Source organism: Xanthomonas axonopodis pv. maculifoliigardeniae (genome assembly GCF_041519315.1).
In the GTDB taxonomy this organism is placed as follows: domain Bacteria; phylum Pseudomonadota; class Gammaproteobacteria; order Xanthomonadales; family Xanthomonadaceae; genus Xanthomonas; species Xanthomonas euvesicatoria.
The window spans coordinates 1,833,594-1,946,976 of the sequence record NZ_CP167998.1 but is presented as its reverse complement, the minus strand read 5'-3'; the positions used below and the strand labels follow the sequence as shown (position 1 = coordinate 1,946,976).

The window sequence follows — 113,383 nt, the reverse complement described above, 5'->3', positions numbered from 1 at the left end:
GTGATCAACGAGGACAAGGTGCAGCCGGGCGAAGGCTTCGGCACCCACGCTCACCGCGACATGGAGATCATTTCCTATGTCCTGGGCGGCGCGCTGGAACACAAGGACAGCATGGGCACCGGCTCGGTCCTGCATTATGGCGACGTGCAGCGGATGAGCGCCGGCAGCGGCGTGACGCACAGCGAGTTCAATCACTCGGCCAGCGAGCCTGTGCACTTCCTGCAGATCTGGGTAATGCCCGAGCGTGCCGGCATCGAGCCAAGCTACGAAGAAAAGCACTTCGATGCCGAGAGCAAGCGTAACCAGTTGCGCTTGATCGCCTCGCCAGGCGGTGACCATGGCTCCCTGCGCCTGCACCAGGACGCACGCCTGTATGCCTCGATCCTGGATGGCCAGGCGCGTTTGCAGCAGCCGCTGGCCGAAGGCCGCATCGGCTACGTGCAGGTGGCCCGCGGCAGCCTGAGCGTCAATGGGCAAGCGCTATCGGCTGGCGACGCGGTGCAGATCGTCGGCGAGCCGGAAATCGTACTGGCCGATGCACGCGATGCCGAAGTCCTGGTGTTCGACCTGCCCAAGTAAAGCAAGGCTGGCTGGATGGCGTACCTGCGCAGGATGGTGTGCGATGCGCTGGCCAGTGCCGAAACAAACAAAGCCCGCTTACGCGGGCTTTGTCTTGTGCGCAGCTTCTTGGGAGCTGACCAACCCTGACGCGGCAGCTGATGGCACGTGGCTTACGCCCTATGCCTTGATGCCCAAGATCCGCGACACGGACATGCGATTTGCGACTGCCGGTTGCGCGCTGCGATCGATGTGTTGCCAATCGCCGCTCGCATCTTTACTGCGGTCGATATGTCGTCGCAGCGGCGCTGATGGCAGCGACTGCCTCAGCACCGCAGGTTCGGGCACTTGCGCCCAGATCCACTACTAAAGGAAGTTGCAATATGTGAGGGCACATCACGACGTCGCTTGCGAAACGCAGTGAACCATCATCACGCCACTTTCGCTGTCGCGCGCCGCGCAGCCTGCGCATCGACCTGCACTGGCGCGCGATCCGCCCCGCCATCCGCATCGCCATTGACCAAGGCGAACAGCGCATCCGCATCGCCTTCCAGCACGCGCGCCGAACGCGCCAGGTCGCCCACCATCTGCGCCTGGTCGCGCGCCTGCACGCCGATCGACTGCAACGCGGTATTGGCGCTGGAAATGTCCAGCGCCTGATCATGGCTGGCAGCGGCGATCTGCTCCACGGTCGCAGTGACGCGCAGGACCGACGTCACCATGTCCTGCATCACCACACCGGCCTGTTCGGCCAGGCGCGAGCCATCGCCGACCTGATCGGTCGCGTTGTCGATCAGGGACCGTATCTCCCTGGCCGACACGCTGCAGCGCTGCGCAAGGCTACGCACTTCGGTCGCCACCACCGCAAAACCGCGCCCCTGTTCGCCCGCACGCGCCGCCTCGACCGCAGCGTTCAGGGCCAGGATGTTGGTCTGAAACGCGATGCCGTCGATCACCTCGATGATCTGACCGATGCGGTCGGTCGCCGAGCGGATGCCGGCGGTGGTCTTGACCACATCGGCAATGACGTCGGCACCGCGCCGCGCCACCGTGGCCGAGTCTTCGGCCATGCGCCGCGCCGAACCGGCATTCTCGGAATTGGCCCGCACCGTTGCGGCCAGCTGATCGATCGTGCTCGAGGTCTGCGCCACCGCAGCAGACTGCGTAGACACGCGACTGACCAGCTCCTGGTTGCTCACGGAAATATGGTGCGCCTCGCGCTGCACGTTCTGCGCAATGCTCATGGTCTGCAGCATCAAATCGCGCATCCGTTCGGCCGAACGCACCTGGTCGGTGACGTCGGTTGCGTATTTGACCACCTTGTAGGGCCGCCCGGAGACGTCCAGGATCGGGTTGTAGGAAGCCTGGATCCATACCGTGCTGCCATCCTTGCGCAGTCGGCGATAACGTCCCGCATCGAACTGGCCGCTCGCCAGTTTTGCCCAGAACTGCCGGTACTCCTCTGACGCGCAGTAGGCCGCATCGACGAACACGCTGTGGTGTTGGCCGATCGCCTCGGCCGCCGGATACCCCATGATGGTCAGGAAGTTTTCGTTCGCACCGAGCACGTTCCCTTGCAGGTCGAACTCGATCACCCCCATGACCTTGTCGATCGCCCGGATACGCCCGTCCGCATCGGCCGAATCGATCACCTGGCGGGTCACGTCGGTGGCGTACTTGACCACCTTGTACGGTCGCCCGTGCTCATCGAGCACCGGGTTGTAGGACGCCTGGATCCACACCTCCCTGCCGTCCTTGCCGATGCGCCGATAGCGGCCCGCATCGAAGGCACCGCGCCCGAGCGAATCCCAGAACGCGCGATACGCAGCCGACTGGCGCGTGCCGGCATCGACAAACATGCCATGGTGCTTGCCGCGAATCTCCTCGAGCCGGTAGCCCATCACGTGCAGGAAATTCTGGTTGGCCGCGAGCACGGTGCCGTCCAGCGAAAACTCGATGACCGCCATCACCTTGTCGATGGCGTCGATGCGCCCCTCGAAGTCGGCTGTCTGGCGTACCTGCGCAGTGATGTCGGTGGCGTACTTCACCACGCGATATGCCTTGCCGGATCGATCCAGCAACGGGTTGTAGGAGGCATTGATCCACACCTCGTGCCCGCGCTTGTCCAGCCGGCAGAAGCGCCCGGCATTGAAGTCGCCGCGCCGCAGCCCTTCCCAGAAGTGCCGATAGCTTTCGCTGTCGCGATCTGCGGCCGTCACGAACATGCGGTGGTGCTGGCCGACCACCTCGTCCAGCCGATACCCCATCAGGGCCAGGAAGTTCGAGTTTGCATCCAGAATGCGACCGTCCAGATCGAACTCGATCACCGCCATCACCCGGTCCACCGCTGCGACCTTGTGTTGCAGCCCGCGACCCCAGAAGGAGAACACACGTCCAAGCAGGTGCGATAGGCGCATCACGTCAACATCCGAGATATGGTTCACGTCCTTAGCGACCCATGCGCCGGTTACTTGACCCCCACCACGTACCGCATCTACAAGGCGGTTCAGATGCGTAAGGCAGCGGCGACGCGCTCCGGCGCGAAGCGGCAATGGCACTGGCCCTGAGTTGCCTTTATGGCATCCCGGGCAGGCGATCCAACGGGGTGCAAGACCTCAATAGCTGCGCTGCCAGCCTCGACTGCCGAATATCGATAGGCCTTTCACGCCGGGTCTTCGGCCCCGGTTCTGGCTTTGGTTGGTTTTGGTTTTGATCCTTATCCTGGATGGTTCGCTGGAGTGCAGTGGCGCATCGCTCCAGTTGCAGCAGCGACAAATCCAACGCTGTACTCTCGCGCGCAGAATCAGCGCCTTCGTACACCACCCGCCTGCATGCGCAAGGCGGCAAAAAACCGAAGTGCCCAAGACGCCATCGATACGAGGCTCATTACTGACGTCGATGCGCCTGGCTCGATGCGCTGCACGGCGCGTTGGCGTACACGACACTGGAGAGTGCTGCTTCGCCAGGTGTCGCGCCCTCTCCGCAAGCGCATGCCACCAACCATGCCAATGGAATGACATGTCAGAGATGCGCCGAAATCCGGCGGAGGGGCAGCGAGCAAGCAGGACGCGACCTCTTCGCAACGCGACAAGGAATCTCACGCTCGCGCTGCAGGCGCCTAAGGCGTCACTATCGACTGTCGAGCGATGCGAGCAAGACCAGGGCCTTCGCTAGCTGGCAACTCTCATGCTTGAGATGCAGCCGGTGAGAGACGCAAAGAATCGTTACCAGCCTCCGGCTAGCAACCGAGCTCGGAGGCGATACTCCCTGAAGCACTGTGGCCGCTGGCGACGCGCGCACAGCGTGACCCTTCGCCGTCCTCACTGATGGCCTGGGTACTGCTGGCAGGAGTGTGCTCCAGGGCGTCTGCAGCGTTGAACCAACGCCAGCGAGCACCCACGGATATCGCAGACTTCGACGACACGCATTGCCGCAGGCGACGCTCTCAAGCAGCATCGCCTTCTCGACGAACCCGCAGCACAAATAAAAACGCCCGCAAATCAGTGATTTGCGGGCGTTTAGAACACTGGCGGAGCGAGAGGGATTCGAACCCTCGATAGAGCTTTTGACCCTATACTCCCTTAGCAGGGGAGCCCCTTCAGCCGCTCGGGCATCGCTCCAGTTTTTTGCTGCCTGCCGCGATGTCCGTGGCAGGCCGCGAAGAATACCGGGTAAGAGGGGCTAACGTAAACCCTTGACAACGATCAATTCGAAGAATCGTCACCGTGATGTGCGCCGGAAGCGACCGGCTCATCCCCACGCTGGATGCGCTGATAGATTTCTTCGCGATGCACAGCCACATCCTTGGGTGCGGTGATACCGATACGCACCTGATTGCCCTTGACGCCGAGAACGGTCACGGTGACCGAGTCGCCGATCATCAAGGTTTCGCCTACCCGGCGAGTGAGGATCAACATTTTGCAAATCTCCTGGAACCGGTGGATTTCCCACCAGCATCGACGGCCTCCTGAGTGAGACGCGCCCTACGTAAAGGGAATAGACCAGAAATGGTAGCGGGACATCCTGCTAGCCAGCAAGGCATAGCAGGACAAGTGTTCAGCCCAAGTGTTGCTTGACCCAGAGGGGCACACCGTCGAGTGCGGTCGCAAGGGCGGGCCCGTCCTCGCCACCACCCTGGGCGAGATCCGGACGGCCGCCGCCCTTGCCGCCGATCTGACTGGCGATGTGACCGAGGAGTTCCCCTGCCTTCACCTTGCCAGTTGGGCTGCCGTTCACACCGGCGACGAGCGCCACCTTGCCGCCCGAAGCGCCAGCCAGCACGATGACCGAATCACCGAGCTGTTGCTTCAGGCGATCCATCGCATCGCGCAGCGCCTTGGCATCGAAGCCCTCCAGACGCACCGCGACAACCTTGACTCCGACAACATCGATCGCGCTAGCGCCCAAATCGGCAGTCGCACCCGACGCCAACTTGGCCTTGAGCGATTCCAGCTCGCGCTCCAGCCGCTTCTGGCGCTCGGTCAGTGCGCGCACCTTGTCCACCACCTCGCTGGTGTTGCCGCCGAGCAGATTGGCCGCTTCCAGCAGGCGACGTTCCTCGTCAGCCACATAGTCCAGCGCGCCCTGCCCGGTCACCGCTTCGATACGACGCACGCCCGACGACACGCCGCCTTCGGAGGTGATCTTGAACAAGCCGATGTCGCCGGTGCGGGTGACGTGGGTACCGCCACACAGCTCAGTGGAATAGCCGCCCATCTTGAGCACGCGGACGTTTTCTCCGTACTTCTCGCCGAACAGCGCCATCGCGCCGAAATCCAGCGCCTCCTGCATGGCCATGTTGTGCACTTCCACGCCATGGTTGGCGCGCACTTCGGCGTTGACCTTGCGCTCGATCACAGCGAGCTCGTCGGCAGTGATCGGCTGGAAGTGCGAGAAGTCAAAGCGCAGACGATCAGGCGCGACCAGCGAACCCTTCTGTTGCACATGCGTTCCCAGGACTTCGCGCAGGGCGGCGTGAAGTAGATGGGTGGCCGAGTGGTTGAGGATGGTCTTGCCGCGACGTTGCGTGTCGATCCCGCCGGCAAGCACATCGCCAAGCGCGAGCGCGCCTTCGCTGATGCGCCCCACATGCCCGTGGAACTGGCCTGCGAACTTCTGCGTATCGGTAACGTTGATCGACACGCCGGGGCCGCTCAGCTGGCCGCTGTCGCCGACCTGGCCGCCCGACTCGGCATAGAACGGCGTGCGGTCGGTGAACACGATCACCTCATCGCCCGCTTCCGCACGTTCGACCGGGCGGCCCTGCTTGAGCAGTGCCACGACCTTGAGGGCATCGGCATCGTACACTTCGTAGCCCAGGAACACGGTCGGCGACATGCTGGCGACCAGGTCCGCCGGCAATGCGACGCCACCGCCGAACTTGCCAGCCGCGCGCGCCGTCTCGCGCTGGCGCTCCATCGCGAACTCGAAGCCCTCCATGTCCACGCGCATGCCGCGCTCGCGCGCGATGTCGGCAGTCAGGTCGACCGGGAAGCCGTAAGTGTCGTACAGCCGAAACGCGTCGGCGCCCGGGATGATGTCCTGCGAGCGCGATGCGACCTCGTCGAAGATCTTCATGCCGGCGTCCAGCGTCTCGGCAAAGCGCTCTTCTTCGGCCAATAGCGCGCGCGCCACAGTGTCCTGCGCCACCACCAGCTCGGGATAGGCTTCGCCCATCAGCTCCACCAGCGTGGGCACCATCTTGCTGAAGAACGGCTGGCGCACGCCCAACATCCAACCATGGCGCAGCGCACGCCGGATGATCCGGCGCAGCACATAGCCGCGGCCTTCGTTGGAGGGCAACACGCCATCGACGATGAGGAAAGAACAGGCGCGGATGTGATCGGCGATTACCCGCAGCGACTTATTCTCCAGATCGGTGATGCCGGTCAGCGCACTGGCCTTGCCGATCAACGCCTGGAACAGGTCGATTTCATAGTTGGTATGGACGTGCTGCAGGATCGCAGCCAGACGCTCCAAGCCCATGCCCGTGTCCACGCACGGCGCCGGCAGCGGCACCAGGGTGCCGTCGGGCTGGCGATCGAACTGCATGAAGACCAGGTTCCAGATCTCGATGAAGCGGTCGCCGTCTTCATCCGGGGACCCCGGTGGACCACCGGCGATGTGATCGCCGTGGTCGAAGAAGATTTCGGTACACGGGCCGCAAGGGCCGGTATCGGCCATCTGCCAGAAATTGTCCGACGCGTAGGGGGCACCCTTGTTGTCGCCAATGCGCACGATGCGGCTTTCAGGGATGCCGATCATGTCGCGCCACAACGCGAAGGCTTCTTCGTCGGTGTGATAGACGGTGACCAGCAGGCGGTCGGCCGGCAGCTTCCAGACCTGGGTCAACAGTTCCCATGCCCAGGCGATGGCGTCCTTCTTGAAATAGTCGCCGAACGACCAGTTGCCGAGCATTTCGAAGAAGGTGTGGTGGCGTGCAGTGTAGCCCACCGAGTCCAGATCGTTGTGCTTGCCACCGGCACGCAGGCAGCGCTGCACGTCTGCAGCACGGACGTAGCTGCGCTTCTCCGCGCCAAGGAAGACGTCCTTGAACTGGACCATGCCGGAGTTGGTAAACAGCAAGGTGGGGTCGTTGCCCGGCACCAGCGGCGCGGATGGCACGATGGTGTGGCCCTTCCCCTCGAAGAACGCGAGGAAGTCACTACGAATCTGGGAAGTGCTGAATTTGGCAGGTGCGTTCATGTGCTGGCATTGGGCGGGCGGCAGTCCCGGTCACCCAATGACATGTGGGCGCAGATGAGCGGAACAACCTGAAACCACGAAGGGTAGCAGGCCTGACGCCCTCAGTCCTCAAGGTCGAAGCGCGTGGCGGCGCGAATGCTGTTGCCGTCGAAACCCCGCCGGGCCAGCAGATCGGCGGCCTTGCGCCGCTGCGGAAGGTCGGTTGGGCCTTGTTCGCCGAACCGACGGCGGATCAGGTCGCGCGCGTTTTCGGTCCAATCCCCTTCGAAGGTCGCCAAAGCGGCACTGATGGCCTCGCTATCCAGGCCATGGGTCCCGAGCTCGGCACGAATATGCAGCGGGCCATAACCAGAACCGGCGCGATTGCGCACCACTGCAGCAGCGAAGCGGGTGTCGTCCTGCCATCCCTCGTCCGTGAGCCGATCGACGGCCGCCTGCGCCGCATCTGGCTCGATTCCGCGAGCCAGCAGCTTGCGGTTCAATTCCTTGCGCGAATGTTCGCGCCGCACCAATAGGCCGAGTGCACGCTGGACCGGCGTCTGTTCCTTGAACCGGCGCCCCCGCTTTGGTGCGGGCTCTTGCTCGTCCATCGTTGAGGTGTCCCGAATGGCCAAGATCAGTTACGACATCAATGCGCCGTCCATGGCGCCTGCCCTCCTGGCCTTCGATAGATCTACCGCGAGAAGCGACGGCACTGACTCCGCCGTCCCCGCGATAGAAAAACTTCAAACACGCTCGAACCTGTTGCCCCAGCGCCGGGCGGACGTGGGCGGCAATGGAGCGGTGGCGTACCGTGCGAGGTTCCGCCCACCGCTCACCAACAGCATCACCGTCACCGATTCCCGGCAAACCGACTCCGGCGACTGGTGATGTTGTGCGGCTGCAACTTATTCCTTGTCTTCGTCGTCGCCGGCCTCGCGCGGTGCTTCGGCAGGCTGGAACTTCTCACGCAACTCGGCTTCCAGCCGGGTCGCAACCTGCGGGTTGTCGCGCAGGTAGGTCCGCGCGTTGTCCTTGCCCTGCCCGATGCGCTCATCGCCGTAGCTGTACCAGGCGCCGGCCTTGTCGACCAGCTTGGCTTCCACGCCCATGTCGATCAATTCGCCCTCGCGGCTGATGCCTTCGCCATACAGGATTTCGGTCACGACCTGCTTGAACGGAGGCGCCAGCTTGTTCTTGACCACCTTGATCTTGGTCTGGTTGCCGATGATCTCGTCGCCCTTCTTGATCGCACCGATACGGCGGATATCCAGACGCACCGAGGCGTAGAACTTCAGCGCGTTGCCGCCGGTGGTCACTTCCGGGCTCTGGCCCGGCATCATGACGCCGATCTTCATGCGCAGCTGATTGATGAAGACCACCAGCGTGTTGGAGCGCTTGATATTGCCGGTGAGCTTGCGCAGCGCCTGGCTCATCAGGCGAGCCTGCAAACCAGGCAACTGGTCGCCCATCTCGCCTTCGATTTCCGCCTTTGGCGTCAGTGCGGCAACCGAGTCGACCACCACGATATCAACCGAACCCGAGCGCACCAGCATGTCGGCAATTTCCAGTGCCTGCTCACCGGTATCGGGCTGCGACAGCAGCAGGTCGTCGACGTTGACGCCCAGCTTGGCCGCATAAATCGGGTCCAGCGCGTGCTCGGCGTCGATGAAGGCAGCGGTGCCGCCGTTCTTCTGGCACTGGGCGATGGCTTGCAGGGTCAAGGTGGTCTTGCCGGAGGATTCCGGGCCGTAGATTTCGACCACGCGGCCCTTCGGCAGGCCGCCGATCCCCAGGGCGATATCCAGCATCAACGAGCCGGTCGGGATGACTTCGACTGCCTCGATGACGCGGTCGCCCATGCGCATGACCGAGCCCTTGCCGAATTGCTTTTCGATCTGGCTCAGTGCGGCGGAAAGGGCGCGCTTCTTGTTCTCGTCCATCTGGGTGATCCTCGTCAGTGATTTCGGTATGGGGCTAATGTAGCGGCGGGGTATCGCACAGGCTGAGACTGCAGGCGACACACTCAGATTAGGGAGGCGGAAGGTCCCGCGGCAGCGGGAAATCCTGCGGTGCCAGCTCGGAGAAACGCCGGCACGGCCATCGGCGCAGACCTCAGCGGTTAGGCCTCAACAGTCCGCAATACAGTCCTTCAATCGCGAAATCCTGATCCGGTAGCACCTCAATGGGCGCGTAGTCCGGATTGCGCGGCAACAGCCGGATGCGGTCCTTGCCGATCTTCAGCAGCTTTACCGTGATTTCCTCATCGATCCGCGCCACCACGATCTGCCCCGAGCGCGCGTCGCGGGTACGGTGCACGCCGATCAGATCGCCATTGAAGATGCCTTCGTCGCGCATCGAATCGCCTTGCACCTTGAGCAGATAATCCGGCGAGGGCGAGAAAAACACACGATCCAGTACAACGAAGTCGTCCGAGCCGATATCGGCACCGATCGGCAAACCCGCCGCAACGCGGCCCAGCACCGGCAGGCGCAGCACATCGTCGCGGGCCGCCTCGCTCACCGGAGCCGTGCGTGTCTGCGCACCCTGCCCGGCCAGCCGTATCCCGCGCGCCTGGCCTGGAACGCGGCGGATCGCCCCCGCATGCTCCAGCGCTTCCAGGTGATATTGCGCCGCGCGGACGCCCTTGAAGCCGAACGCGCGCGCGATCTCGGTCTGCGACGGCGGAACACCATCGGCATCGATGCGCTCGGCGATCAAGGCCAGGATTGCTTGCTGGGTGTCGGTCAGGTCCATGGTTAGTAGTATTACTACTAACGAGCGCCTGCGCAAGTGTTCGCCGCGCCGTGCCCGCAGGCCACCACGATGCCCCGCGCGTCGCGCGCTAGCGCCGGCTTCTCCAGATCGAAAACAGGATCCAGATGCCGCATAGCGCCGCGCCGATGAAACCGCCCACGCCCAGCGCGAGCAACCAGCGGCTGGCGCTCCCGCCGACGCTGTTCATGACGATGGAGGAGCCGATCACCAACGCGGCAGTCACGATCCCCATCGTGAGGCGATTGGCCGCGCGGTCGACCTGCTCGCCGAACTCGCGCAATGCGCGTGTTTCGATCTGAAGCTGCAGCTTGCCGCGGCGTGCGGCTTGCAACAGGCGCTTGAGGTCGCGCGGCAGATCGCCGATCAGGTCGATCGCGCCAGTCACGGTCCGCCGGCCGCGCCGCACGATGGCGCGCGGCGCATAGCGCTGCAACACCACGCGTTCCAGATACGGGCGCGCCTCGGTGGCCATGTCGAAATCCGGATCGAGCTGACGCCCCATGCCTTCCAGGGTGAGAAAGGCCTTGATCATCAGCGCCAGATCCGATGGCAGCGTCAGTCCGTGATCGCGCAGGATGGAAGTGACGTCGCCAAGCATTGCGCCAATACGCAATTCTTTCAGCGGCACGCCGCGATACTCGTCGACGAACGCGCCGATGTCTTGCTGCAAACGCGCCTCGTCGATCTCCAGGCTGGTGCCCGCCCATTCCAGCAAGACGTCGATCACTGCTTCGGCGTCGTAGCTGACCATGCCGTGCAGCAGCTGTGCGACCTGAAACCGACGCTGCTCGGAGACGCGCCCGACCATGCCGAAATCGATGACCGCGATGCGCCCATCGCGCAGGTAAAAAATGTTCCCCGGATGCGGGTCGGCGTGGAAGCAGCCATCCTGCAACACCATCTTGAGCACGATGCCGGCACCGGCACGTGCGAGCGCCCTGCGATCCAGGCCGGCCGCATCGACGGCGAGCAGATCGCGCCCCGGAATTCCATCGATGAATTCCTGCACGTTGAGCGACTCGCAGGTCCACTCCCAGTACACCGCCGGCACCACCACCTGCGTATCGTGCGCGAAGTTGGCGGCGATGCGTTCGGCGTTGCGCCCCTCCGCAGCGAAGTCCAGCTCGCGTCGCAGCGAAACGGTAAATTGCTGCACCACCTCGGAAGGACGGTAGCGCTTGAGATCCGGTGCGCGGGTTTCGACGATTTCAGCAAGCCGGGCGAGCAGGCGCAGATCCGCGTCGATGGTGTCACCGATATCGGGACGACGAATCTTCAATACCACCGGCGTGCCATCGACCAACCACGCGCGATGGGTCTGTGCCAGCGAGGCGGCTGCCAGCGGCTGTTCGTCCAGGCGCGCGAAGACGGTTTCCGGCTCCATGCCCAACGCAGCGACCAGCTGTGGGCGAATCTGCTCGAACGGCAGCGCCGGCACCGCGTTCTGCAGCTCGCTCAATTCTTCGATCCACTCCGGTGGCAGCAGATCCACACGCGTGGCCAGCACCTGGCCCAGTTTGACGAAGGTGGGTCCGAGCTCTTCCAGTGCACGCCGCACGCGCATCGCTGCGGACATGCGCAACCGGCCCTCGGCGTTCTGCCAATGCAACAGCCTGCCGGCGCGCTCAAGCACATCGGCCATGCCGATACGACGCACCACATCGCCGAAGCCGTAGCGGATCAGGACCGAGGCGATTTCCTGCAGCCGCCCAAGATCACGTACCGTGCCGAGTGCTTCCCACATCAGCGCACCGCCTGCGAGCGCGTTGCGCTCAGGCAATGCGTGACACTGCAGTAGATAGCAGCCTGCAACGCGGCGATCGATGGGACAGGAGCAAGAAACGAATGCATTGGCACGCGGGGCGGTGAGCGGACCTTGTTTGTAGCCGATCTGCCCTCCGCTGTCGCGCTCTCGCCTCGTCCAAGCTCAGCGCAGGTTACAAGGCGCGCGCGGTACATGCGCAACAGGCAGCGTTCGCTGATGAGCTGCCTGCACCCGGGTTGCGCCATTGTCGCTTCGCAGCCTCGTTGCTGGATGTGCCAAGTAACGCGTCCGCGCAGCGTGCTGCAGCGGCGTGTCGACAACGAGGCCCAGCCAGTTCTTGGGACGGCGCTCGGTCACGGCCTTGGGTTTCCAGGCTGTGCGAGATTGCGCCGAAAATGGGGCGCCGCGGATCTGCTGCCGAACGCCATCAGCGAACCCGACGACCGCTAAAGCAACGCGCTCAACCCGCGCAATGCTGCAACGACGGTCTGACGACGCACCGCATCGCGGTCGCCATTGAACTGGAACAGTTGTGCGGTGGCATAACCGCCACGGCGTTTCCAGCCGATCCAGACCGTGCCGACCGGCTTGTCCTCACTGCCGCCGCCAGGCCCGGCGATGCCGGTCACCGCCACCGCGATGCTTGCGCCGGAATTCACCAGGGCGCCAGAGACCATTTCGATCACCGTTTCGCGACTGACCGCCCCGTGCACTTCCAAGGTCTGTGGGCGGACACCGAGTAGCGCCTGCTTGGCCTCGTAGCTATAGGCGGCCATGCCGCAATCGAACCAGTGCGAGGAGCCGGCGACATCGGTCACCGCCTTGGCGATCCAGCCACCCGTACAACTCTCGGCAGTGACCAGGCGCTCGCGCGCGGCAAGCAATTGCTGCCCGAGGGCTTCGGCCAGCTGCTGCAGTTCGGAATCGGCGGAAAAAGACATGGGCACGGCAAGGAGGGGGCAGCGGACGTTTTAGCCCAATTCGTCGCGCCTGTCTGCCGCTGGCGCCGATTCCGGCTGGGCGCGAGGTGGCCAGGGTTCAGTGGCGATGTGCGGCCAATATGCGGTACGACGGGTCTGGACGGGCTTGCATGTGCGCCGAGGTGCCGGCCGCACGTGGTCAACGTGCAGCGCCGCCTCCAAGCACCGAATCACCGCACCCAGGGCGTCATTCCTGATCACAGGTGTGATGCGCCACATGAGCGCACCACTGCACTCTTGCGCAGCACCCACTGCTCATATTGATTTTCTGTGAGTTCCGGCTGGCCGGGACGAGGCCTGGCAACTGCCGCACAGCGACGCGCTCCACCCTGCCCCATTCGCCTTGAAGCAGCAGCACGGTCGTGTGCGACCGACCGTGCCGCGCCTATCACGCTTCCCAGTCTTCGCGACGATCCGGCAGCATCGCGCGCAGCGGCGCACCGTCCTGCCCGGCGGCCAACCGCTCGGCCTCGACCATCGGCAGATCGACCTCGAGCAACCAACCATCTTCGTCGGATTGCTCATTGCGCACCACTTCCAGCTGATGCAGCCTGGAACGCAGGCGACCGGCAGACGGTGGTAACCGTAGCTGGCCGGTCAGGTGGCGCAGATCCAGCCGCTGGCCGAGCGCGTGCTGCAATTCTTCCAGCCCACGTCCGTCGCGCGCCGACACCCAGACACGCTCGCGGCGTGCCGGGTCAGGAATGCCGTCCTGCGCGTCGTGGCGCACTTCGGCGCCCTCGATCTTGTCGATCTTGTTGAATACCAGCAGTTGCGGCAGATCGCCGGCACCGACGGCCCGCAACACTTCATCGACCTGCAGGATGCGTTCTTCGCGCAACGGGTCTGCTGCATCGACGACGTGCAGCAACAGATCGGCATCGCGCGCCTCCGACAGCGTGGAGCGGAATGCGGCGACCAGCTCGTGCGGAAGATCGCGCACGAAGCCGACCGTGTCGGCAAGAATCGCGCTGCCACCCGGCAACGCAATGCGTCGCACGGTGGGGTCGAGCGTGGCGAACAATTGATCCGCCACGTAAGCCTCTGCACCGGTCAACACATTGAACAATGTCGACTTGCCGGCATTGGTGTAGCCGACCAGTGCAATCCGTGGCAATTCGCTGCGCATCCGCGCACGACGCATCTGGGTGCGCTGCACCTCGACCTTTTCCAGCCGCTGCTGCAACTGTTCGACGCGTTTTTGCAGCAGGCGGCGGTCGGTTTCCAGCTGGGTTTCGCCGGGGCCGCGCAGGCCGATGGAGCCACCGCGCTGACGCTCCAAGTGCGTCCAGCCACGTACCAACCGCGTGGCCATGTGACGCAACTGCGCCAGCTCCACCTGCAGCTTGCCTTCGTGGCTGCGCGCACGTTGCGCGAAGATGTCCAGGATCAACCCGGTGCGGTCGATCACACGCCGCTCCAGATACCGCTCCAGGTTGCGCTCCTGGCCGGGCGACAAAGTGTGGTTGACCAGCACCAGATCGGCACCGGTGGCCTCGGCTGCGGCCTTGACCTCTTCCAGCTTGCCGCTACCGATCAAGGTCGACGGGCTGGGCTTATCGATGCGCGCGGTGAGCGTGGCGGCCACCGTGGCGCCCGCCGACTTTGCAAGGTCGGCGAACTCCTCCATCACATCGTCTTCGGCAGGCCCGCCGGAGTGGGTCTGTATCAATAACGCGTGTTCACCCTTGCGGGACCGATCAAACACGCACTGCTCCGTTACTGCTCGACGTCGTCATCTTCCGCCTGATTGCCTTCATTGGATTGCACATACCCACCACCGGGCCCCACGCGCACATTGCGCGCCGGCACCACCGTGGAAATGGCGTGCTTGTACACCATCTGACTCACGGTATTGCGCAGCAGGACCACGAATTGGTCGAACGACTCGATCGTGCCCTGCAGCTTGATGCCATTGACCAGATACACCGACACGGGCACCCGCTCGCGCCGCAGCGCATTGAGGAATGGGTCCTGTAAAGATTGCCCCTTAGCCATCGAAAAATCCTCTTCATTATTGTTCTTATTGTTCCGGTCGACACCTGCTATCCCCAGCCGGTCCCGGAAACGGGATGTTACACGCCTGAAGCCTGCCGTACAGCGGGACGATCAGCGAGGAAGCCGACAATTGCGTCCTCCAATTGATGGCGGTCACGCTCCGGGTCGAACCAGCGCGCGTCCAGCTCGCCGCGCAGCCAGGTGAGCTGTCGCTTGGCCAGTTGCCGGGTCGCCTGGATCGCCTTGTCGCGGAACTCGGCCAGGCCGCCAGCCCCGTCCAGGTACTGCCAGGCCTGGCGGTAGCCGACCGCGCGCACGGCCGGCAAATCCAGCGGCGCTGCCACCGCCTGCATCTGCGGCAGCGCCCGCAGACGCTGCACTTCCCCCAGAAAATCCTGCGCCAACATCGCATCCAGCCGGTGTGCGATCCGTGCATGCAGCACCGCGCGCTCGCGTGGGGCCAAGACCACCTTCAACACGCGTACCGGCAGGCGCGGCCCTGGCGGTAGCGCCTGCCACGCGCTGATCGGCCGCCCGCTGATGCGGTAGACCTCCAGCGCCCGCTGGACCCGCTGCGGGTCGGTCGCATGAATGCGCGCTGCCGCAACCGGGTCCACACGTGCCAGTTGTGCGTGCAAGCCGGCCCAACCGATATGCTGAGCTTCGGCCGCGATGGATGCACGCACCGTTTGGTCGGCCTCGGGCAGGTGCGACAAACCTTCCAGCAGTGCACGAAAATACAGCCCGGTGCCGCCGGCCAGAATCGGCAATTTGCCGCGCGCCACGATTTGCGCGATCGCCTGGCGTGCATCGGTGGCGAACTCCGCTGCCGAATACACCTGCCAGGGATCGCGCAGGTCGAGCAGATGATGCGGCACCGCCGCGCGCATTGGCGCGTCCGGCTTGGCCGCACCGATCTCCAGGCCGCGATACACCAGCGCCGAATCGACGCTGACGATTTCCCCGTTCCAGCGCTCCGCAGCTTCCAGCGCCAGCGCCGTCTTGCCGCTGGCGGTGGGGCCCATCACGGCGATCGCCAGCGGGCGTTGGTCGACAGGCATCAGTCCTCGTCCGGCCAACGAATCGTGGGCGCGGCGGGCGCGCTGACACGCGGTACGGGAATCGCCGCCATCGCCGTCCATACCTTCAACGCATCCACGGTTGCCGCCACATCGTGCACGCGCAGCAGCAGCGCGCCATGTTGTGCGGCGATCAGATGCGCGGCCACCGAGCCGTGCACACGTTCGGCGGCGATCTGGCGCCCGGTCAGTTCGCCGATGCTGCGTTTGCGCGACAGCCCGGCCAGCACCGGCAAACCGAATTCCTGCAGCCGCTGCAGCTGCGCAAGCAAAGTGAGGTTGTGCGGGGTGGTCTTATCGAAGCCAAAGCCCGGGTCCAGGATCAGCCGGCGCTTGTCGATGCCGGCCATCTCGGCAGCGAAGATGCGCTCGGCCAGAAACCGGTGCACTTCACCCACGATATCGTCGTAGTGCGGCGCATCCTGCATGGCGTGTGGCGCGCTGCGCGCATGCATCAAGACCACAGGCACGCGCAGGTCCGACGCCGCCTCCAGCGCACCGGGCGAACGCAGGGCATAGACGTCGTTGACCATGCCGGCGCCGGCCGCGACCGCCGCGCGCATGACCTCCGGTTTGAACGTATCCACGCTGATCGGCACGCTGGTGCGCTGGGCCAGCACCTCGATCACCGGAACGACCCGCTGCAGTTCTTCTTCAACCGAGACCGCCGCAGCGCCCGGGCGGGTGGATTCACCACCGACATCCAGCACCGCAGCGCCCTGCTCCACCAACGCCAGCCCATGCGCGATCGCCGCTTCGCAGGTCGCATGCTGGCCGCCGTCGGAGAACGAATCGGGTGTGACATTGACGATACCCATCACCTGCGGTGCATCCAGTCGCAGGCTGCGGCCGGCGCAATCCAGTGTGAGGGTGGTATCAAACATCGGCAGTGTCTCCTGGGTTGATGATGGTCGCCCATACGTGGGCATCGATGCGGCCCGATAACGCATCAAGGCCGGGAATTGCTCCCCGGCCTTGATGGATGCCTCGCAGATCAGTGCATGGCCGGCTTAGAGTTGCTCGGCGGGTCCGGCGATGGGCGGCAACGGACGCGGGCTACCCTTGTCGTTGTTGTTGCCACCGTCCTTATCGGACTTGCCCCAACCCGCCGGCGGCGGCGGCTCGCGGCCTTCCATGATGGCGTCGATCTGAGGCACGTCGATGGTCTCGTACTGCAGCAACAACTGCGACATCGCGTGCAGCTTGTCCAGATTCTCGGTGAGGATGGTCTTGGTCTTGCTGTAGGCCTTGTCCAGGATCGAGCGCACGACTTCGTCGATCTTGCGCGCGGTTTCGTCGGAGACGTTCTTGTGCTGGGTCACCGAACGGCCCAGGAACACCTCATCCTCTTCCTCGCCATAGGCCACCGGGCCAAGCTCGTCGGACAGCCCCCACTTGGTCACCATGTTGCGCGCCATCTTGGTGGCCCGCTCGATGTCGTTGGACGCACCGGTAGTGACCTTGTCGCCACCGAAGATCAGCTCTTCGGCAACGCGACCACCGTACAGCGAGCACAGCTGCGATTCGATCGCCACGCGGTTCATCGAGTAGCGGTCGCCTTCCGGCAGATACATCGTCACGCCGAGGGCGCGGCCGCGCGGAATGATGGTGACCTTGTAGACCGGGTCGTGCTCCGGCACCAGGCGGCCGACGATGGCGTGGCCTGCCTCGTGATACGCGGTGAGGGTCTTCTCGTCCTCGCTCATGGCCATCGAGCGGCGCTCGGCACCCATCAGAATCTTGTCGCGGGCACGGTCGAAGTGGTCCATGCGGACTTCCTTCTCGCTGCCACGCGCCGCGAACAACGCTGCTTCGTTGCACAGGTTAGCCAAGTCGGCGCCAGAGAAACCCGGGGTACCGCGGGCGATGACCATCGGCACGACATCCTCGGCCAACGGCAGCTTGCGCATGTGCACGCGCAGGATCTGTTCGCGACCCTTGACGTCCGGCAGGCCGACCACGACCTGGCGGTCGAAACGGCCAGGACGCAGCAGCGCCGGATCCAACACGTCCGGCCGGTTGGTCGCCGCGATCACGATCACGCCTTCGCCGCCTTCGAAACCGTCCATTTCGACCAGCAACTGGTTCAGGGTCTGCTCGCGCTCGTCATGCCCGCCGCCGAGACCGGCACCGCGATGACGGCCCACCGCATCGATTTCGTCGATGAAGATGATGCACGGCGCGTGCTTCTTGGCCTGCTCGAACATGTCGCGCACGCGGCTGGCACCCACGCCGACGAACATTTCCACGAAGTCCGAGCCGGAGATGCTGAAGAACGGCACCTTGGCCTCGCCGGCGATCGCCTTGGCGAGCAGGGTCTTACCGGTACCCGGCGGGCCGACCATCAGCACGCCGCGCGGAATCTTGCCGCCCAGCTTGGTGAACTTGGTCGGGTCGCGCAGGAAGTCCACCAGTTCGCCGACTTCTTCCTTGGCCTCGTCGCAACCGGCAACGTCGGCAAAGGTGATCTTGATCTGGTCTTCGCCCTGCAGCTTGGCGCGCGACTTGCCGAAGCTCATCGCCCCCTTGGCACCGCCGCCACCGCCCTGCATCTGGCGCATGATGAACAGCCAGAAGCCGATGATCAGGATGACCGGGAGGAAATTGAGTACCAACGACCAGAAGCCAGGCCCGGTCGAGGGCTTCTGGCGGGTCATTTCGATGTTCTTGCTGTACAGCACGTCGACCAGCTTGTCGTCGCGCGGACCGTAGACTGTGGCTTCGCTGCCGTCGGTGCGCTTGAAGCGGATCGCGTTGACGGCCAGGTTGGTTTCATCGGTGTAATCCACCGATTTGACGCGCCCGGAGTCCACTTCCTTCAGGAACTGGGTATAGGTGATCGAGTCGGCACCGACGCCGCCCGCCATCCGCGGCGAGAAGCTCTGGAAGACAACCATCAGCACAACTGCGACGACCACCCACAGCAGCAGATTCTTGGTCAAGTCGTTCATCCTCATTGGCTCCGGTGCCCTCTACTCTTCGATGCTTGAAATACGATGGTCATTGGCAGCTTACTTGATCTGGACACGCTTGCCCTGACCGAGCGCATAAACTTCCGGGGAGCGCTTGCGCGAGGCCGCCGGCTTGCGAATCGTCACCTTCTCATAGCGGCGGCGAAGCTCGCGAATGTAGTCGTCGGACCCGACACCCTGGAACAGCTTGATCAGGAACGCCCCGCCCGGCTTGAGGTGGGTGTCGGCAAATTCCATGGCCAGTTCCGCCAGGTGCATCATCCGCGGTTGGTCGACCGCATCCATGCCACTCTTATTGGGGGCCATATCCGACAGCACAAGGTCCACCGGCACATCGCCCAGCATCGCTTCGAATTGGGATAGGACGGCCTGCTCCCTGAAGTCGCCGTGAAGGAACTCCACGCCCGCCAGGGCCGGCATGTCCAAAATATCCAGCGCCACCACCCGGCCGCTGTCGCCCATGGATTTGCGCACCTGTTGCGACCACCCGCCCGGGGCCGCGCCCAGATCGACCACCACCATGCCCGGCTTGAGCAGGCGGTCGCGCTGCAGCAACTCTTCCAGCTTGTAGGCCGCGCGCGAGCGCATGCCCTCGGCCTGGGCCTTCTTCACGTAAGGGTCGGCGAAGTGTTCCTTGAGCCAGCGCTGGCTGCTTTTACTGCGGGAAGGCATTGGCAAAGGGGTCCGAACGGGTCGCCATGATACCCTGAACACCCTTTGCTTCCCTTCGATCCTGCATGTCCATTGTTCTCACCTCCGCCCAGAACCGTTTCCTGCGCGGCCAGGCCCACGACCTCAAAGCCTTGCTGCAGACCGGCGGCAAAGGGGTCACGCCGGCATTTCTGGCTGAACTCGAGGAAGTACTCGAGCGCCACGAACTGGTCAAGGTGAAGGTGGCATCGGAGGATCGCGAGACACGTGATGCGCTGATTGCCGAGCTGATCGAACAAACCGGCAGTGCGTTGGTACAGCGCATCGGCCACGTCGCCATCCTGTACCGCCCCAGTAAAGAAAAGCGCCAGATCGTGCTGCCGCGCGGCTGAGCCAGCGAGTTCGTCATGCCTTTAAGTCAGGAACACCCCGATTACGCCTACGCGCTGCGCGCGGCCGACGGCCGCCATGCCAAGGTGAACGAGCAGATCCTGCAGCAGAGCTTCATCCTGATGCCGGATGAGCTGGTAGAGCACTGGCCGGTCCAGACGCTGGAGCAACTCCAGGCCAGTCACATGGAGGCGGTGCTGGCGCTCAACCCGGCCGTGATCCTGCTCGGCACCGGCGAACGCCAGTTATTCCCCAGGACCGACGTGCTGGCGGCCTGCCTGACCCGCGGCATCGGCCTGGAGGCGATGACCAATGCCGCCGCCGCACGCACCTACAACGTGCTGGCCAGCGAAGGCCGGCGGGTGGCCTTGGCGATGGTGTTGCCGGGCTGATTGGCTTGGGACGGGATTCGGGAATCGGGATTGGGGATTCGTAAGAGCGGGCTTCCGCAAGCTGCGCCTTCAATCGCCAAACCAGGCTAGAGCGTCAATTGGTCCAAGTGGTGAGTCCGAAGAACCCACTCTCTTTCCGGATACGAACAGCCCAGGGCCGTTGCGAATCCCGACTCCCAACTCCCCAATCTCATTTCTTCGGCAAATACAGCAGCGGATCGACCGGCTTGCCGTTGTAGCGGATCTCGAAGTGCAACATGTCGCGGGAGGCGCCGCTGCGGCCCATTTCGGCAATTTGCTGCCCCGCCTTGACGCTCTGGCCCTCGTTGAGCAGGCGCTTGCGGTTGTGACCGTACGCGGATAGCCACTGGTCGTTGTGCTTGATGATGATCAGCTCGCCGTAGCCGACCAGGCCGGCGCCGGAATACACCACCACGCCATCGGCGGCGGCACGCACGGCCTGACCGCTGGTGCCGGCGATGTCCACGCCCTGCTTGGTGGTTTCGCCAGTGACGAAGGTGCCCACCACGACGCCATCGGCCGGCCAACGCCACGAAAATCCGCTACTGACCGGTGCGGCGATCGGCGCGACGGGGCGCGGCGGGGCCACGGTGCCGCCAGCCACCGGCGCGCTGCCACCCGGCTTGCTGGTACCGGGCGGATACAACTTGAGCGTCTGGCCGGGATAGATGGTGTTTGGGGAAGACAGGCCATTCCAGGCGGCCAGATCCGCGGCGGTGATATTGGTCCGGCGCGAGATCGCGTACAGGGTGTCGCCGCGCTGCACGGTGACCGTGGCACCCGGACGCGGCACCGAAGGACGCGGCGCGGCGCTGGGGCGCGACGACGACCCGCCACCGCTCGCTCCGGGCGAACGCACCACCGTTGCGCTGCTGCAGGCGGTCAGTCCGATGGCCATTGCGAGCATGACTGCTGTCTTGCGTGCCGAATTCATCTGCGTCTTGCTCATCCGTTCGTTGTCTTCCACACCAACCAGCCCGCACCGACCGCCAGCACCGCCATTGCAACCCAGCCCAGCGGCTCGATCCAGCGATGCAGCGCCGCTTCGGCCCGCGCACCGCCCAGGCGGATCGCGCCGGCCACCAGATACACGCGCTTGCCGCGCCCGACCAACATGCTGGCGATGAATGGCAGGATCGGCACGCCGACCACGCCCGAGGCCCAGGTAAAGATCTTCAGCGGGATCGGGGTGAACCCGACCAGGACCAGCGCCCAGAACGCCTTCCACGGCGAATCGGCCACCAGCGTGCGCAGGGTTTCGATCTGCTGCTGGATCTTCGCGCTCCAGCCCAGCCATTCGATCAGCGGCTGCAGCGCGGCGAAGGCGAAATGGCCAAGCAGATAACCGACCAGGGCGCCGCAGATCGAGCCGATCAGGCTCAGGGTCGCAAACCAGAGCGAGCGCTTGGGCTCGGCCAGCGACATCGGTGCCAACATCACTTCCGGCGGCACCGGGAAAATGAAGCCCTCAACGAAGCTGAGACCGGTCAGCAGCGCGGGTGCGCGGCGATGGCGCGACCAACGGATGGCCACGTCGTACAACGGCCCAAAAATCTTCATCGAAGAACTCTCATGGATTCAATCCAGCATGCCCGACAACAGCGGGACGAACGTGACCGGCGCCAGAACCTGTTGTTCGATGGCGCCATCGGCCCCGCGGGTGAGTTGCACCAACGATTGCGAGGAAGGCCCTCCGACCGGCGCGACCAGGCGCCCGCCGACCGCCAGCTGGTCGACCAATGCATCGACCAACGCCGGTGCGGCAGCGGTCACCACGATGGCGTCGTACGGCCCGTGTTCGGGCCAGCCGATGCGGCCGTCGTCGTGCTTGCTGCGCACATTCATGCCCAGGTGCCGGAAGCGCTTGCGCGCCTGCCGCAGCAGGTCGCCGATGCGCTCGACGGTGTAGACCTCCAGCCCCAGCGCCGCCAGGATCGCGCCCTGGTAGCCGGAGCCGGTGCCCACTTCGAGTACCTTGGCCGGGGTCACCTGCAGCACCGCTTCGGTCATGCGCGCCACCACCCAGGGCTGGGAGATGGTCTGGCCATGGCCGATCGGCAGCGCAGTGTCTTCGTAGGCGCGCGAGGCCAGCGCTTCATCGATGAACAGATGCCGCGGCACGGTGCGCATCGCGTTGAGCGTGGCCTCGTCCTGGATGCCCGCCTCGCGCAAGCGCTCGACCAGGCGGTCGCGCACGCGTTGCGAGGTCATGCCGATCCCGACCGACTCCGGTTGCAGGCGCAGCCTCGGCGTCATGCCGGGCCGTCCAACGCTGCGGTCAGCCCACCCACCCAGCCGGCAACGGTGTCCAGTGCCTGGTAACGGGTGAGATCGACGTGGATCGGCGTGATCGAGATATGCCCGGTACGCACGGCGTGGAAATCGGTACCGGCGCCAGCGTCCTGCTCGGGACCGGCCGGGCCGATCCAGTACACGGTGCGGCCGCGCGGATCGCGCTGCGGCACGCACGGCTCGGACCGGTGGCGGTTGCCGAGCCGGGTGACTTCGAAACCGAGCACATCCGACCATGCCAGATCCGGCACGTTGACGTTGAGGATGGTGTCGGCGGGCAACGGGTCGGCCTTCAGCCGCGCCACGATTTCCACCGCTGCGCGCGCGGCGGTGTCGTAGTGATGCGCCTGGTGATTGTGCGTGACCAACGACACCGCCACCGCCGGCAAGCCGAGGAAGCGGCCTTCCATGGCGGCCGACACGGTGCCCGAATAGATCACGTCGTCGCCCAGATTGGCCGAATTATTGATCCCGGACACCACGATGTCCGGGTCGTAATCGAGCATGCCGGTGAGTGCCAGATGCACGCAGTCGGTCGGCGTGCCGGCCACTGCGCAGGTCTGCGCATCGACGCGGCGGGTGCGGATCGGCACATCCAGCGTCAGCGAATTGCTGGCGCCGGAGCGATCGCGGTCGGGCGCGACCACCATCACTTCATGACCGGCATGGCGCAGCGCCTCGGCCAAAATCTGGATGCCGGGGGCGTCGACACCGTCGTCGTTGCTAACCAGTACGCGCATGGGACTCCTCGGAAAACCGGGCCATGATACCGGATGCGTCCCGCGCCTTCGCGCTTGATCTTCGCGTGCGTCTGCGCTTGGACCGGGTACGCTGTGCAGATGTCGCATCCTGAAGACGAAGACGACGGCGCGTTGTTCCGCGCAGCGATCGGCGCGGTCAAGCCGATTCGTGAAGTCGCCCCACCGGCCAACGCCAAGCCACGCCCCAAGCCGCGCGCGCGCATGGCCGAGCGCGACGACGCCCAAGCGCATACCGAATTTGCGCGCCTGCTGCGCGACAGCGCGCCGTTGGAAGCGGGCGATACCGCCAGCTATCGGCGCGAGAATCTTCCCACCCGCTTGTTTCAACGGCTCAAGCGCGGGCAATTCTCGGTGCAGGACGAACTGGATCTGCACGGCGCCACCGCAGCGCAGGCCGAATCGTTGCTGCGCCAGTTCCTGCTGGACGCACACGCGCACGAACATGGTTGCGTGCGCATCATCCACGGCAAGGGACTGCAATCGGACACCGGTGCGCCCGTGCTGAAGAACCTCATGGACCGGCTGCTGCGTCAACGCAACGATGTGCTGGCGTTTCATTCGGCGCCGCCGACGCAGGGCGGTACCGGGGCGCTGCTGGTGTTGCTGGCGCGGCGGCGATAGGCCGATGATTACGCGCGAGTGATGCGAAACGGCAGCCATTGCGCATGGCGACGTGTTGTCTGGAACGTCTGTCGCGCATGCTCGTCGGACACGAGCCGATTCCTGTTGCGCGCCTTGTGCAGCTGGCCATCGCTCGTGGCGCCGCGACCGGCCACTATCGCCTCAGCGACCGCCGAGGCCGCTTTTGCGCGCATCGCATGATTGGACCGTCCATGCTGCCCCGCGCGATCGGCCGGCGTTTGCGCGCGATCATGCGTCGGCGCGCGTGCCGACGTTGAAGCGACCGGCGTCGGTGACATCTCCCAGTTCCCACAGCACCGCGGTGGCATAACAGCCAGGCGGCAGCGCGAACTCCAATTGCAGGGTCTGTGCCTCCAGCCATCGATAGTCCAGACCCTGCGGGCGCAAGCGCAGCGCGCGGCGCTCCTGCTTCAGCCCCGCTGCTTCCAGGCCTTGGCGCAATGCTTCGGATTGCGGATCGGACAACGCGCCCTGCTCCAGCGCTGCCGCTTGATCGGTCGAGCGCAGGTCACCAACGCCCCACAACGGCCCGCTGGGATGGATATCGAAACGTGCCAATCGCTCTGCCAGGGCCTCGCTCCACGGCTCCGGCCCGAAGACGCTGCGCGAGCCGTCCAGCATCCACGCCTCGCCCTGCAGTGCGCTATCCCAACTGCCCTGCGCCACGCGAGCGCCAAGCACGCGATTGAACAGGACCGAACGCGCTGCCGACAGCAACATCGAGCGCTGATCGTTGCGCAGCCGCCGCCTGGATGTGGGCGCCGGCAGCAACGTTCCGTCCTCAGCTTGCACATGACCGAACATCGCCAGCGCAGCCGCCACATTTGCGCCATCGCGACCGAAGCGTTGTTCGCCGAACCAATTGGGAATGCCACGCGCAGCAATCGCCTGCAGCCGTTGCTCGATCGCCTCGCGCTCGCCCTGCACCTGGCGCAGCGTCAGCACGAAGCGGTTCCCGTGCAGCGCACCGCGTTGCAGCTTGCGGTTGTGCCAGGTGCTCTGGACCACCTGCATCTGCGCATCATCCAGCTCGGCGATATCCGGCGCGATGCGCTTGGGCAGATGCACGCTGAAGCGCTGGGTGGTCACTGCATGGCGATCTTTCAGACCCGCATAGCTGACGCCCATCTCGGCGATGCCGGCCCAGTGCGCAAGCTGTTTGGCGATATACGCGGTGTTCTGGCCACGCTTGCGCACGGTGAGCAGCAGATGCTCGCCTTCGCCGGAGGGCTCGAATGCCGGCAGCTCGTCGACCTGGAAATCGTCCGGGGTGCTGCGCATCGCCGCGCTGAGCACGGCAGCGCCATGCGCACGCGGCAGCAAAGAGGTCTCGCTCATGGTGTGGTTCGCCTTCGCGCCGGACGTGGCGCGCTGTGCGCCGAATGGTTCGGCGCGGTGATTGCGTCGGGCAGCATCGGCGCCGGCTCCGGCCCAAAGCGCTGCCTGTGTCGCTATTGATGAGGCACAGCGGTCCTACCCAGCAACACCGCGGCCTGTGCAGCGATCCCTTCGCCGCGGCCGGTAAAACCCAACTGTTCGCTGGTGGTGGCCTTGACGCTGACCGCATCGAGTTCGATCGCCAGCAGGCCGGCAATGCGCTCGCGCATGGCCACCGCATGCGGGCCGACCTTGGGGCGCTCGCAGATCACGGTGATGTCGGCATTGCCGACGCGCCAGCCGCGCTCGCGCAGCAAGCCATCGCAATGCTGCAGGAACTGTGCGCTGTCGGCGTCTTTCCAACGCGCATCGGAAGGCGGGAAATGCTGGCCGATATCGCCCAGCGCCAGCGCGCCCAGCATCGCATCGCACAGGGCGTGCAACACCACATCGCCATCGCTATGGGCGAGCACGCCGTGGCTGTGCGCCACGCGCACACCGCCAAGCATCACGTGGTCGCCAGGGCCGAACGCATGCACGTCGTAACCTTGGCCGATTCGGAAATTGAAGGACATGGATTAGATCTCTTCGGGCCCGGAAACCCGGGACCCCGGGCCGGAAAAAGCAGAAGCCAGAACGGACGACTGGGGATGTGCGCTTTCCGGGTCCCGGGCTCCGAGCCCCCGGTTGACCAGTTCAAATTCGAAGCGCGCCAGATCCGCAGGGGTCGTCACCTTGAAGTTGTCTTCGGCGCCTTCCACCAGCAAGGGGCGCAGCCCCATCCGCTCCATCGCCATCGCTTCATCGGTGACCTCGACACCGGCCGCCGCGGCCTCGGTGAGTCCACGGATCAGTTGATGGCGACGAAACAGCTGCGGGGTGAGTGCGCGCCACAGGCGTTCGCGCGGTTCGGTGCCATCGATACCGCCATCGTCGCCGGCACGCTTGAGCGTATCGCGTACCGGTGCAGCCAGGATGGCGCCGACCGGGTCGCCACGGCCGATTTCCAGCAGGCGGTCCAGATCGGCCAGGGCCAGATTCGGCCGCGCGGCATCGTGGACCAGCACGAAATCGTCGGCACGCACGCTTTCTGGCAAGGCCAGCAAGCCAGCCAGCACCGAGGCTGCGCGACTCGCACCCCCCAGGCAGGTCAGCACGGGCGTGGACTGCACCGCGGTCCAGCCGGGCCAATCGGCATCGCCGGGGGCGATTGCCACCATGATGCCGGCCAGCGCCGGATGCGCCGCCAGCGCAGCTAACGTATACGCCATCAGTGGCTGACCGCCGGCCGGCAAATACTGTTTGGGAAGCGGCCCGCCAAAACGGGTGCCGCGCCCGGCGGCCGGCACGATTGCCCAGATGGACCCGGTCATGGGTGATCCACCGGATCGATCGGCTCAGGCGCTTGCTGTGGGGGGGCCGGAGCCTCAGGCGATGCAGGTGCCGGCAGCGGCGCATCCTCGACCACGCGATAGAACGTCTCGCCCGGCTTGATCATGCCCAGCTCGCTGCGCGCGCGTTCCTCGATTGCCGCCTCGCCGTCCTTCAAATCCTTCACCTCTGCTGCCAACGCCTGGTTGCGTTGGCGCAGACCTTCGTTGTCCTGTGTCTGATGCGCGACCTGGGCTTCCAGCATCATCACCTCGCCGGAATTCCCAGGCCCGAACCAGAAGCGGTACTGCAGCCAAGCCAGCAGTACCGCCAGCACCAGCAGTAGCCAGCGCCAGTTGCGCACGGCTTATCGCTTGATCGAAACGAACGCGTCGCGACCGGCGTAGCGCGCGCCGGAGCCCAGCGCCTGCTCGATGCGCAGCAACTGGTTGTACTTGGACACGCGGTCGCTGCGGCACAGCGAGCCGGTCTTGATCTGGGTGGCGGTGGTGGCCACGGCAATGTCGGCGATGGTGGTGTCTTCGGTTTCGCCGGAACGGTGCGACACGATCGAGGCGTAGTTGGCCGCGTGCGCCATCGCGATGGCTTCCAGCGTTTCGGTCAGCGTGCCGATCTGGTTGACCTTGATCAGGATCGCGTTGGCGGTGCCCGAATCGATGCCCTGCTTGAAGATCTTCGGGTTGGTGACGAACAGATCGTCGCCCACCAACTGCACCTTCTTGCCGACGCGCTCGGTCAGCAGCTTCCAACCGGCCCAGTCGTCCTCGGCCAGGCCATCTTCGATGCTGATGATCGGGTACTGCGCCACCCAGTCGGCCAGGAAGTCGACGAACTGCTCGCTGGTCAGGCGCTTGTTCTCGCCGACCAGGTTGTACTTGCCGTTGTCGTAGAACTCGCTGGAGGCCACGTCCAGGCCCAGCAGGATGTCTTCGCCCGCGGTGTAGCCGGCCTTGCCGATCGCTTCGAGGATGGTGTCCAGCGCTTCGACGTTGCTGCGGAAGTCCGGCGCAAAGCCGCCTTCGTCGCCCACCGCCGTGCTCAGGCCATGGCCCTTGAGCACCGACTTGAGCGAATGGAAGATTTCCGTACCGGCGCGCAGCGCTTCGGAGAACGAGCTGCAACCGACCGGCAGCACCATGAACTCCTGGAAGTCGACGTTGTTGTCGGCATGCGCGCCGCCGTTGATGATGTTCATCATCGGCACCGGCAGCGCCACGTCGGATTCGGTGATGGTGGACAGGTACTGCCACAACGGCTGCTTGCGCGAGGCGGCTACGGCATGCGCGGCGGCCAGCGAAACACCCAGCAGCGCGTTGGCGCCCAGGCGGCCCTTGTTCTCGGTGCCGTCCAGATCGATCAGGCGACGGTCCAGGCCCTGCTGGTCGGCCGCATCGAAGTTCTTCAGCGTCTCGGCGATGGTCCCGTTGACGTTGTCCACCGCGTGGCGCACGCCCTTGCCCAGGTAGCGGGTCTTGTCGCCATCACGCAGCTCCACCGCTTCCTTGGTACCGGTCGAGGCACCCGACGGCACGGCCGCGCGGCCGAACGAACCGTCGTCCAGCGTGACTTCGGCCTCCAGCGTGGGATTGCCGCGGGAGTCGAGGATTTCGCGGGCGAGGATCTTGGCGATAGTGGTCATAGGTCCGTTCGGTTACCAGTAAGGGGGGAAGTACACCGGAAACAAGCTGCCGGATTATCGCTGCACACCGGTCCATTGCCAAATCGCATGCCGCTACACGCAGCACGTCACGGGCGGACCGCTACGCCATCAAGCCCAACAGCGACAAACCAGACAGCAGCAGCAAGACCAACAGCAGGATCAGCGCGGCGATCGCCGCACCAGGCTGGCGACTCAGCCGCAATGCAGCCGAGCCTGTGGCCAGGCTACTGACAATGGCCATGGTGGCCATGATCAGCGTGATGCGCATCGGCAGCCGCGTGGCTTGCATGGCATGGTCGCCATCGCCCGGCATGCCGATGCTGGCGGTAAACAAAACGGCCATGACCGCCATGCACGCCCACGCCGCGATTGACGCGGCCAGTGCCCACCAGCCCCAGGGCCACTGGCGCCACCGCCGCTCCCGGCGGTGCGCTGCAGCGGCCGCGCGCTGATCAGAACTCACGCAAAGCGCGCAAACCCGTGCTTCTTGGTGACGGCGTCCAGCTCCATCAGAGTTTCGAGCAGTTCTTCCATGCGATCCAGCGGCCACGCATTGGGACCATCGGACAGCGCCTTGGACGGATCCGGGTGGGTTTCGGCGAACAGGCCGGAAATCCCGACCGCCACCGCCGCGCGCGCCAGCACGGGCACGAACTCGCGCTGACCACCGGAGCTGCTGCCCTGCCCGCCCGGCAACTGCACCGAATGGGTGGCGTCGAACACCACCGGGCAGCCGGTGTCGCGCATCACGCTCAGCGAGCGCATGTCGCTGACCAGGTTGTTGTAGCCGAACGAGGCGCCACGCTCGCAGACCATGATCTGCTCGTTGCCGGTGGATTTGGCCTTGTCCACCACCGGCTTCATGTCCCATGGCGCGAGGAACTGGCCCTTCTTGATGTTGACCGGCTTGCCGGCGGCGCAGACGTTCTTGATGAAGTCGGTCTGGCGCACCAAAAATGCCGGAGTCTGCAGCACGTCGACGACGGCCGCGACCTCGTTCATCGGGGTGTATTCATGCACGTCGGTGAGCACCGGCACGCCGATCTGCTTCTTCACCGCATCCAGCACCTTCAAACCTTCTTCCAGGCCCGGGCCACGGAAGCTGGTGCCGGAGGTGCGATTGGCCTTGTCGAAACTCGACTTGAAGATGAAGTTGACGCCGAGCTTGCCGGTGATCTCCTTGAGCCTGCCGGCCACGTCGAGCTGCAGCTGCATCGATTCGATCACGCAGGGGCCGGCAATCAGGAACAGCGGCTGGTCGAGGCCGACTTCGAAGTCACACAGTTTCATCAGGTCACCTAAGTAATTAAGCCCCTCTCCCGTCGGGAGAGGGGTTGGGGTGAGGGTACGGGTTGCAAGCGCTTGTAAGGCCAGATGGTTTGCCCTGGCTGGCGCGTGGCGACGCGTTCATCACAGCTGCCATCTTCCAGTGCGTTGCGGTGCCCCTCTCATCCGCCTACGGGGCACCTTCTCCCATGAAGGGGACCGAGGTCCCGATGGGAGAAGGAACTCACGCACGCGCTTCTTTGAGCAACTTGCCGCCAGCCTTCTTCTCGCGCGCCGCACGCACGAAGCCGATGAACAGCGGATGGCCGTCGCGCGGGGTGGACAGGAATTCCGGATGCGCCTGGCAGGCCAAAAACCACGGGTGCGTGTCGCGCGGCAACTCCACCACTTCCACCAGGGTGTCGTCCATCGACTTGCCGGAGATCACCAGGCCGGCGTCTTCCAACTGCGTGCGATAGCGGTTGTTGAACTCGTAACGGTGACGGTGCCGCTCGGCCACCACATCCTTGCCATAGACCTCGCGCGCCAGCGTACCGGGCTTCAAGCGCTGCTCCTGCAGGCCCAGACGCATGGTGCCGCCCAGGTCGGATTTTTCGTCGCGCTTTTCGACTTCACCGGTGGCGGTGCGCCATTCGGTGATCAGGCCGATCACCGGGTGCGGCGACTGGCGATCGTTCTCGGTGCTGTTGGCTGCATCCAGGTCGGCGACGTGGCGGGCATAGTCCACCACGGCCGCCTGCATGCCGTAGCAGATACCGAAATACGGCACCTTGTGCTCACGCGCGAACTTGGAGGTCTGCACCTTGCCTTCGAAACCGCGGTCGCCGAAACCGCCCGGCACCAGGATGCCGTCGATGTCCTGCAAGGCAGACATGTCGCTGCCCTCCAGATCCTGCGCTTCCAGCCACTTCAGGTTGACCTTGGTGCGCTGACGCAGGCCGCCGTGACGCAGCGCTTCTGCCACCGACTTGTAGGCGTCCTGGTGATCGACGTACTTGCCGACCACGGCGATGTTGACCTCGTCCAGCGGATGCTTGACCGCATCCACCACCGCCGCCCATTCGGACAGGTCGGCCGCGGCGACCTTGTCGCGCAGCTTGAACTGCTCGATGACCAGTTCGTCCAGGCCTTGGCGCAGCAATTCCAGCGGCATGCCGTACAGCACGTCGATATCCGGGCAGCTGATCACCGCACGCTCGGAGACGTTGGTGAACAGCGCGATCTTGCGGCGCTCCGAATCCGGCACTGCCTGCTCGGACCGGCACAGCAGCACGTCCGGCTGGATGCCGATCGAGCGCAGTTCCTTGACCGAATGCTGGGTCGGCTTGGTCTTCAGCTCACCGGCCGCCGCGATGTACGGCACCAGCGTGAGATGCATGAACATGGCCTTTTCGGCGCCGCGCTCGGTGCGCACCTGGCGAATCGCTTCCAGGAACGGCAGCGATTCGATGTCGCCGACGGTACCGCCGATTTCGATCAACGCGACATCGAACCCGGCGGTGGCCTCGTCGATGCAGCGGCGGATCTCGTCGGTAATATGCGGAATCACCTGCACGGTGGCGCCCAGATAATCGCCACGACGCTCCTTGCGGATCACGTTCTCGTAGATGCGGCCGGTGGTCACCGAATTCTTGCGCGACAGGCGCGTGCGTACATAACGCTCGTAGTGACCCAGATCCAGGTCGGTTTCGGCACCGTCGTCGGTGACGTAGACCTCGCCATGCTGGAACGGGCTCATCGTGCCCGGGTCCACGTTGATGTACGGGTCCAGCTTCATCATCGTGACCTTCAGGCCACGCGCTTCAAGAATGGACGCAAGCGAAGCGGCGGCAATGCCCTTGCCTAGCGAGGACACTACGCCGCCGGTAACGAAAATCAGGGGGGTCATGGGGCTTGAAGCCTCCCGGAAAGCCATAGTTTAGCGGGTGACGGGCGAATGCCCAAGGGTTGCGTGACGACGAGGTCATCACACGTTGAAACAGTGCATGTCGCGCAGGCCTTAGCGGCTGGCAGACATGACGGGCACTGCCAGGCGATTGCGGGCTTTCTGCGGGGGCCGGCATGCATGCGCGTTACATGCCAGCCCCATGCACCGGCTACGCCAACAGGGCGAATGCTGCGTGGTCTTACACAGCTACCCCAAAAGCGAACGCCCCGGCAATGCCGGGGCGTCGGTAGCACCTGGCCGCTAGGCCGCGCGATCAGCGTGCAGGCTTTTCTTCTTCCTCTTCCTCGCGCGGGGCGCTGTCGGCCTTGGGCTTCTGCGCAGCGGCGGCAGCGCGGCGTTCGGCTTTGCGTTCGGCTTCGGTCTTGGCCTTCGCGTCATCGGCCTTTTGAGCCGCGGCGCCCTGTCCGGTCTGCTGCGGAGCGGCCTGGGCCATGGCGGGAAGCGCTGCGACTGCGGCCGCACCGAGGGTGAGCATCAGGATGTGCTTGAACTTCATGGCGTCCTCTTTGGCTTCGGTGACATCCTCAGGTGGGGACGTTTGATTGCGAAACCAACGCCAGGGTAGCCAATGCTGCCCGGCCCCCCACTGAACGCCGGTCGCGTGCAAAAAATCGGCTCAGCCCCCACACTTGCGCGTCGTTTCACGTGCCAACGAGATGCATGAACACCCGTTATAACGCCGCCGATATTGAAGTGCTGTCGGGCCTGGACCCGGTCAAACGCCGCCCCGGCATGTATACCGACACCGCGCGCCCGAACCATCTGGCGCAGGAAGTGATCGACAACTCTGTCGACGAGGCGCTGGCCGGCCACGCCAAGCAGGTCGAAGTCACGCTGTACAAGGACGGTAGCTGCGAAGTGTCCGACGACGGCCGCGGCATGCCGGTGGACATCCATCCGGAAGAGAAGATTCCGGGCGTGGAGCTGATCCTGACCCGGCTGCATGCCGGCGGCAAGTTCAGCAACCGCAACTACACCTTCTCCGGTGGCTTGCACGGTGTAGGCGTAAGCGTGGTCAACGCGCTGTCGACCAAGGTCGAACTGTTCATCAAGCGCGAAGGCAGCGAGCACCGCATGGAGTTTCGCGATGGCAACGCCGCGTCCAAGCTGGAAGTGGTGGGTACCGTCGGCAAGAAAAATACCGGCACGCGGCTGCGTTTCTGGGCCGACCCCAAGTATTTCGATACGCCCAAATTCAATGTGCGTGCGTTGCGGCACCTGCTGCGCGCCAAGGCGGTGCTGTGCCCCGGCCTGACCGTCAAATTGCACGACGAGGCAACCGGCGAGCAGGACAGCTGGTATTTCGAAAACGGCCTGCGCGATTACCTGAAGGGTGAGATGGCCGAGCACGAGCTGCTGCCGGCCGACCTATTCGTCGGTAGCCTGAAAAAAGACACCGAAATCGTCGACTGGGCCGCGGCCTGGGTGCCGGAAGGCGAGCTGGTGCAGGAAAGCTACGTCAACCTGATCCCCACCGCGCAGCATGGCACCCACGTCAATGGCCTGCGTTCGGGCCTGACCGATGCGCTGCGCGAGTTCTGCGATTTCCGCAATCTGCTGCCGCGCGGCGTCAAGCTGGCACCGGAAGATGTCTGGGACCGGGTGACCTTCGTGCTCAGCCTGAAGATGACCGATCCGCAGTTTTCCGGTCAGACCAAGGAACGCCTGTCCTCGCGCCAGGCTGCCGGCTTCATCGAAGGTGCCGCGCACGATGCCTTCAGCCTGTATCTCAACCAGAACGTGGAGATCGGCGAGAAGATCGCGCAGATCGCCATCGATCGCGCCAGCGCACGGTTGAAGACCGAAAAGCAGATCGTCCGCAAGAAGGTCACCCAGGGCCCTGCCCTGCCCGGCAAGCTGGCCGATTGCATCAGCCAGGATCTGTCGCGTACTGAACTGTTCCTGGTCGAAGGCGATTCGGCCGGCGGCTCGGCCAAGCAGGCGCGCGACAAGGATTTCCAGGCCATCCTGCCGTTGCGCGGCAAGATCCTCAACACCTGGGAAGTGGCTTCCGGCAGCGTATTGGCCTCCGAGGAAGTGCATAACCTGGCGATCGCGATCGGTTGCGACCCGGGCAAGGACGACATCACCGGGCTGCGCTACGGCAAGGTGGTAATCCTGGCCGACGCCGACTCCGATGGCCTGCATATCGCCACGCTGCTGACGGCGCTGTTCCTGCAGCATTTCCCCGCGCTGGTGGCCGCCGGCCACGTGTTCGTGGCGATGCCGCCTTTGTTCCGTGTCGATGTGGGCAAGCAGGTGTTCTATGCGCTGGACGAAGAAGAAAAGACCACGCTGCTGGACAAGATCGCGCGCGAAAAGATGAAGGGCCAGATCAGCGTCACCCGCTTCAAGGGCCTGGGCGAAATGAATCCGCAGCAGCTGCGCGAATCCACCATCCACCCGGACACGCGTCGACTGGTGCAGCTGACCATCGACGACGGCGAGCAGACGCGTTCGTTGATGGACATGCTGCTGGCCAAAAAACGCGCAAGCGACCGCAAGCAGTGGCTGGAGACCAAGGGCGATCTGGCCTCGCTTGAAGTCTGAGTGCTGAAACCGATAGCCCCTCTCCCGTGGAGGCGAGAAGGCACGGCTTGCGTGCTAGCGGCGCGCGCGCCTTCGAGCGCCCGCGCCGCAAGCGCGGGCGGGGCGCAGAGCGGCGTTTGGGTGCGGGCGTATGCACTTGCGAAGTGAGTAGCACGAGGCTTCGCCCGCACCCTCATTCCCCTTCGGAGCACCGTCCGCATCAGGCGGGACAATGTCTCGACGGGAGAAGGAAGCGCCTTGCATAGGCGCTCATTTCGGCGGGCCGCACACACCTGCCTTTGCGTACCACCTCGGTCCGCGCGACATCCATGCCTTCCTGCACATCCACCGGGCTCTGCAGCAGCCTAGCATCGGCGCTTCCCTGCAATCACGTCGATGCCCATGCCCTTCTTTCTCCGTGCCGGCCTGCTGGCCTGCGTGCTGTTCAGCGGGACAGCGCTGGCCGAAGCGCCAGACAAAACCGATAAAAGCGATGCCAAACCCGATGCCGCTGCCGCCAGACAGGCGCCATTGCCGGCCGACGCCAGCGTGCGCCAGAGCACACGCGTGGCTGGCCGCAACCTGAGCTATACCGCCACGGTCGGCACGTTGCCGGTGCGCGATGCGCAGGGCAAGACCACGGGCGAAGTGGTATTCACCGCCTACACCGTCGATGGCAAGGACCGCCCGGTGACCTTCGCCTTGAACGGTGGGCCGGGCGCCGCATCGGTGTATCTCAACATGGGCGCGATCGGGCCGAAGATCGTCGGTTTCGGCGCCGAGGGCGACAGTGCGTCGGCACCGGCCACACTGCGCGACAACCCGGGCACGTGGCTGGACTTCACCGACCTGGTCTTCATCGACCCGGTGGGCACCGGCTTCAGCCGCGCGCTGATCGGCGACGACGATGCCAAGAAGCAGTTCTACAACCCGCAGGCGGATGTGGAATATCTCTCGCGGGTGATCTACGACTGGCTGCTCAAGAACCGCCGCCTGCAGGCGCGCAAATATCTGGTCGGCGAAAGCTATGGCGGCTTCCGCGGCCCGCGCATTACCCATTACCTGCAGACGCAGCTGGGCGTGGCGATGAACGGCGTGGTGCTGGTGTCGCCGTATCTCAACCCGACCCTGGACGACAACGGCGATGTGTCGCCCCTGGCATGGATGCTGACGCTTCCCTCGATCGCCGCTGCGCACCTGGAGCGTCAGGGCCAGCTCAGCGACAGCGCGATGCGCCAGGTGATCGACTACACCCACGGCGATTACGCGGTGGCGCTGATGAAAGGACGCACCGACCCGCAGGCCACCGAAGCGATGCTGCAGCAGGTCACCCGCATGACCGGGCTGGACCCGGCATATGTGCGGCGCTCCGGTGGACGCCTGGAAACCCAGGCCTATCTGCGCGAAGTGTTTCGTGACAAGGGCGAATTGGGCAGCCGTTACGATTCCAACGTGACCGCCTTCGACCCGTTTCCCAACGATGCCGAACAACGCGCCAACGACCCGCTGCTGGACAGCATCATTGCGCCCACCACCACCGCAATGGTGGACTTCGTCACCCGCGTGGTCGGCTGGAAGATCGATGCGCAGTATCGCGCGCTCAACTACGACGTGAACAAGCTCTGGGACTGGAACGACGAGCTTCGCAAAGGCGCAGTGACCCAGCTGCGTCAGTCGGTGGCGATCGATCCGAAGCTGCGCGTGTTGATCGCGCACGGCTGGAACGACCTCTCCTGCCCGTTCATGGGTTCGGTCCTGACGGTGGACCAGATGCCGGCCATGGGCAGCGACAGCAAACGCGTGCAGGTACGCGAATATCCCGGCGGCCACATGTTCTACAACCGCCCCGACAGCCAGGCCGCGTTCCGTGACGACGTCAAGGCGATGTACGAAACGCGCTGAGCGCAGCCAGCGCCGGCCGCACACGCGGCCGGCGACCAAGCCGTCGGGCAGCACCATCGTTTCCGAGTGCCGCGCATCTGCGTTGCCATCGTCAATCTGGAACTGGCAAGCACCGTCGCAAGTACATCAGCCAAGCAGATCTAGCAGCGCACCAGCTGTTACCAATCCCCAATCCCAAATCCCGGCTCCCCAATCACAACGCACCAGGCTCGCTAGCCTTCACGTTCCACCCCAACCACTGGTAGACCTGATAGCGCGCAATGCCCAGGTATTCGTGCAGGGCCACATCGGCCAGCGTGAAGTTGTAGCTCTGCGGCAGGATCGACCAGGTGGCGGTCAGCCAATCGGCGCGCACCGGTGTGGCATCGATGCCGAAATGGCGAAAATACAATTCGGCGCGACGCAGATGCGTGGCCGAGGACACCAGCGCAATGCGATCGGGCCGGTAGGCGCGCAGCAAGGGCTGGCTGAACTGCGCGTTCTGCCAGGTGTTCATGCTCGACGGCTCCATGATCAGATCTGCCCGCGGAATGCCCAGGCCCAGCAAGACACGCTGGTAGACCACCGCTTCGGACAGGCCCAGGCCGCGTGCATCGCCGCCGCTGATCTCGATCTTGCAATCGCCCCCGCTGTGCCGGCATTGCCAGTACAGCCGTGCCGATTCGACGATGCGGCCGTAGGCGAACAGATTGGCTTCGGCCACCGCATCGCGGCCTTCCGGGCGCACGGTGCCGGCACCCAGCAGCACGATGACGTTGCGCGCGCCCCACGCGTTGAAATCGTTGACCCCGGTGCGTTGCAGGTGTTGCAGCATCCAGGAGGGCAACGGACCGCAGCCCACCGCGAACACCAGCAGTAAGCTGGCCAGGCCCAGCACGCGGGAGAACCGCCGCAATCCGCGGCGGTCGATCAACCAGGCAAACCCGAACAACACGCACACCAGGGCAAGCATCATCGGGAAAGGGTCTCACTCATGGCATGCGGCAACCTGCCGCAAACAGGTCGATACGGCAACGGCGGCGCAGTCTGCCGACGGTGCGTGAGCGCACCGCGGCATCGCTCAGGTCCAGCCGAACAGCTCGAACAGCGTCAGGATCAGATACGCCACGCCGCCAGCGGCCGGGATGGTGAGAATCCAGGCCCAGACGATGCGCTCGATCACCCCCAGCCGCAGCGAACGCGGGTTCTTGGCAAAACCCACCCCCATGATGGCGGTGGAAATGCTGTGCGTGGTGGATACCGGCATGCCGAAATGCGCCGCCACGGTGAGCACCGTCGCCGAGCTGGTTTCTGCGGCAAAGCCGTGGATAGGATGCAGCTTGACCATCTTGTGGCCGAGCGTCTTGATGATCTTCCAGCCGCCCGACGCCGTCCCTGCGGCCATCACCACCGCGCAGGTCAGCACGATCCACATCGGGATACCGGCGCCGGCGGCAAGGCCGGTGCCCGGATGCAGGAACGACAACCAGCTCGGCAAATCGTCCAGCGCACCGGCCGACTGCGCGCCGATCAGGGTCATGGCGATGATGCCCATGGTCTTCTGCGCGTCGTTGTGGCCGTGCGCGTAGCCCATGTACGCGGCCGAGGCGATCTGCGCCTTGCCGAAGAACGCATTGACCCAGCGCGGGCGCGCCAGCCGCCCGATCGGGCCGCCGAGTTTGGACATGCCGGCGATGATCGCCCACAGCAGCACCATCACCACGATGCCGAGCACGAAACCGGCGATCGGCGAGGTGATCATCGGGACGAACACCTTCCACAACAGGCCCTTGTTCTTGGCCCAGTTGCCGATGTTTTCCGACCAGATCAGCGCGTCCCAGTTGTTGTGCGCCGCGGCCAGGCCGGCGCCGCACAGGCCACCGATCAAGGCATGCGAGGACGACGACGGCAGGCCCTTCCACCAGGTGATCAGGTTCCAGATGATGCCGCCCAGCAGGGCGCACAGGATCACCTGCGGAGTGACGTCGACCACGTTGGTGTTGAGCAGGCCGGAAGCAATCGTCAGCGCCACGGCGGTGCCGGTCAGCGCGCCGATCAGGTTCATGCCGGCGGCCAGCATCACCGCCCAACCGGGCGAGAGCACCTTGGTGGCGACCACGGTGGCGATGGAGTTGGCGGTGTCGTGGAAGCCGTTGATGAACTCGAACACCAACGCGGCCAGGATCACCACCAGAACTAAGGTAAGCACGCGGCGACCTCAGCTGTTCTTCAGCACGATCTGGTAGACCACCACACCGGCCTCGCGGCAGCGGTCGATGGCCTTTTCCAGAATCTCGAAGAACTCCTTGAGCAGGAACATCTGCAACGTGTCCAGCCGGCCGGAATAGATGTCGCGATACAGCTCCAGCATCAGCCGGTCGGCTTCGTTTTCGAGCATGCGCAGCTTGTCGTTGAGCGCGGTCATGCGGTCGATGTTCATGTGCGGCAGGTCGGCCACCATCTCCACCACCACCGCGGCGGCCTGCTCCAGCATCGCGGCGCGCGGAGCGAAGTCGATGTGTTCCAGGTGCTTGGTCGCCAGCGAGTAGCGGTCGGCGAATTTCTCGACCTGCTTGGGAATCTTGTACAACGCCGAGCCCAACGCCTCGATGTCTTCGCGTTCGATCGGGGTCATGAAGCTATCCACCAGCGCCTGGCCGATCTTGTCGGAGGCGGCGCGTTCGCGCAGGCGGGCCAGCTTGAAGGCGTCCAGCGCCGGTTGGCGGTCGGACTCGCGCATCATGGCGTGCAACGCCCTGGTGCTGTCGTAGGCGGCCTGCGCCGCTTCGTTCAGAAGCGCATAGAACTGCTTGCCGGAACCGAAGATGGTCTGCAACGAGAACATGGGTGGACAACTTCCTGCCGTCGAGGGAGAGACGGCGCCAGACGCGAATTATGACCGTTCCATGACCTCTCTGGGTATCTCGCGCCGGGAGCGGCCTTCACATCGACATTTCCCGGCTCGAACCACCCTGTGGTTTGCTACCATGCCCCCGCGCCTTCGGGCGCACCCTATGGAAGACGACCCTATCCCCCCGTGTTGCCGCCCGGCCTATGCGCCCGCCGGCAGCCCCAGTGCTCCCCCGCCCTCCCCTTCACTAACCGGGGAAGACGCCCGTGGTTGAGTTTTTGATCGTCATCGCCCTGATCGTGCTGAACGGCTTCTTCGCCATGTCGGAGATGTCGTTGATGACCTCGCGCAAGAGCCGCCTGAAGCAGATGGCCGGCTCCAGCAAGCGCGCCGCGCGGGCCCTGGCCCTGGCCGAAAGCCCCGAAAACTTCCTGTCCACGGTTCAGATCGGCATCACCCTGATCGGCATCCTGACCGGCGTGTTCGGCGGCGAGGCGATCGGCGAAGCCATCGCCAACTGGCTGCAGGGTGTGTTCCCGGCCTTGGCGGGCACGTTCGAACTGGTCGGCAAGCCGCGCCCGTATTCGGTGGTGATCGGCAGCACTCTGGCGGTGGCGCTGATCACGTTCCTGACGCTGATCTTCGGCGAGCTGGTGCCCAAGCGGCTGGCGCTGCGCAATTCCGAAGACATCGCAGGCGTTGTCGCGGTGCCGATGGCCTGGCTGGCCAAGATCGCCGCGCCCGGGGTGTGGGTGCTGGCGCGCTCCACCCGCCTGGTCCTGCGCATGCTGGGCATGGGCAAGGACGAGTCGGCCTCGGTGACCGAAGAAGAGATCCGCATGCTGGTGGCCGAAAGCCACGAGGCCGGGGTGATCGACGCGCACGAGCGCGACATGATGAATCGCGTGATGCGGCTGGGCGATCGTACCGCCGACAGCCTGATGACCCCGCGCAACCGCATCGCCTGGCTGGACGCCAACGCCGAGCCGGAACGCAATCTGCAGGTCATGCGCGAGCACGAATTTTCGCGCTACCCAGTGTACCGCGGCAGCGACCAGGACATTGCTGGGGTGCTGGAAGTCAAATCGCTGGTCACGCGCATGGACGGCCACGGCGCGCACCTGTTCCAGGCGCTGCGCGACACCTTGTTCGTGTCCGAATCCACGCACGCGATGAAGCTGCTGGAAATCTTTCGCGAAGAACAGCAGTCGATGGCGCTGGTGGTGGACGAATACGGCGAAATCCGCGGATTGGTGACCATCAGCGACCTGATGGGCGCAGTGGTCGGCCGTCTGCAGGCGGTGGAAAATACCGACGAGGACGCGCTGGTGGTCACGCGCGCGGACGGCTCGCTGTTGATCGACGGGTCGCTGCCGGTGGAAGAATTGCGCGAAGTCCTCGGTGCCGAACTGCCCGACGCCGACGAGGGCGATTACCACACGCTTGCGGGCCTGTGCATTTACTATTTCGGGCGCATTCCGCAGGCCGGCGAGTTCTTCGATTGGGCCGGCTGGCGCATCGAGATCGTCGACCTGGACGGTGCGCGCGTGGACAAGTTGCTGCTGAGCCGGGTGGGCGACGAGGACAGCGATGACATCGTCGGGTGACGGCGGTGCGCCGCACGATGATGCCAGCGAGCAGATGCGCTACCGCAACGAAGGCATCCGCAGCCTGCTGGCAGCCTTCAGCGAAGGTGATCCGGACCAGGTGTTGCGCGTTCGCGAGATCTTGGCCGACCTGCAGCAAAGCGCCTTCGGCGTGTTCCTGTTTCTTGCGATCCTGCCCTCGTTCATTCCGATTCCCGGCGTCGCCGGTGGCATCAGCGGACCGTTGACCATCCTGATCGGGCTGCAGATGATGTGCTGCCTGCGCAAGCCGTGGGTACCGCGCTTCATCGGCGAACGGGGGCCGCGCCGTCGGACCAGCCAGCGCTTCGTGGCCAAACTGGGACCGACGCTGCAACGCCTGGATCGCCTGCTCAAACCGCGGTTGCATGGCATGCTGGACCGGATGCCGGCGCAGCTCCTCACCGGCTTGCTCCTGGTGCTGGTCGGCATCCTGCTGACGCTGCCGATCCCCTTCACCAACTACATCTTCGGCCTGATCCTGCTGCTGTTCGCGCTGGCCCTGCTCGAGCGCGACGGTGCGCTGATGCTGGTGGGCTGGGCAGCTGCGCTGATCTCGGTGGTCGTGTTCGGGGTCACCTCCGACCAGCTGGTGGATCTGATTCGCGATTGGTGGCCGGACGCCTGGCGCTGAGCGCAGCGCGTCCGGCGCGTCGCTTGCGACGCAGTTATTTCAGATCGACCACGCGGTTGTCCGACAGGCTGCCGGTATCGTCGGTGACCGCCGTCATCACGAAATACAGCGCCTTGCCGAGCAGCCCGCTGGGGCCGTCCCAGTATTCGGCCGATTCGGCGCGCACATGGATCAAGCGCAGATTCGGGTCGTCCTTGCCGCCGGGGAAGAACACCTTCATTGCCGGCGACCACAGTTCGTCGATCTTGGCGCGGTCGTGGACTACGCGCGCGGTGCCGGCCACCGAGACATACGTGTTCTTCGAGGCCGACGCATAGGCCACGTTGACGCGCGGATCAGCGGCGATTTCCGCCACTTTCGGGCTGTCGACGGCGGTGGCAAACCACAGGTCGCCATCGAACTCGACTTCCTGCGTGCCCAGCGGGCGGCTCACCAGTTTGCCGTCGGCCGAGACGGTGGTGAACATCGCGATGTCCACCCCGCGGATCAATTCGGCCAACTGTTTGATGCTCTCGCTGCGTTGCTGAAATTGCATGCTGGTCTTCCCAATGGATGTGCACGCATCACAGCCGATCGCCGCGCAAAGCGACGTGAATCACGCCAAGGTCACGTCCAGCTCGCGGCACGCGGCCGCGGCAATTTCGAAGGAGCGCAGGCGCGCGGCGTGGTCGTAGATGTTGGCGGTGAACAACAGCTCGTCGGGCGTGTGACGCTCGATGAACTCTGCCACGCCGCGCGCAATCTGCTCGGCATCGCCCAGTACCGTGCACGCCAGTGCACGCTCCACCCCGGCACGTTCATGCGGCTGCCAGAAGCTGTCGATATCGTCGATGGGCGGCGGGATCTTGCCCGGCTTGCCGCGACGCAGATTGACGAAGCTTTGCTGCTGGGTGGTGAACAGACGGCGTGCCTGCGCCTGCGTCTCGGCCGCCACCACATTCAGGGCCAGCATCACGTGTGGCTTGGCCAGCTGTGCGGACGGTCGGAATTCGCGGCGATAGATCGCCACCGCGTCGTCCATCGCGTCGGGGGCGAAATGCGAGGCGAACGCGAACGACAACCCCATCGCGGCGGCAAGGCGTGCGCTGAACAGACTCGACCCCAGCAGCCACACCGGCACCTCCAGCCCGGCGCCGGGCACGGCCTGCACCAGCTGCCCCGGCACCGCCGGCGCGAAATAGCGCATCAGTTCGGCCACGTCCTGCGGAAAGTGATCGGCGCTGTCGAAATAGCGGCGCAAGGCGCGTGCGGTGGGCTGATCGGTGCCCGGCGCACGGCCCAGGCCCAGGTCGATACGCTGCGGATACAACGAGGCCAGGGTGCCGAATTGTTCGGCCACCTGCAGCGGCGCGTGGTTGGGCAACATGATGCCGCCGGCACCCACGCGGATGGTCTTGGTGCCCCCGGCGACGTGACCGATCAGCACGGCGGTGGCGGCGCTGGCGATGCCTGGCATGTTGTGGTGTTCGGCCAGCCAGTAGCGCTGATAGCCCCAACGCTCGGCGTGCTGGGCCAGATCGAGCATGTTGGCGAAAGCGTGGGTGGTGTCGCTGCCTTCGCAGACCGGCGCCAGATCGAGCACGGAAATGGGGGTCATCGAATGACTCCGGAAAGAGTGATGTGCCAGAGATGGGGCTGGCCCGGCGGCATTGCCAGCGGCCTGTTGGGTGCAGTGAGGGATTACAGCATTCCAGCAGTCGGACAACGCATGAGGTGCACGTGCTTGGTTCCACTCGCGACAGCGGCGTTGTTGAGCTTGCTGCTGACAAGGGCGGTGCGGGCGCGATTGTGAGGAAGAGTGCTGTTGCCTGGTCGGCTGCGCGCACCTTGGATGCCCAGTGCCCTCTTGCCACAGACGAACGCGTTGACCGCGCGACGAAGCGTGCCCGCTGCGGCATCTGGACGCTGGCTATGATGAGACTGCCCTATCTGCCTGCCTGCCCATGTCTCCGAGTGTTTTAGCGCCCCCCGAACAGCCCTCGCCTTCCGCGCAGATCGCCGCCCGGATCGACCGGTTGCCCGCCAGCGCAACACTGTGGCGGCTGGTGGGGTTGCTGGCGCTGGGCGGGTTCTTCGAGTTGTATGACCTGTTCCAGACCGCCTACATCAGCCCCGGGCTGATTGGCGACGGCATTTTTGCCAGCGGCGCCGATGGCGCGTTCGGCATGTCCGACCAAGCGGCATTCGCGGCGGCCACCTTCCTTGGGTTGTTTGTCGGTGCCGCGCTATTGAGCCCGTTTACCGACCGGTTCGGGCGTCGCCCGGTGTTTACCTTCGCCTTGATCTGGTACACCGCTGCGACCGTGGCGATGGGCCTGCAGAGCACTGCCAGCGGTGTGATCGTGCTGCGCTGTGTGGTCGGCATCGGGTTGGGAATCGAACTGGTCACCATCGATACGTATCTGTCCGAACTGGTACCGCGGCACATGCGCAGCGCGGCGTTCGCATTTGCCTTTTTCGTGCAATTTCTGGCGGTTCCGACGGTCGCGCTGACCGCGTGGATGTTGGTACCGTCTGCGCCGCTGGGCGTGAGCGGCTGGCGTTGGGTGGTGTTGCTCAGCGGTGCGTTTGCGCTGGCGATCTGGTGGCTGCGCAGCCGCTTGCCGGAATCGGCGCGCTGGCTGGCCGCACACGGCCGGCACGCAGAAGCCGATGCAGTGGTGACCGAACTGGAAGCGCGCTGCACGCGCGATGTGGGTGCGCCACTGCCCGCGCCGCAGGCGGCCACACCCGCGCCGGCCGGTGTAATGCCCAGCGCACTGCTGTGGCGTGCGCCGTATCGCGGGCGCATCGGGATGTTGGTGGTCTTCCATGTGTTTCAGGCGATCGGCTTCTTCGGTTTCGGCAACTGGTTGCCTGCGCTGATCTCGGCGCAGGGCACCGGGGCCGGGGTGACCAAAAGCCTGGCGTACTCGTTTGCGATCTCCTTGGCCTACCCGCTGGCGCCATTGCTGTTGCTGCGTTTTGCACAGCGCTGGGAAAACAAATGGCAGATCACCGCATCGGCGCTGGGCGCTGTTCTGTTCGGTGGGCTGTTCGCGTTGCAGCATCAGGCAGTCGGCATGGTGCTGTGCGGGGCGATGGTCGCGTTCTGCAACGCCTGGATGAGCTTTGCCTATCACGGCTATCAGGCGGAGCTGTTCCCGACCGGCTTGCGTGCACGTGCAGTGGGCTTCTGCTATTCCTTCAGTCGCCTCTCCACGGCGGTGAGCAGCGTGCTGATCGGCTGGTTGCTGACGCAGGTTGGCAGCCACGGGGTGCTGGCCTTCATCGCGCTCAGCATGTCGATCGTGGCGAGCGTGATTGCCGCGTTCGGGCCGCGCACGCGCAATCGGGCGCTGGAAGAGATTGCGGGATAAAACGGCTGGCCCAGTGACCAGGCGCACCTGGCGTGCGCAGCCGGTGCGCCGCGTGACCGACCCATCCGGTGCCTGCGTGTCTTCGACTCGAGCCCGATGATTGCGCGCTATGTACTGTCAGCGACTTGCAGAGCCACCGACCCGCCAGCGTGTGACCGGCCTAGCGCACATCGTACGGCGTGGCAATTTCCGGCGAACTGATATGCACCCGCCGAACAGGCGCACCATCCAAGTTCACCGTGCGATCGGCCACGGCGGCCAAGCTGGTGCGATGCGAAACCACCACCAGCACGGTATCCGGCAAACGCGCGCGCAAGGTGCTCAGCACCTGATGTTCGGCATCGGCGTCCAGCGCGCTGGTTGCTTCGTCCAACACGGCCAGGGTCGGCCGACGCAGCAGCACCTGCGCCAGCAACAGGCGTTGCGATTCGCCGCCCGAGAGGCGCCCGTCCTGCGCGTTGATCGGCGTGTCCAGGCCTTGCGCATCGCGCTGCAGCCGCGAACATAGGCCCACATCGGCCAGCACCTCCCACATGCGTGCGTCGGACGCTGCGGGCAGCACCCACTGCAGGCAGTCGCGCACCGTGCGCTGCCACGGCCGCACGCCCTGGCCGATGTAGGCGCTGTGTCGCACCAGATGTCGATATGCCGAGAATGTCAGCCGTCGTCCGCCCATGTGCGCCACGAACTGCGCCGGCGGCGTCTGCCCGGAGAGCACATCCATCAGACTGCTCTTGCCCACGCCGGAGGCACCGACCACCAGGGTCATCTGACCTGGTACCAGCAATATCGATTCGATCGCGCATTGGGGCAGTGGCGGCGCCAGCCCGATGTGTTCGATATGCAGCGCAGCCGTGAGTGGTTCGGCCATTTGCTCCGGAACGTGTACCCGCGCAGCGCCCAGGTCGACATAGCGGCGCCACAGCTGCAGCGCCGGCCACGCCGAACGCAACTGCTGAAGGCTCTGCCGCGTGGTGACCAGGTACGGCAGCAGACGGCCAAGCAATAGACTGACGGTGATCAGCGCAGCACGCTCGCCCCCCTGCCAGCGATTGGCCAGCATCAGGATGCCGGCGATGGCGACCACCGCGGCAAGTTCCAGCAGCAGGCGGCTGCCGGCAACCAGTGCTTGCTGTTGCGCATACCCGTGCCCCAGTCGCGCCGAAATGCGCTCGTAATGGCGGGTTTCGAGGCCTTCGCGCTGAAACGAGCGTACGTGGCGCAAGCGACGCGGAAAATCTTCGCTGAGCCAGAACAGTTGCGTCATGTCGGCCACATACGCGCGGCTGATGCGTGCCTGTGCGCGACTGCTGGAGAAGCGCAGACCCAACCCTGCCAGCACCGCCAGCAGTGGGGTGGTGATCAACAGCACAGGTGCAATCAGCACCGCGATGCACACGCTCACCAGCGCAGTGATGGCCGCGACCAGCAGCTGCAGCACGGCGCCGAAGCCTTGCGTGGCGATCTCGATGTTGTACGTGAGCACGTTGGCGATTTCTGCTGAGCTGGCCCCGGACAGGGCCGGCAACGGCGCATCGATCAGTGCCGCATGCACGCGTGCGCGCAGACCGATGGCATAGCGGCTGGTCAACTGCGCGGCCAGTCGCGCGCTCTGCCAGCGCAACACGGCAAACAGCAGGCTCACCGCAATGAACAGGCACGCCTGCATCGCCAGCCCGCCCGGCAAGGCCAGGCGATAGCCCGCCAGTTGCACGCTGTGGCCTGGCTGCACCAGCGGCAGCAGGCACACCGCCACCACGCTGCCGGCCAACGCGGCAGCCAGCGACAACGCGACGTAAAGCGCAATCATCGGCATGTCTGCAGGCACCAGCGTGCTCGCGAACTGTTGCAATGCAACGCGCATGCGCCGGATGGCGGTCATCGCCAGCGGCTCATTCGTGCGCAACATGCAGGCGCCAGTGCGCGATGCGGGTCTGCGGACCGGTGGCGTTCCAGGAGGCTTGCATACGGCCACTCATTGCAACAGCTGCAGCAGCGCATCCACCGATGCCTGCGGATGCGTGCCACGGTGCAAGGTGAACATGCCGATGCGCCGCACCTGTTCGACGAAGCGCTGCCAGCCGGGCTGACCGGCGGCGTACGGTTGATCATGGGCCAGGCAGGCGGCGACTTGCTCGCCAGGCACCGCGACCAGGCGCTGTGCCGATGCGATGGCCGGCGACCTGGACACCATCACGACCGCATGCAACCGCATCGGCTTGGGCGCGAGATGCGCGTGGCGATGGCGAAGATCGACCTCGAATTTTTCCACGCCGCTGCGACGCCGGATCACCGGCGATGCGCTGATCCATGCGCGCGTGGGCGCGTCGACCAGGCCCAGCGCTTCGGCACGCAGATGCAGGAAATTGGCCACACCGGTGGTGAGCAGGCTATCGGGCGCCACAAAGACACCGTCTTCGGCGACAAAGTCCAGGCCATGCAACAGGCTGTGCAAGGCCAAGGTCGATTTACCCGCACCGCTGGCGCCAAGCAGCAACACGCTGCGTCCGCGTCGACCTACACAAGCGCCATGCAGCGGCACCAGCCCAATGCCACGCGCAGCCAGCAGGAATACGGCGAATTCGATCAGTTCGTAACGCACGTGATACGCGTGGGCAAGCATGTCCTCGGACACCACCAGCATCGCGCGGCGCTGTGGCACCGAGAGCATCAGGTAATTGCACGCATCCACGACGCCGCACAGCAGGCCGCCGCTGGCGTGCGTGCGCACAGGCGGCGGCTCGGCATCGGTGCGTCCCGGCGCACGCGGCAGCAGGTCCAATGTGACATGAAATTCCGGAGCGCCCGGCAGCCGATGCGCGGGCAAACCCGCGTAGGCGGCATCGACCAGCGCCAGCAGTGCTTGGCTATCGCTGTGGAAATGAAACAGCGCGCCGAGAATCTGCCGGCGCACGCCCAAGCGCCGCGGGCGATGCTCGCCGAACGGATCTGCCGCTACTGCGGCCCCTGCTGCGATGGCGGCGGAGCCATCGTTCAGCGGCGTGTGTTGCGCCCATGCAGCCGACTGCGGCATGCCTTCATCCGATGCACTGAATCAGCCGATGGGTGCCGCTTTCCTACAGAAAGGTTGCCTCGCCGCAGCCTTGCCCGCATGCAACGCGACGCAACCAAAGCGGCCTGCATCCGCACCTACTGCCGAGCCGAATGCCGGTGTCTGCGCACGCCGCTGCTGCGCCCGCCTGGCGAGAGAACGAGAGCCTTGTGCCGATGGTAAAGATCCAGGTCAGTCATTCGTATTTCCTGCGTTACGACCCCAAGCAATGGGAGCGCGGCAAGCCGTATCCGCCATTGGCGACGTTGCAGATCGCAGCGCTGCTGCGCGAGCGTGGGCATGCAGTGAGCCTGTTCGATGCAATGCTGGCCAACGATGTGGAGGACTACACCGCCGCACTGCGCGCTGCGCAGCCGGATCTGGTTGTTTTCTACGAAGACAACTTCAACTTCCTCACCAAGATGTGCCTGAGCCGGATGCGCGAGGCCGCCTGCCGCATGATCGCGCAGGCCCGTGCCGCCGGCTGCCGCGTGCTGGTGGCCGGCTCGGATGCGTCCGACAACCCGGATGCGTTCCTGGCCGCAGGCGCGCATGCGGTGTTGATCGGCGAAGGCATCGCCCCGTTGATCTCGTTGCTGGAGCGCATCGAAGCGAAGCCGGATATCACCACCGACCACTGGCTGGAGGGAGTTGCGCAGATCGCCACCAGCCAGCCTGCGGCAGTGCGCGTGCATCCCGGCGCGCAACCACCGGACGCACGGCTGAGCGGCCTGCCGGCATGGGACCTGGTGGATATGCCGCGCTACCGGCGCTTCTGGCAACAACGGCATGGCCATTTCAGCTTGAACATGGCCGCCTCGCGCGGTTGCCCGTTCCGTTGCAACTGGTGCGCCAAGCCGATCTGGGGCAATCACTACAAGCGGCGCGGCGCCGAAGAGGTGGCCGCAGAGATGATCCACCTCAAACGCACCTTTCGGCCGGACCATATCTGGATGGCCGACGACATCTTCGGCTTCCATATCGATTGGGTGGAGACCTTTGCGCAGCAATTGAGCGATGCCGACGGCGCGGTTCCCTTCACCATCCAGACCCGTGCCGACCTTGCCAGCGAACGCATGGCCGCAGCGCTGGCGCGCGCCGGCTGCGTGGAGGCCTGGATCGGTGCGGAAAGCGGCAGCCAGCGCATTCTCGACAAGATGACCAAGGGCACCCAGGTCGGCGAGGTCATCGCCGCACGTGAGCGCCTGGGCACGCAGGGCATCCGCGTGGGTTTCTTCATCCAGCTGGGCTATCTGGGCGAGGAACTCGACGACATCCTGGCCACGCGCGCATTGGTGACGCAGGCCAATCCGGACATCATCGGAGTCAGCGTGTCGTATCCCCTGCCCGGCACCAAGTTCTACGAAGAAGTGAAGAATCAGCTGGGCAGCAAGACGCATTGGCAGGATAGCGACGACCTGGCGATGATGTTCCGTGGCGCGTACGACTCCGCGTTCTATCGCAGTGTCCGCGATCTGCTGCACAGGCAGGTCGATCTGCAACAGGCGCGTGCCACGATCACGGCCGATGCGTTCGCGCAGGCGTCGGAGCAACTGGAAGCACGCTGGTCTGCCTTGATCGCCAGTGAGGCCCGGCACCGCAGCGAGCCGATGCCCCCCAGTGCTGCGCGTCAGCCACGCCACCTGAGCACCGTCCTGGTGGGCTAGCGCGCGATCGTTTCCACACTTTATCTATCGACACCTTGCCTGACCGGACCACGCGCATGCAGCCTTCCCTTCGCACCATCAAGCACCGCCTGCACACGGCGACCGAACGGCTGGCTCTGGAGCTGGCCCAGCCAGGCGATGCACTGCCGCAATGGGACCGGCTGCAGTGGCAGCTGGCGGCAGCGGCAGCGGCCGCGCACGGCGTTTCGCCGCTGTTGCAGCGCCGCTCGTTGTGGCAGAACGCCGAATGGAATGCCTTCCTGAGCGAACAGCGCAGCCATGTCGAAGACCGCCATCGGCGCATCGCGCTGCTGCTGACTCGTATCGATACCGCTGCCCGCAGCGTGGGCGTCGCGCTGGTGGGATTGAAAGGAACCGCTTTGCATCGACTGGGTGTGTATCTGCCTGGCGACCGCCCGATGGCCGATATCGATCTGCTGGTGGAACCCGACGACGCGCCTGCAGCGGCGGCGTTGTTGTGCGAACTGGGCTACGTCGCTTCTTTCGAGCAGTGGAAGCACCAGGTATTCAAGCCGCAGCACGGCGAGGCAGTGGCCGGGCTAGGCGAACACCGCGATGCGCCGATCAATATCGAGCTGCACACGCGCATCCAGGAACGTTTGCCGGTGAGCAGCGTGGAGATTACTGACCGAATCCGGCCGGAGCGGCCGCAACCGGGCTTGAATCCCTATCCATCGATCGGCGCATTGATGTGTCACTTGCTGCTGCATGCGGCAGGCGGCATCTGCCACCGCACCATTCGCCTGATGCATCTGCATGATCTTGCCTTGCTGGCAACGCGCATGGGCCCGCGCGATTGGGAGCAATTGTGGGAAGACAGCGCCATGCCGCCATGGTGGGCGTTGCCGCCACTGCTGTTGCTGCAGCGCTATTACCGCGCTGTGGTGCCAGCCGCGGTGATGGCGCGCCTGCATGCTGACTGTCCTGCGCTGCTGCGCATGCGAGCAGCCCGGCAAACGCTCACCGCCGCATCGTGCTCGAACCTGTGGTTATCGGCGCTGCCTGGCATCGAATGGTCGCGCTCGTTGGGCGAAGCGCGGCAGTATCTGCACAGCCGTGTGGTGCCTTCGGCAGAAAGCCGCAAGGAGCGCGCGGACATGCTGCAGACCCAGTTATGGCTGCAGGATCAGCCATGGGTGCGCCAAACCCAGGCGCGCCGCCTGGTGACGCGCCTGACCAGACCCGTGCCGCGCACGGACATGTTGTACGTGGTGCGTGCGGCGCTGGATGGCTATCTGCAGCCGGCGTGAGGCTGCGCTAAGCGCGGCTAACAAAACGTAGCGAGCAGCCGTCAGGTGGGCGCGGACGGCGCGCTCAGAACCGCAGCGTACATGTGGCACATGCCGATTCCGAGCACCGGTGGCACCCGCGTGGCGGCTGCACAGTCGTTTTGTCAGCTGCTAAGGAGTTTTCCTCGCTCAAGGCACGAGCGCACGAGATCACCGACGATAGCGCCCTGCCTTGCCGCGCACATCAACGCACTTCAGGCAGCGGCCGCTGCTCGCACAGCTGGCGATACAACTGCTCGAACAGGCGCGTGGTCAATGCAGCATCTTCGCGGACGGCGCGGCACTGCGCCGCCCAGGCAAGGCGCAAGCGCAGTTCGTCATCGCCGAGCACCTGGCGGATGGCCTCTGCCATTCCGGCCCAGTCGCCCGGCGGCACCGCCAATGCGCAGACAGGAGCCCACTCGACCAGATGCCCCACCGCAGTTCCCACCGTAGGAACCCCTGCAACGGCAGCTTCCAGCAGCACCAGCGGCCCGGCTTCGTGCAGCGAGGACAGCACCAGCAGATCGGCCGACAGCATGATCGGGCGCAACTCGCGCTGGGTCTTGAAGCCGAGAAAACGCACCTGTTGCTGCAAGCCGAGCTGCTGCACCAGGCGCTGCATGGCACCGCCCAATGTGTCGACGCCCACCATGTCCAGGGTGAAGGCAACGCCGGCGCGCTTGAGTGCGGCCATTGCCTGCAACAAGGTGGCCTGATCCTTGACCGGATTGAGGCTTGCCACATGCAGCAGGCGCGGGGTCGGCCCGGTACGGGCGCGCGGCGCTGCAGGCGGCCAGGCGCGCAGATCCACGCCCAGCGGTACGCGTTGCGCAGCAATGCCCAGTGCCTGCAGCGAAGCGATGATGGGCGCGCTGGCAGCCGTTACCTGGTCGGCAAGCCGCAGGATCATCGCCTCGCGCAGACGCCCTCGCCATCTGCGGCGGCCGCCGTAATCGATGCGATGCAAGGCCACCAACTCGCCGCCGGCGATATGCACCATGCTGGGACGGCGTAGCAGCTTGGCGGCAGTGACCGCGATCAAGCTGCAATAGCCGGAAAAAATCGCCTGAATCACAGCGAACGGTTCGCGCCGGTGCTCGTCGCAGATGGCGGCAATTGCGCGCAGCCGCGTCCGACGCGCGCCGATGTTGTGCACCGTGGCACCGCGCAGGCGCCAGATGCCCGGCTGCGGCTCTTGATGCAGCACGAACACGTGCACGTCATGGTTGCGTGCCAGCCACTCGATCAAGGTCAGGAACACCGGGATCACGCGGACTTCCCCGCTCCGATCCACACCACCTGGCACCACCAAGGCCAGCTTCATGCGGTGCGCTCCGGCGTGGTCGCGCGCAAGTGCGTATAAGCCTGCGCCCAGCGCCGGCCCACTGCGGCAAACGACAGGCGCGCGTCGAAATGGGCACGCACCTGTGCGCGCGAGGGGCGTTGCCGACTGACGCGCAGCAACAGTTCCGACAATGCCGATGCATCGCCGACCGGCCACAACTCGCCCATTGCGCCGTCATCGCTGAGCGCACGAAACGACGCAATGGCCGTCAGCAGCGGCAGGCAACCGCAGGCATAGGCTTCCAGTGCGGCATAACCGCAACTTTCTGCATGGCTGGCAGAAACAAACAAATCCGCCGCACGCAGCAGCTCCTGCACGTGTGCGTGCTCGACCTTGCCGAGCAAGTGGACGCATCTGGCCAGCTGTGGGTCGGCGCGCAGGCGCTGCTGCACCTGCGCCATCAGTGGCGCCTGGTCGAACACGCACCACAACCGCAGACCGGGCAACGCACGCGCAGCCAGGGCCACTGCATCAAGCACACAGAGCGGGTCCTTGGCTGGACTGAAATGGCCGATCCACACCACACAAGGGTCACCGTGCACCCGCGTCTGCTCGCGTGCCTGCAATCGGTCGCCCGGGGTGAAGCGGCTGCTGGATTCGGGGATGGCATACAGCTGCGTGCTGCGGCGAAACAGGCGCGCACGCACGAACGGCCGCGCCAGCTCCAGCGAGGTGAACGCGATGCCGGCTGCGGCCGCGTAGCGTGCGCGCCATAGGCGGCTGGCCCACCAGCGTGGTGGCCGGTTGGCATGATCCTGCAGCAGGATCGGCAGCTGCGGCAGCAGGCGCGCCAGACGCCGCGCATCGCCGGCGAATTCCAGACCATGTACATGCAGCACATCGGCATCGTTCTCGTGCAGCAATGCGGCTAGCGTACGGGCGCGAACTGCGCTGCCACGCTGGTGCAGATCGACGAAGCGGTAATCCACGCCCTGGCGGCGCAACCTGGTGTTCAAGGCGGAGGCCTGGATCACCGACACCTGCACGCCAGCACTGGCGACAGCTTCGGCGATATCTGCCAACGTCGGCCATTGCGCGAACACCTGCTCCACGTTCAGGCCATCGGGCGTGGGAACCAGATTCAGCTGTGCGACGTGCAGGCTCATAGGGCCGGCAGCGCCTGGATGGCGATCGACGCAACGTCGCTGCTGCTTGCCGCTGCGACCGCAGCGTGCCGCTGACGGGCAGTAACCCACGCACAGACAGCCACTGCGGTGTGCAAGATCTTGCTCACGCGACCCGTCGCAGCCGTAGCACCAGCGCAACCGGCACCTGCAGCGCCATCTTGTCGAAACGTGCCCCGGCCGGGATATCCGCGGGATCCAGTATCGGCTCGGACACGGCTTCGATCGCGAACCCGAGTGCGGTGCATGCCGAATGCCAGTGGCTATAGAGATGCGGGGTGTGGCGGACCGCGTAGTGCTGCCCATCGGCCTTGAAGTCGCGCCGCCAGCCCAGCGCGTGGCCGATCGGGTGGACGTCGCTGCACAGCACGATGCCGCCGACGCGGGTGACGCGATGCAGTTCTTCCAGCGCCGGCCATAGCTGTTGCAGGTGCCCCACCACCAGACCGCACAAGCTCAGGTCGGCCACCGTATCGGGCAACGGCAGATGATCCAGGCTGCCTTGTTGCAGAACGATGCGTGCGGCCGGCCAGTCCTGTGCGAGCTCGGTACCGGCACGGTGCAGCATCTGCGGCGACAGGTCGACACCGGTCACTTGCCGGGCCCCACGGTGCAGTGCGTGCAGCATGTAGCGGCCGCTGCCACAGCCGGCGTCCAGCACGTGCTGGCCCTGCAGGCTGGATGGCATCAGTGCGAGCATGGCGCGCTCTTCGGCCAGCATCACCGGGTTGTGCGCGTGCGGTGGATACGCCTGCGCCCACAGTGCGTAGGCAGCAGCGGGCTCGAGCACCGGCACTGCGCTCACGAAAGCGCTCCATTGGCAACCGGCGCATGGGTAACCTGCGCGGCGGCCTGCGCCGGCTGCTCCTGCGTTAAACGCTGAAGACCGGGTTCGAGCGCCAGCACCGCCGGGTCGGCCAGCGTGGCATCGAGCAATTTGGGCCGTCCGTCCAGCAACACCGGCACGGTCCGGATGCCGGCCGCGCCGAACCACGGCGCAAAATCCGGATCGGCGATGCGCGGCTTGCCATCGCGAATCACCGCACGCAAGTCGCTGCGCGTGCAACCGATGATGCTGCTGGCAGGTTCGCCGCCGCGGTCGCGCACGATCAACACATCTGCAGCGGCTCCAGGCGCAATCCGCCCACGCGTTGCCATGCGCAGGATACGCGCACAGTCACTGGTGACCATGCCAAGCAGTTGGTCCGGTGCCAGTCCGCTCCGGCTGGCGATCTGCAGTTCTTCCAGCAGGTCGCGCGCGCCGCTGATGCGCGAATCGTTGCCCAGCGCCAGCCGGCCGGCCATGCACAAGCGCCACGGATCGAGCGTGCGGCCGAGCAGCGCCTGATTGCTGGACGGACACCACACCACGGCTGCGCCACGCGCGATCACGCGATCGATATCCTGCTCACCCATGCCTACGCCGTGGATCAACACCGTGTTGGCGGCCAGGCAGCCGAGCCGGTCGAGTTCATCGAGCTCGGCACGCGCCACCGCATCGGTGCCTTCGGCCAGATGGATCATCCAGGGATGCGCTGGCAGGGTCGCGGCAAAGCTGCTTTGTACGGGCGGGCCGTAGCCTGTCCACCCCAATGCGTAGCTCCAGCCGAAGTCGCGCAGCAGGCTCACCGGGAAATTCGCTTCGTCCAGCGTGGCGTGCCATGGGTCGTGCTGGGCCACGCACGTGACGCCGGCCAACAGGTTCTTCAAACCGCCATGGCGCAACCGCACTGCCTTGGGCACACGCAGTGCGGCGGCCACGTCCGGATGCTGGAAATGCGCCTGAAATGCCTCGATCCACGCGTAGCTGTTGCGAAACGGCGCGGTCTGCGGCAGCGGCGGCACGCAGTTGACCTGCAGATGTTCGTGCGCATTGATCAGGCCCGGCGCCAGCACATGCCCTTGCAGATCCATGCGCACGGTGCCGGTGCCCAGCGTGCCGCCGAAGCGCCCCGCGCGGATCGTCACTGCGGCACGCGACGGACCGGCCTGGGTGATCGCACGTGCGCCTTGCAGGCAGACATCGGCCATGGCCATCGACTGCTCCACTCAGCGCTTGCGCATCACGATCAGAAAGTGATCGCCCATGTCGCGCAGCAGCGGCAGCCCGCCCCACCGGTCGTCGCAGCGCCCCAGGCGCTCGGACAGGCGTGGATTGCGTTCGCAAAACTCCACCAGATACGGCGGCGGCAGGAACAGGCTCAAGGCGCGGTAGCTGTCCAGGGCGAAGTGCGTTTCGAATGCACGGTAGAACTCGCGCGGCAGGTGGTACCAGGTCCAGATGGTGTGCCCATTCATGCCCACCGCAATTGCGCCTTTGGCGGCACGCACCGCCGCGCGCCTGAGGCGCCCACGCAAGGCGTAATGGCCGATTTCCCACGGGCAGATCCGCCCGATCACCGAAAACACCAAGCAGCCGTCCGGGCGCAGCAGGCGCGCGCACTGTGCGGCAACGGCCGGCAGATCGGGCGCGCAATTGAGCGGGCCGAAGTTGGAGTACATGCCATCGAAGCTGCCTTCCAGCCGATCGAGTTGCTGGATGCCGACATGCGCGGTGGTGAGGCGTTCTTGCAGACCGTGCGTGGCAGCGCGATGGCGGGTGCGCTCGACCATGGCCGGCGACCAGTCGGTGGCCAGCACGGAATATCCGCGGCGCGCGAATTCGCCAGCATCCAGGCCGGTACCGCAGCCCAGATCGACCAGCCGCGACCCCACCGGCAACTCGCTCGCTACGGTGTCCCACAGCGTGGTGCGCATGCGCTGGATCAGCGCGTTGTTGCCGCGGGGACCATCGTAGTCGGGAGCAACGCTGTCGAAGGCACGTTGCGTTTCCAGCAGTTGCTCCGGCGCGACCGTGCCGCCCCGCGCCGCATGCTCACTGAGTGACGACATGCGCAGCCTCCCACACCCGTCCTATTGTTTTCACCACACACTCTCCGGTCGCAACGCCACCAATGCGGCATCGCTTGATAGACCCGTGAGTGCGCGATGTTGCCGGTTTGGTTGCAGCGCACTGGATGGTGGCCGAGCTGGCGCAGGCAATCACACCCAACATGCATGCATTGGCCAAACGCGCCGCATGCGATGCACGGCCTCGCCTTCGCTCGCGTATCACCCGGGGCCTGCTGCATGCGAAAGTGCATTCCCCCGGTTTGCGCCGAGGCACCACTGCAGCGTCACACATCGGCGTGTGCAGGAGTCCGCGCACGACGACGCACCGCATTGCGCAGCACTGCGGCCAGCACGCCCAGCCCTGCGCCGGCCAGCAGGCCGGCCGCCCAGGCGGTGATCGCATTTGGATACGCCTGGCGGTCGGGCACGTACAGCGGCCACGCCAGCGAGGTCTGGTAGGTGTAGCGCGCGGTGAGCCGGGCGACGAGGTCGTCGCGCTCGCTCTTCAAGGCGCGAATCGTGGTGTTGCTGTCGGTGAGCAACACGCCCGCCAGGACCTGTGTCGGCGTGGCGGAAGCCCCTCCCTGCCCGGCCTGCAATTGCCGCTGCAGCTGCTCGCGATGGCTGGTGGCCGCGCGCAGATCCTCGCTCAAGCCCTGCAGGCGGGCGCGCGCAAGATCGAGCGCAGCTGCATTGGTGCCGCCGTGCAGTATCTGCAGTTGGGTCACGGTGGCGGTGGCCAGCGTGCGCGCCTGCTGCGCCGATTCAGCCCGGATGGTCACACCGATCAGATTGGCGTAAGGGTCGGGGTCCGGCTTCAGGCTGCCGCGATACAGCTGCGCGGCGCGGCTATCGAGCGGCACCTGCGCCTGACGCAACACCGCATCCTGAAACAGCCGCGTTTTCATGCGATCGATCACGCGCTGAAACGGTTCGACCTTGGGGTCGCGGCCAGCAGGAGTCGGGCCGATTTCGCCAACCTGGATCCACGCGGTTGCCTCCCATTGCGGTTTGGCCAGGCGGGTGAAGGCGAAGGTCAGGCCCAGCACCACCACCAGCGCTGCCACTGCCCAGCGCCATTCCCGGCGCAGGATGCGCCACAGGTCGATCAGATAGATTTCGTCGTGTTGATTCATGGGCGTGGCTCTGCAACGGGGCGATGAATGACGTGCTGCCCGCTCACGCGGCAGACGGATGTGCGGACAGGCGATTGGGCAGCAGCACCGTGCAGGCATGCAGCACCAGGCACAGCGCGATAAAGCCGAAGTTGGTCCATGTGAACGCCTGCGGCGCGAAGGGCGACATCAGGCAGGCGTAGGCGATACGCAGGAAGATCAGCACATGGAAGATCGACAGCGAGCCATTGAGGCGGCGCACGCTCCAGACCAGCCCGGCGTACAGGGCCAACATTGCAAGCAAGGCACCGGCAGCGCCCCACGCCATCAAGAACGGAAAGAACTCGGTACCCACATTGATGTTGGGTGCATCCAGCGGAATGCTGGTCCCGGCGGTGGCAATCGAACCACTGAACGGCACCAGTTGATTGATCAGGAAACTGGCGTTGACGTAGCCCTTGGCCAACATCGCACCGAAGTTATACGGCCCTGCGCTGATGTAGAGCAGCAACCATTGCACGCCCTGCGGCATGGCACGGTAGAACGCGCTGAACGGCAACGCCACGGTGGCCAGGGAACCGGAGCGCAACGCGCCAAGGATCGAAAACACGCCACCGCCGGCCAGCACGAGCAGGCCGATGGTCTTCCACGGCAGCCGACGCGCCGGATCGCGCCGCAGCAGCATCACCAGCACGAACGAGAACAGGCCGGCGAAGATGCGGTTGCGATCGATCACCACGATCGGAAACACGAATCCCAACGTCACCATCGCCGCACGCAGCCCACGATGGCGTACGCACAGCAGGGCGATCGGCGGCAGGATCCAGCACATATTGGAGATGTGCCGCACGTGCGCACGCAACGGGCTCAAGGTGGCGTACGACGCCGGATCGCTGAACAACGGAATCGGAAACAGCACCAGGTCGGCGATGCAGAACACCGTCACCGCCGCGGCCAGTACCATCGCCAGGAATGCATCGCGGGTACCGGCGTAACGGTAGTGGCGAAAGCGCTCGACCGACGGCACCTGCGTGCGTAGCACCGTATCGAGCGAGAAGGTGGCCGCTGCCGCGAGCGCCAGCAGCACGATGCCTTCCAGGTAGCCATCGGGTAGCGCATAGGTCAGCCACGTCAGCGCGCAGCTGAGCAGCATCGGCACGGCCAGATATGTCGCCGGGCGGCGCAACAGCGTGCTCATGCAAGCTCCACCGCACGCGCAGTACGTTTCGGACGCCATCTGGCAGACAGCGACAACCATGCGTAGGCCACCAGATGCACAGCCACCCGGTGCGGCCGGCGCCGCAGGAATTCCACCTTGGCAGCGATGTAGCGCGCCTGCGCATGCAGCAGTGTGCGATCGGGCTCTTCGAATAACGGTGCGCAGCGCAACGCCACTTGCCGTGATTCGCGCAGGTTGGCGATGCGTGCCGGCACCTTTGCGGTCTTGCTGAGGTTGCTGCCATGCAAGCGGTAGGCGCATACCGGCAGATCGATGAAAGCCAGCGCATCGGCTGCAACCAGGCGCAGGAAAAAATCCCAGTCTTCGATTCGGAGCGACTCGTCCCACCCGCTGCGCGCGTCGAAGGCGCTGCGCCGCAGCAGCGTCACCGCGCCACTGACTGCCCACCGCCGTATCACCGCATGCCGGATGCCGGATTCGCAGCGATACAAGCCCTTGTCGACCTTATGCAGATCGCGCATGGCGCTGCCATGCAACAGTCGCCCATGCGCGTCGACCACGCAGGCATCGCCGATCACCGCAAGTTTTTGCGGATGTCCGCGCAGATAGCGCACCTGCGCGTCCAGCCCGCCGGGCAACAGATAATCGTCGCTTGCGCCAAGCCGCAGATACTCTCCCCGCGCACGCAAGGCCAGTTCATTGAGCGTGGCGGCAACTCCCCGATTCTCGCGTTGCACGAAGTGCACCGGTAGCCGATGCCCATGATCGCTGATCCATTGACTGATCTTTTCGCCGGTGGCATCGCTGGAGCCATCGTCGATGATCACGATTTCCTTGCATGGATACGGATCTTCCAGGACGCTGTCCAGGCAGCGCTGCACGAAATGCTCATGGTTGAACGCCGGAATCAGTACCGACACCAACGGCCAGCGTGCACGTGCCGATACAGGTGCCTGATCGTTCATGCCGCCCGCTCCAGGTAGCGCCGCACCACCACGATGTTGAACAACAGATACAGCACGTAGTTTGCTGCAAACGCGTACATCGCGCCGATCAGCCCGAACTGCGCGGTGAACACGTACACCAGCGCCAGATAGCTCGCTGCAAACACGCATTCGGAAATCACGAACAGCCGCGTCATCGCCTTGGCCACCATCACATACGACAGCACGAACGCCGCGATCTTGATCACATCGCCCAGCAGCTGCGGGCCGTACAAGGGCGCCGCCGCGGCGAATTGGGGATCAAACAGCAGCCGGGTCGCCCAATCGCGGCATACATACACGCCCAGCGCCGCCACGATCACCGCCGGCATGACATAGCGATATGCACTGCGCAGCTCGCTGCCCAGCCCCGCAGCGCCTTGCAGCGACGCCAATTTGGGCAGGTAGTACACGTTGATGGCGGTGGTGAAGAACAGCAGATAGGCATCGGAGACCCGGCTCACCGCCTGCCAGTAGCCCACTTGCCCCCAGCCGAATTGCAGCGCCAGATGATCGCGCACCAGGATGGTCGCCAGCTGCGGCACCAGTGTCGAGGTGAGCGTCATCAGCGAAAATGCCGCCAGCCGACGGGTCATCTCCGCATCGAAGCGCATCCGCCACATGGCAGGCTGAAAATAGGGGCTACGCCGCAGTGCCGGAACAGCAGCCAGCAGCCACAGTACCTGACCCAGGACCAGCGCCAGCAGCGCCCCGTATAGTTGCACTTGGCTGGAAAGCCACGCCACCAAGGCAACGCTCAGCACGGCGCCTGTCACTTGCACGAAGGCGAGCCGCCGCACGTCCATGAAGCCGTTGATCAGCGCCAGTATGTAGTTGAGCAATGCGATTCCCAGCTGCGCGATTGCCAACACGCAGATCAGCGGACGGTAGCTCGCATCGCCCAGCAAGCGCTCGGCAATGGCTCCGCTGAAGGCTATGGCCAGCAGCGCGATCACGCAGGCCGCGCAGAATGCGTATAAGAGCGCCGCACTCAGCAAGCGCGCCAACTCGGGCGCATCGTCGCGGTACTGCGCTACATGCTTGACGATGCCGGCACTGATGCCGCCACCGGCCAATACCGCCAGCACCGACATCAGGTTGAGGAACTGGCCAAGCCGGCCCACGCCCTGCGGCCCGGCGTAGACGGCGACCAGCTTGACCACCACCAATGCCGCCAGCAGCTTGGCCAGCGTCGCAACGCCGGTGTAGGCGCTGCTGCGCACGAGATTCATGTGTTGCTGCCGAACGATTGACAGGCCGCGATCACGTGCGCAACTGCTGCATCGTCCAGCGCCGGCCCCATCGGCAGGCTCAGTACTTCCCGATGCAGCTGTTCGCTCAGCGGCAGGCACGCCTCGCCCAGGGTGGCGTATGCCGGCTGCCGATGCGGCGGCACCGGATAATGAATCTGCGTGTGGATGCCCTGCCGCAACAGATGTGCCTGCAAGGCATCGCGCTGCGGGCTGCGTACCACGAACAGATGCCAGACGTGCTGCTGCTCTGCCACCGGCGCGGGCAGCACGATCAGCGGGTTGCAGATGCCGTGCAGATACCGCTGTGCCACTGCACGCCGCAGCGCGATTTCGTCCTCCAGATAGCCCAGCTTGACGCGCAGGAAAGCAGCCTGCATTTCATCCAGACGCGAGTTCACCCCCTGGCAGAGATGGTGATACTTCACTTCCGAGCCATAGTTGCGCAGCGCGCGAATGCACTCGGCCAGACGTACATCCGACGTCGTGACTGCGCCGCCATCGCCCAGTGCACCCAGGTTCTTGGTCGGGAAGAAACTGAAGGCCGCCGCATCGCCGAAGGCACCGGCGCGCCGCCCCTGTGCGCGTGCCCCGTGCGCTTGCGCGGCATCCTCGATCAGCAGCAGGCCGTAGCGATGGGCCAGGGTCTGCAGAGCCTGCATCTGGGCCAATTGGCCATACAGGTGCACTGCCATGATGGCGCGCGTGCGTGGCCCGATCGCCTTCTCCACCCTTGCTGGGTCGATGTTGAAAGTGACCGGGTCCGGCTCGACCGGCACCAGCACCAGATGGTTCTGGCTGATCGCCAGGAATGTCGCGATGAAGGTGTTGGCCGGCACGATGATTTCGTCGCCTTCGCGCAAGACCCCCAGCTCACGATAGCCGCGCAGGATCAACGCCAACGCATCCAGCCCATTGCCCACGCCGACTGCATGCGTGGTGCCGCAATAACTGGCGAATTCGGCTTCGAACGCGGCCAGCTCTTGACCGAGCACATACCAGCCGGCATCGATCACGCGTGCCGCTGCGAGTTTGAGTTCATCCGCATAGCGCGCATTGACTGCACGCAAATCCAGGAAAGGCACATCCATTACATCAACCATCGATAGACATCCTGCACCACGGCGCGCGCGCCGAAGCGTTCCTTTTGTTCCACCAGGCCTTCGTTGAGCACCTGCCCGCCCTGTTCGGTGGAGATACCGAAACTGAAATATTCGCGCTGCGCATAGACATCGGTAATCAGGTCGGCCAGCAGCAGGCTCAACGCATCCAGCTGGCGCCCCTGTTCGGAGACCGCCAGGTATTGGGTATGCACGCAGCGGCCGAAGTCGAAGACCAATGCGGCTGCGACCAGTTGTCCATCAGCGCGCGCTTCATGCAACACGATCTGCTGCGCGAACCGGCGTTGCAGCAGTTGAAGCTCATCCAGCCGGTGCGTCGGTGCCACGCCATGCCGCTGCAGCACCTGGGTCAGCAGCGCATGGAATCCATCGAGCTGGGTCCCGCGCTGGATCTGCACGCCGGCCTTGCGCGCCTTGGCAATGGAACGCCGCCGCTCGGTGCTTAATGCAGGCCGCTCGCGTAGTGCAATCACCGACGACAAGTCGCGCCGGCACAGCTGCGCGCCAAGCCGATGCAGTGCGTAGAGCTCTTCCTCGGCCGGGTACGCATGGAAGATATGCGGCACCGGCTTGTAGATGACCTCGCGCACGCCAAGCGCGCGGTAGTGCGCGGCAATCTGCTCGAACACCTGCAAGGTGGCGCCGGCACGTAGCGCCATCGACGACAGCAGCCCGGCATAGGTGAGCCCGGCGTGGCTGCTGACGCAACTGCCCCGCACATTGGCCGGGAGCACCGCCACCACCGTGTCCCTACGTTGGACCAGCAGGGACGCATCCACAAAGCGCTCGGCGTGATAGTCCATATAGTCACGCCGATGCAGCAGATTGCCATTGCGCGATGACGCCACCAGGGCATCCCACGCGGACGCATCGCCCGGCATGTAAGACCTAACCGAAAACATGACCGCCCTGTAACGCAACCGGCAACGCCGCCTCTGCCAGGCCGAAGCCTGCCTGCCCCATCGCGTTGCCGTTGTAGAACATCAACAGGCGCTGGCCGTGCTGAATCAAGGCGGGGTAGCACAGCGTTTGCGCATCCCAGCCGTCATCGGACAATGCAAGCCCCAACTGGCGGTCGTCGCGCTCCCAGTGCACCCCATCGCCACTGAAGGCGATGCCGGGAAAGTAGCCGCCCTGAAGGTCGCCACGGGTGAAATACATCAGATAGCGCTCGCCGAGCCGGTACACGCGCGGACGCCCGATACGGTATTCGTCGCCGCGTGGACGCAGGCACACAGCATCGTCGGTGGGGATGCAGCGCAGGTCGTCGGTCTGGGCGTAGCGGATGTGGTAACGCGGATATGGCTGACCGCCGATCGTTTCCCAGTCATCGCCCACCGCGTACCACAACCGCCAGCGGCCCTCCTCGTAGCGTGCCGAATGCACTGCGGCAATCGTGCTGCGACCGGGGGCGCGATCGAGCAGCGGCGTTTCCTGCCGACGCTGGAAGCTCTCCCCCCCGTCGCAGGAGACCGCCAGACCGGTGAAGGCGAGGAACTTGGCCTTGGCCACGCGCTGGAAGCCGACATAGAACAGGTACAGCCCGTCCGGCCCGGCCACCACATCGCCCAGGATCATGCCGTTGTCGTCGAAACAACCGTCACGGCCGATGTCGAGCACCGGCTGCTTGCTGACGCCGACGATCTGCGTTGGCGCATCGGCGCGCACATCCACGTAGCCGATCCGGCTCACGCCCTGCGCATCGCGAAAGCCGGCGTACACCCGCAACACCTGAGCAGACAGGCGATACGGTGTCGGCGTCAGGGCCGCATGGTGCATCCAGCCACCCACCCCGTGGCGTGCGACGTCGAACACCAAGCCGCGCTTGTTCCAGGCAAACACCGTTCAGAGCTCCACATCGAAGCTGGATCTGCCCGCCACCGCGCGTGCCGGCGATCCCACGTACACACGCTCGGCTTCGGTATGTCGCGTCACCAGCGCGCCGGCACCGATGACGTTGTCCGCGGCGATCCGCACCTTGTCGCTGAGCGTGGCGTTGACCCCGATGAAACTGCCCTGCCCGATCTCGCAATAGCCGGAAATCACCGCATGCGAAGCGATGAACACATGATCCTGCACCACCGTGCGGTGGCCGATATGGTTGCCGCTCCACAACACGCAGTTGTCGCCGATGCGAGTGAACGGCTGGACGACGTTGCCCTCGAAGATGAAGCAGTTGGCGCCGATCTGCGCGTTATGCCAGACGAACGCGCGTGAGCTCACGTACGTCGCACAGCGATAGCCGCGCCGCACCACATCCTGAAAAAAACGGGTGCGCAGGCGATTGAGTTGCGTTGCCGGAATCGCCACGAACACCGCATAGTCGTGCGGCGGATAGCGTTGTTCCAGTTCTTCGTACGCCACCACCGGCAAGCCGGCCACGGTGGTCTGCAGCAGAAAATCGCGCTCCACACTGAAGGCGACCACCGTGTAGTGGCTGTCGTGCTGGAAGTACTCGCACGCGATCTGCGCGAACTCGCCTGCGCCGACAATCACCAGTTGCCTCGGTGCGCTCATGCTTCCAGCCTGCAGGCTTGCAGCGCGGCGCCAGTGCGCACTTCGCTCACGAACTGGTCGTAATCCAGGATGTAATCGCCAGGGTCGTAAAACTGGTCGGCCAGCACCATCAGCACGCAGTCGGCACTGAAGCGGTACAGGTCGCGCCACACCATGCGGCCGAGCAGCAGGCCTTGCGACGGGTCGTCCAGCACCACTTCGCTAGGACCATTGCCGTTGCCTTCGTCGAGCAGAATCGTCACCGAGCCGTGCAAGGCCACGGCGAATTGATTGAGCTGGCGGTGCGCATGCTGGCCGCGGTGCACGTCGTGGCGCGTGCCGAACAGGTAATACACACGGCGGATCTCGAACGGAACATTGCGCTGCTGCTCCAATGAAATGAGCAGCCCGCGATCGTCACCGTGGGTATGCAACTGGATGCGTTCGATAGCCATGATCGGAGAGGCGTAACCGCTGACTGCACGTAGTGCGACATGCCTGAGTGCGTCGGGTTGCGCGAAAGGTTGCGCGCGCTCGGGGCCATACGAAGCGCTGTGCGCGCAAGCGCAGCCGACCGCATCGCAGCGCTTCGGTGTGCAGCACGTGCGAACCAGGTGCCACGGCGACGCAACCTTTTTCCGACATCGCCGCACCCATCGGTGCACGTTCACCTGGCCGCCGTTCGGCCGGCGTGGGGAGCCAGGCCTGGCAGCGCAGCGCGCAGCCGGAACCAACGACCACCACCGGAAGACAGATCAGATGCGTTCCTCCCCCCCTGCGCCCGCCAGCGCTCCCGTCAACGGCACAGACACCGCGCCCCTGCCAGAACAGGCGCCCGCAGCTGCGCGCGTGCTGCCCTTGCCCAAAGCGATGCGCGTGCTGCACTGGCTCACCGTGCTGTGCCTGGCCATGGCGGCCACGCTGATCCTGCTGCGCGCAGAGCTGGATGGCCGCGCACTGCGTCAGTGGCTGCTGGAAGGCCACCGCCACTTTGGCTTGCTGGTCCTGGTGCTGTTTGCGTTACGCATCGGGTTGCGCCTGCGGTTGCGCAGATTGCCGCCCGGTCCACCCGCATCGCTGCCGATGCGCCTGGCCGCCGGTGCCACGCATGTGGCGATGTACGGCCTGATGCTCGCGCTGCCATTGCTGGGCTGGTCGCTGAGCAGCGCCTACGGCAAGCAGGTGTATTTCTTCGGCATCCCCTTGCCCGCGTTGGTCGCTCCGGACGGCGACCTCGGCGACACCCTGGGCACCTGGCACTTGAACGCAGCCTGGGCGCTGCTGGCGCTGGTGCTGCTGCATATCGGCGCCGCGCTCTGGCATCACCTGGTGTTGCGCGACGGCCTGTTGCGCCGCGTGTTGCCGGGCAAGCGCGCATGAGCCGCCGCACCCCGCCGTCTGTCATTCGTTTCCTCGCCCGTTCCCGCACCGCTGCCTCCCGCACCGTCGAACAAGGACTTTCCATGCCCATGCCCCAGCCCGCTCCGCGTCGCACTGCCGCGCGTACCGCCTCCCTGACGTCCTTGTTGTGCGTGTCCGGCCCCTTGTTGCTACTGGCCAGTACGCAGGCGCAGGCGATTCCCTCGTTCGCGCGCCAGACCGGCTCGTCCTGCGCCGATTGCCATGTCGGCTCCTATGGTCCCTCGCTCACGCCCTACGGCATGCGCTTCAAGCTCGGCGGTTTTACCGATACCGATGGCGAGGGCACCAAGATCCCGGTGTCCGGCCAGCTCACCTGGTCGCGCAACAACCCCAGCCGCGGCGACAGCACCTCGCGCCTGCGCGAAGCCGATCTGTATCTGGGCGGCCGCCTCAACGACAACATCGGTGGTTACTCGAAGATCCGCTCCAACAACAGCGGCAATGCGACCTTCGATACGCGCCTGGACGATGTCGATCTGCGCTTTGTCAGCAAGCCGTTCCAGATGGCGGGCAAGGACACCATGATCGGTGTCAGCGTCAACAACAACCCGGGCATTTCCGACCCGGTGCACGTGTTGCCGAACGCCTCCACGCTTACCCCTGCCTCCAATGGCGGCGCCTCCACCATGCTCAGCTCCTCGGCGCTGTCCAACCGCGTCATCGGTGCCAGCGTCTACGGCCTGTATGACCGCAATTGGTACGGCGAAGTGGGTAGCTACAGCGCGCTGTCGCCGTCTGCGCAGGACCGCCTCGGCTGGCCGGTCAACGGCGACCCGGGCAAGCTCAGCGACACCAGCTATGCGCGTCTTGCCTACATGAAGGACATGAAGCGCCAGTTCTTCTCGGTGGGCCTGACTGCGCTCACGACCCGCCGCCAGCCGCTGCGCACCGGGCCCAGCGACGACCTCACCGATTTGGGCTACGACCTGACCTACCAGTTCCTCGGCACCCGCGAGCACGTGCTGTCGCTGGCCTACGTCAACATCTACGAGCGTCGCAAATACGGCAGCCCGCTGATGTCGACCGACCCGACCATGCCGGCGCTGGACCGGGGCAGCGTGCGCGATCAGACCCTCAGCATGAACTACGCCTTCAAGCAGACCTACGGCGTGCTGGCCGCGCACATGATCAACAGCGGCTCGTTCGATGCGGCGCGCTATTCGCCGGTGGGTATCCCGGACACCACCAGCAATCTGATCCTGCTGTACTGGACCCCGTTCGGCAAGGACGGCACCTACACCTCGATGGCCAACCTGCGCGTGTCCGCCGGCTGGTTCCGTTTCGACAAGTTCAACGGCAGCACCTCCAACGTCTTCCGTGGCCCGCCGATCACCAATCCGCGCGATCTCGACAGCTTCACCCTGTCGGTCAATCTGGCCTTCTGATCCCTCCCGCACCTGTACGGATCCACATGAACCCACCACGCAAACTCTCCGTGTTGTGCGCCCCGTTGGCCGGCCTGATGCTGGCGGGCGCACTGACCATGCCCTCGGCCTACGCTGCCGACGGCGCCGGCGTCTTCCTCACCGAATGCGGTGAATGCCACAGCGTCAAACCGGGCAAGAACAAGAAAGGTCCGTCGCTGTTCGGCGTGGCAGGCCGCCCTGCCGGTACCGTCGCAGACTTCGGCGGTTATTCCGATGCGCTCAAGAACAGCAAGTGGACCTGGACTCCGGCCCAGCTCAAGACCTATCTGTCGCAATCCTCGTCCAAGGCGCTGCCGGGCACCAAGATGAAGTACGACGGCCTGGACGACCCGAAGGAGCTCGACGCACTGATCGCCTATCTCAACACTTTGAAGTAGGCGCGGCCACTGCGGCATGGCGCGTCCTCGCCCGAGGGGGCGGACGCATGGCGCGCCAATCGCCCAGCCGTGGCAGCCTGTCCGTCGGCCGCCTGCACAGCCAGGCGTTGCAGGCGGCCGCGACCGGCCGGCCCGGATGGATTCGCGTTGCCCGACGCGGTGCCTTCGCGTATACGGACGCAATCGCCGCCGCCGCGGTGGTCTCGTTCGCCGCCCTGGGGCACCATCGCGTCCCTGTTTGACACCCGCCCACGCCATTGCCGACCGTTCCAGCTTCCAAGCCGCTCCCCTCTCGACCGCGACGCCACTGCGCACGCGCGGTCTTCTGCGTGGGCGCACTGCTGGACAGTGCCGCACGCCACCCACGGTGCGAAGCACAACCGGCCTTATCCGCCCAGCAACCAGGCCAACCGCGGGTGCGCCGCCCACCACACAGTCACCGCACGCTGGTGCAGTGGCTGCTGCTCGCGCTGGCAGCCGGCTCCTGCGGCAGCGCCCTGGCCAAGGACTTCGGCGGTGCAGTGGCGCTGACCTCCAGCCTGATCGACCGTGGTATCTCGATCGCGCCCAACAAGGTCACCGTGCAGGCCGCCGGCTACTGGCTGCCCGCCCCCGGCTGGTCGGTTTCCACCTCGGTGGCGCTGCAGTCCCCCGCCTGGAGTGATCCGGTCGCGGTCACCGCCCAGGTCGGGCGCGCCTGGATGCTGGACGACCGCTGGCAGATGCAGGCCAGCCTGCTCTACTACGGCTACCCGACCGACCGCGCCACGCGCACCTTCGACCGCCAGGAAGCCAGCCTGGCCTGGTCCTACCGCGACCTGCTGACGTTTTCGCTGTCCACCTTCAATTTCCCGCGGGCCGACCGGTCGCCGTGGAACGTGGCGTTCGACATCACCGCCAACGTCCCGCTGCGCAACGATGTCAGCCTGTCGCTCGGTGCCGGTTCGTCGCGTTTTCCGGCCATGGCCTACGGTGCAGCGCGCTCGGGCCGCTATCAGTACGGCCAGGTGGGCCTGAAGTGGAACCGCGCCGGATGGACACTGAAAGCCGAGCGCATCCTGACCAGCGGCAATACCCCGCGCATGCAGGGCGGCCCCGGCGACATGCCGTGGCTGGGCACGGTCGCCAGAACCTTCTGATCCACACGCAACCTTTTGCCTGCCTGCGCGCACTGACGTGGGTTACCCGCCATGCCTGCACCGATGAATGACACCGACACCCTGGGCGATGCCACCGACCGCATGCTGTTGCGCCGCATGGCCGGGGGCGATCGCGACGCGCTGGCCAGCATGTACCACAGCTATCACGGACGGCTGTGCCGCTTCCTGTCGCGGCTGACCCGCCGCCCGGACATCATCGAAGAGGCCATCAACGATTGCTTCTGGATCGCCTGGCAAAAGGCCGGCGACTTCCGCGGCGACTCGCAGGTCTCCACCTGGATCATGGGCATCGCCTACCGCTGCGGACTCAAATGCCTGCGCCAGCACGACGGCGAAGCCATCGACGACACCGCCCTGGTGGAAGACCACGCCCCCAGCGCCGACGACAACGACGACCGCGAACTGCGCGACTGGCTGGACAAGGGCATGGAGCGGTTGTCGCCGGACCAGCGCCTGGTGGTCGAACTGGTCTACGGCGTCGGCCACAAGCTCGAGGAAGTGGCCGACATCATGCAGTGCCCGGTTGGCACCATCAAAGCCCGGCTGTTCCACGCCCGGGTCAAATTACGCAATGTGCTGCCCGGCCTGGCCGGCGGCGCCCCTTACACGGAGACCATGCAATGAAGACGTTTTTCATCGCGCCTGGCAAGGAATGCTCGCACGCCTGGGAATTGATGCCGGCGGTGCTGCTGAACAGTGCCACCGAGGAAGAAAACACCTGGCTGATCGCGCACGTGGCCAAGTGCGCCTCATGTAGCGCCGAATTCGCCCAGCAGAGCCGCCTGCGCCAGGCCTTGGCGCTGCCGTCGACAGTGCATCTGGACCCGAACGCCGGTCTGCAACGCCTGCTCGGCCGCCTGGATGCACCGGAGCAGCACAGCGCACCTGCGCGCGTGCCGGCCGCACGCCGCTCCGGCAGTTGGACGGTACGCGCCCTGGCCGCCGCGGCGCTGGTCCAGGCCATCGGGCTGGGCGTGATGGGTGTCAAGCTGGCCTCGCCCGCGCCATCGCACGACTACCGCACGCTCAGCAGCGTGGCGGCCCTGCCGGTGCCGCAGGGCGCCATCCGCGTGGTGCCGGATGCAAAGATGACCGTGGCCGACTGGGACCGGCTGCTGCATGCGCAGCAGTTGCAGGTGGTCGGCGGCCCCAACGACATGGGCGCCTACACCGTGGTGCCTGCCGCACCGCAGCCCCCGGTCCAACCGCAGCAGACCGTGCAGCAACTACGCGCCACCCCGGGCATCCGGCTGGCGGAGATCGTCTCGGCCCCATGAATCGTCTGTTCGCCATCGGTCTGATCGCCGCGCTCGCCGGCCTGGGGGCGCACGCCAACGCACATGCTGCCGCAGCGATGCAGGAGCCGGCCGCCGAGGGGGCCGATCCTGCCATGCCGCCGGCCGATGCGCAGATGCCCGACAGCAGCCGCGACATCCTGCTGGCGGTAGCCAACCCGCTCGCCGCACCGCCGGCCCGCGCCGGCTCCAGCCTGATCGGCTACGCATCCAGCTATTACGGCGCCGGCCAGAAGGCTGCCGCGCGCATGGACAGCATCAAGCAGCGCTACAAATTGCGCGAAGTCTCGGCCTGGCCGATCACCTCGCTGGGCCTGTATTGCGCTGTGCTGCAACCGCCGCCGGGCGTCTCGCGCGATGAACTGGTCAGTGCGCTGGCCGACGACGAAGGCGTGGAGCTGGTGCAGCCAGTGCAGGATTTCTCGGTGTTCTCCGCCGATGCGTCGGAAAAGACGACCGCGCTGTCCAGCTACAACGACCCGTACGTGGACATGCAACGCGGCTTCATCGACACCGATGCCGCCAGCGCACAGACCGTGACCGAGGGCCGCGGCGTGGTGATCGCGGTCGTCGATACCGGCGTGGACACCAACCACCCCGATCTGAAAGCGCGCATCCGCGACGTGCACGATCTGGTCGACGACACACCGGTGAAGACCAGCACCGATCCGCACGGCACCGAAGTGGCCGGCATCATTGCCGCCGGCAGCAACAATCACCAGGGCATCGTCGGCATGGCACCCAAGGCCATGCTGAGTATCTACAAGGCGTGCTGGTACGCGCCCACGGTCGGCGCCACCGCACGGTGCAATACCTTCACCCTGGCCAAGGCGCTGGCGGCGATCGACAACAGCTCAGCGCGCGTGATCAACCTGAGCCTGGGTGGCCCCGCCGATCCGCTGCTGAGCAAGATGCTGCAGCAGCTGGTGCAACAGGGCCGCATCGTGGTGGCGGCAATGCCACCGAACGGGCGCATGGATGGCTTTCCCAATGACGTACCCGGCGTGCTGGTCGTGCGCAGCAGCAGCGCAACACCGGCCATGCCCGGCGTGCTCAGCGCGCCCGGCAAGGACATCCTGACCACGCAACCGAACGGCCGCTACGACTTCACCTCCGGCTCGTCGATGGCCACCGCACATGTCAGCGGCATGGCCGCGCTGTTGTTGTCGTTGCAACCGTCGATGGATGCCAGGGCGTTGCGCGAACTCATGCAGCGCACCAGCAAGGTTTCCGACGGGCAGTTGCAGGTCAACGCCGGCGCCGCGGTGCAGGCGCTGGCGCCTCACGCCAAACACTCCAACTGACGGCACCGGCATGGCCAAGTGGATTCCCTTGTGGCTGCATCGACTCAGCTCGCCACCGACGTTCTATCGTGTCGCCGGCAGCGTGCGCCCGTGGGCGCTGGGGCTGGCCGCGCTGCTCGGCGCGGTCGCAGCCTACGGCGGCCTGGTACTGGCACCGCCGGATTACCAGCAGCACGATGCCTACCGCATCATCTTCATCCATGTGCCCAGCGCCTGGATGAGTCTTTTCATCTACGCGGCAATGGGCGTTTCGGCGTTCATTGCGCTGGTGTGGCGCATCAAGCTGGCCGAAGTGGTCGCCATGGCCTCGGCGCCGATCGGCGCAGCCTTCACCTTCATCACCCTGTGCACCGGCGCGCTGTGGGGCAAGCCGATGTGGGGCACCTGGTGGACCTGGGATGCGCGGCTCACCTCCGAGTTGCTGCTGCTGTTTTTGTACCTGGGCGTGCTGGGCCTGTATTACGCCGTGGAAGACCGCCGCCAGGCGATGCGCGCGGCCGGCTTGCTCGCACTGGTGGGTCTGGTGAATCTGCCCATCGTGCATTACTCGGTGGTGTGGTGGAACACGCTGCACCAGGGTTCCACCGTGCGCCTGCTCGGCCCCTCCAAGATGAGCGCAGACATGCTGTGGCCGCTGCTGACCATGATGCTGGCAACCAAGTGCTATTACGTTGCGAGCCTGTTCGGCCGCGTGCGGGTGGACTTGCTGGCGCTTGAAAGCGGCAAGGACTGGGTCCGCCGCATCGTGTTGACGGAGCGCAGCGCATGAGCGCCTTTCTGGCGATGGGCGGCTACGGCCAATACGTGTGGACCGCTTATGCAGTATTCGTGCTGGTGCTGCTGGCCGATCTTGCAGCGCCCTGGCTGCGTCGCCGCCGCTTGCCGCGTGAACTGCGCGGCCAGTTGCAGCGGCAGGTGCCGCGTCGTGCACGCGATCAACCGGCACCGGCACTGGAGCGCGACGCGCCATGAACGCCACGCGTAGACAACGTCTGTGGTGGGTGATCGGTGTACTCAGCGCCGCCGCGTTGGCCGTCACGCTCATCGTGTTCGCTTTGCAGCGGAACATGAGCTACCTGTTCACGCCAAGCCAGGTCAGCGCGGGGGAAGCCGCCGGTTACCAGCAATTCCGGCTCGGTGGCATGGTCAAGGCCGGTTCGATCCAGCGTGCCGGTGATTCGCTGAAAGTCAGCTTCACCGTCATCGATAAAAACGCGGCCACCCAGGTGGAGTACACCGGCATTCTTCCGGATCTGTTTCGCGACAACCAGTCGGTCATCGCCAACGGGCGCATGCAGGGCGGGCACTTCGTCGCCAACGAAGTGCTGGCCAAGCACGACGAGACCTACATGCCGAAAGAGCTGAAGGACGCCATGGCCGAAGGCCATGCCGGAAAACCACTCCCCGCCACCGCCACGCCGCTGACCGCACCGCGTTGATGCGCTTTCGGTCGCTGCCACGCACCTCATGACTTCCCTTCCGTTTCGCCTTGCGATCCGCCCATGACGCCTGAACTTGGCCAGATCGCACTGATCCTGGCACTGCTGTTATCGCTCGCCCAGGGTGTAGTGCCCTTGATCGGTGCGTGGCGCGGCAACACCGCGTTGATGGGTGTCGCGCGGCCTGCGGCGGTGGGCCAGGCGGTGTTCGTGTGGATGGCGTTCGGCCTGCTCGCCTGGTCGTTGTTGTCGCTGGATTTTTCGGTGGGCTACGTCGCCGCCAACGCCAACATTGCCCTGCCCTGGTACTACCGCGTTGCGGCGGTGTGGGGCGCGCACGAAGGCTCGTTGCTGTTGTGGATCGCCATCCTCGCCACCTGGACGGTGCTGCTGGCCGCCTTCAGCCGGCACCTGCCGCAGCACTTCGCCGCCCGCGTGCTGGCGATCTTGGGGCTGATTTCGGTGGGCTTTCTGGCCTTCATCCTGCTGACCTCCAATCCGTTCGGGCGGCTGTCGCCGATTCCGCTGGATGGCAACGAACTCAATCCGGTGTTGCAGGACCCCGGCATGACCTTCCACCCGCCGGTGCTGTACACCGGCTATGTCGGGTTTTCGGTGGCCTTCGCATTCGCAGTGGCGGCATTGCTCGGCGGCGAACTGGAACAGGCCTGGGTGCGCTGGGCACGGCCGTGGACCAATGTGGCCTGGGCCTGCCTGACCGCCGGCATCGTCGCCGGCAGCTGGTGGGCCTATGCGGAACTGGGCTGGGGCGGCTGGTGGTTCTGGGACCCGGTGGAAAACGCCAGTTTCATGCCCTGGCTGGTCGGCACTGCGTTGATCCACTCCCAGGCGGTCACCGAAAAACGCGGCAGCCTGCGCGCGTGGACCATCCTGCTGTCGATCCTGGCGTTTTCGCTCTCGTTGCTGGGCACCTTCCTGGTGCGCTCGGGCGTGCTGACCTCGGTGCACGCGTTTGCGGCCGATCCGCGCCGTGGCCTGTACATCCTCATTTTTCTGGTTGCCGTCGTCGGCGGCTCGTTGCTGTTGTATGCACTGCGCGCGCCCAAGATCGCCAGCGGCAAACCCTTTGCCGCCGCCTCGCGCGAAACCGGCATTCTCATCGGCAACCTACTGCTCACCGTGGCCGCGGCCATGGTGTTGCTGGGCACCTTGTTCCCGCTGATCGCCGACGCGTTTGCGCTGGGCAAGGTCTCGGTCGGGCCGCCCTACTTCGGCCTGCTGTTTCCGTTGTTGATGTTGCCGGTGGTGCTGTTGCTGCCGTTCGGCCCCTACCTGCGCTGGGGCAAGGCCGAAGCCGCACCGTTGAAAGCACTCGGCACACGCGCAGGCATCGCCGCGATCGCCTGCGCCCTGGTCGGCAGTGTGTTTGCCGATGGCCAGGCCAAGGCGATCGCCGGCATGGGTGTGGCCGCATGGGTGGCTGCGGGCACCGCGTTGTACGTGGTCAAACGCTGGCGCGACATGCCGCGCGGGCGGCGCTTCCCGGCGGAAATGGCCGGCATGCTGATCGCGCATGCGGGCGTGGCGGTGTTCGTTGCCGGCGTGCTGGTCTCCGAAAGCCTGTCGGTGGAACGCGATGTACGGCTGTCGCCCGGCCAGAGCGCGCAGATCGCCGGCTACAGCTTCCGCTTCGATGGCGTGCAGTTGGTGGATGGGCCGAACTGGAAGGCCGAACAAGGCAGCGTGCAGGTCAGCCGCAACGGCCAGGTGGTCGCGCAACTGCATCCGCAAAAACGCCTGTACAGCAGCGAGCGGATCCAGACCGAATCGGCCATCGATCCCGGCATCACCCGCGACCTGTATGTGGCGCTGGGCGAGCCCTTGGACGATGAGCACATCGAAAACGACTGGACGCTGCGCCTGTACTACAAGCCCTTCATTCGCTGGATCTGGGCCGGTGGCCTGCTGATGATGCTCGGCGGCTTCGTCAGCGCCTGCGCACGCCGCTTTCGTGCACCGGTGACTGCACACCCCTTGGCCGCTTCTCCGGCGCAACCAGCGCTCGTCATCGCACAGGAATCGCACCCGTGAATCGTCTGCTGCCCTTGCTGGGCTTCGTATTGCTGGCGGCGCTGTTCGGCGTCGGCATCCTGCGGACCATGCAGCACAATCCGCGCGACGTACCGTCGCCGTTGATCGGCAAACCGGCACCGGCGTTCTCGTTGCCGCGGCTGGACCACCCGGCGCAACGCGTCGGTCGTGACCAGTTGCTGGGCAAACCCTACGTGTTGAATGTGTTCGGCAGCTGGTGCGCCGAATGCGTGCACGAACACCCGGTGTTGATGGCCCAGGCCAGCCGGCTTGGCGTGCCGCTGATCGGCTACAACTACAAGGACGTGCCCGCCGACGCCACCGCCTGGCTCGCGCGACTCGGCAACCCGTATGCAGTGGTGATCGCCGATGAAGCCGGCCAGACCGCCATCGACTTCGGTGTCTACGGCGCACCGGAGACGTTCCTGATCGATGCGCAGGGCGTGATCCGCTACAAGCACATCGGCGTGCTGACCCCGGATGCCATCAACGACGAGTTGCTTCCGGCCATCGCCGCGCTGCCCAAGGGTACGCCGTGATGGCGGCGCGTCACACACGACGGTGGCATTGGCGCTGGCATTGGCGCGCGCAAGGCCGCCGTGTGCGTTTGTTGCTGGTGTTGCTGCTTGGCATGCTGCTGGCGCCCTCGTTGGCAGCGCAGGCCGTGGATCCGCTGCCGTTCAAGAACCGCAGCGAGGAGGCGCGCTACCAGCGCTTGACCGCGCAACTGCGCTGCCTGGTATGTCAGAACGAAAACCTGGCCGATTCCAACGCGAGCCTGGCGCGCGATTTGCGGCATCAGGTGTTCGCGCAACTGCAGGCCGGCAAGAGCGATGCGCAGATCAAGCAGTACATGGTCGATCGCTATTCGGATTTCGTGCTGTACGACCCGCCGGTCACACGCGGCACCTGGCTGCTGTGGTTCGGGCCGGCGCTGATGTTGCTTGCAGGTGCCGGCGTGGTCATCCACACCGTGCGCACCCGTGCGCGCGCCGGCACGCCGGTGGCGCCGCAAGTGGAGGACCAATGGTGATGGCGGGTTTTTATATCGCAAGCGCCGTGCTGGTGGCGCTGGCCTTGCTGCTGTTGCTGGCACCGCTGCTGCGCCGCCCAACCGGCAGCGGTCGTGCGCGTTACCGCTTGGCAATTCTGCTGGGACTGGGCCTGCCGCTGGCCACGGCCGGGTTGTACCGGCTGGTGGGCGCGCCGGAGGCGATCGTCACGCAGATGTATGCAGCGCAGCCAGGGCAAGTCGCCTCGCTGCCACCCTCTGCGGATGCAGGGCAGGCGCAAGCGGCAAGCACCCCTGCCGATGCGCAGGCGCAGGCGCTGGATCGCTTCATGCAGCAGGCCAAGACATTCGAGCAGAACGACCGACCCGCCGAGGCGCGCGAGGCGTATGCACAAGTGCTCAAGATCGCTCCCGACATCAGCGCCGCCATTGTGGGCTGGGTGGCGGCGGATATGGCCACGCACGCCGATTTCGCCATCGACGCCGCATCGCGCACACGCCTGCAGCAGGTGATCGCACGCGAGCCGGACAACCAGCGTGGGCTCTGGTTGCTAGGCATCAGCGATTTTCAGCAGCAGGACTTCGCCGCCGCCACTGCGCACTGGCGGCATCTGCACGGTTTGCTGGAAACCGGATCGCCGATGCAGAAGGCGGTGGCAGACAAGATCGCGGTGGCCGAATCGATGGCCAGCGCGCGGCAATCCGCGCGTGGGACGCGCTGAGCAACGCAGCCTGCGTGATGCGGCTTGATTGCGATGGCTGCAGCGCAATTGCACAGCGCGTGCGCAATGCCAAGCAGCCGGTTCACGCGCAAGACGCGGCACCTGGCGCAAACACTCCGCGTCATCGCATCGTGCACTCAAGTGCGACGCATCGTGCCGTGCAGTTGCGGCAGAACGCACGTCATCGCATTGCAGCCTCTCGCGCCAGCGTGCCAGCTGGAGCGCATCTACCGAAAAGGCCGGGCAATCGCGAGGCAGACAGATCGCCACGCAAGAGCGAAAGCGAGCACGCGTACACGCCGCTCCCCTGCATCATCCACGTTCGACCGGCTCGCTACATCGCGTTATCTGCACTCAGGCCGAAGGCCCCAGCACATCGTGCAGCTTTCCACTGAACTCGCCCAGCGTAAATGGCTTGGCGATCATGCTCATGCCTTCGCCGAGAAATTCGCCACGGTCGCGTGCCGTTTCTGCGTAGCCGGTCATGAAGATCACCGGCAGATCGCGCCGCGACTGCCGCGCGATCTCGGCCAACTGGCGTCCGTTGAGGCCCGGCAAGCCGACATCGGTGACCAGCAGGTCGATCCGCCGTGCCGAGGCAAGAATCGGCAGTGCCGCGTCCGCGTCGGCCACCACGTCGGCCTGGTAACCCAGCTCGCTGAGCAGTTCGGTGACCAGCAGCCGCACCTGCTCGTCGTCTTCCACCACCAGCACATGCTGGCCCTGCCCTGCCAGCACCGCATCGCTCTGCGTCTGCGGCACCGCGGTTTGCGCCGCAACCCCGGCGGGCAGATACAGGCTGACGGTGGTGCCCGCGCCCGGCTGCGACTCCACCCACACCTGCCCATTGGACTGCTGCATGAAGCCGTAGATCATCGACATGCCCAGGCCGGTGCCCTGGCCGATCGGCTTGGTGGTGTAGAACGGCTCGAACACGCGTTCAAGCACGTCGGCGGGCATGCCGGTTCCGGTGTCTGCAACCGACACCACCACGTAATTCCCCGGCGCCAAGGCGATGCCACGCCCGAGTTCCAGCGGCTGATCTTCCACCTGCAGCTGCCGGGTTGCGATACGCAGCTGCCCACCGTCGGGCATGGCATCGCGCGCGTTGATGGCCAGGTTGATCAGTGCGCTTTCCAGCTGATTCTCGTCAACGTACGCCTGCGGCAGTTCCGCACAGAGATCGATCTCCAGGCGCACCGATTCGCCCAACGTGCGCGCCAGCAACTCCTGCAGCGACACCACCAGATCGTTCAACTGCAGATCCCGCGCCTGTAGCGACTGACGCCGCGAGAATGCCAGCAGGCGCTGGGTGAGCGCAGCTGCGCGCAATGCCGAGGCAGAGGCCACATCCAGAAAGCGACCCAGCCCTTCGGTGCGCCCCTGGTCGATGCGCAGCCGCGCCAGATCCAGCGCAGACAGGATGCCGGTGAGCATGTTGTTGAAATCGTGTGCAATGCCGCCGGTGAGCTGGCCCACCGCTTCCATTTTCTGCGCCTGGCGCAGTGCCGCTTCGCTGGATTCGCGCGCCAGCATCTGCTGCTGCAACTCGGCGGTCCGTTCGGCCACCTTGGCTTCCAGCAGGTTGGCCTGTTGCTGGATCGATTCCAGCGCCAGCGCACGCGTGGTCACATCGGTGGCGAACACATGGAATCCATCCACCTTGCCATCTGCATCAAAGCGCGGCATGTAGCGGATTTCCGCATCGCGGCGCCGGCCATCGGCATGCGGCCAACTGGTCTCGATGGTCAATGTCTGCCCGGCCAATGCGGCCTCGATCCAGGCGCGGCGCTGTTCGACCACCGCAGGCCCCACCACATCCACCAGCGGCCGCCCGATCACATCGGCAGGCGGCACACCAATCCAGTCTTCGTACGAACGATTGGCAAAGCGGTAGATCAGGTTCTTGTCGATGAAGGCGATCAGCACCGGCAGCGCATCGGTGACACGTCGCAGTTCGGCCTCGCTCTGCGCCAGCGCGGTGCGGCTTTCGGCCAACTGCGCCAGCTGGTCGCGGATGACGAACTGCTTCTGCCGTGCGCGCAACGCGGTGGAGATGGCGCTCAGCAACGAAGCCGAGCTCAGCGGCCGCTCCAACTCGATGACGTTGGTCATGTCGGCCGGCAGCCGCACCTGCCGGCGGTTGTACGCGCCACGCGGCGTACGCAACAACACGAACGGAATGTCCGACCAGGCCTGCTGGCCTTGCAGGATGTGCGACAGCGCATGCAGGTCGCCACGGATGGCTTCTTCGGTCAGTACCACCACGCCGGAGCCATCGTGCAGGTCGCCTGCCAGCGCGCCCAGCGTGGCATGGACCCGGCATGTCAGCCCGCGTTCGCCAACGATGCTGGCAATGCTCTGCGCGTCGCGGCCGAACGGCGCGATGATATGGACGATGGAGCCGTCCGCGTCACAGATATTCAAGGGGACGATCCAGCAACGGGCCGTCGTCTCCGACAAACTGCGGCGTACCGGTCAACACGCCGTGGAATTTCTCCAGCGGCTCGCTCAGTTGAAGACCGCTGCTGCCGATGCGCAATTCGCGAATCGCATCTTCGTGCGCGCCACTGCGATTCTTGATCACCGACAACGCCTTGCGGATGCGTCCTTTCGCCTCGAAAAAGCGCAGCAAGACGACGGTGTCGGCCATGTAGGAGACATTGAGGGTGCTACTGGTCGCCATGCTGCCGACCAGCCCCTGCTGCGGGTTGATCAGGAACGTGGTCACCCCGCTCTGGTTGAGATACGACAACAGCTCGTGCATCTGCAACATCAGCTGCTTTTCCTGCGGCATCGACGCCAGATACCCGTTGAGGCTGTCGATCACCAGAATGCGGCACGCGCGCTCCTCCACGCTGCCACGCACCGTCCAGGCGAATTCGCCCGGCGTGACTTCGGCCGGATCCATCTGATGCAGCTCCAGCAGACCCGCGTCCATATATTTGCGCAGATCCATGCTCAGGCCTTCGGCACGCTTCAACAAGGTGCCGGTGCGCTCGTCGAACTCCAGCACGCAGCAATGCTCGCCGCGCTCGCACGCGGCAACCACGAACTGCAGGGCCAGATTGGTCTTGCCCGAGCCGGCTGGCCCGGTCAGCAGCGTGCTGGTCCCGCGCAACGGGCCGCCGTGCAGCAATGCATCGATACGCTCCACGCCGCTTGGTACCGGTTCGCCGATAAATGGCCGGTGGTGGTCGGAGGCGATCAAACGTGGATAGATACGCATGCCGCCGGTGACGATGGCCAGGTCGTGATAGCCGGCGATGAAATCCACGCCACGCAATTTCCGCACCTGCATGCGGCGCCGCGCCGCACCGAACTCCAGCGTCGTGCGCTCGAGCGAAATCACCCCGTGGCACAGGCTGTGCAAATGCGCATCCCGCTCGCCGTTTTCGCCGGTGAGATCGTCCACCAGAAACACCGTGATGTTGCGCGGCGCGAAATACTGCTTGAGCGCCAGCACCTGGCGCCGATAGCGCAGCGAATCCTGCGCGAGCAGGCGCAACTCGGACAACGAATCGAACACCACCCGCGTCGGCTTCACCCGGTCCACTTCGGCCTGGATGAGCTTGATGGTGCCATCGAGCTCCATCTCCCACGGATGCAGGATGGATTGCTGCCGCCCTTCGCCCAGGAAGGCCTCTGCTGATGCCAGCTCAAAGATATGCAGGGACTCCAACAACCAATGGTGCGAAGCAGCCACTTCAGTGAGCTCGTCGATGGTTTCCGACAAGGTCACATACAAGCAACTCTCGCCCTTGGCCGCAGCATCCAGCAGGAACTGCAGTGCAAGCGTCGTTTTGCCCGCACCAGGCTGGCCTTCAAGCAGGTACAAACGGTTGGCGGGCAGCCCACCTCGTAAGATAGTGTCGAGCCCGGTGCTGCCAGTGGTGATGCGGTTTGCGATCATCGGCGTCACGTTCTTCATAGAGCTGAATTTAACACGTGCGCGTTATTGGCCGGTGGGCGCGACTGAACTGATCAGCTTGCTTTGCTTGACGCGATTCACGGCATCGCTGCTGCAGGTATCGCAGATCAGCAGAATTGCGCTGTTTTTCGATCATCCGACTGGTGGCGCATGGCGTTGGCAACAGCGGTGAACGCATCGTGTTGCAGCATCGCACGCCGCCGTCACGCAGGCGCGCCTAATGTGCATCTCGAAGCATCGCAGCATTGCGATCGCTCGAGGACCGCAGTGGCTCACGCATTACCCAACGCACGCATCCTGTTGGTCGAAGACGACGATGCAATCCGCGAGATGGCTGCAGACATTCTTGGCGACGAGGGCTACCACGTGGTGGCGTCTGCCGACGCCGAACACGCGCTGACGCAACTGACCAGGGCATGCCCGTTCGATCTGCTGCTGTCGGACATCTGCCTGCCCGGCATGAACGGGCGCGACCTTGCCGATCAGGCGCGCATGCTCTACCCCGCAATGCCCATCGTCTTCATGACTGGCTACGCAGGCGAAATCGCCAAACGTGCCGACTTTCTGGATACCGGCATGCGTCTTTTGACCAAGCCATTTTCCTTGCGCGATCTGCTGGGCATCGTACAGACGGCGCTCTAGGCAGGCCCAACCGCGCAAGCCCGCTGCGTCTTTGCGCCACGTTCGCTGCGATACGCATGTCTCAGGCGATCGATGCCGGTGCAACGAGCGGCTCGCAGCAGCACCGGCACCTGATTAGCGCGCGCGACGCTCCAGCAACTGCGCCACCCGCCGCTCCAGCTCGATGGCCTGGAATGGTTTGGTCAACACTTCCATGCCATCGTCGAGCTGGCCCGCGCCCACCGCGGCGCTGGCCGCATAGCCGGTGACGAACAGCACCGGCAGTGCAGGACGCGATTGCCGCCCGGCGTCGGCAACCTGTCGCCCATTGAGGCCGCCGGTCAGGCCGACGTCGGTCACCAGCACATCGATGTGCTCTTGCGAGCGCAAGCGCTCCACCGCCGCACTGCCCTCGGCGGTTTCGATCACGCGGTAGCCGGCTTCGGTGAGTACTTCGGAGATCAAGACACGAATCGCGGTTTCGTCCTCCACCAGCAACACGGTGCGACTGTGCGCAGCATTGCGCTGCAGCGGCGCATCAGCAGGTGCCACGTCGTCTTGCGCCAGCACGCCGGTGAAGCGCGGCAGGTACAAGGCCATGGTGGTGCCCACGCCCACTTCCGAATCGATGCGCACATGCCCGCCGGACTGTCGAGTGAACCCATAGATCATCGACAGGCCCAACCCGGTGCCCTGGCCGATGGGCTTGGTGGTGAAAAACGGTTCGAACACCTTGGCCATGACCTCGGCCGTCATGCCGGTACCGGTGTCCTGCACACTCAGGCACACGTAATCGCCAGGCGGCAGCTCCAGCTGCTGGGCGGCAGCGGCATCCAGCGCGCGGTTGTGCAGGCTGATGGTGAGCTGCCCACCATCGGGCATGGCATCGCGCGCGTTGATGCAGAGATTGAGCAGCGCGTTTTCCAGCTGCGGCGCGTCCACCAGCACCTGCCACGCTTGGTCTGCCGGACGCAGCTGCAGCGCGATCGACGGCCCCAGCGTGCGCGCAATGATGTCGTGCATGCCACGCACCAGCTCCTCCACATCCAGCGCGGTGGGCGCCAGCGTCTGCCGGCGCGAAAACGCCAGCAACCGCTGGGTCAAGGCAGTGGCGCGCGCCGCGCTGGATTGCGCCATTTCCACATAGCGCTCCAGCCGGTCGTACTTGCCCTGTTCGATGCGCGTCTGCAGCAACTCCAGGCCGACACTGATGGCAGTGAGCAGATTGTTGAAGTCGTGCGCCAGCCCGCCGGTCAGCTGCCCCACCGCTTCCATCTTCTGGCTCTGACGCAGCTTCTCTTCGGCAAGCAACAACGCCGCGCTGCGTTCGCGCACGCGCTCTTCCAGCGTCTCGGTCAGTTGCCGCAGCTGCTCTTCGGCCACGCGTTTGTCGGTGATGTCGGCAGAGGTGCCGAACCATTCGGCGATCTGTTCGCGCTCATCCAGCAACGGAATCGCGCGCATCAAGGTCCAGCCCACCTGCCCATCCGTGCCGAGCACCCGGTATTCCACATCCACACCAGACTTGGTGGCAGTCGCCTGCGCAAGCGCTTGCGCCAATCGCGCGCGGTCGTCCGGGTGCACCATCGCCTGCCAGTCGGGCGTGGCCGACACCGCATCGCTCAGCACACCGTCGCCGACCAATTGGCGCCATTCGCGCCAGTGGGCACTGGCGGAAAAAATCGATTGCGATGACGCGCGTACCAGTGCGTCCAGGCGCCGCTCGCTCTTTTGCAGCGCTTCGCTGGCCAGCCGCTCGGCGGTGCGGTCGCGCAACACCTTGACGAACCCGATCGCCTCGCCGGTTTCTTCGCGCAACACCATCAGCGAGCCATTGGCCCAGAACCGCTCGCCGGATTTGCGCACGTGCCAGCGCTCGTCCATGCCGCTGCCGCTTTCCAGCGCGGCAGCGGCCTCGATCAGCATCTGCCGCTGCTCGACGTCTTCCGGCGTAAAGGTGCGCTGCAGCGTTTGCCCGAGCATCTCGACCTCGCTCCAGCCCAGAATGCGCCGCGCACCCTCGTTCCACGACGTCACCCGCCCGTGCATATCGGTGGCGATGATGGCGTAGTCCATCACGCTGTCCAGGATTTGACGGTTGCGCACTTCGGCCTCGCGCACCGCGCGCTCCAGGCTGATGCGGTCGGTGATATCCAGGCCCTGCACGAAGATGCCGGAGATGGTGCCATCGGCGCCTGCGATCGGCTGATAGACCAGATCCAGCAAGCGTCGCTCGGCGGGACCACCGGGCACCGCCTGCACGTTGTACGGCAGCGCATTGGCCGAAAACGCGCGCCCGGACCGGTACACCTCGTCCAGGCGACGCACATGTCCCTGTTCCACCGCATCCGGCAGCGCCTCGGCCAACGGCCGCCCGATCACATCGCGGTGGCCGATCAGGCGCGAATAACACGGGTTGGCGAACTCCACCCGGTGCTGCGGCCCGCTCAGGAACGCCATGAACATCGGCGCCTGCTCGAACAAGCGGATCAGGCGCTCGTGTTCGTCGGCCAGCCGCGCCTGCGCCAGCTTGCGCGCGGTGACTTCATTGGTGACGCAGAACGCGCCGCCCACCCGGCCATCGTCCAGATAGATCGGCGAGAACGAAAAGGTCCACCAGGTCTGCTCCGGCACGCCATAGCGGTTCATGCCGATCGGCACTTCCTCGAAGCGCGATGCCTGCCCTGCGAACGCCGCTTCGATCGGCTCGCGCACCGCCTCCCAGGCATCGGCCCACAACACGCGCAGCGGCGCGCCCAGCGCCTGCGCCTGGCGCGGCCCCAGGATCGGCGTGTAGGCGTCGTTGTAGAAAAAGGTCAGCGCATCGCCCCACACCACATACATGCTTTCGGGCGAACCCAGCATCAGATCGACCGCATTGCGCAACGGCGATGGCCACTGAGCGGTGGGTCCCAGCGGGCTCGCCGCCCAGTCGTGGCTGCGCACCGCCTGCGCCATGACGCTGTTGCCGTGCGGAAATCCCGCATTCATAGAGGGCGTACCTGCATTGCGTCCACACGCAGGTCGCCGCTCCAGCACGCACCGCGCACGACCGCGAGGTCGCCTGCTGCGAGCATCTCCATCATCCATCCGTACATCATGTCCAACCGTTGAAAAGACCAGGTCGCCGCAGGCGCACGACGCGTCGGCAAGACCGAGCCGCGCGCTCGCGCCCATCATCTGGCCTATGGCTGGTGGCGTCCAGCCACGCCCGCAGGCGATGGCTGAACCAGGCAGCTTGCGCTCCTGCGTTTGCGGCAGCGCGCAGCCTGCGCCACAGCCGGTACAGCCGTCGGCCCGCGCACATGGGGCCGTGCCGTCTTCGGGCCGCGCAGCGACGCGATATCGCCCCGGCAGCCAAGCCGCCGGGCGTGCACGCGGTGCCACGCGGCAACGAGCGCCATGCCGCACTGCAGGAGACGTACCATTGCCCGATAGCCACAGGGCAACGCACGGTCTTACAGATGCTTGATCAGAATGAACTCATCCATCCGCAGGCTGCGGTCGCGCCGGGGTATCTGGCCAACCATGCAGCGCGGGTCTTCAACCGCCTGGTGGACGCCGAACTGCGGCCGCACGGCGTGTCGCTGGCGCTGATTGGCCCGATCATGCTGCTGTCCTGGAAAGGCCCGATGCTGCAGCGTGACCTGGTCATCGCATCGGCCGTGAAGCAGCCGGCCATGGTGGCACTGCTGGACAAGCTGGAGGGACTGAAGCTCATCAAGCGCACCCCGACCCCGCAGGATCGCCGTGCTGCGCTGGTGGCGCTCACCGCCCGCGGGCGCAAGATTGCCGAACTTGGTGGGCGTGCGCTGCTGGGTATGAACGCGGTGGCGCTGGAAGGCTTTTCCGCCGACGAGGTGCAGCAGACCGTCGCATTGATGCACCGGCTGATCGCGAACATGGAGCGTCACGGCCAGGACGTGTAATATCACACCTGATATTTCCTGCCAGGATGACAGCAATGCCGCGTCGTATCCTCATCACCGGCGCCAGCATCGCCGGCAACACTGCCGCCTGGACACTCGCCCATCGCGGCTTCGATGTCACCGTGGTGGAGCGCGCCACCCGGTTTCGCGATGGCGGCCAGAACATCGACGTACGTGGTGTCGGCCGTGAGGTGCTGCAACGCATGGGCCTGGAACAGGCCGCGCTGGCCCAGGGAACCGGCGAAGAAGGCACCGCCTGGATCGACGCGCACGGCCAGGCCGTCGCCACCTTCAAGACCGAAGACATCGATGGCGATGGCCCGACCGCCGAACTGGAGATCTTGCGCGGCGATCTGGCCCGCCTGCTCTACGATGCCGCGCGCGGCCATGTGACGTACCGCTTCGGCGACCGCATCGCCAGCATCGAAGACGCTGCCGGCAGCGATGCCGCAACCGTCACCTTCGAAAGCGGTTGCAGCGAACGCTTCGACGCGGTGATCGTCGCCGAAGGCGTGGGCTCTTCGACGCGCGAACAGGTCTTCCCGGGGGAAAACGATCCGCGCTGGATGGATCTGACCATCGCCTACTTCACCATCCCGCGCAGCGCCGACGACGACCCGCTGTGGCGCTGGTACCACACCACCGGCGGGCGCAGCATCTCGTTGCGACCCGACCGGCACGGCACCACGCGCGCCATGCTCTCGCTGCAGAAACCGCCCGAAGGCGAACAAGACTGGGACATCGACGCCCAGAAGGCCTACCTGCACGAGCGCTTTGCCGACGCCGGCTGGCAGGCGGCGCGCGTGCTCGATGGCATGCATGGCACCGACGACTTCTACTTCGATGCCCTGCGCCAGGTGCGCATGCAGCGTTGGCATAGCGGTCGCACCGTGCTTACCGGCGATGCGGCCTGGTGCGCGACGCCACTGGCCGGGATCGGCGCCACCCTGGCAGTGACCGGCGCGTATGTTCTGGCCAACGAAATCGCCCAGGCCGCCACGCTGGACGCGGCCTTCGCTGCCTACGCCACCGCCATGCGCCCGATGGTCGAGCAGGCCCAGGGCGTGCCGAAGATCGGCCCACGCCTGATGAACCCGCATAGCCGGCTCGGCATCCACCTGCTGCATGGCGCACTCAAACTCGCCAGCCAGCCAAGCGTGCAGAACCTCGCTGCAAAGTGGATGACGCCGGCGATCAAGGCGCCGGATCTCTCGCGTTATCCCTAAGCGCCGTTGCAGGCGCCGGTAAGCCGCCGGCGGCAGCGTTGCAGGCAGGAACGACGAGTGTCTCGGCGCATTGAGCAGCCCCACCAGCACCTGAACCGGCAGACGCAACGTCTTCAGTTCCACTGCTAGAGGTCGCTAACGAACACGTCGAGACACCACTTGAGCGGCAGCCGTTGCGCTGGCTCTTGCGCTGTCGCGTGCGTATTCGTCTCCCTGCCGTTGCCGGGACTCCCCCGCTCTTCCGCCAGTCGGAACACTGATCGAACCCTATGCATTTCTTCCCGAATCTGCGCATTGGACAGCGCCTGGCCCTGGGCTTTCTCGCGATCATCGTCTTGATGGTGATCCTGACCGTGGTGGGCATCCAACGCGTTCGCAGCATCGACCAGCAACTCACCGCCATCAATGAGGTCAACAGCGTCAAGCAACGCTACGCGATCAATTTCCGTGGCAGCGTCCACGACCGCGCAATTGCTCTGCGCGACGTCGTACTCATGGACGACCCCGCAGAGCGCCACGCCGCCGAACAATCGATCGACAAGCTCGCTGCCGATTACGCACGCGCTGCGCAACCGCTCGACGACATGATCGCCAGCTCGACCGATGCAAAAGAGAAAGACATTCTCCGGCAGATCAAATCCGTCGAGCAGCGCACCCTGCCGCTGATCGCGCAAGTGCGCGCGTTCCGCGATGCGGCCGACAAGGCGCAGGCAGAACAGCACCTGCTGCAGCAAGCGCGCCCGGCCTTCATTGCCTGGCTGGCCAGCATCAACGCCTTCATCGACCTGCAGGAAGCCAAGAACCGCCAAGCCGCCAGGCAGGCCGTTGCCACCGCGCGCGGCTTTGCGATGCTGATGGTGATGTCCACCGTCGTCGCCCTGCTGTTGGGCGCCACCATCGCGTTCCTGCTCACGCGCAGTGTGGTGCTGCCGCTGCGCCAGTCGCTGCGCCTGGCCCAGCGCATCAACGACGGCGATCTGCGCAGCCAGGACGCAGCAACCAGCAACGACGAATCCGGGCAACTGCTGCGCGCCATGCAGCAGATGCAGCGGCGCCTGCAGGAGGTGATCTGGGCGCAACGCAGCATGGCTGCGCGCCACGACGCCGGCGAAATCAGCTACCGCACCGACCCACAGGGTTTTCCCGGCGAATATGGCGACATGGTGCAAGACACCAACGCACTCGTACACGCCCACGTGCAGACCCAATTGCGCATGACCCAGGTCATGGGCAGCTACGCCATTGGCGATCTCACCCAGGACATCGAGCAGTATCCGGGCGAAAAATCCGCCATCACCGCCACCATGCAGCAGGTTAAGCGCAACCTGCAGGCCATCAACGCGCAGATCCAGGAACTGACCCAGGCCGCCTGCGCAGGCGACTTTGCACTCCGCGGCAAGGCGGAAACGTTCGAGCACGATTTTCGCCTGATGGTGGAAAACCTCAACACCATGATGGCCACCTCCGATACCAACCTGGCCAGCTTCTCCGGGCTGCTGCGCGCGATCGCCGATGGCGACCTCACCGTGCGCATGTCCGGCAACTTCCACGGCGTGTTCGCCTCCATGCGTGACGATGCCAACAGCACCGTGCACCGCCTCACCGACATCGTCACCCGCATCCAGACAACCTCCAACAGCATCAGCTTCGCCGCAGAAGATATCGCCAGCGGCAATCAGCAGCTGGCGCAGCGCAGCGAACAACAGGCCGCCAGCCTCGAAGAAACCGCTGCATCGATGGAAGAGCTGACCTCCACCGTCAAGCAGAATGCCGAACATGCCACCCGCGCCAACCAGCTCGCACGCGGCGCCGCCGCCATCGCCTCGGAAGGCCGCGACGTGGTCGGCCAGGTGATCGAACAGATGTCCGGCATCGAAGCCTCGTCCAGACGTATCGCCGACATCATTTCGGTCATCGACGGCATCGCCTTCCAGACCAATATCCTGGCCCTCAATGCCGCGGTGGAGGCCGCACGCGCCGGCGAACAGGGCCGCGGCTTCGCTGTTGTTGCATCGGAAGTGCGCACGCTCTCGCACCGTTCCTCGGATGCGGCAAAAGAAATCAAGCGGCTCATCGACGATTCCGTACAACGCGTCGCCGACGGCTCCACCCTCGTGCACACCGCCGGCACCACCATGGGCGAAATCGTCACCAGCGTCCAGCACGTCACCGACATCATGGCCCATATCTCCGCCGCCTCGCAGGAACAAGCCGGCGGTATCGAACAGGTCAATCACACCATCGCGCAGATGGACGAGACCACCCAACACAATGTGCGCCTGGTCGAAGCCGCCAGCACCGCCGCGCATGCGTTGGAACAGCACTCCGCGCAACTCACCCGCGCAGTGGAAGTCTTCAAGGTCAACGCAACGGTGCTGTGAGTCCGCGCGATAGCATTCGACGCACCAGCGACGGTCGCGGCGATCATCTGGGGCTCGACCTACCGCAAGCGCCTAACCGGCAGAAAACAGACCAACCTGTCGCGGCGGATAGATCAGATCGCGCCCAACCGGGCGCGCATCGGCATTCAACTGATGCGGCTGCACCGCGGTCTCGCCAAGAATGTGCAGCACCTGCCACCTCCGGTGCAGCAACAGATCCGCAATAAGGCGGCGATGGCATTGCCACCAGAGTGCTTCGGCGCACATCAGCGCCGTACGCCGCTCACGTGCCATGGCGGTCGCCTGCTCCAGCCCGGCGCCGAAGTCGGCGCTGGTCATATGGTCGGCATAGCCCTGAAACGCCGCGTTGCGCCACGCGCCATTGGGCGACCCGGGTTGCGCCTTGCGCCGTCCACCCAGCTCGGGCAGCCACAGATAGCGCACCGACGCCGCGTCCAGTGCATGCGCCATCGTGTCGCTGGCAAACCAAGGGTAGCGACGCGAGCCCGGAAAGCGCCGCACATCCACCACTGCCTTAATCCGATGCGCGCTCAACAACGCGACGAACGCCTCCCAGGTCCTGGTGGAATGACCGATTGTCCAGAGCATCCCGGCCGTATCGCCAGCGGCCTGCAGCCCAGGCGCGTCGGTGTTGATCAGGGGAGAGGTGTCATGCATCGCAGCAGCAGTTAGGCGGAGTGGCAATACAGCACTAGCACTGCCAGCGCCCACAGCAAGTGATGGGCACGCGACCTCTGCCCGCACGCGGATCTGGCTCATCGGCTTTTTAAGCGCGTGCAATTCCCGTAGCAAGGTGATGGCTGATCGCTCCAGATCGTCCTGAATGCGGTGGCAGCGGTGTGCCGGCAGCGCGACCATCTGCACTACACGGTCGACCGCGTCGCTGAGCGATCAGCCCGATGACACATTGATCGTCAGGGGACCATCGCGCTGAGTGCGGGACAGAAGATGAGACGGGCGGTGTGCGTTGGGGAAGCGTCACGGCGCGGAGCGATTTGCAGCGACGTGTGGCGGAGAGAGTGGGATTCGAACCCACGGAAGGTTTGACCCTTCGCCGGTTTTCAAGACCGGTGCCTTAAACCGCTCGGCCATCTCTCCGATGCTGCTGCACGTGACCGCCGAAGGCGCCGGATGTCACGCGGGCGACCCGCCTTGCGCGGGTGGCCCTGTCTATGGCCGCACGAACATCTGTGCGGCCGTTCTCCAAGGATCGCTCCCGGGCGCGCATTCTCGCATGCCCGGGCGCGTTTTGCTCAATGACACCACCGCCGTCAGCTGGCGCAGCGCGCCGCTCCCTTGATGGTACTCGGCCACTACCCCGCGTGGTCGGCGAAGATGCCTGAGCACACAGGCAACCTGCCGAACAGCTGCAGCGCACCGGCTGCGCAGCAGCTAGCGGACTGCCAACATACGTGCCGGCCAGCCTCGGCCGCCAACCCAGCCTTGGCCAGCTTTGTCACGGACGCTCAGCCCGCTTCGGCCACCACCAGGCGCGGCGCCGTGCCGGCGGCACGCTTGAGCTTCTCCGCCAGTTCGGCGCAGTTGCCGCCGCAATCCAGGCGCGAGCGTTCGATTTCCTGCGGCAGGTGTTCGGCCAGGAAGTCGATGAACACCCGCACTGCCGGCAGCAGGCCGCGACGCGAGGCGAACACGGCATGGCAGATGCCCTGCGGCAGCGACCAGTGCGGCAGCACCACTTCCAGCTCGCCGCTGCGCACCGCTTCGGCGCACACGGTTTCCGGCAGCATGGTGATGCCGAAGCCGTCGCGCGCCATCGACTGCAGCAGCGGGAAGTCGAAGCCGGCCAGGCGTGGCTGCAGATCGACGCGGCGCATTTCGCCGTTCGGGCCGTGCAGCTCCCAGCGCTGATGCGCTTCGTCTTCGCTGGTGCTCATGGTGGTGTGGTTGGCCAGCTCGCTGGGATCCTTGGGGCGACCGGCGCGATCCAGGTATTTGGGGCTGGCAACCAGCAGTTCCTGCACCTGGCCGAAGCTGCGCATCACCAGGCTGCCGTCGTCGTCCAGGCGCGAGCGCACGCGCAGCGCAATGTCGTAGCCCTCGTTGATGACATCGACGCGGCGATTGCTGATATTGAGCTGCAGCCGCACCTTGGGATACTTGGCCAAGAATTCCGGCAACAACTTGGGCAACTGGATCTGCGCAAGCGAAACAGGAACGCTCACACGTACAAGACCGCGCGGCTCGGCGCTGAGACGATCCACCACCTCGCGCGCGGCCTGGGCTTCGGCAAGCATGGTTTGCGCGTGCCGGTGCACGCTGGTGCCGACGTCGGTCACCGCGAAACGGCGCGTGGAGCGCTGCAACAGGCGCACACCCAGGTCGGTCTCGAGTTGGCTGATGCGCCGGCTCAGGCGCGATTTGGGGATGCCAAGCGCACGCTCGGCAGCGGCAAAGCCGCCGTGATCCACCACCATCGCAAAGTAATACAGGTCATTCAGGTCGTGCATGGCACAAGTATCCATGGATAGAACGATACGTGATATTTAACCACCTTTATTCCAACAGAGCAACGACCTAGGCTGCACACCTCCGCGGCGCTGCCGCTTGCCACAGGTCATCGTCATGAAACTGCTGCACCTCGATTCCAGCGCGCTAGGCGCCAATTCCGTCACGCGCGTGCTCAGCGCCGCCGTCGTGGAGCAGCAGCGCCGGCGCCATCCCGAGGTGGACGTGTCGTATCGCGACCTCGACCGCGACCCGATTCCGCATCTGACCGCGCAGACGCTGGCGCAGACCGACCCGGCAGAGGCCGCGGCCGCCGAAGCGGTGATGCAGCAGTTCCTGCAGGCCGATGTCATCGTGATTGGCGCACCGATGTACAACTTCGCCATCCCCTCCACGCTCAAGGCCTGGATCGATCGCATTGCAGTTGCCGGGCGCACCTTCCAGTACACCGCCAATGGTGCGGAAGGCCTGGCCGGCGGCAAGCGCGTCATCATCGCCAGCGCGCGTGGTGGCTTGTATGCCGATCCGACGAACGATTTTCAGGAGCCGTATCTGCGCCAGGTGTTGGGCTTCCTGGGCATCGACGACATCAGCTTCGTGCGCGCAGAGGGTGTGGCGTATTCGCCGCAGCATCGCGCCGATGCGCTGGCCTCGGCGCTGGCCGGGCTGGGTGAGGAAGAAGAGGCTGCTGTGAGCGCGTAAGCCTGCGGCGTGACGGGTTGACGCGTTGAAAGGTCGTCATGACTGCGAGTTGCCATAGCGAAAAACGGGACCACCGCTGGTCCCGTTTTCTTGTGTCGATTTCCAATAGCAAAGAAGCTCGCGCTCAAACGCCCTCGCACCATGTGCGCCAGACATCGCAGACTCCATTCGACACTCGCATGTGTGGAAGCTGCCAAGCGTAGCGAGCACGCGTCTGACAAGTGTCGATCTAACCGGGCAACCGCAGCGCCCGAAGCGATATGCGCACCGAACGCCGCCCGCGCCGCCTGGTTGTGAGCGCCGTCCTCCTGTTTACCCGCACTCAGCCGATCCGCTCGAGCCCGCCCATGTACGGACGCAGCACCTGCGGCACATCGATCGAGCCATCGGCGTTCTGGTAGTTCTCCATCACCGCAATCATCGCGCGGCCCACGGCAGTGCCGGAGCCGTTGAGCGTGTGCAGCAACTCCGGCTTGCCGCTGACCGGGTTGCGCCAGCGCGCCTGCATGCGCCGCGCCTGGAAATCGCCGCAATTGGAACAGGACGAAATTTCGCGATAGGTGTTCTGCGAAGGCAGCCATACCTCAAGATCGTAGGTCTTGATCGCGGAAAACCCCATGTCGCCGGTGCACAGCAGCACCTTGCGATACGGCAGGCCGAGTTGTTCCAGCACCACTTCGGCGCAGCGCGTCATGCGCTGATGCTCGGCGTCACTGTCTTCCGGCGCGCAGGCGGTCACCAGCTCCACCTTTTCGAACTGGTGCTGGCGGATCATGCCGCGCGTATCGCGGCCACCACTGCCGGCTTCGGCGCGGAAACACATCGAATGCGCGGTCATGCGCAATGGCAGGCGCTCGGCGTCGATGATCTCATCGCGCACGATATTGGTCAGCGGCACTTCGGAGGTGGGGATCAGGTAACGGCGCGACTCGCCCACTTCGGTCTGGAACAAATCGTCTTCGAATTTCGGCAGCTGACCGGTGCCGCGCATCGAATCGGCATTGACCAGCAGCGGCACGTTGGTTTCTTCGTAACCGTGCTCGCCCACATGCAGGTCCAGCATGAATTGCGCCAAGGCACGGTGCAGACGCGCGACCGGGCCACGCAGCACGGTGAACCGCGCGCCCGACAATTTGGCTGCCGTCTCGCCATCCAGCCAACCGTGCGGCGCACCCAGTTCCACATGGTCCTTGACGGCGAAATCGAATTGACGCGGCGTGCCCCAGCGCGATTGCTCCACGTTCTCGCTTTCGTCCTTGCCAAGCGGCACATCCTCGGCCGGCAGGTTGGGCAGGCCAAGCGCGATACCCTCGAGCTTGGCGCGAATCGCATCCAGCGCCTCTTCGGACGCCTTGAGTTCATCGCCGAACCCGGCCACTTCGGCCATCAGCGCGGCCACATCTTCGCCCTTGGCCTTGGCCTGCCCGATCGCCTTGGATTTGGAATTGCGCTGACTCTGCAGTTCCTGCGTGCGCACCTGGATACGCTTGCGCTCGCTCTCCAGCAACTCCAGTTCCGCAATGTTCAAATCGAAACTGCGCGTGCTGCGCAGGCGCTCGGCAAGGTCGGCGGGGTGTTGGCGAAGCAGGGCCGGATCTAGCATCGGAATAGGTGCGTCAGTGGAATAGCGCGAGATTATCGCCTGTTCCGGCACCTGCTGCGATCGATTCACTACGGCTATGCCAGAATTGCGACGATTCTTCAGGTGAGCCCTATGCCCGCGCCCCGTCCTGCGTCCGATCGCCATATCGTTCTGCGTCTGCCCCGCCACACGCTGAAAATCGCCGGCATCGCCTTCGCTGCCGGCCTGCTGTTGTTCCTGCTGGTCTGGGCCACCGGCCGCAAGGACGACTTCTATAAAGCCTCGCCGGCGCAGCCGACCGCAGGCGCGCAGACCGACGACACCATTGCGCCGCTGCCGGCGCCGTTGCCCGCCCAGGACGGTGCCAGCGACATGCCGCAGGCCAAGCCGCCGGCCGAAACCCCCACCCTGGTGGACACCGCGCCACCCGCCCCGCCCGCGCCGACGCCGCTGCCGGAAAATGCGGCACCCGGCGCGCCAGGTCCCGCTGGCAGCGCCGCGCCGGTCAACGCACCGGTCGCTGGCGGCGATCGCCCGGTACCGATCCAGGGCCAGATGCCGCCGCCCCGCTACCCGTCGGCTGCGCTGCGTCGCGGCGATGCTGGCGATGTGGTGGTGCGGGTCGACGTGGATGCCGCCGGCAATCCCGGTGGCGTGACCCTGGTGCAGCGCAGCGGCTCGCGCGACCTGGACCGTGCGGCCATGGAAGCGGTGCGGCACTGGCGCTTCCACCCGGCGCAGCGCAATGGCCAGCCGGTGGCCGGCAGCATGGACATCCCGTTCGAGTTCAAGCCTGCGCAGTAAGTACAGCTAACCCTTCGCGCGTGTTGCTTGTCACTGCCTTGCCGATGTGGGGGCGCGACGGGGCAGGCCTTGGCTGACGCCACGCAGCCACAAACAGCATGCAGTTTTAACCGGGCCGCAATGTCAGCTTGACTAAGCTGAACTTTCAGCAAGCTCGAGCGCTTCATTCGCCGTCCGCCTTAGCTGCCCCTCAGGTAGCGCCAACCAGACTGGTCTCGTCATCCTCAGATGCGCCAGGAGGTCGGCCATGTCCGTCACTTCAAATCCTTCATCCGCTCACCCGTCGTCGCTGCCGCAGCACGGCAGGCGCTCGATGGAGCGGCAGCAGAACGCAGCGAGCGACGGCGCTTCGCCCTGGATGTGGGCAACGCTGGTGGCGCTGCTCATTGTGGTACCCAGCTGGTGGTGGGCTCGCCACAGCGACGAGTCACTGGCGACCGATACGCGGCCGCTGCCGGCAGCGAGTCGGCAGATCCTGCCGACGACCGATGGCCCGCGTGCGATGACGATGGTGGCGCACCAGCCTGCTCGCCCAGCGGTCAGCAGCGTGGAAGCCAAGCCGCTGCCTGGCAATGCCATGCCGAGCTACCCGGCCGCCGTGGCACGTGCCGGCATCCAGGGCAGCCGCACTGCACGTTTGCAGCTGGATGTGCAGGGCCGGGTGAGCGATGTCACCATCGTCGACCGGAGCGGAAGTGACGACCCTCGGCTGGATGCAGTGGTGATGGAGAGCTTGCGCCGGTGGCGCTTCGAGCCCGCCACGCTCGATGGCCATGCGGTGGTGAGCAGCGTGCAGGTGCCGGTGGAGTTCACCGCGCAGCGTTGAGGATTTGCTCAGCGCTGCGGCGCTTGACGGACGGCAACGCTCGCGATGTCGCGGCGCGTCGCCCGGCTCCTGACTCGCAAAAAGACATGGTCTTTCCGGACCCGGCGAGATCCAGGCCATCCGGCAACGGAAAACGCGTCACCGATGCCCGGCGATTTCCAGCCCGAATCCGGCGCCCTGCGCCAGCGTGTCGAACCCCGGGAACGAGGTCGCCACATTCGCCACATCGTTCACCTGCACCTGACCTGTAGACAGCTGGCCGGCGATGGCGAACGCCATGGCAATGCGATGGTCGCCATGACTTTCGATCACGCCGCTGCCGATGCTGCCCCCGTGGATGGTGGCGCCATCCGGTGTTTCGTCAACCTGCACGCCAAGCGTGCGCAGGCCGGTGGCCATCGCCGCCAGCCGATCGGACTCTTTGACCCGCAGTTCGGCGGCGCCGGTCACCACGGTCTGCCCGCTTGCGGCAGCCGCGGCCACGAACAAGGCCGGGAACTCGTCGATCATGTCCGGCACCAGCGCTTCGGGGATCTGCGCACCGCGCAATGGCGCGTAACGCACGCGCAGATCGGCGACTGGCTCGCCGCCGTGTTCGGCGTGGTTTTCTTCGCCAATATCCGCGCCCATCAGGCGCAACGCGGCCAGCAGCCCGGTGCGGCGTGGATTCAATCCGACCGCGCGCAGCACCACCTCCGAGCCGGGAACGATGCTGGCAGCGACGATGAAGAACGCAGCCGACGAAAAATCCGCAGGTACCGCGATATCGGTCGCGCGCAGACGCTGCCCACCGCGCAGACGGGCCTTACCAGGCGAAAAATCGATCTCCACGCCGAACGCCGACAGCATGCGCTCGGTGTAGTCGCGGGTGGGATGCGGCTCGGTCACCGAGGTCTCGCCCTGCGCATAGAGACCGGCCAGCAAGACCGCTGACTTGACCTGCGCGCTGGCAACCGGCGAGACGAAATCGATGCCGTGCAGTGCCTGCCCACCGTGCACGTGCAGTGGCGGCGTGCCATCGTCCTGCGTTTCGATCCGCGCGCCCATCTGCGCCAGCGGGCCGGTCACGCGCCGCATCGGCCGCTTGGATAACGACTCGTCTCCCACCAGCACGCTGTCGAAGCGCTGCGCCGCCAACAGGCCGGCCAGCAGACGCATCCCGGTGCCGGCATTGCCGCAATCCAGCGCCTCGGCCGGCGGCTGCAGACCATCCACACCCACACCGTGCACGATGCGCTGCGACGCCGACGGCGTTTCGATGCGCACGCCCAGCTTGGCGAAAATGGCAGCGGTCGAACGCGTGTCTTCGCCTTCGAGAAACCCATCGATCTGCGAAACGCCGTCGGCGAGCGCGGCGAACATGACCGCGCGGTGCGAAACCGATTTATCGCCAGGAATGGCCAGGCTGCCCTGCAGTGCGGTGCCGCGACGGGCAATCCAGTGGTGCGTGCTGCTGCTCATGCATGTGGTCCGATGGCTGCGGCATCGCCAATGCTGACGATGCGCTTTGAAGAAGGTTGCGGCGCTGCCGTCGATACAAGGTCGCGGCGCTCCGGCATGGATTGTCGTATCGAGCTTCGATGCTCAGGGAATGGCCACCGGATACGAACCCAGCACCTTGATCTGTGCCGAGTGCGCTTTCAGTTCGGCCAGCGCCTGCTTCATCGCATCGTCTTCGACATGGCCGATCAGATCGATGAAGAAGCCGTATTCCCACTTGGCCTGATGCGAGGGCCGCGATTCGATGCGATTCATGCTGATGCCGTGGCGTGCGAACGGGCTCAGCACGTCGAACAACGCACCTGGCTTGTCGTGGATGAACACCAGCACCGACGTGCGGTCGTGCCCGGACGAAGGAAAGATCTGCCGCCCGATCACCAAAAAGCGCGTGGTGTTGTCGTCGTCGTCCTCGATCGACTTCATGATGACCTTCTTCAAGCCATACACGTGCGCTGCGCTTTCGCCGCCGATGGCCGCGGCATCTTCAGCATTGCGTGCGCGGCGTGCGCCTTCGGCGTTGCTGGACACCGCGATCTTTTCCACCTTGGGCAGATGCGAGCGCAACCAACCTGCGGTCTGCGCGAACGATTGCGAATGCGCGTAGATGCGTTCGATATCTTCCAGCCGGCCGTTGCGCGAAAGCAGGTACTGATGCACGCGCAGCTCGACTTCGCCGCAGATTTTCAGGTTGGAGGTCAGGAACATGTCCAGGGTGACCTGGATGGTGCCCTGCCCCGAATTTTCCACCGGCACCACGCCGAAATCGGCGTTGCCGGCTTCCACTTCCTGGAACACTTCTTCGATGGTCGCCATCGGCAACCCCACCGCCGAGCGGCCGAAATGCTTGAGTACCGCCTGCTGGCTGAAGGTGCCTTCCGGGCCGAGGTAACCGATCTTCAGCGGCTCCTGCTGGGCCAGGCACGCCGACATGATTTCGCGGTAGACGTGCACCAGCACTTCGTCGCTGAGCGGGCCTTCGTTGCGGTCCACCACCATGCGCAGCACCTGCGCCTCGCGCTCGGGACGGTAGTAATCCACCGCTGCCGCAAGCTTGCCCTTGGCCTTGCCGACCTGATGCGCAAAGTTGGCGCGCTCGGCAATCAGCGCCTGGATGTTGCGGTCGATCTCGTCGATCTTGGCACGCACATCGGCCAGCACCGGCGCGGCGGTCTTGATCGCGGCCTTTTCAGCCGGCGTGTTTGCAGGTTTGCTGTCTGAAGCACGCACCGATGTCTTGGTCGGCTTTTTCTTGCCGCCTGTGGCGGCCGTGGGCTTGTCGGACTTGGGGGCCATCGCTGGGCATTCCTAAAAAATGGCGACGCATGTGCGCTGTCAGCGCATGCGCCTGCGCGGCAGACGCCGCGGGTAGATGAAGACTCAGCCGTGACGCTGCTGGAAGTCGTGCATGAACGCGGCCAGCGCTTGCGCGCCGGCCACCGGCATCGCGTTGTACAGCGACGCCCGAATGCCACCGACTGCCTTGTGCCCCTTCAACGCGAGCAGCCCGGCTGCCTTGGATTCGCTGACGAACAGCGCATCCAGCTGCTCGTCCGGCAGAAAGAACGGGATGTTCATGCGCGAACGCACTGCCGGTTTGATCAGGTTGCGATAGAAGCCGCCGGAGCCATCGATGGCGCCATACACCAGCGCGGCCTTCTCGGCATTGCGGCGCGCAAACTCCTGCACCCCGCCCTGTTCCAGCATCCACTTCACGGTCAGCCCGAGCACGTACCAGTTCCAGGTCGGCGGCGTGTTGAGCATCGAATCGCGCGCGGCATGCGAGGCGTAATTGAAGATGTCCGCACGCGGTTGCCCGGCGCGCTCCAGCAGATCGCGCCGCACGATCACCACCGAAATGCCCACCGGGCCAAGATTCTTCTGTGCGCCGGCGTAGATCAGGCCGTAGCGCGAGATATCCAGCGGCTCGGAGGCGATCGACGAACTGAAGTCGGCAAACAACGGCAACGTGCCCACGTCCGGCGTGTCGCGAAATTCGACGCCATGGATGGTTTCGTTGGCGGTGATGTGCACGTAGGCCGAATGCGGCGACAAGGTCCAGCTGGCCGCCGGGGGAATGTCGACAAAGCCATCGGCCTGCGCGTCGGCGGCGATGCGCGCATCCACAGACATGGCCGCCTGCTTGATCGCGGTCTTGCCCCAATGCCCGGTGATCACGTAGTCGGCCGCCTGGCCGGGCGCGGCAAAGTTCAGCGGCAGCAGCGCCTGGATGGTGGTGGCGCCACCGGCGGTGAACAGCACCGCATAGTCGTCGGGAATCGACAACAAACTGCGCAGATCGGCTTCGGCGGCAGCGGCCACCGCCATGAAATCGGCGCTGCGGTGGCTGATTTCCACGATCGAGGCGCCGACGCCGTTCCACTCGACCATCTCTGCCTGCGCCTGCCGCAGGACCGATTCCGGCAATGTCGCAGGGCCGGCACTGAAATTGAACGCGCGTGTCATGGCACACCTTGGTCGAGCTAGCCTTCTAGTATGCCGCAGCGCATCGGGCTTGGCAGCGGACAAAAAAGTTGCAGCTGCATCCTTTTGACTGAGCCTGACGTAACGTAGGCATGTGCCCAGGCGAACTTTTGTCTTGGTTCGTTACTCTCACGCTGCAGCCACTGCCGGAGCCTGCCATGTCGTTTCGCGATGCTTTCAACTTGCCGTCCAGCGAGATCACCGATGAGGCCGTTTACCGCGACCGCCGCCGGCTGCTGCAGTTATTTGCGTTGACCCCCGCGCTGGGCGTGGCCGGATGTGCCGAAGCCGACCCGCCCCCGCCTCCCAAGACCGTGGTGACGCCGGCGCAGGCGCGCAGCGGATTTCGCACGGCCGAGGAACTGACCCGGCTGGAAGACGTCACCAGCTACAACAACTTCTACGAGTTCGGGACCGACAAGACCGATCCGTCCAAGGCGGCCAAGACCCTGAAGCTGTCGCCTTGGACGGTGAAGGTGGGCGGCGAATGCGAGAAGCCCGGCAGCCTGTCGCTGGATGAGCTGCTCAAGGGCATCGCGCCGGAAGAACGCATCTACCGGCTGCGCTGCGTGGAAGGCTGGTCGATGGTGATCCCGTGGACGGGCGTGCCGCTGGGCGAGGTACTCAAGCGCTTCGCGCCGACCTCCAAGGCCAAGTACGTGGCATTCACCACCCTGGCCGACCCGCAGCAGATGCCGGGCGTACGCTACCGCTCGATCAACTGGCCGTACCGCGAAGGCTTGCGCATCGACGAGGCGATGCATCCGCTGACCCTGCTGGCCACCGGCCTGTACGGCAAGCCGCTGCCGCAGCAGAACGGCGCGCCGTTGCGCCTGGTGGTGCCGTGGAAGTACGGCTTCAAGAGCATCAAATCGATCGTGGAAATCCGTTTCGTCGAAAAAATGCCCGAGACCGCGTGGCACGATCTGCAACCGTCCGAATACGGCTTCTTTTCCAACGTCAACCCGGCAGTGGACCACCCGCGCTGGAGCCAGAAGACCGAACGCCGCATCGCCGGCACCGCCAGCAAGCTGTTTGCCGAGCGCATCGCCACAAAGCCCTTCAACGGATATGCCGATCAGGTCGCTTCGCTGTATGCAGGCATGGATCTGAAAAAGTGGTTCTAGGCAACACACAATCTGGCATCGACCCGGCGTAGGAGCGCACCCGGGCGCGACGGGCATGACCACCAAAGCCAGTCGCGCCCGGGTGCGCTCCTACGCTTCAGCATCGTTTCCTTCTTCGAGATCGCATGGCCAAGACATCCACTTCCGTGATTGCTGCCAAGACGCTGGTGCATGCCGCCGCGCTGGCGCCGATCGCCCTGCTCGGCTGGCAATTCTGGCAGGTGTGGCAAGGCGGCAGCGACGCGCTGGGCGCCGACCCGGTGGCCGAGATCGAACACCGCACCGGGCTGTGGGCGCTGCGTTTCTTGCTGATCACCCTGGCGATCACGCCGTTGCGCCAACTCACCGGGCAGGCCGTGGTGATCCGCTTCCGCCGCATGCTGGGCCTGTACGCGTTCTTCTACGCCAGCGTGCATCTGGCGGCTTACCTCACGCTGGACCTGCGCGGCTTCTGGACGCAGATTTTCGAGGAGATCCTCAAACGCCCGTACATCACGGTGGGGTTTGCGGCGTGGTTGTTGCTGATGCCGCTGGCGATCACCTCCACCCAGGGGTGGATGCGTCGGCTCAAGCGCAACTGGGGCCGCCTGCACACGCTGATCTATCCGATCGGCCTGCTGGCGGTGCTGCATTTCTGGTGGCTGGTGAAATCCGATATCCGCGAGCCGGCCCTGTACGCCGGCATTCTTGCGGTATTGCTGAGCTGGCGCGTCTGGAAGAAACTCAGCGCGCGCCGAACCATAGCAAGGCGCTCAACGCCGCCGCCAGCAACACCGCGCTAAGCAGCAACCAGGGCCAGCGGGCCACCTTCACCGGTGCGCGCGTCGGCTCTGCAACCGCACGCGGCGGCGGCGGGGGTTCGGTATCGGGCAGATCCCAGGTGGTGCCGTGGTGCGTCCTCGGCACTTCCACCACGAAACGGTGGCGCGCATCGAAGACGACCTGGTCGCCAGCCTGCAGCCAGCCGTCGCGCACCTGGACGCCATTGATCCAGCTCCCCTCTTCCGAACCCAGATCGCGGATCAGCACACGGTCGCCGTGTCGTTCCAGACGGGCGTGCTGCGCCGCAAATGCCGGGTCGTCGATGACGATATCGGCGGCGGCATCGCTGCCGACCAGACGCGCGCGATCCAGGGTGAAACTGCGACCGTGATGGCGCCCGCCGATGCCGCGCAACAACAGGCAGACCTCGCCGAGGTTGGCCGTGTCGTCGTGGATATCGTTGGCCGGCGCACTGGACGGGGCACTGCGCAGCAGCATTTCCACGCCATCGGCATAGATCGCATCGCCCGCCCGTAGCAGCGCCATGCGACGCACGGGGCGCCCATTGACGTGGATACCGCGAATGCCGCTGGCTACCTGCAGCCACAGGCCGCGTTGGTCCAGGCAGAACTGCGCCAACAGCAACGCGCCCTGCGCATCGCCGACCACCCGCACGCTGCCGGAGGCATGACGGACGATCCGGTGGACGCCGGGCTTGAGGGAATGATCCGGCTGCTGCCGGTGGGTGAAATGAACTTGCAGGTCGCGCACCCGCCGCAGCCTAGCAGGTTTGCCCCCATGCGCGGCCATCGGTGGTGATCGGAGCCGTGCTGGATCGCTGCCGCGGGCGCGCCAGGATCGCGCTGCCGTCGGCTGAGCAGGCGGCAGCGCAGCTTGCAGACCTGTGTTTGCGGCACGGACAGCAAGGCCACATACGGCCGCACTTGGAGCCGGGGCCTGGCATGCGCACAATGCGCCCTCACTTTTCGCATGACCCATCGCACCCATGTCCAGCATCGATATCCGCCACGACCATTCCTTGACGCCGGCCCAGGCCCGCGCGGCCATCGACGAGGCGGCGCGCAAGCTGACCGATCGCTATGGCGTCGCGTCGCATTGGGAAGGCGACACTTTGCGCATCGCACGTGCCGGCGTGGACGGAGCAATCGCGCTGTTGCCGCAACAAGTGCACGTCACCGCCGAACTCGGCTTTTTGCTGTCGGCGGTGCAGCCGATGGTGGAATCGGAAATCCGGCGCTTGCTGGCCGAAAAACTGGCCTGATCGCGCGATTGGCGCTGCGCTGCTTCAGCGTCAAGTCACCTGCTCGGGCGCTTGCGGGTAGATGCTTTCGGCACGCCTGATCGGGCAGTGCTTCACCTGCCCGATGCAGGGTCGGCACTAGGGTGAACGCAATGTCACGTTGGCAACCTACAGGAGCATCGCATGACGACCGGATACGATCAGAACGGTAACCGCGGTAACGCGGCCCAGGGCTTCCAGGCGCAGGCGGAACAGATCTCGCGCCGGCTTGGCGAATCGGCTCAGACCGTGTGGCTTGCCGGCCTGGGCGCGCTCGGGCGCGTGCAGAACGAAGGCAGCAAGCTGTTCGATTCGTTGGTGCGCGAAGGCGCCGCCTATGAGCGCACCGGCCAGCGCAGGGCGGCCGAGAGCGTCGATGAATTGCGCGAAGAGGTGGAAACCCAGTTCGAGCAGGCACGCGATACCGCGGTGCGCGGCTGGGACAGACTGGGCAAGGCCTTCGACGAACGCGTGAAGGGCGTGCTGCGCACGCTCAACATTCCCGAGCAGGAAGAATTGGAAAACCTGCGGCGCGAGGTCGAATCGCTGAAGGCCCAGGTCCGCGCAAATACCGCGGCCACCAAGCGTGCCAACCGTACCGCTAACCAGGCGGCGCAGGCGGCCAGCGAGACGACCGCTGCCGGCGGCGCGGGTGCCGGGGCGGCATCGTCGTCCAGCAATCCCGGTGCGTTCGACCCGGAATGAGCGCAACAGTGAAAGCAGCCGCGCTGTCATGTGACGGCGCGGTTGTTGCCCGAGATGGTGAAGGGAGTGATGCCCGAGTGCAGCTGCGCACTACGTTTCTGCACGCCGGCCAAGCGCGGCGCCCCCAGCCACCTCGAGCGGTGTCATCGGCTGGTGCTACCCGCGCCGATGGGTGCAACTCACCGTGGGTGGTGTATTGGCTAATCCGCAGCCGCGCGTTGGCGATGGACCGGCGTGAGGATGCAGCGTCGCTGACGTGCGATTTGGCTCTGCGCAGCCTTTTTGAATCAGTGGCTTAGCGCCAAAACGCAGCTCTTCCGGCCCGATGTTGCAAAGCAACATGATTTTTTGGACAATCGGGAACGACCCGCCAGTCCTGCGTTACGAAGTCCGTTTGCTCCCCTCCCCTCACGGCTTCGGACTGGCGGGTCTTTCGCTATCTGGATCACGGCTCGCGATATCACCGCGCACGATCCATTGACGAATCTTTCGCGAAGGATTCTTCTACACGCACGATTCGTTATACGCGCCATTGCTTGATGCTCATGCCTTCCTGGATTCTGGCGCCCTTGGCCGCACTGCTGCTCTGGCTGGCGGTGTCTGCCTACCTGTGGCTGGTACGACGACGCGCCAATGAAGTGCATGAAGGCGTCCGTGCGCTGGCCATCATGCACTGGCGCGATTTTTCCGCCGTGGTGCTGCGCGTCCTGCAGGATCAACGCGGATGGCAGCCCACCCAGCTGCCGCAGGATGGCCTGCCCACCGCCGACTTCATGATGCAGACCGAGCATGGCACCCGGTTGGTGGCCTGCAAGCACGGGCGCGGTTATCGCATCGGCGTGGCGGCGGTGAACGAGCTGGGCGCGATGGCACGGCTGGCTGGTGCAAACGGCGGCGTGATGGTGACCGAAGGCCGCATGGAGCGCGAAGGTATCGCCGCCGCGGAGAAACAATCGATCGAAGTGCTGGACGGTGTGCGTCTGTGGCCGCTGCTCAAACCCTATCTGCCTGGCGATGTGGAAGCCGGCGTGGTTGGTGCGGCGCGCCGCCGCGCGATCCGCCATAGCATCATCGCCGGCGCCGCGCTGGCGACGCTGGCCGTCATGGCGGTGCCGGCGCTGCGCCCGCCGGCTCCGACGCGGGCCACACCGCCCGCTGCGGCGTCTGCACCGATTCCCGCACCGGCCCGCGTGGTCGCACCGCCCACGCCCTCCGCCAGTACCGCCCAGCCGGGCCCGTCACCTACTGCAGTGGCCCCGGCCGCGCCGGCAGCCGGCGCAGAACCGGATGCAGCCACCATCCAAGGCTATCAGCGCGAGGTTTCCAAGGCGTTGGCGCAGACACCGGGGCTGGTGCGTGGCATCTGGCTGACCCAGGCAACCCTGGTAGTGGATCGGACGGTGGAAGACAGCGCGGCATGGCCGCTGATTTGCCGCGAGCTGCAACGCTACCCGTACCTGCGCACGGTGCGCGTGCAACTCAACCCGCGCCCGGGCACCGCCGAGCCGGTGCGCTGGCGTCAGTGCAGCACGATTTGATCCTGGGGCATTGGCTGCTGTCGTCGTGCCGCGTCGCCTGCCTGCCCAGCCGGGCACCTGATCGTGAACACACAATCGCCGCCTTCCCGGCGTGCAGCGACTGCAACACGGCCGGTACCGTTCAGCGAGCCCCTGGCGACTTGAGCGCTGCGGTACCGCGCCCGTCGCCTGCCGACATCATCTCAGCGCAGTCCCGGCGCGAACCGTGCCACCAGATCGTACGAACCGCCTAGAAACATCTGGCGCACGTAGGTGACCGGCAGCTCGCCGCGCCAGGTGTGGCGGTCGATCACCAGGCAGGCCGCGCCGTCGTCCGCCTGGAGCTGCTCGGCCTGCGCGGCGTCGGCACTGGCAGCGCTGATGCGGTGCTCGGCACGCGTCCATGGCACGTTGCGCAATAACCAGCTGCCCGGCGCCACCTCCGTGAACGGCTGGTCCAATGCGTCGGGCACGGTGTTGATGTCGATCACGCGGTGCTCCAGCGCAAACGGGCGGCCGTCGGCCAGGTGCACGCTCTGCAATTCCAGCACCTTGCCGGTGCTGCCCAGCGCACGTTCCTGCGGCACGCGCTGCCGCACGTTGCGCAGCTGCCGCGACAACAAAGAGAACCGGTACGCATGGCCGCGCGTGGTCATTTCCACTTCGATGTCCGGGATCGAGAGCGCCACCTGTTCCAGATGCGGGTGCTGCCGTGCCACGAACGAACCAGTACGGCGGCGGCGTTCGATCATGCCGGCATCGGCCAGCAAGCCGAGCACCTTGTTCACCGTCATGCGCGAGCAACCGTACTGCGCCATCAACTCGTGCTCGGGCGGCACGCGGTGCCCTGGCGGCCAGTCGCCGCTATGGATGCGTTGTTCCAGATCCTGGCGGATGCGCTGATGCAAGGTGCCAGGCACGATGGTGGTGGTGGCGGTCAAAGCGCGGGTCTCCGAAAAGAGCGGCTATTCAATCGGCATGCCGCATGGTCGGCAGCGTGCGCCAGCTGCAGGCTGCGGCATGCACCATGCACGCTGCATGGACGAGCGCACTGCATGCACCTGCTCCGGCGACGCAGCTGCGTCTGCGGTGGCTCCAGGAGCAGCACTGCGCGCGCATCCGCTTGGAGCGGTTCAGGCGCAGCCACTGGCGGTTGCGGCCGGGGCCCGTCATCGGCAGGTGCAAAGCGTACACCACGACTCCTGCGCGCCGTTGGGCAGCCACCTGACCACTCTCGCCACCGTGCGATGAGCAATGTCACTGGCCCAGCAGGCTGCGCAACACCGCGGCAAACCGTGCGGCGATACGGGCGCGGTCGACATGCTGCCCCTCGCGCACCACCCAGCGCCCGACGCGCCAGACGTTGCGCACCGCGGTGCCACGCGCGGCGAACAGCCAGCTGTCCAGCAAGGCGTCGTCGCTGCGCGCCAGCAGGGCCGGATGCGCGGTGTCCAGTTCGATCAGATCGGCTGCTGCGCCGGCGCGGATGCCGGTCTGCGCGAGGCCCAGCGCCTGCGCGGCTCCCATGCCGGCCTGATCGTAGAGCCAGCGTCCGCTCGACACGGGCCCCTGCGCCACGACATTGCGTGCCTGCAGCGTCAGGCGCTGGCCGTATTCGAGCAGGCGCAGTTCTTCGGCTGCATCGATCAGCACATTCGAATCCGAGCCCACGCCAAAACGCCCGCCCGCAGCAGCGAAGGCCTGCATCGGGAACACGCCATCGCCCAGATTCGCCTCGGTGATCGGGCACAGACCGACGACCGCGCCGCTGGCGACAATTGCCTGCAGTTCGTGTGCATCCACGTGCGTGGCGTGTACCAGGCACCAGCGCGCATCCACCGGCGCGTTGGCCAACAGCCACTGCACCGGGCGCTGCTTGGACCAGGCCAGGCAGGCATCCACTTCACGCTGCTGCTCGGCGATATGGATGTGGATGGGGCCATCGGTAAGCGGCACCAGCGCTGCCAGTTGCTGCGGAGTGACCGCGCGCAGGCTGTGCGGCGCCAGCCCGAGTACCGCGTCCGGCAGCGCTTTCAGGCTGTGTCTGCAGTCGTCCAGCAAGCGCGCGAAGCCGTCAATGTCGTGAATCAGACGGCGTTGCGCCGGGCTGGGGGTGGCACCACCGAAATCCGAGTGCGCATAGAACACCGGCAACAGGCTGAGCCCGATGCCGGTGTTGGCGGCAGCGGCGGCAATGCGCTCGGACATTTCGCCGGGCTGCGCATACGGCGCACCGCTGGCCGCGTGATGCAGGTAATGGAATTCGCCGACCCGGGTGAAGCCGCTTTCGAGCATTTCAACATATGCCTGCTCGGCGATTGCCTGCAGGCTGTCCGGGTCGAGCCGGTCGACGAAGCGGTACATCAGCTCGCGCCAGCTCCAGAAGCTGTCGCCGCTGCGCCCGCCGACTTCGGTCAACCCCGCCATGCCGCGCTGGAAGGCATGGCTGTGCAGATTCCCCAAGCCAGGCAACAGCACGTCGCAGCGCGTGTCGGTAATCGCAGCAGCCGCATTGGCCTCCACCGAAACGATGCGGCCCTGCTCTGCCGCGACCCGCACCTTGCTCGCCCAGCCGTCGGGCAACAATGCCCGGGCTGCCCAGAACACCTGCGTCTGTTGGTCTGCCACTGGACACCCTCGATCGCCGAACTTATTGTATATACATATCAGACACCACGAGCCTGCGCCATGCATTGCGACGTTCTGTGGCACAACGCGCAACTGATGACCCTGGATGCGGCCGATGGCGGCCTGGGCATCGTGGACGATGGCATCGTCGCCTGCCGGCACGGCCATATCGTCTACGCCGGCGCGGCCGCACAGGCCCCAGCGCTGCAGCCCGACAGTGCGCACGACTGCCGGCGCCGCTGGATCAGCCCCGGCCTGATCGATTGCCACACGCACCTGGTGTACGCCGGCAACCGTGCCAATGAGTTCGAGCAACGCCTGCGCGGCGCCAGCTATGCCGACATCGCCGCAGCCGGCGGCGGCATCGTGGCGACGGTGCGCGCCACCCGCGCCGCCGACGATGCGGCGTTGCTGGCCGCCAGCCTGCCGCGCCTGGATGCGATGCTTGGCGAAGGCGTCACCACGCTGGAAATCAAATCCGGCTACGGGCTCACGCTGGACGATGAAGTCAAGCAGCTGCGCGTGGCGCGCCAACTCGCCGCGCTGCGCAAGGTGGAAGTGGTGCCTACCTTCCTGGGCGCGCATGCCGTGCCGCCTGGTGGGCAGGCGCAGCACTACATCGACCAGGTCTGCACGCAGATGATTCCGGCGATCGCCACGCAAGGGCTTGCCGAGGCCGTGGACGTGTTCTGCGAGCATCTGGCGTTCTCGCAGGCGCAGGCCGAAAAAGTCTTCGTTGCGGCGCAAGCGCATGGTTTGCGCATCAAGATCCACGCCGAACAATTGAGCAACCAGCACGGCGCCGAACTGGCCGCACGCTACGGCGCGTTGTCGGCCGATCACATCGAGTACCTGGACCAGGCGGGCATTGCGGCGATGGCCGCTGCCGGCACCGTGGCAGTGCTGCTGCCAGGCGCGTTCTACTTCACCCGCGATACCCAACTGCCACCGATTGCCGCGCTGCGCACGGCCGGCGTGCCGCTGGCGCTGGCCACCGACTGCAACCCGGGCACCTCGCCGCTGACCAGCCCGCTGCTGGCGATGAACATGGCGGCGACGTTGTTCCGCATGACCGTGGACGAATGCATCGCCGGGTTCACCCGCGAGGCTGCGCGGGCGCTTGGCCGCAGCGAGCGCCTGGGCCAGTTGCGCGCCGGCATGGACTGCGACCTGGCGATCTGGAACATCGATGCGCCGGCCGACCTGGTCTACCGCATGGGCTTCAATCCTCTTCATGCCCGCGTCTGGCGCGGGCATCTGTGCTGAATCCGGAGTCGTCATGAGTGTTTCTGTTGTCTTGCAACCCGGCCAGGTCACGCTGGCGCAATGGCGTGCGCTGTATCGCGGTGCCGACGTCGCGTTGGACGATGCATGCGCTGCCGCGGTGCTGCGCAGCGCGCAAACGGTGGAGGCCATCGTGGCGCGTGGCGAGCCGGTGTATGGCGTCAACACCGGCTTCGGCAAGCTGGCCAGCGTGCGTATCGAGCGCGAGGATCTGCAGACCCTGCAGCGCAATATCGTGCTCTCGCACGCGGCAGGTGTGGGCGAGCCCACGCCGGTACCGGTGGTGCGGCTGATGATGGCGCTCAAGCTCACCAGCCTGGCCCAGGGCGCGTCCGGCGTGCAGCCGGGCACGCTGGCGTTGCTGGAAGCGATGCTGCGCGCCGGCATCACCCCGGTGGTGCCGTGCCAGGGCTCGGTGGGCGCTTCCGGCGACCTGGCACCGCTGTCGCATCTGGCCGCGGTGATGATCGGCGTTGGCGAAGCCTTCGTCGGCGCGCAGCGACTGCCTGCTGCCGACGCGCTTGCACATGCGCAGCTGCAGCCGCGCGTGCTGGGCGCAAAGGAAGGGTTGGCCCTGCTCAACGGCACCCAGTTTTCCACCGCCTGCGCCCTGGCCGGTCTGTTCGAGATCGAAACCGTCCTGCAGGCCGCGCTGGTCACCGGCGCGTTGTCGGTGGAAGCGGCCAAGGGCTCGGATACGCCCTTCGATGCGCGCATTCATGCCTTGCGCGGGCAGCCCGGGCAGATCGCCACTGCTGCCGCATTGCGCGCCCTGATGGCCGATTCGGCCATTCGCGAATCGCATCGGCTGGGCGATGTGCGCGTGCAGGACCCGTACTGCCTGCGCTGCCAGCCGCAGGTGATGGGGGCGGCGCTGGATGTGATGCGTCAGGCCGCGCGCACCCTGCAGATCGAAGCCAATGGCGTGTCCGATAACCCACTGGTCTTCAGCGACACCGGTGAAGCGCTGTCTGGCGGCAACTTCCACGCCGAGCCGGTCGCCTTCGCCGCGGACATGCTGGCGATGGCGGTCTGCGAAATCGGCTCGATCAGCGAACGCCGCACCGCGATGCTGGTCGACCCGGCACTGTCCGGCCTGCCCGCCTTTCTCACCCCGCGCCCGGGCCTGAACTCCGGCTTCATGATTCCGCAGGTGACCGCCGCCGCGCTGGTGTCGGAAAACAAGCAGCGCGCGTATCCGGCCAGTGTCGACTCGATTCCGACTTCGGCCAATCAGGAAGATCACGTGTCGATGGCTGCGCACGGTGCGCGCCGCTTGCTGGCGATGGCCGAGAACGCCGCCAACGTCATCGGCATCGAGCTGCTGGCCGCCGTGCAGGGCTGCGATTTCCATGCGCCACTGCGCTCCAGCACTGCGCTGGAAGCGGCGCGTGCCCTGTTGCGCGCGCAGGTGCCGACACTGCAGGACGACCGCTACTTTCATCCGGACATGCTGGCTGCCAGCGCATTGGTGCGCTCGGGCGCGCTGGCGCAGGCAGTGGCGATCCCGTTGCCGGGTGTGGAGCAGGACATATGAGTGGGCAGCGCTTATGCAGCGCGTCGATACCTGCCTCGACGCGGCCGCAACTGCAGTCTTTCGCGATCTCTCCAAGCATACGCACTTGCGATGACGCCGTGCCGCGCACGCGAGGCATCCGCAACGCCCAGCTGCGCAACGCATGCCGCACGCACGCAGCACGCGTGCATGGAGCGCAGCGATGAACGCCCTGCCCGACTGGCTGGAACTGCACCGCGGCGACGCGCCGTTGATCGTCAGTTTTCCGCATACCGGCACCGAGTTACCGGAGGACGTGGCCGACCAGTTCGTGTCGCCGTGGCTGGCGCGCCGCGATACCGATTGGTGGGTACACCATCTTTACGACTTCGCACAGGCGCTGGGCGCCACCACGCTGCGGACTGCCATCTCGCGCTCGGTCATCGACGTCAATCGCGACCCGAGCGGGGCCTCGCTGTATCCGGGCCAGAACACCACCGGTCTGTGCCCGCTCACCACCTTCGACGATCAGCCGCTGTATGCCGATGGTGCGGCACCGGATCAGGCGCAGATCGCGTTGCGTCGCACGCGCTGGTTCGACCCGTACCACGCCGCGCTTGCCGGGGAAATTACGCGCCTGCGCGCGCAGCACGCGAAGATCGTGGTCTACGACGCACATTCGATCCGCTCGTTCATCCCGCATCTGTTCGATGGCGAATTGCCGCAATTCAATATCGGCAGCAACGAGGACCGCAGCTGCGACCGGCGCCTGGTCGATGCGGTGGAGCGCCTGTGCCGCAGCAGCGGCTCCAGCACGGTGCGCAACGGCCGCTTCAAGGGCGGCTGGATCACCCGCCACTACGCGCAGCCCGCGCATGGCGTGCACACCTTGCAGATGGAACTGGCCTGTCGCGGCTACATGCGCGAGCCCGACAGCCTCACGCCCGAAAACTGGCCAACGCCGTGGCAGCCGGTACACGCCGTGGTGCTGCGCGCGGTACTGCGCCACGTGCTGCAGGCCTGCCTGCACTTCGCCAATGCGCCCTCCTCCGACACCGCGCCGCCTGCGGCCAACCGCTGATTGCAAGGAACCCGGCATGACCCATCACGATGCAACCCGCGTCATCCGCGCCGCCACCGGCACCACGCTCACCGCCAAGAGCTGGCTCACCGAAGCGCCGCTGCGCATGTTGATGAACAACCTGGACCCGGACGTGGCCGAGCGCCCGCAGGAACTGGTGGTCTACGGCGGTATCGGCCGCGCCGCGCGCGACTGGGAATCCTTCGACGCCATCGTCGCTGCGCTCACGCGGCTGGACGAGGACCAAACCTTGCTGGTGCAGTCCGGCAAACCGGTGGGCGTGTTCCGCACCCATGCCGATGCGCCGCGCGTGCTGATCGCCAACTCCAACCTGGTGCCGCGCTGGGCCAACTGGGACCACTTCAACGAACTCGATCAAAAGGGCCTGGCCATGTACGGCCAGATGACCGCCGGCAGCTGGATCTACATCGGCGCGCAAGGCATCGTGCAGGGCACCTACGAAACCTTCGTGGAAATGGGCCGCCAGCACTACGCCGGCAATCTGGCCGGCAAGTGGCTGTTTACCGGCGGTCTCGGCGGCATGGGCGGCGCGCAGCCGCTGGCGGCGGTAATGGCCGGCGCCTCGTGCCTGGCGGTGGAGTGCCGCCGCTCCAGCATCGACATGCGCCTGCGTACCGGGTATCTGGATACGTGGACCGACTCTCTGGACGAGGCGCTGCGCCTGATCGAGGAGTCGTGCACCGCGAAAAAACCGCTGTCGGTCGGCCTGCTCGGCAATGTCGCCGACGTGCTGGACGAACTGCTGCTGCGCGGGATCAAGCCGGATCTGTTGACCGACCAGACTTCTGCACACGACCCGGTCAACGGCTACCTGCCGCAGGGCTGGAGCGTGGAAGACTGGGATGCAAAGCGCGTGAGCGCGCCCAAGGAAGTGGAAGCCGCTGCGCGCGATTCGATGGCCAACCACATCCGCGCCATGCTCACTTTCCACGCGCTGGGCGTGCCTACCGTGGATTACGGCAACAACCTGCGCCAGATGGCGCTGGAAGCCGGCATCGACAATGCATTCGATTTCCCCGGCTTCGTGCCCGCCTACATCCGCCCGCTGTTCTGTCGCGGCATTGGCCCGTTCCGCTGGGTTGCGCTCAGCGGCGACCCGGACGACATCGCCAAGACCGACGCCAAGGTCAAGGAGCTCATCCCCGACGATGCGCACCTGCATCGCTGGCTCGACATGGCCGCCGAAAAGATCGCCTTCCAGGGCCTGCCCGCGCGCATCTGCTGGGTGGGCCTGGGCGATCGCCACCGGCTGGGCCTGGCCTTCAACGCCATGGTGCGCAGCGGCGAGCTGAAGGCGCCGGTGGTGATCGGCCGCGACCATCTGGATTCGGGCAGCGTGGCCTCGCCCAATCGCGAAACCGAAGCGATGGCCGACGGCTCGGACGCGGTCTCCGACTGGCCGCTGCTCAATGCCCTGCTCAACACCGCCAGCGGCGCCACCTGGGTGTCGCTGCATCACGGCGGCGGCGTCGGCATGGGCTTTTCGCAGCACGCCGGCATGGTCATCGTCTGCGACGGCAGCGAGGCCGCCGACAGGCGCATCGAACGCGTGCTCTGGAACGACCCGGCCACCGGGGTGATGCGCCACGCCGATGCCGGTTACGCCATTGCAACCGATTGCGCGAAGGAAAAAGGGCTGGATTTGCCTGGCATTCTTCGCTGACCCGGCCGAACAGCGCCACGCTTTGGGGGCACCGCTGCAGCATCCGGGCCGCTCCCGCCCGCAGCCTTGTTCATGCCTTCCGCGGTCCCCCGCAAGGGCCCGCTGTCGGGCCTCTTACGGCTGCCATTGGCCACATCAGATGCTGTGCGCCGGCACCATGCAGTTGCCGTGTCTGGGCACGATGTCCCGGATCGGGGCATGCGCCGGGGATCAGCCTCAAGTCTGCGCGTTGCAGGCCGACAAGATATGCAACGTTTCGAGGAATCCCCATGGGCATCCTGATCTACCTGGTGCCTGCATTCGCACTCTGGGCGCTGATCGCGACCGGGCTGGCATTCGTGCGTGGCCGCCAGCTGCGTGCCGAATCCGGCGAGCTTGCCAGTACGCAGGACAGCCTTGGCCGCTATCAGGCGGCGCTGTCGCAACTGAAGGCGCGAGCGGCGGCCACCACGCTGGAACTGGAATCGCTGCAGCGTAGCTATGCCGTGCTCAAGCAATCGCTGGAACAGCATGAGCAGAACGCCTCCGAGCAGCAGGCAGCCGCTGCCGGCCAAGTGATTCCCATGGTGCTGGTGCAGCGGCTGGATATCGCCAGCGAGATCGGCACGCTGTTCGCGCATGTGGCGCGCGTGGCGCGCAGCCTGCGTCGCTACAGCGCCTACAGCCGCGGCCACAACGCACCCGAGCCTGCCACCGCGCGCTACGACCTGCACTGGCTTGCCGATTGTCTGCACAGCTTCGATCAGATCGGTCATGCGCTGGTACGTGGCAATGTCGCTGCGCTGATCACCGCCTGCCAGGATCTGCTATCGATGTACGAGCACTACCTGAAGGATGGCTCCGGCTACAACAGCCGCGACACCTTCCAGCGCCTGAGCAACGATGTGCCGCTGTCCGAGGCCACTGATGCGATCCGCTCGATCATCGTCAAGGCGACGCTGGCGCAGGACGTGCGCGATGCGGTGCAGGACGACGAGGTGGCGGCGAACGTTGGGTGATTCAGGAATCGGGAATCGGGAATCGGGAATCGGGAATCGGGAATCGGGAATCGGGAATCGGGAAAGCGTGCGGCCTGATGCATCATGTGGGCAAGCGCT

105 protein-coding genes, 2 tRNA genes, 1 other RNA gene and 1 pseudogene (1 of these 109 running past the window's edge) are annotated in these 113,383 nt (G+C 65.4%); 45 read left to right on the top strand and 64 right to left on the bottom strand.

All coding sequences use genetic code 11. The features are described 5' to 3' along the window. Nucleotides 1-579, top strand: partial view of a pirin family protein gene (locus ACDH77_RS08610; protein WP_011347116.1) — the 3' portion only. Its footprint begins 123 nt before the window's first position; 579 of the gene's 702 nt are visible here — the last part of the coding sequence; its start codon lies off the left edge, out of view; the stop codon is at nucleotides 577-579. 410 nt (nucleotides 580-989) lie between these two features. Here the strand turns inward: ACDH77_RS08610 and ACDH77_RS08605 are convergent, their stop codons facing one another. From ACDH77_RS08605 to recX, 5 genes are all read right to left on the bottom strand, one after another. Then, nucleotides 990-2,948 carry a PAS domain-containing methyl-accepting chemotaxis protein gene (locus ACDH77_RS08605; protein WP_057681477.1) on the bottom strand — a complete coding sequence of 653 codons (1,959 nt, stop codon included), beginning with the start codon at nucleotides 2,946-2,948 and terminating at the stop codon, nucleotides 990-992. Nucleotides 2,949-4,085: 1,137 nt separating this feature from the next. Next, a tRNA-Ser gene (locus ACDH77_RS08600) sits at nucleotides 4,086-4,178 on the bottom strand. Nucleotides 4,179-4,262: 84 nt separating this feature from the next. Further along, entirely contained in the window at nucleotides 4,263-4,475 is a 213-nt protein-coding gene (csrA, locus tag ACDH77_RS08595; RefSeq protein ID WP_003481884.1) for a carbon storage regulator CsrA, read from the bottom strand. Between the two features lie 139 nt (nucleotides 4,476-4,614). Further along, nucleotides 4,615-7,263 carry an alanine--tRNA ligase gene (gene alaS, locus ACDH77_RS08590; protein ID WP_372353822.1) on the bottom strand — a complete coding sequence of 883 codons (2,649 nt, stop codon included), beginning with the start codon at nucleotides 7,261-7,263 and terminating at the stop codon, nucleotides 4,615-4,617. 101 nt (nucleotides 7,264-7,364) lie between these two features. Next, on the bottom strand, nucleotides 7,365-7,853 hold the full coding sequence (recX, locus tag ACDH77_RS08585) for a recombination regulator RecX (RefSeq protein WP_029819218.1): 489 nt from the start codon (nucleotides 7,851-7,853) through the stop codon (nucleotides 7,365-7,367). A 16-nt stretch (nucleotides 7,854-7,869) separates the two neighbouring features. Between recX and ACDH77_RS08580 the strand changes: the two genes are divergently transcribed. Continuing rightward, complete coding sequence (locus tag ACDH77_RS08580) at nucleotides 7,870-8,133, top strand: hypothetical protein (protein ID WP_008574633.1); 264 nt, start codon at nucleotides 7,870-7,872, stop codon at nucleotides 8,131-8,133. Nucleotides 8,134-8,150: 17 nt separating this feature from the next. Here the strand turns inward: ACDH77_RS08580 and recA are convergent, their stop codons facing one another. The 10 genes from recA to rlmE all read right to left on the bottom strand — a co-directional run bounded on the left by recA (nucleotide 8,151) and on the right by rlmE (nucleotide 19,486). Next, nucleotides 8,151-9,185 carry a recombinase RecA gene (gene recA / locus ACDH77_RS08575; RefSeq protein ID WP_008574635.1) on the bottom strand — a complete coding sequence of 345 codons (1,035 nt, stop codon included), beginning with the start codon at nucleotides 9,183-9,185 and terminating at the stop codon, nucleotides 8,151-8,153. A gap of 172 nt (nucleotides 9,186-9,357) precedes the next feature. Then, complete coding sequence (gene lexA / locus ACDH77_RS08570) at nucleotides 9,358-9,999, bottom strand: transcriptional repressor LexA (protein WP_008574637.1); 642 nt, start codon at nucleotides 9,997-9,999, stop codon at nucleotides 9,358-9,360. 88 nt (nucleotides 10,000-10,087) lie between these two features. Beyond that, on the bottom strand, nucleotides 10,088-11,764 hold the full coding sequence (ubiB, locus tag ACDH77_RS08565; protein ID WP_008574639.1) for a 2-polyprenylphenol 6-hydroxylase: 1,677 nt from the start codon (nucleotides 11,762-11,764) through the stop codon (nucleotides 10,088-10,090). 467 nt (nucleotides 11,765-12,231) lie between these two features. Next, nucleotides 12,232-12,726 carry a CinA family protein gene (locus ACDH77_RS08560; RefSeq protein WP_008574640.1) on the bottom strand — a complete coding sequence of 165 codons (495 nt, stop codon included), beginning with the start codon at nucleotides 12,724-12,726 and terminating at the stop codon, nucleotides 12,232-12,234. A gap of 427 nt (nucleotides 12,727-13,153) precedes the next feature. Next, complete coding sequence (gene hflX, locus ACDH77_RS08555; RefSeq protein ID WP_031422298.1) at nucleotides 13,154-14,473, bottom strand: ribosome rescue GTPase HflX; 1,320 nt, start codon at nucleotides 14,471-14,473, stop codon at nucleotides 13,154-13,156. A gap of 11 nt (nucleotides 14,474-14,484) precedes the next feature. Further along, nucleotides 14,485-14,763, bottom strand: coding sequence for an RNA chaperone Hfq (gene hfq / locus ACDH77_RS08550; protein ID WP_005915027.1), 279 nt, complete (start codon nucleotides 14,761-14,763; stop codon nucleotides 14,485-14,487). A gap of 77 nt (nucleotides 14,764-14,840) precedes the next feature. After that, a complete protein-coding gene (gene miaA, locus ACDH77_RS08545; RefSeq protein WP_218558760.1) occupies nucleotides 14,841-15,824 on the bottom strand; it encodes a tRNA (adenosine(37)-N6)-dimethylallyltransferase MiaA in 984 nt (327 codons plus the stop codon). Next, nucleotides 15,824-16,726 (bottom strand): dihydropteroate synthase, encoded by a 903-nt coding sequence (gene folP / locus ACDH77_RS08540; protein WP_372353821.1) that lies wholly within the window; start codon nucleotides 16,724-16,726, stop codon nucleotides 15,824-15,826. The genes miaA and folP overlap by 1 nt, the downstream gene beginning before the upstream one ends. 126 nt (nucleotides 16,727-16,852) lie before the next feature. Continuing rightward, nucleotides 16,853-18,793: an ATP-dependent zinc metalloprotease FtsH gene (gene ftsH, locus ACDH77_RS08535; RefSeq protein WP_014089977.1), complete on the bottom strand. Its 1,941-nt coding sequence runs from the start codon at nucleotides 18,791-18,793 to the stop codon at nucleotides 16,853-16,855. A gap of 60 nt (nucleotides 18,794-18,853) precedes the next feature. Beyond that, on the bottom strand, nucleotides 18,854-19,486 hold the full coding sequence (rlmE, locus tag ACDH77_RS08530) for a 23S rRNA (uridine(2552)-2'-O)-methyltransferase RlmE (protein WP_005915021.1): 633 nt from the start codon (nucleotides 19,484-19,486) through the stop codon (nucleotides 18,854-18,856). Between the two features lie 65 nt (nucleotides 19,487-19,551). Between rlmE and yhbY the strand changes: the two genes are divergently transcribed. Together yhbY and ACDH77_RS08520 are read left to right on the top strand one after the other, a co-directional pair. Continuing rightward, on the top strand, nucleotides 19,552-19,857 hold the full coding sequence (gene yhbY, locus ACDH77_RS08525) for a ribosome assembly RNA-binding protein YhbY (RefSeq protein ID WP_005915020.1): 306 nt from the start codon (nucleotides 19,552-19,554) through the stop codon (nucleotides 19,855-19,857). A 15-nt stretch (nucleotides 19,858-19,872) separates the two neighbouring features. Beyond that, nucleotides 19,873-20,247 (top strand): Mth938-like domain-containing protein, encoded by a 375-nt coding sequence (locus tag ACDH77_RS08520; RefSeq protein WP_008577332.1) that lies wholly within the window; start codon nucleotides 19,873-19,875, stop codon nucleotides 20,245-20,247. Between the two features lie 190 nt (nucleotides 20,248-20,437). On the opposite strand, the gene ACDH77_RS08515 is transcribed toward ACDH77_RS08520, so the two are convergent. From ACDH77_RS08515 to surE, 4 genes are read right to left on the bottom strand one after another with little or no spacing between them, the layout of a single operon-like run. After that, complete coding sequence (locus tag ACDH77_RS08515) at nucleotides 20,438-21,217, bottom strand: peptidoglycan DD-metalloendopeptidase family protein (protein ID WP_011347105.1); 780 nt, start codon at nucleotides 21,215-21,217, stop codon at nucleotides 20,438-20,440. Next, on the bottom strand, nucleotides 21,214-21,828 hold the full coding sequence (locus tag ACDH77_RS08510; RefSeq protein ID WP_003481846.1) for a YqaA family protein: 615 nt from the start codon (nucleotides 21,826-21,828) through the stop codon (nucleotides 21,214-21,216). Before ACDH77_RS08510 ends, ACDH77_RS08515 begins: the two co-directional genes overlap by 4 nt. Nucleotides 21,829-21,846: 18 nt before the next feature. Continuing rightward, nucleotides 21,847-22,524 carry a protein-L-isoaspartate(D-aspartate) O-methyltransferase gene (locus ACDH77_RS08505; RefSeq protein ID WP_008577326.1) on the bottom strand — a complete coding sequence of 226 codons (678 nt, stop codon included), beginning with the start codon at nucleotides 22,522-22,524 and terminating at the stop codon, nucleotides 21,847-21,849. Next, entirely contained in the window at nucleotides 22,521-23,300 is a 780-nt protein-coding gene (surE, locus tag ACDH77_RS08500) for a 5'/3'-nucleotidase SurE (protein WP_011347104.1), read from the bottom strand. Before surE ends, ACDH77_RS08505 begins: the two co-directional genes overlap by 4 nt. 99 nt (nucleotides 23,301-23,399) lie before the next feature. Between surE and ACDH77_RS08495 the strand changes: the two genes are divergently transcribed. Then, entirely contained in the window at nucleotides 23,400-23,942 is a 543-nt protein-coding gene (locus tag ACDH77_RS08495) for a Smr/MutS family protein (protein ID WP_011347103.1), read from the top strand. A 249-nt stretch (nucleotides 23,943-24,191) separates the two neighbouring features. Here the strand turns inward: ACDH77_RS08495 and truD are convergent, their stop codons facing one another. The 9 genes from truD to ACDH77_RS08450 all read right to left on the bottom strand — a co-directional run bounded on the left by truD (nucleotide 24,192) and on the right by ACDH77_RS08450 (nucleotide 32,123). Further along, nucleotides 24,192-25,301: a tRNA pseudouridine(13) synthase TruD gene (gene truD, locus ACDH77_RS08490; protein WP_372353820.1), complete on the bottom strand. Its 1,110-nt coding sequence runs from the start codon at nucleotides 25,299-25,301 to the stop codon at nucleotides 24,192-24,194. Nucleotides 25,302-25,414: 113 nt separating this feature from the next. Further along, the gene (gene ispF / locus ACDH77_RS08485; RefSeq protein ID WP_008577320.1) at nucleotides 25,415-25,915 is read right to left on the bottom strand and encodes a 2-C-methyl-D-erythritol 2,4-cyclodiphosphate synthase; all 501 of its coding nucleotides are present in this window, start codon (nucleotides 25,913-25,915) and stop codon (nucleotides 25,415-25,417) included. 3 nt (nucleotides 25,916-25,918) lie between these two features. After that, nucleotides 25,919-26,713: a 2-C-methyl-D-erythritol 4-phosphate cytidylyltransferase gene (gene ispD / locus ACDH77_RS08480; protein ID WP_011347101.1), complete on the bottom strand. Its 795-nt coding sequence runs from the start codon at nucleotides 26,711-26,713 to the stop codon at nucleotides 25,919-25,921. Continuing rightward, entirely contained in the window at nucleotides 26,710-27,075 is a 366-nt protein-coding gene (gene ftsB / locus ACDH77_RS08475; protein ID WP_008577317.1) for a cell division protein FtsB, read from the bottom strand. The genes ispD and ftsB overlap by 4 nt, the downstream gene beginning before the upstream one ends. Before the next feature lie 3 nt (nucleotides 27,076-27,078). Continuing rightward, nucleotides 27,079-28,371: a phosphopyruvate hydratase gene (gene eno / locus ACDH77_RS08470; RefSeq protein ID WP_031422280.1), complete on the bottom strand. Its 1,293-nt coding sequence runs from the start codon at nucleotides 28,369-28,371 to the stop codon at nucleotides 27,079-27,081. A 121-nt stretch (nucleotides 28,372-28,492) separates the two neighbouring features. Beyond that, nucleotides 28,493-28,735, bottom strand: a complete 243-nt coding sequence (locus ACDH77_RS08465; protein WP_338334463.1) for a hypothetical protein — start codon at nucleotides 28,733-28,735, stop codon at nucleotides 28,493-28,495. 116 nt (nucleotides 28,736-28,851) lie between these two features. Beyond that, nucleotides 28,852-29,682: a 3-deoxy-8-phosphooctulonate synthase gene (kdsA, locus tag ACDH77_RS08460; RefSeq protein WP_011347098.1), complete on the bottom strand. Its 831-nt coding sequence runs from the start codon at nucleotides 29,680-29,682 to the stop codon at nucleotides 28,852-28,854. 220 nt (nucleotides 29,683-29,902) lie between these two features. Next, nucleotides 29,903-31,567, bottom strand: a complete 1,665-nt coding sequence (locus tag ACDH77_RS08455) for a CTP synthase (RefSeq protein WP_008571227.1) — start codon at nucleotides 31,565-31,567, stop codon at nucleotides 29,903-29,905. 313 nt (nucleotides 31,568-31,880) lie between these two features. After that, nucleotides 31,881-32,123, bottom strand: coding sequence for a hypothetical protein (locus ACDH77_RS08450; RefSeq protein WP_008571226.1), 243 nt, complete (start codon nucleotides 32,121-32,123; stop codon nucleotides 31,881-31,883). Nucleotides 32,124-32,287: 164 nt separating this feature from the next. Between ACDH77_RS08450 and parE the strand changes: the two genes are divergently transcribed. Together parE and ACDH77_RS08440 are read left to right on the top strand one after the other, a co-directional pair. After that, complete coding sequence (parE, locus tag ACDH77_RS08445) at nucleotides 32,288-34,177, top strand: DNA topoisomerase IV subunit B (protein ID WP_003481816.1); 1,890 nt, start codon at nucleotides 32,288-32,290, stop codon at nucleotides 34,175-34,177. A gap of 381 nt (nucleotides 34,178-34,558) precedes the next feature. Continuing rightward, nucleotides 34,559-36,058: a S10 family peptidase gene (locus tag ACDH77_RS08440; RefSeq protein WP_031422275.1), complete on the top strand. Its 1,500-nt coding sequence runs from the start codon at nucleotides 34,559-34,561 to the stop codon at nucleotides 36,056-36,058. A gap of 193 nt (nucleotides 36,059-36,251) precedes the next feature. On the opposite strand, the gene ACDH77_RS08435 is transcribed toward ACDH77_RS08440, so the two are convergent. The 3 genes from ACDH77_RS08435 to ACDH77_RS08425 all read right to left on the bottom strand — a co-directional run bounded on the left by ACDH77_RS08435 (nucleotide 36,252) and on the right by ACDH77_RS08425 (nucleotide 38,882). Next, complete coding sequence (locus tag ACDH77_RS08435; RefSeq protein ID WP_008571224.1) at nucleotides 36,252-37,013, bottom strand: YdcF family protein; 762 nt, start codon at nucleotides 37,011-37,013, stop codon at nucleotides 36,252-36,254. A gap of 105 nt (nucleotides 37,014-37,118) precedes the next feature. Continuing rightward, the gene (locus tag ACDH77_RS08430) at nucleotides 37,119-38,246 is read right to left on the bottom strand and encodes an inorganic phosphate transporter (RefSeq protein ID WP_008571223.1); all 1,128 of its coding nucleotides are present in this window, start codon (nucleotides 38,244-38,246) and stop codon (nucleotides 37,119-37,121) included. Nucleotides 38,247-38,255: 9 nt separating this feature from the next. Continuing rightward, nucleotides 38,256-38,882 (bottom strand): DUF47 domain-containing protein, encoded by a 627-nt coding sequence (locus tag ACDH77_RS08425; RefSeq protein WP_008571222.1) that lies wholly within the window; start codon nucleotides 38,880-38,882, stop codon nucleotides 38,256-38,258. A gap of 272 nt (nucleotides 38,883-39,154) precedes the next feature. Here ACDH77_RS08425 and ACDH77_RS08420 point away from each other — a divergent pair, with 272 nt between their 5' ends. Both ACDH77_RS08420 and ACDH77_RS08415 read left to right on the top strand, forming a co-directional pair. Further along, a complete protein-coding gene (locus ACDH77_RS08420) occupies nucleotides 39,155-40,495 on the top strand; it encodes a hemolysin family protein (protein ID WP_031422272.1) in 1,341 nt (446 codons plus the stop codon). Further along, the gene (locus ACDH77_RS08415; protein WP_031422269.1) at nucleotides 40,479-41,147 is read left to right on the top strand and encodes an exopolysaccharide biosynthesis protein; all 669 of its coding nucleotides are present in this window, start codon (nucleotides 40,479-40,481) and stop codon (nucleotides 41,145-41,147) included. The genes ACDH77_RS08420 and ACDH77_RS08415 overlap by 17 nt, the downstream gene beginning before the upstream one ends. Nucleotides 41,148-41,181: 34 nt before the next feature. Here ACDH77_RS08415 and ACDH77_RS08410 read toward each other — a convergent pair whose 3' ends face one another. Both ACDH77_RS08410 and ACDH77_RS08405 read right to left on the bottom strand, forming a co-directional pair. Next, entirely contained in the window at nucleotides 41,182-41,682 is a 501-nt protein-coding gene (locus ACDH77_RS08410) for a pyridoxamine 5'-phosphate oxidase family protein (protein WP_031422267.1), read from the bottom strand. Nucleotides 41,683-41,742: 60 nt separating this feature from the next. Further along, nucleotides 41,743-42,744, bottom strand: a complete 1,002-nt coding sequence (locus tag ACDH77_RS08405; RefSeq protein ID WP_008574989.1) for an LLM class flavin-dependent oxidoreductase — start codon at nucleotides 42,742-42,744, stop codon at nucleotides 41,743-41,745. A 346-nt stretch (nucleotides 42,745-43,090) separates the two neighbouring features. Between ACDH77_RS08405 and ACDH77_RS08400 the strand changes: the two genes are divergently transcribed. Then, nucleotides 43,091-44,506: an MFS transporter gene (locus ACDH77_RS08400; RefSeq protein WP_031422265.1), complete on the top strand. Its 1,416-nt coding sequence runs from the start codon at nucleotides 43,091-43,093 to the stop codon at nucleotides 44,504-44,506. A gap of 160 nt (nucleotides 44,507-44,666) precedes the next feature. Here ACDH77_RS08400 and ACDH77_RS08395 read toward each other — a convergent pair whose 3' ends face one another. Together ACDH77_RS08395 and ACDH77_RS08390 are read right to left on the bottom strand one after the other, a co-directional pair. After that, nucleotides 44,667-46,388 carry an ABC transporter ATP-binding protein gene (locus ACDH77_RS08395; RefSeq protein ID WP_031422263.1) on the bottom strand — a complete coding sequence of 574 codons (1,722 nt, stop codon included), beginning with the start codon at nucleotides 46,386-46,388 and terminating at the stop codon, nucleotides 44,667-44,669. Between the two features lie 93 nt (nucleotides 46,389-46,481). After that, nucleotides 46,482-47,540, bottom strand: a complete 1,059-nt coding sequence (locus ACDH77_RS08390; RefSeq protein ID WP_011347086.1) for a hypothetical protein — start codon at nucleotides 47,538-47,540, stop codon at nucleotides 46,482-46,484. A 131-nt stretch (nucleotides 47,541-47,671) separates the two neighbouring features. Between ACDH77_RS08390 and ACDH77_RS08385 the strand changes: the two genes are divergently transcribed. Next, entirely contained in the window at nucleotides 47,672-49,225 is a 1,554-nt protein-coding gene (locus ACDH77_RS08385) for a B12-binding domain-containing radical SAM protein (protein ID WP_218488611.1), read from the top strand. Nucleotides 49,226-49,281: 56 nt separating this feature from the next. After that, a complete protein-coding gene (locus tag ACDH77_RS08380) occupies nucleotides 49,282-50,496 on the top strand; it encodes a nucleotidyltransferase family protein (RefSeq protein ID WP_011347084.1) in 1,215 nt (404 codons plus the stop codon). Nucleotides 50,497-50,511: 15 nt separating this feature from the next. Here ACDH77_RS08380 and ACDH77_RS08375 read toward each other — a convergent pair. The 15 genes from ACDH77_RS08375 to ACDH77_RS08305 all read right to left on the bottom strand — a co-directional run bounded on the left by ACDH77_RS08375 (nucleotide 50,512) and on the right by ACDH77_RS08305 (nucleotide 64,478). Next, nucleotides 50,512-50,588: non-coding RNA, sX9 sRNA (locus tag ACDH77_RS08375), on the bottom strand. 131 nt (nucleotides 50,589-50,719) lie between these two features. After that, the gene (locus ACDH77_RS08370) at nucleotides 50,720-51,841 is read right to left on the bottom strand and encodes a glycosyltransferase family 4 protein (RefSeq protein WP_127171302.1); all 1,122 of its coding nucleotides are present in this window, start codon (nucleotides 51,839-51,841) and stop codon (nucleotides 50,720-50,722) included. Continuing rightward, a complete protein-coding gene (locus ACDH77_RS08365; RefSeq protein WP_031422258.1) occupies nucleotides 51,838-52,968 on the bottom strand; it encodes a glycosyltransferase family 4 protein in 1,131 nt (376 codons plus the stop codon). The genes ACDH77_RS08370 and ACDH77_RS08365 overlap by 4 nt, the downstream gene beginning before the upstream one ends. A gap of 124 nt (nucleotides 52,969-53,092) precedes the next feature. Then, entirely contained in the window at nucleotides 53,093-53,791 is a 699-nt protein-coding gene (locus ACDH77_RS08360) for a class I SAM-dependent methyltransferase (RefSeq protein WP_218488612.1), read from the bottom strand. After that, on the bottom strand, nucleotides 53,788-55,023 hold the full coding sequence (locus tag ACDH77_RS08355) for an amidohydrolase family protein (RefSeq protein ID WP_218488614.1): 1,236 nt from the start codon (nucleotides 55,021-55,023) through the stop codon (nucleotides 53,788-53,790). Before ACDH77_RS08355 ends, ACDH77_RS08360 begins: the two co-directional genes overlap by 4 nt. Before the next feature lie 12 nt (nucleotides 55,024-55,035). Next, nucleotides 55,036-55,878 (bottom strand): class I SAM-dependent methyltransferase, encoded by an 843-nt coding sequence (locus tag ACDH77_RS08350; protein WP_011347079.1) that lies wholly within the window; start codon nucleotides 55,876-55,878, stop codon nucleotides 55,036-55,038. Between the two features lie 284 nt (nucleotides 55,879-56,162). Further along, nucleotides 56,163-57,014: a Wzz/FepE/Etk N-terminal domain-containing protein gene (locus ACDH77_RS08345; protein ID WP_057681529.1), complete on the bottom strand. Its 852-nt coding sequence runs from the start codon at nucleotides 57,012-57,014 to the stop codon at nucleotides 56,163-56,165. A gap of 43 nt (nucleotides 57,015-57,057) precedes the next feature. Beyond that, entirely contained in the window at nucleotides 57,058-58,191 is a 1,134-nt protein-coding gene (locus ACDH77_RS08340) for a hypothetical protein (RefSeq protein ID WP_057681530.1), read from the bottom strand. Then, nucleotides 58,188-59,138, bottom strand: coding sequence for a glycosyltransferase (locus ACDH77_RS08335; protein WP_029819192.1), 951 nt, complete (start codon nucleotides 59,136-59,138; stop codon nucleotides 58,188-58,190). The genes ACDH77_RS08340 and ACDH77_RS08335 overlap by 4 nt, the downstream gene beginning before the upstream one ends. Further along, nucleotides 59,135-60,388, bottom strand: coding sequence for an O-antigen translocase (locus ACDH77_RS08330; RefSeq protein WP_011347075.1), 1,254 nt, complete (start codon nucleotides 60,386-60,388; stop codon nucleotides 59,135-59,137). Before ACDH77_RS08330 ends, ACDH77_RS08335 begins: the two co-directional genes overlap by 4 nt. Continuing rightward, nucleotides 60,385-61,509, bottom strand: a complete 1,125-nt coding sequence (locus tag ACDH77_RS08325) for a DegT/DnrJ/EryC1/StrS aminotransferase family protein (protein ID WP_218195615.1) — start codon at nucleotides 61,507-61,509, stop codon at nucleotides 60,385-60,387. The genes ACDH77_RS08330 and ACDH77_RS08325 overlap by 4 nt, the downstream gene beginning before the upstream one ends. Next, nucleotides 61,497-62,408 carry a GNAT family N-acetyltransferase gene (locus ACDH77_RS08320; protein ID WP_057681532.1) on the bottom strand — a complete coding sequence of 304 codons (912 nt, stop codon included), beginning with the start codon at nucleotides 62,406-62,408 and terminating at the stop codon, nucleotides 61,497-61,499. The genes ACDH77_RS08325 and ACDH77_RS08320 overlap by 13 nt, the downstream gene beginning before the upstream one ends. Nucleotides 62,409-62,415: 7 nt before the next feature. After that, nucleotides 62,416-63,369, bottom strand: a complete 954-nt coding sequence (locus tag ACDH77_RS08315) for a hypothetical protein (protein WP_218488615.1) — start codon at nucleotides 63,367-63,369, stop codon at nucleotides 62,416-62,418. A 3-nt stretch (nucleotides 63,370-63,372) separates the two neighbouring features. Continuing rightward, on the bottom strand, nucleotides 63,373-64,044 hold the full coding sequence (locus ACDH77_RS08310; protein WP_218488616.1) for an acetyltransferase: 672 nt from the start codon (nucleotides 64,042-64,044) through the stop codon (nucleotides 63,373-63,375). Next, on the bottom strand, nucleotides 64,041-64,478 hold the full coding sequence (locus ACDH77_RS08305) for a sugar 3,4-ketoisomerase (protein ID WP_008574961.1): 438 nt from the start codon (nucleotides 64,476-64,478) through the stop codon (nucleotides 64,041-64,043). The genes ACDH77_RS08310 and ACDH77_RS08305 overlap by 4 nt, the downstream gene beginning before the upstream one ends. A 304-nt stretch (nucleotides 64,479-64,782) precedes the next feature. On the opposite strand from ACDH77_RS08305, the gene ACDH77_RS08300 reads away from it, so the two are divergent. The 14 genes from ACDH77_RS08300 (at nucleotide 64,783) to ACDH77_RS08235 (ending at nucleotide 76,233) form a co-directional block, all read left to right on the top strand. Beyond that, complete coding sequence (locus ACDH77_RS08300; protein ID WP_195903660.1) at nucleotides 64,783-65,403, top strand: cytochrome b; 621 nt, start codon at nucleotides 64,783-64,785, stop codon at nucleotides 65,401-65,403. Nucleotides 65,404-65,486: 83 nt separating this feature from the next. Next, nucleotides 65,487-66,830 carry a hypothetical protein gene (locus tag ACDH77_RS08295; RefSeq protein WP_031422239.1) on the top strand — a complete coding sequence of 448 codons (1,344 nt, stop codon included), beginning with the start codon at nucleotides 65,487-65,489 and terminating at the stop codon, nucleotides 66,828-66,830. A 26-nt stretch (nucleotides 66,831-66,856) separates the two neighbouring features. Further along, nucleotides 66,857-67,249 carry a c-type cytochrome gene (locus tag ACDH77_RS08290; RefSeq protein WP_011347070.1) on the top strand — a complete coding sequence of 131 codons (393 nt, stop codon included), beginning with the start codon at nucleotides 66,857-66,859 and terminating at the stop codon, nucleotides 67,247-67,249. A gap of 416 nt (nucleotides 67,250-67,665) precedes the next feature. Beyond that, nucleotides 67,666-68,388, top strand: coding sequence for a hypothetical protein (locus ACDH77_RS08285; RefSeq protein ID WP_031422236.1), 723 nt, complete (start codon nucleotides 67,666-67,668; stop codon nucleotides 68,386-68,388). A 51-nt stretch (nucleotides 68,389-68,439) separates the two neighbouring features. After that, nucleotides 68,440-69,033, top strand: a complete 594-nt coding sequence (locus tag ACDH77_RS08280; RefSeq protein ID WP_007964109.1) for a sigma-70 family RNA polymerase sigma factor — start codon at nucleotides 68,440-68,442, stop codon at nucleotides 69,031-69,033. Continuing rightward, nucleotides 69,030-69,686, top strand: coding sequence for a zf-HC2 domain-containing protein (locus tag ACDH77_RS08275; RefSeq protein ID WP_057681535.1), 657 nt, complete (start codon nucleotides 69,030-69,032; stop codon nucleotides 69,684-69,686). The genes ACDH77_RS08280 and ACDH77_RS08275 overlap by 4 nt, the downstream gene beginning before the upstream one ends. After that, nucleotides 69,683-71,008: a S8 family serine peptidase gene (locus tag ACDH77_RS08270; protein WP_031422233.1), complete on the top strand. Its 1,326-nt coding sequence runs from the start codon at nucleotides 69,683-69,685 to the stop codon at nucleotides 71,006-71,008. Before ACDH77_RS08275 ends, ACDH77_RS08270 begins: the two co-directional genes overlap by 4 nt. A 10-nt stretch (nucleotides 71,009-71,018) precedes the next feature. Beyond that, on the top strand, nucleotides 71,019-71,777 hold the full coding sequence (ccmC, locus tag ACDH77_RS08265; RefSeq protein WP_008574948.1) for a heme ABC transporter permease CcmC: 759 nt from the start codon (nucleotides 71,019-71,021) through the stop codon (nucleotides 71,775-71,777). Next, on the top strand, nucleotides 71,774-71,980 hold the full coding sequence (gene ccmD / locus ACDH77_RS08260; RefSeq protein WP_008574947.1) for a heme exporter protein CcmD: 207 nt from the start codon (nucleotides 71,774-71,776) through the stop codon (nucleotides 71,978-71,980). Before ccmC ends, ccmD begins: the two co-directional genes overlap by 4 nt. Further along, nucleotides 71,977-72,447, top strand: a complete 471-nt coding sequence (ccmE, locus tag ACDH77_RS08255) for a cytochrome c maturation protein CcmE (RefSeq protein WP_008574946.1) — start codon at nucleotides 71,977-71,979, stop codon at nucleotides 72,445-72,447. Before ccmD ends, ccmE begins: the two co-directional genes overlap by 4 nt. 63 nt (nucleotides 72,448-72,510) lie before the next feature. Continuing rightward, nucleotides 72,511-74,499 carry a heme lyase CcmF/NrfE family subunit gene (locus ACDH77_RS08250; protein WP_008574945.1) on the top strand — a complete coding sequence of 663 codons (1,989 nt, stop codon included), beginning with the start codon at nucleotides 72,511-72,513 and terminating at the stop codon, nucleotides 74,497-74,499. Beyond that, nucleotides 74,496-75,038, top strand: a complete 543-nt coding sequence (locus ACDH77_RS08245; protein WP_372353819.1) for a DsbE family thiol:disulfide interchange protein — start codon at nucleotides 74,496-74,498, stop codon at nucleotides 75,036-75,038. The genes ACDH77_RS08250 and ACDH77_RS08245 overlap by 4 nt, the downstream gene beginning before the upstream one ends. Continuing rightward, nucleotides 75,035-75,532 carry a cytochrome c-type biogenesis protein gene (locus tag ACDH77_RS08240; RefSeq protein ID WP_029819177.1) on the top strand — a complete coding sequence of 166 codons (498 nt, stop codon included), beginning with the start codon at nucleotides 75,035-75,037 and terminating at the stop codon, nucleotides 75,530-75,532. The genes ACDH77_RS08245 and ACDH77_RS08240 overlap by 4 nt, the downstream gene beginning before the upstream one ends. Continuing rightward, nucleotides 75,526-76,233, top strand: a complete 708-nt coding sequence (locus tag ACDH77_RS08235; protein ID WP_372353818.1) for a tetratricopeptide repeat protein — start codon at nucleotides 75,526-75,528, stop codon at nucleotides 76,231-76,233. Before ACDH77_RS08240 ends, ACDH77_RS08235 begins: the two co-directional genes overlap by 7 nt. Nucleotides 76,234-76,587: 354 nt before the next feature. On the opposite strand, the gene ACDH77_RS08230 is transcribed toward ACDH77_RS08235, so the two are convergent. Next, on the bottom strand, nucleotides 76,588-78,660 hold the full coding sequence (locus ACDH77_RS08230; RefSeq protein ID WP_372353817.1) for an ATP-binding protein: 2,073 nt from the start codon (nucleotides 78,658-78,660) through the stop codon (nucleotides 76,588-76,590). Next, complete coding sequence (locus tag ACDH77_RS08225) at nucleotides 78,647-80,164, bottom strand: ATPase domain-containing protein (RefSeq protein WP_372353816.1); 1,518 nt, start codon at nucleotides 80,162-80,164, stop codon at nucleotides 78,647-78,649. The genes ACDH77_RS08230 and ACDH77_RS08225 overlap by 14 nt, the downstream gene beginning before the upstream one ends. On the opposite strand from ACDH77_RS08225, the gene ACDH77_RS08220 reads away from it, so the two are divergent. Beyond that, on the top strand, nucleotides 80,130-80,336 hold the full coding sequence (locus tag ACDH77_RS08220; protein ID WP_033478913.1) for a hypothetical protein: 207 nt from the start codon (nucleotides 80,130-80,132) through the stop codon (nucleotides 80,334-80,336). The genes ACDH77_RS08225 and ACDH77_RS08220 overlap by 35 nt on opposite strands. 125 nt (nucleotides 80,337-80,461) lie before the next feature. After that, on the top strand, nucleotides 80,462-80,806 hold the full coding sequence (locus tag ACDH77_RS08215) for a response regulator (protein ID WP_031422223.1): 345 nt from the start codon (nucleotides 80,462-80,464) through the stop codon (nucleotides 80,804-80,806). A gap of 114 nt (nucleotides 80,807-80,920) precedes the next feature. Here ACDH77_RS08215 and ACDH77_RS08210 read toward each other — a convergent pair whose 3' ends face one another. After that, on the bottom strand, nucleotides 80,921-83,776 hold the full coding sequence (locus ACDH77_RS08210) for a PAS domain-containing sensor histidine kinase (protein WP_057681540.1): 2,856 nt from the start codon (nucleotides 83,774-83,776) through the stop codon (nucleotides 80,921-80,923). A gap of 261 nt (nucleotides 83,777-84,037) precedes the next feature. On the opposite strand from ACDH77_RS08210, the pseudogene ACDH77_RS08205 reads away from it, so the two are divergent. The 4 genes and pseudogenes from ACDH77_RS08205 to ACDH77_RS08190 all read left to right on the top strand — a co-directional run. Then, nucleotides 84,038-84,207 (top strand): annotated as a pseudogene (locus tag ACDH77_RS08205) (MarR family transcriptional regulator); the annotation flags it as partial. Between the two features lie 42 nt (nucleotides 84,208-84,249). Continuing rightward, nucleotides 84,250-84,714: a MarR family winged helix-turn-helix transcriptional regulator gene (locus tag ACDH77_RS08200; protein WP_017155047.1), complete on the top strand. Its 465-nt coding sequence runs from the start codon at nucleotides 84,250-84,252 to the stop codon at nucleotides 84,712-84,714. Between the two features lie 35 nt (nucleotides 84,715-84,749). After that, on the top strand, nucleotides 84,750-85,940 hold the full coding sequence (locus ACDH77_RS08195) for an FAD-dependent monooxygenase (protein ID WP_029819171.1): 1,191 nt from the start codon (nucleotides 84,750-84,752) through the stop codon (nucleotides 85,938-85,940). Between the two features lie 269 nt (nucleotides 85,941-86,209). Next, entirely contained in the window at nucleotides 86,210-88,321 is a 2,112-nt protein-coding gene (locus ACDH77_RS08190; RefSeq protein ID WP_029819170.1) for a methyl-accepting chemotaxis protein, read from the top strand. Between the two features lie 72 nt (nucleotides 88,322-88,393). Here ACDH77_RS08190 and ACDH77_RS08185 read toward each other — a convergent pair whose 3' ends face one another. The 3 genes from ACDH77_RS08185 to ACDH77_RS08175 all read right to left on the bottom strand — a co-directional run bounded on the left by ACDH77_RS08185 (nucleotide 88,394) and on the right by ACDH77_RS08175 (nucleotide 90,825). After that, entirely contained in the window at nucleotides 88,394-88,999 is a 606-nt protein-coding gene (locus ACDH77_RS08185; protein ID WP_014089929.1) for a DUF488 family protein, read from the bottom strand. 351 nt (nucleotides 89,000-89,350) lie between these two features. After that, nucleotides 89,351-89,440, bottom strand: a tRNA-Ser gene (locus ACDH77_RS08180). Nucleotides 89,441-89,808: 368 nt separating this feature from the next. Beyond that, nucleotides 89,809-90,825, bottom strand: coding sequence for a LysR family transcriptional regulator (locus tag ACDH77_RS08175; RefSeq protein WP_003485786.1), 1,017 nt, complete (start codon nucleotides 90,823-90,825; stop codon nucleotides 89,809-89,811). Nucleotides 90,826-90,925: 100 nt separating this feature from the next. On the opposite strand from ACDH77_RS08175, the gene ACDH77_RS08170 reads away from it, so the two are divergent. Further along, a complete protein-coding gene (locus tag ACDH77_RS08170; RefSeq protein ID WP_109290681.1) occupies nucleotides 90,926-91,510 on the top strand; it encodes an FMN-dependent NADH-azoreductase in 585 nt (194 codons plus the stop codon). A 322-nt stretch (nucleotides 91,511-91,832) separates the two neighbouring features. Here ACDH77_RS08170 and serS read toward each other — a convergent pair whose 3' ends face one another. Continuing rightward, complete coding sequence (gene serS / locus ACDH77_RS08165) at nucleotides 91,833-93,113, bottom strand: serine--tRNA ligase (RefSeq protein ID WP_008574929.1); 1,281 nt, start codon at nucleotides 93,111-93,113, stop codon at nucleotides 91,833-91,835. A 111-nt stretch (nucleotides 93,114-93,224) separates the two neighbouring features. Between serS and ACDH77_RS08160 the strand changes: the two genes are divergently transcribed. Next, nucleotides 93,225-93,896 (top strand): energy transducer TonB, encoded by a 672-nt coding sequence (locus ACDH77_RS08160; protein WP_181388241.1) that lies wholly within the window; start codon nucleotides 93,225-93,227, stop codon nucleotides 93,894-93,896. 358 nt (nucleotides 93,897-94,254) lie between these two features. Further along, entirely contained in the window at nucleotides 94,255-94,722 is a 468-nt protein-coding gene (locus ACDH77_RS08155) for an energy transducer TonB (RefSeq protein ID WP_372353896.1), read from the top strand. A 138-nt stretch (nucleotides 94,723-94,860) separates the two neighbouring features. On the opposite strand, the gene aroA is transcribed toward ACDH77_RS08155, so the two are convergent. The 3 genes from aroA to serC all read right to left on the bottom strand — a co-directional run bounded on the left by aroA (nucleotide 94,861) and on the right by serC (nucleotide 98,685). After that, the gene (aroA, locus tag ACDH77_RS08150; RefSeq protein ID WP_031422083.1) at nucleotides 94,861-96,183 is read right to left on the bottom strand and encodes a 3-phosphoshikimate 1-carboxyvinyltransferase; all 1,323 of its coding nucleotides are present in this window, start codon (nucleotides 96,181-96,183) and stop codon (nucleotides 94,861-94,863) included. 123 nt (nucleotides 96,184-96,306) lie between these two features. Then, a complete protein-coding gene (gene pheA, locus ACDH77_RS08145) occupies nucleotides 96,307-97,515 on the bottom strand; it encodes a prephenate dehydratase (protein ID WP_029819167.1) in 1,209 nt (402 codons plus the stop codon). A gap of 84 nt (nucleotides 97,516-97,599) precedes the next feature. Further along, nucleotides 97,600-98,685: a 3-phosphoserine/phosphohydroxythreonine transaminase gene (serC, locus tag ACDH77_RS08140; RefSeq protein ID WP_029819166.1), complete on the bottom strand. Its 1,086-nt coding sequence runs from the start codon at nucleotides 98,683-98,685 to the stop codon at nucleotides 97,600-97,602. Between the two features lie 176 nt (nucleotides 98,686-98,861). Between serC and msrP the strand changes: the two genes are divergently transcribed. Both msrP and msrQ read left to right on the top strand, forming a co-directional pair. After that, a complete protein-coding gene (gene msrP, locus ACDH77_RS08135) occupies nucleotides 98,862-99,830 on the top strand; it encodes a protein-methionine-sulfoxide reductase catalytic subunit MsrP (protein WP_008576241.1) in 969 nt (322 codons plus the stop codon). A gap of 125 nt (nucleotides 99,831-99,955) precedes the next feature. Beyond that, on the top strand, nucleotides 99,956-100,612 hold the full coding sequence (msrQ, locus tag ACDH77_RS08130; RefSeq protein ID WP_008576242.1) for a protein-methionine-sulfoxide reductase heme-binding subunit MsrQ: 657 nt from the start codon (nucleotides 99,956-99,958) through the stop codon (nucleotides 100,610-100,612). Here the strand turns inward: msrQ and ACDH77_RS08125 are convergent. Then, on the bottom strand, nucleotides 100,554-101,363 hold the full coding sequence (locus ACDH77_RS08125; RefSeq protein WP_014089873.1) for an FHA domain-containing protein: 810 nt from the start codon (nucleotides 101,361-101,363) through the stop codon (nucleotides 100,554-100,556). The two genes, msrQ and ACDH77_RS08125, sit on opposite strands and share 59 nt — an antisense overlap. A 235-nt stretch (nucleotides 101,364-101,598) precedes the next feature. Here ACDH77_RS08125 and ACDH77_RS08120 point away from each other — a divergent pair, with 235 nt between their 5' ends. The 3 genes from ACDH77_RS08120 (at nucleotide 101,599) to ACDH77_RS08110 (ending at nucleotide 104,135) form a co-directional block, all read left to right on the top strand. Beyond that, a complete protein-coding gene (locus tag ACDH77_RS08120) occupies nucleotides 101,599-101,874 on the top strand; it encodes a polyhydroxyalkanoic acid system family protein (RefSeq protein WP_008576246.1) in 276 nt (91 codons plus the stop codon). Nucleotides 101,875-102,036: 162 nt separating this feature from the next. Then, nucleotides 102,037-102,597: a phasin family protein gene (locus ACDH77_RS08115; protein ID WP_008576248.1), complete on the top strand. Its 561-nt coding sequence runs from the start codon at nucleotides 102,037-102,039 to the stop codon at nucleotides 102,595-102,597. A gap of 539 nt (nucleotides 102,598-103,136) precedes the next feature. Then, complete coding sequence (locus ACDH77_RS08110; protein WP_372353815.1) at nucleotides 103,137-104,135, top strand: restriction endonuclease; 999 nt, start codon at nucleotides 103,137-103,139, stop codon at nucleotides 104,133-104,135. Between the two features lie 182 nt (nucleotides 104,136-104,317). On the opposite strand, the gene hutC is transcribed toward ACDH77_RS08110, so the two are convergent. From hutC to ACDH77_RS08095, 3 genes are read right to left on the bottom strand one after another with little or no spacing between them, the layout of a single operon-like run. Further along, nucleotides 104,318-105,055, bottom strand: coding sequence for a histidine utilization repressor (hutC, locus tag ACDH77_RS08105; RefSeq protein ID WP_008576253.1), 738 nt, complete (start codon nucleotides 105,053-105,055; stop codon nucleotides 104,318-104,320). A gap of 28 nt (nucleotides 105,056-105,083) precedes the next feature. Continuing rightward, complete coding sequence (locus ACDH77_RS08100; protein ID WP_042774083.1) at nucleotides 105,084-105,311, bottom strand: hypothetical protein; 228 nt, start codon at nucleotides 105,309-105,311, stop codon at nucleotides 105,084-105,086. A 60-nt stretch (nucleotides 105,312-105,371) separates the two neighbouring features. Beyond that, entirely contained in the window at nucleotides 105,372-106,742 is a 1,371-nt protein-coding gene (locus ACDH77_RS08095; protein WP_338338656.1) for a formimidoylglutamate deiminase, read from the bottom strand. Between the two features lie 60 nt (nucleotides 106,743-106,802). On the opposite strand from ACDH77_RS08095, the gene hutI reads away from it, so the two are divergent. The 5 genes from hutI to ACDH77_RS08070 all read left to right on the top strand — a co-directional run bounded on the left by hutI (nucleotide 106,803) and on the right by ACDH77_RS08070 (nucleotide 113,284). Continuing rightward, nucleotides 106,803-108,008 carry an imidazolonepropionase gene (gene hutI, locus ACDH77_RS08090; RefSeq protein WP_014089869.1) on the top strand — a complete coding sequence of 402 codons (1,206 nt, stop codon included), beginning with the start codon at nucleotides 106,803-106,805 and terminating at the stop codon, nucleotides 108,006-108,008. A gap of 13 nt (nucleotides 108,009-108,021) precedes the next feature. After that, nucleotides 108,022-109,563 carry a histidine ammonia-lyase gene (gene hutH / locus ACDH77_RS08085; RefSeq protein ID WP_218498886.1) on the top strand — a complete coding sequence of 514 codons (1,542 nt, stop codon included), beginning with the start codon at nucleotides 108,022-108,024 and terminating at the stop codon, nucleotides 109,561-109,563. Between the two features lie 181 nt (nucleotides 109,564-109,744). Further along, nucleotides 109,745-110,602, top strand: a complete 858-nt coding sequence (hutG, locus tag ACDH77_RS08080) for an N-formylglutamate deformylase (protein WP_136733805.1) — start codon at nucleotides 109,745-109,747, stop codon at nucleotides 110,600-110,602. Nucleotides 110,603-110,618: 16 nt separating this feature from the next. Further along, a complete protein-coding gene (gene hutU, locus ACDH77_RS08075) occupies nucleotides 110,619-112,286 on the top strand; it encodes a urocanate hydratase (protein WP_372353814.1) in 1,668 nt (555 codons plus the stop codon). A gap of 269 nt (nucleotides 112,287-112,555) precedes the next feature. Then, nucleotides 112,556-113,284, top strand: a complete 729-nt coding sequence (locus ACDH77_RS08070) for a hypothetical protein (protein WP_008576266.1) — start codon at nucleotides 112,556-112,558, stop codon at nucleotides 113,282-113,284. The last annotated feature ends 99 nt before the right edge of the window (nucleotides 113,285-113,383 follow it).

Bases quoted from the DNA above. Each gene is read 5' to 3' on its own strand.
- ACDH77_RS08270 (WP_031422233.1), top strand. From the start codon at position 69,683: ATGAATCGTCTGTTCGCCATCGGTCTGATCGCCGCGCTCGCCGGCCTG.
- pheA (WP_029819167.1), bottom strand. From the start codon at position 97,515: ATGGCCCCCAAGTCCGACAAGCCCACGGCCGCCACAGGCGGCAAGAAA.
- msrP (WP_008576241.1), top strand. From the start codon at position 98,862: ATGTCGTTTCGCGATGCTTTCAACTTGCCGTCCAGCGAGATCACCGAT.
- ccmE (WP_008574946.1), top strand. From the start codon at position 71,977: ATGAACGCCACGCGTAGACAACGTCTGTGGTGGGTGATCGGTGTACTC.
- ACDH77_RS08515 (WP_011347105.1), bottom strand. From the start codon at position 21,217: ATGAGCAAGACGCAGATGAATTCGGCACGCAAGACAGCAGTCATGCTC.
- surE (WP_011347104.1), bottom strand. From the start codon at position 23,300: ATGCGCGTACTGGTTAGCAACGACGACGGTGTCGACGCCCCCGGCATC.
- ACDH77_RS08120 (WP_008576246.1), top strand. From the start codon at position 101,599: ATGTCCAGCATCGATATCCGCCACGACCATTCCTTGACGCCGGCCCAG.
- ACDH77_RS08370 (WP_127171302.1), bottom strand. From the start codon at position 51,841: ATGAAGCTGGCCTTGGTGGTGCCAGGTGGTGTGGATCGGAGCGGGGAA.
- msrQ (WP_008576242.1), top strand. From the start codon at position 99,956: ATGGCCAAGACATCCACTTCCGTGATTGCTGCCAAGACGCTGGTGCAT.
- miaA (WP_218558760.1), bottom strand. From the start codon at position 15,824: ATGCCTGTCGACCAACGCCCGCTGGCGATCGCCGTGATGGGCCCCACC.
- ACDH77_RS08355 (WP_218488614.1), bottom strand. From the start codon at position 55,023: ATGGCCATGGCCGATGTCTGCCTGCAAGGCGCACGTGCGATCACCCAG.
- ACDH77_RS08560 (WP_008574640.1), bottom strand. From the start codon at position 12,726: ATGTCTTTTTCCGCCGATTCCGAACTGCAGCAGCTGGCCGAAGCCCTC.
- ACDH77_RS08115 (WP_008576248.1), top strand. From the start codon at position 102,037: ATGACGACCGGATACGATCAGAACGGTAACCGCGGTAACGCGGCCCAG.
- ACDH77_RS08275 (WP_057681535.1), top strand. From the start codon at position 69,030: ATGAAGACGTTTTTCATCGCGCCTGGCAAGGAATGCTCGCACGCCTGG.
- ACDH77_RS08325 (WP_218195615.1), bottom strand. From the start codon at position 61,509: ATGGTTGATGTAATGGATGTGCCTTTCCTGGATTTGCGTGCAGTCAAT.
- ACDH77_RS08190 (WP_029819170.1), top strand. From the start codon at position 86,210: ATGCATTTCTTCCCGAATCTGCGCATTGGACAGCGCCTGGCCCTGGGC.
- alaS (WP_372353822.1), bottom strand. From the start codon at position 7,263: ATGAACGCACCTGCCAAATTCAGCACTTCCCAGATTCGTAGTGACTTC.
- ACDH77_RS08440 (WP_031422275.1), top strand. From the start codon at position 34,559: ATGCCCTTCTTTCTCCGTGCCGGCCTGCTGGCCTGCGTGCTGTTCAGC.
- ACDH77_RS08295 (WP_031422239.1), top strand. From the start codon at position 65,487: ATGCCCATGCCCCAGCCCGCTCCGCGTCGCACTGCCGCGCGTACCGCC.
- recX (WP_029819218.1), bottom strand. From the start codon at position 7,853: ATGGACGAGCAAGAGCCCGCACCAAAGCGGGGGCGCCGGTTCAAGGAA.
- rlmE (WP_005915021.1), bottom strand. From the start codon at position 19,486: ATGCCTTCCCGCAGTAAAAGCAGCCAGCGCTGGCTCAAGGAACACTTC.
- ispD (WP_011347101.1), bottom strand. From the start codon at position 26,713: ATGACCGGGTCCATCTGGGCAATCGTGCCGGCCGCCGGGCGCGGCACC.
- ubiB (WP_008574639.1), bottom strand. From the start codon at position 11,764: ATGTGGGAAGCACTCGGCACGGTACGTGATCTTGGGCGGCTGCAGGAA.
- serS (WP_008574929.1), bottom strand. From the start codon at position 93,113: ATGCTAGATCCGGCCCTGCTTCGCCAACACCCCGCCGACCTTGCCGAG.
- folP (WP_372353821.1), bottom strand. From the start codon at position 16,726: ATGTTTGATACCACCCTCACACTGGATTGCGCCGGCCGCAGCCTGCGA.
- ACDH77_RS08340 (WP_057681530.1), bottom strand. From the start codon at position 58,191: ATGAGCACGCTGTTGCGCCGCCCGGCGACATATCTGGCCGTGCCGATG.
- ACDH77_RS08405 (WP_008574989.1), bottom strand. From the start codon at position 42,744: ATGACCCCCATTTCCGTGCTCGATCTGGCGCCGGTCTGCGAAGGCAGC.
- eno (WP_031422280.1), bottom strand. From the start codon at position 28,371: ATGACCACTATCGCCAAGATCCTCGCCCGCGAAATCCTCGACTCCCGC.
- ACDH77_RS08385 (WP_218488611.1), top strand. From the start codon at position 47,672: ATGCCGGTGTCTGCGCACGCCGCTGCTGCGCCCGCCTGGCGAGAGAAC.
- ACDH77_RS08330 (WP_011347075.1), bottom strand. From the start codon at position 60,388: ATGAATCTCGTGCGCAGCAGCGCCTACACCGGCGTTGCGACGCTGGCC.
- ACDH77_RS08400 (WP_031422265.1), top strand. From the start codon at position 43,091: ATGTCTCCGAGTGTTTTAGCGCCCCCCGAACAGCCCTCGCCTTCCGCG.
- ACDH77_RS08335 (WP_029819192.1), bottom strand. From the start codon at position 59,138: ATGAACGATCAGGCACCTGTATCGGCACGTGCACGCTGGCCGTTGGTG.
- ACDH77_RS08185 (WP_014089929.1), bottom strand. From the start codon at position 88,999: ATGCATGACACCTCTCCCCTGATCAACACCGACGCGCCTGGGCTGCAG.
- ACDH77_RS08510 (WP_003481846.1), bottom strand. From the start codon at position 21,828: ATGAAGATTTTTGGGCCGTTGTACGACGTGGCCATCCGTTGGTCGCGC.
- ACDH77_RS08170 (WP_109290681.1), top strand. From the start codon at position 90,926: ATGAAACTGCTGCACCTCGATTCCAGCGCGCTAGGCGCCAATTCCGTC.
- ftsH (WP_014089977.1), bottom strand. From the start codon at position 18,793: ATGAACGACTTGACCAAGAATCTGCTGCTGTGGGTGGTCGTCGCAGTT.
- ACDH77_RS08505 (WP_008577326.1), bottom strand. From the start codon at position 22,524: ATGACGCCGAGGCTGCGCCTGCAACCGGAGTCGGTCGGGATCGGCATG.
- kdsA (WP_011347098.1), bottom strand. From the start codon at position 29,682: ATGAAACTGTGTGACTTCGAAGTCGGCCTCGACCAGCCGCTGTTCCTG.
- ACDH77_RS08110 (WP_372353815.1), top strand. From the start codon at position 103,137: ATGCTCATGCCTTCCTGGATTCTGGCGCCCTTGGCCGCACTGCTGCTC.
- ccmD (WP_008574947.1), top strand. From the start codon at position 71,774: ATGAGCGCCTTTCTGGCGATGGGCGGCTACGGCCAATACGTGTGGACC.
- ACDH77_RS08495 (WP_011347103.1), top strand. From the start codon at position 23,400: ATGTCGCATCCTGAAGACGAAGACGACGGCGCGTTGTTCCGCGCAGCG.
- ACDH77_RS08350 (WP_011347079.1), bottom strand. From the start codon at position 55,878: ATGTCGTCACTCAGTGAGCATGCGGCGCGGGGCGGCACGGTCGCGCCG.
- aroA (WP_031422083.1), bottom strand. From the start codon at position 96,183: ATGAGCAGCAGCACGCACCACTGGATTGCCCGTCGCGGCACCGCACTG.
- ACDH77_RS08250 (WP_008574945.1), top strand. From the start codon at position 72,511: ATGACGCCTGAACTTGGCCAGATCGCACTGATCCTGGCACTGCTGTTA.
- ACDH77_RS08520 (WP_008577332.1), top strand. From the start codon at position 19,873: ATGCCTTTAAGTCAGGAACACCCCGATTACGCCTACGCGCTGCGCGCG.
- hutU (WP_372353814.1), top strand. From the start codon at position 110,619: ATGACCCATCACGATGCAACCCGCGTCATCCGCGCCGCCACCGGCACC.
- ACDH77_RS08070 (WP_008576266.1), top strand. From the start codon at position 112,556: ATGGGCATCCTGATCTACCTGGTGCCTGCATTCGCACTCTGGGCGCTG.
- hfq (WP_005915027.1), bottom strand. From the start codon at position 14,763: ATGGCTAAGGGGCAATCTTTACAGGACCCATTCCTCAATGCGCTGCGG.
- ACDH77_RS08425 (WP_008571222.1), bottom strand. From the start codon at position 38,882: ATGTTCTCGTTGCAGACCATCTTCGGTTCCGGCAAGCAGTTCTATGCG.
- hutH (WP_218498886.1), top strand. From the start codon at position 108,022: ATGAGTGTTTCTGTTGTCTTGCAACCCGGCCAGGTCACGCTGGCGCAA.
- yhbY (WP_005915020.1), top strand. From the start codon at position 19,552: ATGTCCATTGTTCTCACCTCCGCCCAGAACCGTTTCCTGCGCGGCCAG.
- parE (WP_003481816.1), top strand. From the start codon at position 32,288: ATGAACACCCGTTATAACGCCGCCGATATTGAAGTGCTGTCGGGCCTG.
- ACDH77_RS08200 (WP_017155047.1), top strand. From the start codon at position 84,250: ATGCTTGATCAGAATGAACTCATCCATCCGCAGGCTGCGGTCGCGCCG.
- ACDH77_RS08300 (WP_195903660.1), top strand. From the start codon at position 64,783: ATGCGTTCCTCCCCCCCTGCGCCCGCCAGCGCTCCCGTCAACGGCACA.
- ACDH77_RS08390 (WP_011347086.1), bottom strand. From the start codon at position 47,540: ATGCCGCAGTCGGCTGCATGGGCGCAACACACGCCGCTGAACGATGGC.
- ACDH77_RS08310 (WP_218488616.1), bottom strand. From the start codon at position 64,044: ATGAGCGCACCGAGGCAACTGGTGATTGTCGGCGCAGGCGAGTTCGCG.
- ACDH77_RS08290 (WP_011347070.1), top strand. From the start codon at position 66,857: ATGAACCCACCACGCAAACTCTCCGTGTTGTGCGCCCCGTTGGCCGGC.
- ACDH77_RS08175 (WP_003485786.1), bottom strand. From the start codon at position 90,825: ATGGATACTTGTGCCATGCACGACCTGAATGACCTGTATTACTTTGCG.
- ACDH77_RS08455 (WP_008571227.1), bottom strand. From the start codon at position 31,567: ATGACCCCCCTGATTTTCGTTACCGGCGGCGTAGTGTCCTCGCTAGGC.
- ACDH77_RS08465 (WP_338334463.1), bottom strand. From the start codon at position 28,735: ATGGCCGTTTTGTTTACCGCCAGCATCGGCATGCCGGGCGATGGCGAC.
- ACDH77_RS08235 (WP_372353818.1), top strand. From the start codon at position 75,526: ATGGTGATGGCGGGTTTTTATATCGCAAGCGCCGTGCTGGTGGCGCTG.
- ACDH77_RS08435 (WP_008571224.1), bottom strand. From the start codon at position 37,013: ATGATGCTTGCCCTGGTGTGCGTGTTGTTCGGGTTTGCCTGGTTGATC.
- hutG (WP_136733805.1), top strand. From the start codon at position 109,745: ATGAACGCCCTGCCCGACTGGCTGGAACTGCACCGCGGCGACGCGCCG.
- recA (WP_008574635.1), bottom strand. From the start codon at position 9,185: ATGGACGAGAACAAGAAGCGCGCCCTTTCCGCCGCACTGAGCCAGATC.
- ACDH77_RS08155 (WP_372353896.1), top strand. From the start codon at position 94,255: ATGTGGGCAACGCTGGTGGCGCTGCTCATTGTGGTACCCAGCTGGTGG.
- ACDH77_RS08450 (WP_008571226.1), bottom strand. From the start codon at position 32,123: ATGAAGTTCAAGCACATCCTGATGCTCACCCTCGGTGCGGCCGCAGTC.
- ACDH77_RS08210 (WP_057681540.1), bottom strand. From the start codon at position 83,776: ATGAATGCGGGATTTCCGCACGGCAACAGCGTCATGGCGCAGGCGGTG.
- ACDH77_RS08195 (WP_029819171.1), top strand. From the start codon at position 84,750: ATGCCGCGTCGTATCCTCATCACCGGCGCCAGCATCGCCGGCAACACT.
- ACDH77_RS08410 (WP_031422267.1), bottom strand. From the start codon at position 41,682: ATGCAATTTCAGCAACGCAGCGAGAGCATCAAACAGTTGGCCGAATTG.
- ACDH77_RS08320 (WP_057681532.1), bottom strand. From the start codon at position 62,408: ATGCCGGGCGATGCGTCCGCGTGGGATGCCCTGGTGGCGTCATCGCGC.
- ACDH77_RS08160 (WP_181388241.1), top strand. From the start codon at position 93,225: ATGCCCGCGCCCCGTCCTGCGTCCGATCGCCATATCGTTCTGCGTCTG.
- hutI (WP_014089869.1), top strand. From the start codon at position 106,803: ATGCATTGCGACGTTCTGTGGCACAACGCGCAACTGATGACCCTGGAT.
- ACDH77_RS08395 (WP_031422263.1), bottom strand. From the start codon at position 46,388: ATGACCGCCATCCGGCGCATGCGCGTTGCATTGCAACAGTTCGCGAGC.
- serC (WP_029819166.1), bottom strand. From the start codon at position 98,685: ATGACACGCGCGTTCAATTTCAGTGCCGGCCCTGCGACATTGCCGGAA.
- ispF (WP_008577320.1), bottom strand. From the start codon at position 25,915: ATGTCCTTCAATTTCCGAATCGGCCAAGGTTACGACGTGCATGCGTTC.
- ACDH77_RS08580 (WP_008574633.1), top strand. From the start codon at position 7,870: ATGGCCAAGATCAGTTACGACATCAATGCGCCGTCCATGGCGCCTGCC.
- ACDH77_RS08415 (WP_031422269.1), top strand. From the start codon at position 40,479: ATGACATCGTCGGGTGACGGCGGTGCGCCGCACGATGATGCCAGCGAG.
- ACDH77_RS08380 (WP_011347084.1), top strand. From the start codon at position 49,282: ATGCAGCCTTCCCTTCGCACCATCAAGCACCGCCTGCACACGGCGACC.
- ACDH77_RS08345 (WP_057681529.1), bottom strand. From the start codon at position 57,014: ATGAATCAACACGACGAAATCTATCTGATCGACCTGTGGCGCATCCTG.
- truD (WP_372353820.1), bottom strand. From the start codon at position 25,301: ATGAGCGAGACCTCTTTGCTGCCGCGTGCGCATGGCGCTGCCGTGCTC.
- ACDH77_RS08365 (WP_031422258.1), bottom strand. From the start codon at position 52,968: ATGAGCCTGCACGTCGCACAGCTGAATCTGGTTCCCACGCCCGATGGC.
- ACDH77_RS08305 (WP_008574961.1), bottom strand. From the start codon at position 64,478: ATGGCTATCGAACGCATCCAGTTGCATACCCACGGTGACGATCGCGGG.
- ACDH77_RS08280 (WP_007964109.1), top strand. From the start codon at position 68,440: ATGCCTGCACCGATGAATGACACCGACACCCTGGGCGATGCCACCGAC.
- ACDH77_RS08225 (WP_372353816.1), bottom strand. From the start codon at position 80,164: ATGAAGAACGTGACGCCGATGATCGCAAACCGCATCACCACTGGCAGC.
- lexA (WP_008574637.1), bottom strand. From the start codon at position 9,999: ATGGACCTGACCGACACCCAGCAAGCAATCCTGGCCTTGATCGCCGAG.
- ccmC (WP_008574948.1), top strand. From the start codon at position 71,019: ATGGCCAAGTGGATTCCCTTGTGGCTGCATCGACTCAGCTCGCCACCG.
- csrA (WP_003481884.1), bottom strand. From the start codon at position 4,475: ATGTTGATCCTCACTCGCCGGGTAGGCGAAACCTTGATGATCGGCGAC.
- ACDH77_RS08220 (WP_033478913.1), top strand. From the start codon at position 80,130: ATGCGGTTTGCGATCATCGGCGTCACGTTCTTCATAGAGCTGAATTTA.